At 35.6% G+C, this 115,343-nt stretch carries 109 protein-coding genes (2 of these 109 running past the window's edge); 66 read left to right on the top strand and 43 right to left on the bottom strand.

The features are described 5' to 3' along the window. From A3EM_RS0131765 to A3EM_RS0131740, 5 genes are all read right to left on the bottom strand, one after another. Positions 1–1,374 carry the 5' portion of a hypothetical protein gene (locus tag A3EM_RS0131765; protein WP_020532302.1) on the bottom strand. It extends 3,582 nt beyond the left edge of the window, so only the first 1,374 of its 4,956 coding nucleotides appear in the window; the start codon lies at positions 1,372–1,374; its stop codon lies beyond the left edge, outside the window. Between the two features lie 408 nt (positions 1,375–1,782). Next, positions 1,783–2,361 (bottom strand): outer membrane beta-barrel protein, encoded by a 579-nt coding sequence (locus A3EM_RS46470; protein ID WP_020532300.1) that lies wholly within the window; start codon positions 2,359–2,361, stop codon positions 1,783–1,785. Between the two features lie 5 nt (positions 2,362–2,366). Further along, positions 2,367–3,023: a deoxyribose-phosphate aldolase gene (gene deoC / locus A3EM_RS0131750; protein ID WP_020532299.1), complete on the bottom strand. Its 657-nt coding sequence runs from the start codon at positions 3,021–3,023 to the stop codon at positions 2,367–2,369. Between the two features lie 6 nt (positions 3,024–3,029). Then, a complete protein-coding gene (locus tag A3EM_RS0131745; RefSeq protein WP_020532298.1) occupies positions 3,030–3,950 on the bottom strand; it encodes a PfkB family carbohydrate kinase in 921 nt (306 codons plus the stop codon). Positions 3,951–4,136: 186 nt separating this feature from the next. After that, positions 4,137–5,318, bottom strand: coding sequence for a DUF3078 domain-containing protein (locus A3EM_RS0131740; RefSeq protein ID WP_020532297.1), 1,182 nt, complete (start codon positions 5,316–5,318; stop codon positions 4,137–4,139). Positions 5,319–5,364: 46 nt separating this feature from the next. On the opposite strand from A3EM_RS0131740, the gene A3EM_RS0131735 reads away from it, so the two are divergent. The 5 genes from A3EM_RS0131735 to A3EM_RS0131710 all read left to right on the top strand — a co-directional run bounded on the left by A3EM_RS0131735 (position 5,365) and on the right by A3EM_RS0131710 (position 11,229). Further along, positions 5,365–6,531 carry a formimidoylglutamase gene (locus A3EM_RS0131735; protein WP_020532296.1) on the top strand — a complete coding sequence of 389 codons (1,167 nt, stop codon included), beginning with the start codon at positions 5,365–5,367 and terminating at the stop codon, positions 6,529–6,531. 813 nt (positions 6,532–7,344) lie between these two features. Further along, a complete protein-coding gene (locus A3EM_RS0131725) occupies positions 7,345–8,793 on the top strand; it encodes a hypothetical protein (protein ID WP_020532294.1) in 1,449 nt (482 codons plus the stop codon). A gap of 190 nt (positions 8,794–8,983) precedes the next feature. After that, on the top strand, positions 8,984–10,225 hold the full coding sequence (locus tag A3EM_RS0131720; protein ID WP_020532293.1) for a hypothetical protein: 1,242 nt from the start codon (positions 8,984–8,986) through the stop codon (positions 10,223–10,225). A 51-nt stretch (positions 10,226–10,276) separates the two neighbouring features. Continuing rightward, positions 10,277–10,540: a hypothetical protein gene (locus A3EM_RS0131715; RefSeq protein WP_020532292.1), complete on the top strand. Its 264-nt coding sequence runs from the start codon at positions 10,277–10,279 to the stop codon at positions 10,538–10,540. Between the two features lie 95 nt (positions 10,541–10,635). Beyond that, positions 10,636–11,229 carry an LOG family protein gene (locus tag A3EM_RS0131710; RefSeq protein ID WP_020532291.1) on the top strand — a complete coding sequence of 198 codons (594 nt, stop codon included), beginning with the start codon at positions 10,636–10,638 and terminating at the stop codon, positions 11,227–11,229. 126 nt (positions 11,230–11,355) lie between these two features. Here the strand turns inward: A3EM_RS0131710 and A3EM_RS0131705 are convergent, their stop codons facing one another. The 3 genes from A3EM_RS0131705 to prfB form a co-directional block, all read right to left on the bottom strand. Next, entirely contained in the window at positions 11,356–11,769 is a 414-nt protein-coding gene (locus A3EM_RS0131705) for a response regulator (protein WP_020532290.1), read from the bottom strand. 122 nt (positions 11,770–11,891) lie between these two features. Beyond that, the gene (gene amaB / locus A3EM_RS0131700; protein ID WP_020532289.1) at positions 11,892–13,451 is read right to left on the bottom strand and encodes an L-piperidine-6-carboxylate dehydrogenase; all 1,560 of its coding nucleotides are present in this window, start codon (positions 13,449–13,451) and stop codon (positions 11,892–11,894) included. A 497-nt stretch (positions 13,452–13,948) separates the two neighbouring features. Next, positions 13,949–15,026, bottom strand: a protein-coding gene (gene prfB, locus A3EM_RS0131695) for a peptide chain release factor 2 (RefSeq protein WP_157638189.1) whose coding sequence is annotated in 2 segments (ribosomal slippage) — positions 13,949–14,965 and positions 14,967–15,026 — 1,077 coding nt in all. Because the reading frame shifts where the segments join, the coding sequence is not laid out codon by codon here. A 558-nt stretch (positions 15,027–15,584) separates the two neighbouring features. Between prfB and A3EM_RS0131685 the strand changes: the two genes are divergently transcribed. Continuing rightward, on the top strand, positions 15,585–16,277 hold the full coding sequence (locus A3EM_RS0131685) for a head GIN domain-containing protein (RefSeq protein WP_020532286.1): 693 nt from the start codon (positions 15,585–15,587) through the stop codon (positions 16,275–16,277). Between the two features lie 78 nt (positions 16,278–16,355). On the opposite strand, the gene A3EM_RS0131680 is transcribed toward A3EM_RS0131685, so the two are convergent. Both A3EM_RS0131680 and A3EM_RS0131675 read right to left on the bottom strand, forming a co-directional pair. Continuing rightward, positions 16,356–16,628, bottom strand: a complete 273-nt coding sequence (locus tag A3EM_RS0131680) for a NifU family protein (RefSeq protein WP_020532285.1) — start codon at positions 16,626–16,628, stop codon at positions 16,356–16,358. A gap of 102 nt (positions 16,629–16,730) precedes the next feature. Continuing rightward, entirely contained in the window at positions 16,731–17,822 is a 1,092-nt protein-coding gene (locus A3EM_RS0131675) for an Mrp/NBP35 family ATP-binding protein (protein WP_020532284.1), read from the bottom strand. Positions 17,823–18,071: 249 nt separating this feature from the next. Between A3EM_RS0131675 and dnaG the strand changes: the two genes are divergently transcribed. Together dnaG and A3EM_RS0131665 are read left to right on the top strand one after the other, a co-directional pair. Continuing rightward, on the top strand, positions 18,072–19,994 hold the full coding sequence (gene dnaG / locus A3EM_RS0131670) for a DNA primase (protein ID WP_020532283.1): 1,923 nt from the start codon (positions 18,072–18,074) through the stop codon (positions 19,992–19,994). A gap of 69 nt (positions 19,995–20,063) precedes the next feature. Then, the gene (locus A3EM_RS0131665; RefSeq protein WP_083925337.1) at positions 20,064–21,086 is read left to right on the top strand and encodes a potassium channel family protein; all 1,023 of its coding nucleotides are present in this window, start codon (positions 20,064–20,066) and stop codon (positions 21,084–21,086) included. Positions 21,087–21,096: 10 nt separating this feature from the next. Here A3EM_RS0131665 and A3EM_RS0131660 read toward each other — a convergent pair whose 3' ends face one another. The 7 genes from A3EM_RS0131660 to A3EM_RS0131630 form a co-directional block, all read right to left on the bottom strand. Next, positions 21,097–21,645: a hypothetical protein gene (locus tag A3EM_RS0131660; RefSeq protein ID WP_157638188.1), complete on the bottom strand. Its 549-nt coding sequence runs from the start codon at positions 21,643–21,645 to the stop codon at positions 21,097–21,099. 369 nt (positions 21,646–22,014) lie between these two features. Beyond that, a complete protein-coding gene (locus tag A3EM_RS0131655; RefSeq protein WP_020532280.1) occupies positions 22,015–23,133 on the bottom strand; it encodes a glycosyltransferase family 4 protein in 1,119 nt (372 codons plus the stop codon). 171 nt (positions 23,134–23,304) lie between these two features. Continuing rightward, positions 23,305–24,480 carry a glycosyltransferase family 61 protein gene (locus tag A3EM_RS46465; RefSeq protein WP_020532279.1) on the bottom strand — a complete coding sequence of 392 codons (1,176 nt, stop codon included), beginning with the start codon at positions 24,478–24,480 and terminating at the stop codon, positions 23,305–23,307. Between the two features lie 67 nt (positions 24,481–24,547). Further along, on the bottom strand, positions 24,548–25,318 hold the full coding sequence (locus A3EM_RS44205; protein WP_020532278.1) for a WecB/TagA/CpsF family glycosyltransferase: 771 nt from the start codon (positions 25,316–25,318) through the stop codon (positions 24,548–24,550). 237 nt (positions 25,319–25,555) lie between these two features. After that, complete coding sequence (fcl, locus tag A3EM_RS0131640) at positions 25,556–26,500, bottom strand: GDP-L-fucose synthase (RefSeq protein WP_020532277.1); 945 nt, start codon at positions 26,498–26,500, stop codon at positions 25,556–25,558. After that, entirely contained in the window at positions 26,500–27,615 is a 1,116-nt protein-coding gene (gene gmd / locus A3EM_RS0131635) for a GDP-mannose 4,6-dehydratase (protein ID WP_020532276.1), read from the bottom strand. The genes fcl and gmd overlap by 1 nt, the downstream gene beginning before the upstream one ends. Positions 27,616–27,851: 236 nt before the next feature. Then, positions 27,852–29,246 (bottom strand): undecaprenyl-phosphate glucose phosphotransferase, encoded by a 1,395-nt coding sequence (locus A3EM_RS0131630; RefSeq protein ID WP_020532275.1) that lies wholly within the window; start codon positions 29,244–29,246, stop codon positions 27,852–27,854. A gap of 627 nt (positions 29,247–29,873) precedes the next feature. Between A3EM_RS0131630 and thrC the strand changes: the two genes are divergently transcribed. Continuing rightward, entirely contained in the window at positions 29,874–31,163 is a 1,290-nt protein-coding gene (thrC, locus tag A3EM_RS0131620) for a threonine synthase (RefSeq protein WP_020532273.1), read from the top strand. Positions 31,164–31,204: 41 nt separating this feature from the next. Here the strand turns inward: thrC and A3EM_RS46460 are convergent, their stop codons facing one another. After that, complete coding sequence (locus A3EM_RS46460) at positions 31,205–33,547, bottom strand: ATP-binding protein (protein ID WP_020532272.1); 2,343 nt, start codon at positions 33,545–33,547, stop codon at positions 31,205–31,207. 247 nt (positions 33,548–33,794) lie between these two features. On the opposite strand from A3EM_RS46460, the gene A3EM_RS0131610 reads away from it, so the two are divergent. The 4 genes from A3EM_RS0131610 (at position 33,795) to A3EM_RS0131590 (ending at position 38,048) form a co-directional block, all read left to right on the top strand. Beyond that, on the top strand, positions 33,795–34,946 hold the full coding sequence (locus tag A3EM_RS0131610) for a hypothetical protein (protein WP_020532271.1): 1,152 nt from the start codon (positions 33,795–33,797) through the stop codon (positions 34,944–34,946). Positions 34,947–35,298: 352 nt separating this feature from the next. Beyond that, the gene (locus A3EM_RS0131600; RefSeq protein ID WP_020532269.1) at positions 35,299–35,949 is read left to right on the top strand and encodes a hypothetical protein; all 651 of its coding nucleotides are present in this window, start codon (positions 35,299–35,301) and stop codon (positions 35,947–35,949) included. A 276-nt stretch (positions 35,950–36,225) separates the two neighbouring features. Then, positions 36,226–36,933: an RNA ligase family protein gene (locus tag A3EM_RS0131595; protein ID WP_020532268.1), complete on the top strand. Its 708-nt coding sequence runs from the start codon at positions 36,226–36,228 to the stop codon at positions 36,931–36,933. Between the two features lie 11 nt (positions 36,934–36,944). Beyond that, positions 36,945–38,048 (top strand): AAA family ATPase, encoded by a 1,104-nt coding sequence (locus A3EM_RS0131590; protein WP_020532267.1) that lies wholly within the window; start codon positions 36,945–36,947, stop codon positions 38,046–38,048. Between the two features lie 120 nt (positions 38,049–38,168). On the opposite strand, the gene A3EM_RS0131585 is transcribed toward A3EM_RS0131590, so the two are convergent. Together A3EM_RS0131585 and A3EM_RS0131580 are read right to left on the bottom strand one after the other, a co-directional pair. Then, on the bottom strand, positions 38,169–39,659 hold the full coding sequence (locus A3EM_RS0131585; protein WP_020532266.1) for a sensor histidine kinase: 1,491 nt from the start codon (positions 39,657–39,659) through the stop codon (positions 38,169–38,171). Positions 39,660–39,690: 31 nt separating this feature from the next. Then, complete coding sequence (locus A3EM_RS0131580; RefSeq protein ID WP_020532265.1) at positions 39,691–40,404, bottom strand: response regulator transcription factor; 714 nt, start codon at positions 40,402–40,404, stop codon at positions 39,691–39,693. A gap of 320 nt (positions 40,405–40,724) precedes the next feature. On the opposite strand from A3EM_RS0131580, the gene A3EM_RS0131575 reads away from it, so the two are divergent. The 9 genes from A3EM_RS0131575 (at position 40,725) to A3EM_RS0131535 (ending at position 49,394) form a co-directional block, all read left to right on the top strand. After that, complete coding sequence (locus A3EM_RS0131575; RefSeq protein ID WP_020532264.1) at positions 40,725–41,123, top strand: hypothetical protein; 399 nt, start codon at positions 40,725–40,727, stop codon at positions 41,121–41,123. Positions 41,124–41,192: 69 nt separating this feature from the next. Beyond that, positions 41,193–42,419 carry an FG-GAP repeat domain-containing protein gene (locus tag A3EM_RS0131570; protein ID WP_020532263.1) on the top strand — a complete coding sequence of 409 codons (1,227 nt, stop codon included), beginning with the start codon at positions 41,193–41,195 and terminating at the stop codon, positions 42,417–42,419. Positions 42,420–42,447: 28 nt separating this feature from the next. Further along, entirely contained in the window at positions 42,448–42,795 is a 348-nt protein-coding gene (locus A3EM_RS0131565; RefSeq protein ID WP_020532262.1) for a bleomycin resistance protein, read from the top strand. A gap of 8 nt (positions 42,796–42,803) precedes the next feature. Next, the gene (locus A3EM_RS0131560) at positions 42,804–43,397 is read left to right on the top strand and encodes a Crp/Fnr family transcriptional regulator (protein ID WP_020532261.1); all 594 of its coding nucleotides are present in this window, start codon (positions 42,804–42,806) and stop codon (positions 43,395–43,397) included. 55 nt (positions 43,398–43,452) lie between these two features. Further along, positions 43,453–43,779 carry a DUF2834 domain-containing protein gene (locus tag A3EM_RS0131555; protein WP_020532260.1) on the top strand — a complete coding sequence of 109 codons (327 nt, stop codon included), beginning with the start codon at positions 43,453–43,455 and terminating at the stop codon, positions 43,777–43,779. 432 nt (positions 43,780–44,211) lie between these two features. Further along, positions 44,212–45,864 (top strand): TolB-like translocation protein, encoded by a 1,653-nt coding sequence (locus A3EM_RS0131550; RefSeq protein WP_020532259.1) that lies wholly within the window; start codon positions 44,212–44,214, stop codon positions 45,862–45,864. 199 nt (positions 45,865–46,063) lie between these two features. Then, the gene (locus A3EM_RS0131545) at positions 46,064–48,061 is read left to right on the top strand and encodes a formylglycine-generating enzyme family protein (protein ID WP_020532258.1); all 1,998 of its coding nucleotides are present in this window, start codon (positions 46,064–46,066) and stop codon (positions 48,059–48,061) included. Between the two features lie 49 nt (positions 48,062–48,110). Then, positions 48,111–48,692, top strand: a complete 582-nt coding sequence (locus tag A3EM_RS0131540) for an RNA polymerase sigma factor (RefSeq protein ID WP_026210699.1) — start codon at positions 48,111–48,113, stop codon at positions 48,690–48,692. 45 nt (positions 48,693–48,737) lie between these two features. Next, complete coding sequence (locus A3EM_RS0131535) at positions 48,738–49,394, top strand: hypothetical protein (RefSeq protein ID WP_020532256.1); 657 nt, start codon at positions 48,738–48,740, stop codon at positions 49,392–49,394. 22 nt (positions 49,395–49,416) lie between these two features. Here the strand turns inward: A3EM_RS0131535 and A3EM_RS0131530 are convergent, their stop codons facing one another. The 4 genes from A3EM_RS0131530 to A3EM_RS0131510 form a co-directional block, all read right to left on the bottom strand. Beyond that, complete coding sequence (locus tag A3EM_RS0131530; protein WP_020532255.1) at positions 49,417–50,190, bottom strand: bifunctional hydroxymethylpyrimidine kinase/phosphomethylpyrimidine kinase; 774 nt, start codon at positions 50,188–50,190, stop codon at positions 49,417–49,419. Between the two features lie 30 nt (positions 50,191–50,220). Further along, positions 50,221–51,045 (bottom strand): OmpA family protein, encoded by an 825-nt coding sequence (locus tag A3EM_RS0131525; RefSeq protein WP_020532254.1) that lies wholly within the window; start codon positions 51,043–51,045, stop codon positions 50,221–50,223. 54 nt (positions 51,046–51,099) lie between these two features. Next, positions 51,100–52,398, bottom strand: a complete 1,299-nt coding sequence (locus A3EM_RS0131520) for a MotA/TolQ/ExbB proton channel family protein (protein ID WP_020532253.1) — start codon at positions 52,396–52,398, stop codon at positions 51,100–51,102. 458 nt (positions 52,399–52,856) lie between these two features. Continuing rightward, positions 52,857–53,636, bottom strand: coding sequence for a 3-keto-disaccharide hydrolase (locus A3EM_RS0131510; RefSeq protein WP_020532251.1), 780 nt, complete (start codon positions 53,634–53,636; stop codon positions 52,857–52,859). A 393-nt stretch (positions 53,637–54,029) separates the two neighbouring features. Between A3EM_RS0131510 and pruA the strand changes: the two genes are divergently transcribed. The 7 genes from pruA to A3EM_RS0131475 all read left to right on the top strand — a co-directional run bounded on the left by pruA (position 54,030) and on the right by A3EM_RS0131475 (position 62,745). After that, entirely contained in the window at positions 54,030–55,661 is a 1,632-nt protein-coding gene (pruA, locus tag A3EM_RS0131505; protein ID WP_020532250.1) for an L-glutamate gamma-semialdehyde dehydrogenase, read from the top strand. A gap of 59 nt (positions 55,662–55,720) precedes the next feature. Beyond that, positions 55,721–56,392 carry a tRNA (5-methylaminomethyl-2-thiouridine)(34)-methyltransferase MnmC2 gene (gene mnmC2, locus A3EM_RS0131500; RefSeq protein ID WP_020532249.1) on the top strand — a complete coding sequence of 224 codons (672 nt, stop codon included), beginning with the start codon at positions 55,721–55,723 and terminating at the stop codon, positions 56,390–56,392. 53 nt (positions 56,393–56,445) lie between these two features. Continuing rightward, positions 56,446–57,792, top strand: coding sequence for a cell envelope integrity protein CreD (gene creD / locus A3EM_RS0131495; protein ID WP_020532248.1), 1,347 nt, complete (start codon positions 56,446–56,448; stop codon positions 57,790–57,792). Between the two features lie 113 nt (positions 57,793–57,905). After that, the gene (locus tag A3EM_RS0131490; protein ID WP_020532247.1) at positions 57,906–59,846 is read left to right on the top strand and encodes a DUF294 nucleotidyltransferase-like domain-containing protein; all 1,941 of its coding nucleotides are present in this window, start codon (positions 57,906–57,908) and stop codon (positions 59,844–59,846) included. Positions 59,847–59,883: 37 nt separating this feature from the next. After that, positions 59,884–60,579: a 3'-5' exonuclease gene (locus A3EM_RS0131485; RefSeq protein WP_020532246.1), complete on the top strand. Its 696-nt coding sequence runs from the start codon at positions 59,884–59,886 to the stop codon at positions 60,577–60,579. 233 nt (positions 60,580–60,812) lie between these two features. After that, positions 60,813–61,484: a hypothetical protein gene (locus A3EM_RS0131480; RefSeq protein WP_157638187.1), complete on the top strand. Its 672-nt coding sequence runs from the start codon at positions 60,813–60,815 to the stop codon at positions 61,482–61,484. 97 nt (positions 61,485–61,581) lie between these two features. Further along, on the top strand, positions 61,582–62,745 hold the full coding sequence (locus A3EM_RS0131475) for an AIR synthase related protein (protein WP_020532244.1): 1,164 nt from the start codon (positions 61,582–61,584) through the stop codon (positions 62,743–62,745). A gap of 183 nt (positions 62,746–62,928) precedes the next feature. On the opposite strand, the gene A3EM_RS0131470 is transcribed toward A3EM_RS0131475, so the two are convergent. The 5 genes from A3EM_RS0131470 to A3EM_RS0131445 all read right to left on the bottom strand — a co-directional run bounded on the left by A3EM_RS0131470 (position 62,929) and on the right by A3EM_RS0131445 (position 69,814). Beyond that, positions 62,929–63,177, bottom strand: coding sequence for a DUF4834 family protein (locus A3EM_RS0131470; protein WP_020532243.1), 249 nt, complete (start codon positions 63,175–63,177; stop codon positions 62,929–62,931). A gap of 835 nt (positions 63,178–64,012) precedes the next feature. Beyond that, entirely contained in the window at positions 64,013–66,826 is a 2,814-nt protein-coding gene (gene carB, locus A3EM_RS0131465) for a carbamoyl-phosphate synthase large subunit (protein WP_020532242.1), read from the bottom strand. A 666-nt stretch (positions 66,827–67,492) separates the two neighbouring features. After that, positions 67,493–68,422, bottom strand: a complete 930-nt coding sequence (locus A3EM_RS0131455) for a polysaccharide deacetylase family protein (protein WP_020532240.1) — start codon at positions 68,420–68,422, stop codon at positions 67,493–67,495. Between the two features lie 199 nt (positions 68,423–68,621). Continuing rightward, positions 68,622–69,035, bottom strand: coding sequence for a hypothetical protein (locus A3EM_RS0131450; protein WP_020532239.1), 414 nt, complete (start codon positions 69,033–69,035; stop codon positions 68,622–68,624). Positions 69,036–69,289: 254 nt separating this feature from the next. Next, the gene (locus tag A3EM_RS0131445) at positions 69,290–69,814 is read right to left on the bottom strand and encodes a DUF4112 domain-containing protein (RefSeq protein ID WP_020532238.1); all 525 of its coding nucleotides are present in this window, start codon (positions 69,812–69,814) and stop codon (positions 69,290–69,292) included. Positions 69,815–69,873: 59 nt separating this feature from the next. Here A3EM_RS0131445 and A3EM_RS0131440 point away from each other — a divergent pair, with 59 nt between their 5' ends. Together A3EM_RS0131440 and A3EM_RS46455 are read left to right on the top strand one after the other, a co-directional pair. Further along, positions 69,874–70,401 (top strand): RNA methyltransferase, encoded by a 528-nt coding sequence (locus tag A3EM_RS0131440; protein WP_020532237.1) that lies wholly within the window; start codon positions 69,874–69,876, stop codon positions 70,399–70,401. Positions 70,402–70,435: 34 nt separating this feature from the next. Beyond that, complete coding sequence (locus A3EM_RS46455) at positions 70,436–71,050, top strand: DUF6134 family protein (RefSeq protein WP_157638186.1); 615 nt, start codon at positions 70,436–70,438, stop codon at positions 71,048–71,050. Between the two features lie 14 nt (positions 71,051–71,064). Here A3EM_RS46455 and A3EM_RS0131430 read toward each other — a convergent pair whose 3' ends face one another. The 4 genes from A3EM_RS0131430 to A3EM_RS0131415 all read right to left on the bottom strand — a co-directional run bounded on the left by A3EM_RS0131430 (position 71,065) and on the right by A3EM_RS0131415 (position 75,106). Continuing rightward, the gene (locus tag A3EM_RS0131430) at positions 71,065–71,358 is read right to left on the bottom strand and encodes a hypothetical protein (protein WP_020532235.1); all 294 of its coding nucleotides are present in this window, start codon (positions 71,356–71,358) and stop codon (positions 71,065–71,067) included. A gap of 76 nt (positions 71,359–71,434) precedes the next feature. After that, positions 71,435–72,007 (bottom strand): hypothetical protein, encoded by a 573-nt coding sequence (locus tag A3EM_RS0131425; RefSeq protein WP_020532234.1) that lies wholly within the window; start codon positions 72,005–72,007, stop codon positions 71,435–71,437. A 6-nt stretch (positions 72,008–72,013) separates the two neighbouring features. Beyond that, positions 72,014–73,348 carry a saccharopine dehydrogenase family protein gene (locus A3EM_RS0131420; protein WP_020532233.1) on the bottom strand — a complete coding sequence of 445 codons (1,335 nt, stop codon included), beginning with the start codon at positions 73,346–73,348 and terminating at the stop codon, positions 72,014–72,016. Between the two features lie 105 nt (positions 73,349–73,453). Then, on the bottom strand, positions 73,454–75,106 hold the full coding sequence (locus A3EM_RS0131415; protein ID WP_020532232.1) for a mechanosensitive ion channel family protein: 1,653 nt from the start codon (positions 75,104–75,106) through the stop codon (positions 73,454–73,456). Between the two features lie 347 nt (positions 75,107–75,453). On the opposite strand from A3EM_RS0131415, the gene A3EM_RS0131410 reads away from it, so the two are divergent. The 27 genes from A3EM_RS0131410 (at position 75,454) to carA (ending at position 92,471) form a co-directional block, all read left to right on the top strand. Beyond that, the gene (locus A3EM_RS0131410; protein WP_020532231.1) at positions 75,454–76,380 is read left to right on the top strand and encodes an outer membrane beta-barrel protein; all 927 of its coding nucleotides are present in this window, start codon (positions 75,454–75,456) and stop codon (positions 76,378–76,380) included. Between the two features lie 16 nt (positions 76,381–76,396). Further along, positions 76,397–77,623, top strand: coding sequence for a hypothetical protein (locus tag A3EM_RS0131405; RefSeq protein WP_157638185.1), 1,227 nt, complete (start codon positions 76,397–76,399; stop codon positions 77,621–77,623). A gap of 271 nt (positions 77,624–77,894) precedes the next feature. Beyond that, complete coding sequence (locus A3EM_RS0131395; protein ID WP_157638184.1) at positions 77,895–78,968, top strand: ion transporter; 1,074 nt, start codon at positions 77,895–77,897, stop codon at positions 78,966–78,968. Positions 78,969–78,976: 8 nt separating this feature from the next. Then, positions 78,977–80,107, top strand: a complete 1,131-nt coding sequence (locus A3EM_RS0131390; RefSeq protein WP_020532227.1) for a cysteine desulfurase family protein — start codon at positions 78,977–78,979, stop codon at positions 80,105–80,107. Between the two features lie 223 nt (positions 80,108–80,330). Next, a complete protein-coding gene (gene rplP / locus A3EM_RS0131385) occupies positions 80,331–80,744 on the top strand; it encodes a 50S ribosomal protein L16 (RefSeq protein WP_020532226.1) in 414 nt (137 codons plus the stop codon). Positions 80,745–80,756: 12 nt separating this feature from the next. Beyond that, positions 80,757–81,077, top strand: coding sequence for a 50S ribosomal protein L29 (gene rpmC / locus A3EM_RS48465; protein WP_020532225.1), 321 nt, complete (start codon positions 80,757–80,759; stop codon positions 81,075–81,077). 25 nt (positions 81,078–81,102) lie between these two features. Beyond that, complete coding sequence (rpsQ, locus tag A3EM_RS0131375; protein ID WP_020532224.1) at positions 81,103–81,360, top strand: 30S ribosomal protein S17; 258 nt, start codon at positions 81,103–81,105, stop codon at positions 81,358–81,360. 58 nt (positions 81,361–81,418) lie between these two features. After that, positions 81,419–81,787: a 50S ribosomal protein L14 gene (gene rplN / locus A3EM_RS0131370; protein ID WP_020532223.1), complete on the top strand. Its 369-nt coding sequence runs from the start codon at positions 81,419–81,421 to the stop codon at positions 81,785–81,787. A gap of 2 nt (positions 81,788–81,789) precedes the next feature. Then, on the top strand, positions 81,790–82,125 hold the full coding sequence (gene rplX / locus A3EM_RS0131365) for a 50S ribosomal protein L24 (protein ID WP_020532222.1): 336 nt from the start codon (positions 81,790–81,792) through the stop codon (positions 82,123–82,125). Next, positions 82,125–82,676 carry a 50S ribosomal protein L5 gene (rplE, locus tag A3EM_RS0131360; RefSeq protein WP_020532221.1) on the top strand — a complete coding sequence of 184 codons (552 nt, stop codon included), beginning with the start codon at positions 82,125–82,127 and terminating at the stop codon, positions 82,674–82,676. Before rplX ends, rplE begins: the two co-directional genes overlap by 1 nt. 6 nt (positions 82,677–82,682) lie before the next feature. Beyond that, positions 82,683–82,952: a 30S ribosomal protein S14 gene (rpsN, locus tag A3EM_RS0131355; protein ID WP_020532220.1), complete on the top strand. Its 270-nt coding sequence runs from the start codon at positions 82,683–82,685 to the stop codon at positions 82,950–82,952. Positions 82,953–82,999: 47 nt separating this feature from the next. Beyond that, positions 83,000–83,395: a 30S ribosomal protein S8 gene (gene rpsH, locus A3EM_RS0131350; protein ID WP_020532219.1), complete on the top strand. Its 396-nt coding sequence runs from the start codon at positions 83,000–83,002 to the stop codon at positions 83,393–83,395. 21 nt (positions 83,396–83,416) lie between these two features. Then, positions 83,417–83,968 carry a 50S ribosomal protein L6 gene (gene rplF, locus A3EM_RS0131345; protein ID WP_020532218.1) on the top strand — a complete coding sequence of 184 codons (552 nt, stop codon included), beginning with the start codon at positions 83,417–83,419 and terminating at the stop codon, positions 83,966–83,968. Between the two features lie 9 nt (positions 83,969–83,977). Then, on the top strand, positions 83,978–84,328 hold the full coding sequence (rplR, locus tag A3EM_RS0131340) for a 50S ribosomal protein L18 (protein ID WP_020532217.1): 351 nt from the start codon (positions 83,978–83,980) through the stop codon (positions 84,326–84,328). A 12-nt stretch (positions 84,329–84,340) separates the two neighbouring features. After that, complete coding sequence (gene rpsE / locus A3EM_RS0131335; RefSeq protein WP_020532216.1) at positions 84,341–84,862, top strand: 30S ribosomal protein S5; 522 nt, start codon at positions 84,341–84,343, stop codon at positions 84,860–84,862. 13 nt (positions 84,863–84,875) lie between these two features. After that, positions 84,876–85,055 carry a 50S ribosomal protein L30 gene (gene rpmD, locus A3EM_RS0131330; RefSeq protein ID WP_026210696.1) on the top strand — a complete coding sequence of 60 codons (180 nt, stop codon included), beginning with the start codon at positions 84,876–84,878 and terminating at the stop codon, positions 85,053–85,055. Positions 85,056–85,091: 36 nt separating this feature from the next. Continuing rightward, the gene (gene rplO, locus A3EM_RS0131325; RefSeq protein WP_020532214.1) at positions 85,092–85,538 is read left to right on the top strand and encodes a 50S ribosomal protein L15; all 447 of its coding nucleotides are present in this window, start codon (positions 85,092–85,094) and stop codon (positions 85,536–85,538) included. 3 nt (positions 85,539–85,541) lie between these two features. Then, positions 85,542–86,870 carry a preprotein translocase subunit SecY gene (secY, locus tag A3EM_RS0131320; protein WP_026210695.1) on the top strand — a complete coding sequence of 443 codons (1,329 nt, stop codon included), beginning with the start codon at positions 85,542–85,544 and terminating at the stop codon, positions 86,868–86,870. Continuing rightward, positions 86,870–87,652 carry a type I methionyl aminopeptidase gene (map, locus tag A3EM_RS0131315; protein ID WP_020532212.1) on the top strand — a complete coding sequence of 261 codons (783 nt, stop codon included), beginning with the start codon at positions 86,870–86,872 and terminating at the stop codon, positions 87,650–87,652. Before secY ends, map begins: the two co-directional genes overlap by 1 nt. Next, on the top strand, positions 87,645–87,863 hold the full coding sequence (gene infA / locus A3EM_RS0131310; RefSeq protein WP_020532211.1) for a translation initiation factor IF-1: 219 nt from the start codon (positions 87,645–87,647) through the stop codon (positions 87,861–87,863). Before map ends, infA begins: the two co-directional genes overlap by 8 nt. A 44-nt stretch (positions 87,864–87,907) precedes the next feature. Then, positions 87,908–88,024 carry a type B 50S ribosomal protein L36 gene (gene ykgO, locus A3EM_RS47210; RefSeq protein WP_083925336.1) on the top strand — a complete coding sequence of 39 codons (117 nt, stop codon included), beginning with the start codon at positions 87,908–87,910 and terminating at the stop codon, positions 88,022–88,024. Positions 88,025–88,061: 37 nt separating this feature from the next. Further along, entirely contained in the window at positions 88,062–88,439 is a 378-nt protein-coding gene (gene rpsM / locus A3EM_RS0131305) for a 30S ribosomal protein S13 (RefSeq protein ID WP_020532210.1), read from the top strand. 50 nt (positions 88,440–88,489) lie between these two features. Continuing rightward, positions 88,490–88,882, top strand: coding sequence for a 30S ribosomal protein S11 (rpsK, locus tag A3EM_RS0131300; protein ID WP_020532209.1), 393 nt, complete (start codon positions 88,490–88,492; stop codon positions 88,880–88,882). A 43-nt stretch (positions 88,883–88,925) separates the two neighbouring features. Beyond that, positions 88,926–89,531, top strand: coding sequence for a 30S ribosomal protein S4 (gene rpsD / locus A3EM_RS0131295; protein ID WP_020532208.1), 606 nt, complete (start codon positions 88,926–88,928; stop codon positions 89,529–89,531). An 82-nt stretch (positions 89,532–89,613) separates the two neighbouring features. Further along, positions 89,614–90,603 carry a DNA-directed RNA polymerase subunit alpha gene (locus tag A3EM_RS0131290; protein ID WP_026210694.1) on the top strand — a complete coding sequence of 330 codons (990 nt, stop codon included), beginning with the start codon at positions 89,614–89,616 and terminating at the stop codon, positions 90,601–90,603. Between the two features lie 50 nt (positions 90,604–90,653). Continuing rightward, positions 90,654–91,268: a 50S ribosomal protein L17 gene (gene rplQ / locus A3EM_RS0131285; protein WP_020532206.1), complete on the top strand. Its 615-nt coding sequence runs from the start codon at positions 90,654–90,656 to the stop codon at positions 91,266–91,268. A gap of 90 nt (positions 91,269–91,358) precedes the next feature. Continuing rightward, the gene (gene carA, locus A3EM_RS0131280; RefSeq protein ID WP_020532205.1) at positions 91,359–92,471 is read left to right on the top strand and encodes a glutamine-hydrolyzing carbamoyl-phosphate synthase small subunit; all 1,113 of its coding nucleotides are present in this window, start codon (positions 91,359–91,361) and stop codon (positions 92,469–92,471) included. 75 nt (positions 92,472–92,546) lie between these two features. On the opposite strand, the gene A3EM_RS0131275 is transcribed toward carA, so the two are convergent. Both A3EM_RS0131275 and A3EM_RS0131270 read right to left on the bottom strand, forming a co-directional pair. Beyond that, positions 92,547–93,473, bottom strand: a complete 927-nt coding sequence (locus A3EM_RS0131275; RefSeq protein ID WP_020532204.1) for a hydroxypyruvate isomerase family protein — start codon at positions 93,471–93,473, stop codon at positions 92,547–92,549. Between the two features lie 103 nt (positions 93,474–93,576). Further along, the gene (locus A3EM_RS0131270; protein ID WP_245576573.1) at positions 93,577–96,696 is read right to left on the bottom strand and encodes a PVC-type heme-binding CxxCH protein; all 3,120 of its coding nucleotides are present in this window, start codon (positions 96,694–96,696) and stop codon (positions 93,577–93,579) included. A 99-nt stretch (positions 96,697–96,795) separates the two neighbouring features. On the opposite strand from A3EM_RS0131270, the gene A3EM_RS44185 reads away from it, so the two are divergent. Beyond that, on the top strand, positions 96,796–97,803 hold the full coding sequence (locus A3EM_RS44185) for an FAD:protein FMN transferase (RefSeq protein ID WP_020532202.1): 1,008 nt from the start codon (positions 96,796–96,798) through the stop codon (positions 97,801–97,803). A 114-nt stretch (positions 97,804–97,917) separates the two neighbouring features. Further along, entirely contained in the window at positions 97,918–98,727 is an 810-nt protein-coding gene (locus tag A3EM_RS0131260) for a murein L,D-transpeptidase catalytic domain family protein (RefSeq protein ID WP_020532201.1), read from the top strand. Between the two features lie 15 nt (positions 98,728–98,742). On the opposite strand, the gene A3EM_RS0131255 is transcribed toward A3EM_RS0131260, so the two are convergent. Continuing rightward, positions 98,743–99,723, bottom strand: coding sequence for a radical SAM protein (locus A3EM_RS0131255; protein WP_020532200.1), 981 nt, complete (start codon positions 99,721–99,723; stop codon positions 98,743–98,745). A 400-nt stretch (positions 99,724–100,123) separates the two neighbouring features. Here A3EM_RS0131255 and bshA point away from each other — a divergent pair, with 400 nt between their 5' ends. Next, positions 100,124–101,266: an N-acetyl-alpha-D-glucosaminyl L-malate synthase BshA gene (bshA, locus tag A3EM_RS0131245; RefSeq protein ID WP_020532198.1), complete on the top strand. Its 1,143-nt coding sequence runs from the start codon at positions 100,124–100,126 to the stop codon at positions 101,264–101,266. Positions 101,267–101,333: 67 nt separating this feature from the next. Here the strand turns inward: bshA and metK are convergent, their stop codons facing one another. The 3 genes from metK to A3EM_RS0131230 all read right to left on the bottom strand — a co-directional run bounded on the left by metK (position 101,334) and on the right by A3EM_RS0131230 (position 103,948). Beyond that, complete coding sequence (gene metK / locus A3EM_RS0131240) at positions 101,334–102,611, bottom strand: methionine adenosyltransferase (RefSeq protein ID WP_020532197.1); 1,278 nt, start codon at positions 102,609–102,611, stop codon at positions 101,334–101,336. Positions 102,612–102,633: 22 nt separating this feature from the next. Continuing rightward, positions 102,634–103,368 (bottom strand): hypothetical protein, encoded by a 735-nt coding sequence (locus A3EM_RS0131235; protein ID WP_020532196.1) that lies wholly within the window; start codon positions 103,366–103,368, stop codon positions 102,634–102,636. Between the two features lie 313 nt (positions 103,369–103,681). Further along, complete coding sequence (locus A3EM_RS0131230) at positions 103,682–103,948, bottom strand: hypothetical protein (protein ID WP_020532195.1); 267 nt, start codon at positions 103,946–103,948, stop codon at positions 103,682–103,684. 74 nt (positions 103,949–104,022) lie between these two features. Here A3EM_RS0131230 and A3EM_RS0131225 point away from each other — a divergent pair, with 74 nt between their 5' ends. Next, on the top strand, positions 104,023–107,046 hold the full coding sequence (locus tag A3EM_RS0131225; RefSeq protein WP_020532194.1) for a serine hydrolase domain-containing protein: 3,024 nt from the start codon (positions 104,023–104,025) through the stop codon (positions 107,044–107,046). Positions 107,047–107,506: 460 nt separating this feature from the next. Here A3EM_RS0131225 and A3EM_RS0131210 read toward each other — a convergent pair whose 3' ends face one another. Next, positions 107,507–108,982: a hypothetical protein gene (locus tag A3EM_RS0131210; protein ID WP_020532191.1), complete on the bottom strand. Its 1,476-nt coding sequence runs from the start codon at positions 108,980–108,982 to the stop codon at positions 107,507–107,509. Between the two features lie 112 nt (positions 108,983–109,094). On the opposite strand from A3EM_RS0131210, the gene A3EM_RS0131205 reads away from it, so the two are divergent. Beyond that, positions 109,095–109,685 carry a hypothetical protein gene (locus tag A3EM_RS0131205; protein WP_020532190.1) on the top strand — a complete coding sequence of 197 codons (591 nt, stop codon included), beginning with the start codon at positions 109,095–109,097 and terminating at the stop codon, positions 109,683–109,685. Between the two features lie 8 nt (positions 109,686–109,693). Here the strand turns inward: A3EM_RS0131205 and A3EM_RS0131200 are convergent, their stop codons facing one another. Next, the gene (locus A3EM_RS0131200; RefSeq protein WP_020532189.1) at positions 109,694–110,677 is read right to left on the bottom strand and encodes an NAD-dependent epimerase/dehydratase family protein; all 984 of its coding nucleotides are present in this window, start codon (positions 110,675–110,677) and stop codon (positions 109,694–109,696) included. A 317-nt stretch (positions 110,678–110,994) separates the two neighbouring features. Between A3EM_RS0131200 and A3EM_RS44180 the strand changes: the two genes are divergently transcribed. Further along, on the top strand, positions 110,995–111,240 hold the full coding sequence (locus A3EM_RS44180) for a hypothetical protein (RefSeq protein ID WP_020532188.1): 246 nt from the start codon (positions 110,995–110,997) through the stop codon (positions 111,238–111,240). Between the two features lie 61 nt (positions 111,241–111,301). After that, the gene (kbl, locus tag A3EM_RS0131190) at positions 111,302–112,492 is read left to right on the top strand and encodes a glycine C-acetyltransferase (protein WP_020532187.1); all 1,191 of its coding nucleotides are present in this window, start codon (positions 111,302–111,304) and stop codon (positions 112,490–112,492) included. Between the two features lie 79 nt (positions 112,493–112,571). Here the strand turns inward: kbl and gpmI are convergent, their stop codons facing one another. Further along, the gene (gene gpmI / locus A3EM_RS0131185) at positions 112,572–114,095 is read right to left on the bottom strand and encodes a 2,3-bisphosphoglycerate-independent phosphoglycerate mutase (RefSeq protein ID WP_020532186.1); all 1,524 of its coding nucleotides are present in this window, start codon (positions 114,093–114,095) and stop codon (positions 112,572–112,574) included. A 469-nt stretch (positions 114,096–114,564) separates the two neighbouring features. On the opposite strand from gpmI, the gene A3EM_RS0131180 reads away from it, so the two are divergent. Continuing rightward, positions 114,565–114,849: an RNA recognition motif domain-containing protein gene (locus A3EM_RS0131180; protein ID WP_020532185.1), complete on the top strand. Its 285-nt coding sequence runs from the start codon at positions 114,565–114,567 to the stop codon at positions 114,847–114,849. A 117-nt stretch (positions 114,850–114,966) separates the two neighbouring features. On the opposite strand, the gene A3EM_RS0131175 is transcribed toward A3EM_RS0131180, so the two are convergent. Then, positions 114,967–115,343: the 3' portion of a DUF2179 domain-containing protein gene (locus A3EM_RS0131175; RefSeq protein WP_020532184.1), read on the bottom strand. 232 nt of this gene lie beyond the right edge of the window; only the last 377 of its 609 coding nucleotides appear in the window; its start codon lies beyond the right edge, outside the window; its stop codon occupies positions 114,967–114,969.

Here is a 115,343-nt window from a genome sequence, read left to right as displayed (position 1 = left end):
CATACCATTTTTCGGCAAAATCACAATATTGTTGCAATAGACATTGGAAGTTATGGTGGATATTCCAAATTCCCGGACCTTCAAAGTATGGAGGCCATCAGGGAGATTGGTGGCATAATCTCTTATGACAAAATCGAGATCGTCAATATAAAATTTCTTTGCTCTTTCCCTGTAGTTGTCGGCTGATGCATGGAAGTGAATCAGGTTGAGGGAAAAATTATTGGTAAGGATTTTTTCATTAGCGCGTCTGGATAAATTTATATCTACAGCAGCACTGTCAATTTCTACTTTTTCAATAGTGAATGATTTAAATACCTTTGAAATTTGTGGGTAAATATCTTCTATATTAAAAGGCTGCTGACTGGAAGATTTTTGATTAGGATTGCCTTTTAGGCTCACAAATGGATTTTTAACCGCAAGTTTTGAAACCACCAGAGTGGAATCGAAGTATGCTTTTGGAAAATTAAGACCAGAAATTTCCAGGCTGGGAAAATCAATATTCATCAAAGAAATTGAATCTCCACCAGGATTTTTATTTTTAATATTAAACCTGTCAAGAAGAATTTTTTCCTCAGAAGTAGAGAGGTAGAAATCCTTGAAGTTTATCCGATAGGGAGAATTGGGAAGATTTATATCATTCTCCTTAAGTGTCACATATAAATCGTCCACATAAAATGGGCGGCCTTTATTCTGATGGGAAGTAGAATCTATTTTGAAAGTAGAAATTCCTATTGAAAAATCATTGATATTTAATGGCTGAATGGAATCATTTTTCACCTGCTCATAATAAAGATTTCCCTTGTTTATTTCCAGTTGATCAATTTGAAAAAGATTTAGATATCCTGAGATGAGATAAAAAAAGTCTTTTTCATTAGGGGTGCTGTTGGATTTATGTTGATCTGAAATGTACTGCCTGAGTTTTATAGTAGGATTATCAATCAGGAATTTTTCAATAATGAGCTCTTTTTCAAAATAAAGGTCCAGCAGATCGCTGATATTCAGTTCAATAAAGGGTACATTAAATTCATAAAGAAACTTTGGCTGATTTCCACTGTTTTTTAATTGCGCTAACCGGCTATTGTTAATGGCAAGGTTTAGATTGCTTATTTCATATTCTCTTTCCAGAAGAGAAAAAGCGGCTTTTTCGTAGGATAAGGAATATAGATTGTCACTCTTGAGAATTACAACTTCCTTCAGAATCCGCCCGATAATTTCACTGGAGTAGTATTTTACAATAAGTTGGAGGCTGATCAAAAGCACAGCGATAAAGCCGATAATTCCTGAAAACCATTTCAGAAATTTCCGTTTTTTCACCGGTTCATCTTCCGCGGCAGGCTTGTTTTCCTCAAATTCCTCTTTATTTTTATCTTCCATGTGATAAGCCCCTGTGCTTTTTTACTTTGAGTAAGTACCATGTATTTTACTTGGATTAACCTTATTGAAAACGAGGGATTTTGTCTCACTTTCAGTTGTTTAAATTCCAATATGGATGGCAAAACAGGTAATGTAAATTTCAGACCTACTGCCCACTAACTTGCTGTAATAGGGAACCAACTTAATTTTGTTTCTCTCAGTAAATGATTGCTGCTTTTTCGCTCGTAATTTTCTGTTTTGAAAATATAGAATTATAGTTTCATTATAAAGAAAACAGGAAAAAATTTAATTATTCCAAAGTTTAGACTGGCTTAATTAAGGATAGGTGGTTTATTGAAAGTTAACCATTAACTATTAAAATTCCATCCTAGAAGCATTTTTTAAAATTAAACTTCAGGAATAAAATGATTACTTTCCGGCCATTCGATAACAAACAGCGAATGACAACACCTTATTGAAATAATAATATTCCTTGGCCATATTTTTAAGGGAATTGGTCCATCTTACCCTAAGCGAGAGATTTTCAAAAACCAAAAAATCTACACCCAGGTGTGCGGTGAAATCTACTTTGCTAAAAAGCTCGGTTTCATCCTGGAATCCGAACCCAGTATCGGAATTAGCCGCCAGCAAATAATTTCCACCGAGGCCTCCCTGAAAAACATATTTCTCTTTAAAAATGTAATTTACGGTGATGGGAATATCGATGTAATTTAACTTCCAGATGAAAAATGGTTCATTCTCTCTTGATCTGCTCCCTTTCTGGCTATACAAAATTTCCGGTTGTAATTGCACTTTTTCGCTCAGGGGAAAAGTAACCGCCCCACCAAGTAATAAACCAGCTTTATCGAATCCTCCAATATCGTCACCATCGATTTGGGAAACATTTAATCCGGCAATAATCTGTCCTCCAAAAGACTGACTATTAGCCTGATGAAAGGAAATAACTAAGATGACAATAGATAATGTATTAATTATTAATCTCTTCATTTGTATTATCGCTGGTTTTTTACAATTTCCACTCCGCTTGAGGTGCCAATTCTCTCGGCTCCGGAAGCAATCAGAATCTTCACCTGGTCCAAAGTTTTTATCCCTCCAGAAGCTTTTACCCCCACGGTTTCCCCTACTGTATCTTTCATTAATTTTACATGTTCTGGTGTTGCGCCAAATGGGCCAAAACCAGTAGATGTTTTGACAAAATCGGCTCCGGCATCTTTACAGAATTTACAGGCTGTCACAATTTCCTCATCGGAAAGATAGGCAGTCTCCAATATCATTTTTAAAAGCACATCATGCTGATGGCTGAGTTTGGCAAACTGGGCAACTTCCACTTTAGCCCAGCCTTTAGCATCCGATTTGAATGCCGAAAGATTCATCACAACATCTATTTCATCGGCTCCTTCCTCAATGGCACGTGAAATTTCAGCCAATTTGGTCTGGGACATATTATAGCCAAGAGGGAAACCTGCTACTGTCACCAGCCTGATCTCATTTTGACCAATATCCCTTTTTACTTTTTTGACCCAATAAGGTGGGACACAGACACCCAAAAACTGATATTGAATAGCTTCTTCCAAAAGCTTTTCAATATCAGCCTGAGTAGCTGTAGGTTTCAGATTGGTATGTTCGATATATTGGTTTAATGTAACCAAGTTTGATTAGATTTTTGCTTCTAATTGTACCAAGTCGATGAAACGCTGGAATCTGATTTCCAAGTCATCTTCATCCAGATTTACCAGCCTTTCCGTGCCAAACTTTTCCACAGTGAATGAAGCCATAGCTGAACCGTAGATGATGGCTTTTTTCATATTATTGAAGGAAATATCGTTGGTTTTTGCAAGATAACCAATAAAGCCACCAGCAAAAGAATCACCAGCTCCGGTAGGGTCAAAAACTTCTTCAAGGGGTAAAGCAGGGGCAAAGAATACATTGTCATTCTGAAATAATAATGCACCATGCTCTCCTTTTTTTATAATTAGTGTTTTAGGGCCCATTCCCATAATTTTCTTGGCAGCTTTCACTAAAGAATATTCTCCTGACAGTTGTCTGGCTTCTTCATCATTTATGGATAGTACATCTACCAGTTTAAGTGTTTGCAACAGTTCATCCAGCATGATATCCATCCAGAAATTCATGGTATCCAACACGATGAGTTTTGGCCTTTTTTCAAGCCTTTCAATTACTGTCCTTTGAACTGTAGGAGCCAGGTTTCCCAACATAAGAAAGTCCACTCCCTGGTAAGAATCAGGTAGGATTGGATCGAAATTTTCCAGTACATTCAACTCTGTAACCAGGGTGTCTCTGGAATTCATATCATTATGGTATTTTCCAGACCAGAAAAAGGATTTTTCATTTTCCTTTATTTGAAGACCTTCGGTATTAATTCCATGATCTTCCAGTAATTTAATATCAGACTTGGGAAAATCTCCTCCCACTACAGCAACCAGTTTGCCTTCTTTTATAAAATAAGAAGAGGCCAGAGAAATGTAAGTAGCTGCTCCACCTATAATTTTATCAGTTTTTCCAAAAGGGGTTTCAATAGCGTCAAAAGCTACAGATCCTACAGTTAAAAGACTCATTCAGGATTTTATTTAGATTAAAAAAATGGGATGAATCCCGTTATTAAAAAGTTATATTCAGATTTGATAATTTTCTTCGGAAAGAAAATGTTTTTTAAAAGCTTTTCAAAATATTAGCAAAGATAACTATGCCTTTGTTCTAATTTAAGAAAGTGGCTGATTTTATAAAAGGATGTACCTAATACATCAAAAAATAAAGTTCATGCCCACATTAAGCACATGTTTAAATTGGGGTTTGGCTCCTGATTCAAAAGGATTCCCGTTATCATCCACACCCTGAAAATTGACGTCATCATCATAAATGAAGTTCGTAGAGAAATTGGTATGAAAAAATTTGTTTACTCTTAGCACTACAAGAGTTTCCCAGTTTACGTCCACATTCTCCATTTTCTCATAGTTGGCAAACAGGTTAATAAAATTTTTAAAGGTAATGTTTTCCATAATTTTAGCACTGAGAGTGGAGTTAACCTGTACACCCAATTCAGATAAAACCTTTTTCCCCTCCAACAAGCCATAATCAGTGCCTTTTACGGAATCATCCAACACCATGGTCATTTTACCGGTGATTGGGGAAAACATTCCCGTAAATTCCAGTTTTTCTTCCACATTGGTTTTATAAAGCATTCCTGATGAAACTTCCAGCCTTCCTGGTGCCATAAAGTTGGATATTCTTACAGCTTCTTCTTCATTAGTAAGTGGATCTTCAGAATATTTTAATCCCTGGTCAATCTGAGTTTTGAAGTGGATTTTTCCAGACAGGTTCCAGTTTTTACCGGTAGTTTTTCGGCTAAACTGAGAAATGATATACAATTCGTCATCTGACTTTCTGAAACCTTTTTCTCCTTGCTTAGTGACGCCATAACCCAGGTGAAATATATTTTCGAAATTACTGTTTTCAGATTCTCTTTTGAGAATGTAATGCACAATAGAGCTAAGGGAAATGGCGCTTTCCCCACCAGTTGACCAATACTTGTTAAAACCAACATTCGAAAAGTTAAAGCCGAGGTTCCCTTTATGTGACCATTTTTTTTCTATTGTGGTTTCTTTCACTTCCTCCTGAACAATTTCACTGAGTGAAGTGTCCTTTTCCTGCTGGTGAACTAAAGTTTTTAATCGCTCTATAATTTCAAGCACCACCACAGAGTCCTCAGATTCAAGTAGGATAGTATGTTTATCCAGTTTGATAAATTTTAAGCTGTCATTTAATTGAAAAACGGGAAGCTCTTTAATTTTATCATCTAATTTAAAGGTTGTATCCTGAGGGTGATCTGATATTTGACCAAATGCTGAAAAAGTTAAAGGAAGGGCAAGGCTAAGTAAGATTAATTTTCTATAATAGCCGTGAATTTTTAAAATGGTACAAATCATTTTTAAGAGGATACTGATGTTTTATTGGTTTATCGCGCAAATATAAATGAGTTTAAGATTATTTTTTGAAAGTTTAAGTAAAGCCGAGCAAAAAGATATTTCCGGGAAGAAGTGCCTTTTTGAAAACATTTCAATACATGGAGAAGTTTTCCCCGGCTGGGAAAATGCTGAGATCGCCATTTTTGGTGTAAATGATTATCAATTTGCAAGGAAAGAAAATATCGAAAAAAACAGTATTTCTCCTTTGAGAAAAGCCTTCTATAAGCTCAGGGAATTTTCAAAAGAAGTGAAAGTTGTGGATTTGGGTAACTTAAGGCTGGGTGAAAGTTTTCAGGATACTATTGACAGGCTCACGGAGGTTTGCGAAATTCTGATCAGCCATAATACACTTCCTGTAATATTAGGAGGCGCACATGGTCTTGATTATGGTCAGTTTAAATCTTATCAGAATCTGGATAAAATCATTACCATGCTAAATGTGGATTCCAGAATAAATCTGGGTAGTGAAATAGGGGAGGAAAATCATGTGCACCAGATACTCATGCATCATCCAAACTACCTTTTCGAATATATTCATTTAGGTTACCAGCGATATCTCAATGATAAATCCGTGATTGAAATATTACAAAAACTGAATTTTGAAATTAAAAGTCTGGGACAGGTTAGAGACAATTTCAAGGAAACTGAACCGCTAATCAGATCAGCAGATTTATTGAGTTTTGATATTTCTTCACTTCGTCAATCCGAAGTTTTGGCTACTCCTGAGCTATTTCCCTTTGGGCTTACAGGAGAGGAAGCCTGTCAGTTGTGTTGGTATGCAGGGCTAAATGAAAAACTATCCTCTATCGGTTTTTATGGTTTTCACTCTTCATTAGATCGGGATAATATCTCTGCCAATGTAGTGGCTACTATGGTCTGGTATTTTATAGAAGGGTTTTCCTTTAGAAAAAAAGAGCTGAGTTTCAAAAGTAATTTTTATGTGAAATACATAGTTCCCATTGATGTTAAGGAAGTAAGCGATACCCATGAAATAATTTTTTATAAGAGTAAAATATCGGATAAATGGTGGATGGAAATTAACCTGGAAGAGAAAAATTCATCGGATACACTGGGAAGGAATATGGTACTTCCATGCAGCTATAGTGATTTTGAAGAAGCGAATAAAGGAAATATTCCCAACCGCTGGCTTAAAGCTGTAGGAAAACTTACCTGATATTTATTTCTAAAGTCTGGGCTTACTGGGTTATTATTAATTCAATCATTACAATGGTTGCATTCATAATTTTGAACAGGAAATTTCAATTTCGGCCATTTAAATTTTCTCAAATGCCAGCCTTGTTCGTAATCCATCTACACACCCTGTATTTTCAACAAAATCGTTAAAATCAAATGATTTCTTACATCGGACTTGCATTGAAAAATTTTCAATTTTAAAAACAAAATAGTACTATTATAAAAGAATCAGGTTTTGTTGGACCAGTCCCAATAGGTGTAAAGCAGATTTCTTTTATTAAATATTGGGAAAGTACAATTTTAAATTGATTTTTTAGGCTAGTGTATGCCAGAAGGGCGGATTTTTTGTTTTTGGAGTAATCAGGGGAAACTTATAATCTATTGATTTTAGAACATATTTAATAGCATTTTCCCGTGTTTATATTTAAATAATAATTATATTTAAAGAAGCAGATAATAATCTAATATTATTACTGTTTATTAATATACTTACACAAAAAAGGAAATGTGTTTTTTGAGGTGATTGTGGGATGAATAGGCTTTTAGAATAGGATTTTTAGGTATACCACCCACTTTCTTTCCTTTTACAAAGTACCTTAAACAGACTAACCCAACAGCTTTTTGGACCTTCTTGTAGCGTGAGAAGTTGATTTTTTTGTTAATAAAATAAATATTTTTACAATATATTACATCAGATTAGGTTTTATTAACCGATCCAAACTACATCAGGTATTGCATTTTTAATTTGAGTAGTTTTCGGAAATAAAAATAATTGAATCAAATTGAATGAGATATGGCCAAATTAAAGCACATTATTAAGCAGCTCTCTTTATCTGATTATGAGTCAATTCATGAATCCTTAATTGAAAGCAATGCAGATAAATCTGCCTACCTGTTAAGATCAATGCGGGAGAAGCAACTCTCAGATAGCAAAATCATGAGTGAGCTGGATGTAAATACCAATGCTTATTACACTTTAAGATCACGGCTAAACCAAAAAATTGAAGAATATTTGTTACAGCAAATGGAGAATCCAAGAACGGATCTTCTTAAAAAAGTAGCGAATATTAACGAAATAATTTTCACTAAAAAGAGAGCTATTTCTATAGCTACTTTAAAGAAACTTGAGAAAGAGTTGTTGGATTATGATCTTTCCAATGAACTTACCATAGTTTATAAAACTTTAAAGAAATTACATCTGAATACTCCGGAACATTTCCATTATTCACAGCTTTATAACAAACACGTAGCCTATATGTTGGCGGTGGATAAAGCAGAGGATTTGCTGGCAGAGTATTTCAAGAAATTTGGAGAATATTCCTTATCAGGTGATGAAACTGACAAGTTTGGGCTAAACCTGATGGCTACTGAAATGGATAATGTGTGTAATCTTTACAATTCACACCGACTCTATGTTTACCAAAATTGCTTAAGTATTTTCCACCGATTGTTCATTGAAGATGGGGAAAAAGCAAATGACGGTAAAGAACCAATTGAGGATATTTTGGAAAATATCGAAAAGATATTTGATAATTATTACCTGGATTCAATTTATTTCCACTTAAAACTTGTTTTCGAATACCTGAGATTAGAATACTACAATCATTATAAAGTATTCAGGAAAGCCGAAAAATATTTTGAAGAGGTGAATGAACAAACAGGTTCATTACTTTCCAACTACGGGTTGTATACTTACCCTGCTCAGTTCTTAAGTACCAAGCTGAAAAGACATATCAGGCTGAAGTGTGAGGCCGATTTGTATGGGGAAAATGAAAACCTATTCCAGTACTTTGAATGTGATAAAGATGATATCCCAAAATATTTGAATTATATCATGTTCAGGGCTACTGCCTGTTACTATGTGGGTAAATTTGATGAGGCAGCCAGATGGATAAATAATCTGTTGAATGAGGTAAGTCTTAAGAAATATCCATATGCATTGTTAGAAATTAAATGTTGCCTGGCTCTTATGTATTGCTGCAAAAAGGATGAAGATTTATTCCAGCAGTTGATTAATAGTATCCAAAGGCAATTGAGGATTCTAGGTAAGGACACAAGCGAAGATATTGTGATATTTATTAAAATACTGAAAATTGCCATTAGCCCCGCTAAAAGGGATAAAGCAATGAAAATCAGAACATTAATAAGTAAAAGTGAATCAATTCAGGCTGGTAGGTTATTTAGTCCAACGAAGTTCATTGAGCTGGATGACAGATTTGTAGAATTAGTAACCAGTAACTAAAGTACGTATCAATTTTTAATTGAATTTTTTTAGCTGACCGTTTTGGTCAGCTTTTTTTTTGCCCATTTTTTCCTTGCTATAACTAAGCCTCATTTTTTTTAAAAAATATTCAATTCGTAAATCCTTTACGTTCTGCAGAATAAAATTTGAATTAAATAAGATTAACCAGATGATAAAAATTTAATTTAACATGCAGGCACAAGCAAACAAACTCCTTCGAACCAGCAAACTAATAATGGTTACCCCCAATAACAACAATAAGTTTTATGAAATGATTGAAAACGAAGACGGGACTTTCACTACCAATTATGGCCGGATTGGTAGCCGTTCTTCCAGTCAGATTTATCCGGTCAATCTTTGGGATACCAAATACAGGGAAAAAATCAGAAAGGGATATAAAGACCAGACTCATTTGTTTGCGACAACTTCTAAAAAAGTCGATTTTGAAGATATTTCTGATGAACAAGTCAGGAGTCTTATCAGTAGTTTAATGCAATTTGCCACTAAATCCATTCAGTATAATTACAATGTAAATCCTGATCAGGTGACTGAAACTCAGTTGGAGGAAGCTCAGCTAATTATCGATGATTTGTTGAAAAAGGTGGAGCCTAATATGAATACGGAACATTTTAATGCCAGGCTTTTAGAACTGTATCAGGTTATTCCCAGAAAAATGGGTAATGTGAAAGATCATCTGGTGGAAAAAGTAAATTCTACTGAAGAAGTTGCCGAAATCAACGAGATGTTATTGGAAGAGCAGCAAACGCTTGATGTAATGCGGGGGCAAGTCCAAATTAACAGTCAGAAAAAGGAAGCAACAGAAAAAAATGAAAAAATAAATCTATTGGAAGCCATGGGGTTAATGGTTTCGAAGGTAGAGGATAGAAAAGTGGAAAAGCAAATTCAGAAATTAATGGAAGGGGAGAAGTCGAAATTCTTTGCTGCCTATGAGGTGAAAAACATAAGGACACAGCAAAAGTTTAACGAGTCATTAAGGGAAAGAAAAAATAAACAAACTAAGCTTTTTTGGCACGGAAGCAGAAACGAAAACTGGATGTCGATTCTGGAAAATGGCCTTGTATTGCGGCCATCCAATGTAGTGATAACCGGGAAAATGTTTGGCTATGGGCTTTATTTTGCCGATCGTTTTAAAAAGTCATTGAACTACACTTCTTTAAGAGGATCTTATTGGACTGCGGGAAACTCGGAAAGAAGTTTTCTTGCCCTTTATGAGGTACACACCGGAAACCAGTTTAAAGTAAAAAAACACCAGCCTGAGCATTATAATTTTAACGAAAAAAAACTAAAGGAAAAGGGTCAAAATTACGATTCTCTTTTTGCAAAAGGAGGTGCTGATTTAATCAATAATGAATATATCGTTTACAATGAATCTCAATGTACAATTAAATATTTGGTAGAAGTAAGGCACTAATAACTCATTCAAAGTATAAATAAAATCAAACTTTCTAAAACTTCAGTTACTATGGCAAAAAAACTCACATTGGATATTATAAGAATTACAGCAGAAGATTTAATGCTGGAAAATGGTGAAACTACTACTTTGGAAGTAAAGCTTTATCTGAGAGGCTTGGGTTATATCGCATTTCAATCAGAGATTTCTGCAATTATGGCGGAGCTTTGTGAACAGAATGGATGGTCTTTTGAATACAATGGCCTGTTTCGGATTTACAAGTTGCCTTCAATTATGGACAATATTTTACAATATTTGTATTCTTCCCAAAATTAAATTGATTTCTGTTTATCTTTTGGTTTATAAACTTAAATTGCAGGATAAATATTCAGCATTTTAGCTTAAAGTTGAAAGAAAAAAATTATTGATAAATGGAAAATAAGGTTCAAAATATTTGTGTGTTTTGTGGCTCCAGAACAGGAAATAAGGTCGTGTTTGAACAAATAGCCTGGGATTTGGGAAAATTATTGGCAAAGAAAAATCATACCCTGGTCTATGGGGCAGGAAATGTTGGTTTGATGGGTGTTATTGCCGATTCAGTTTTGGAAAATGGAGGCAAAGTTACTGGTGTTATTCCCAATTTTCTGGTGGAAAAGGAAGTAGCACATAAAGGTCTTACTGAAATCATAACTGTGGATAGCATGCATGAACGGAAGCAAATAATGGCTGAAAAGTCTGATGCATTTATAGCTTTGCCCGGAGGCTTTGGTACAATGGATGAACTTTGCGAAATCCTTACCTGGTCCCAGTTAGACTTACACAATTGCCCAATTGGACTAATTAATACTGACGGGTATTTTGATCTTTTAATTCAATTTTTTGATAAAATGGTGGAAGATGGCTTTTTAAATAAGGTGAACAGGTCTTTGATTTTAGTGGATAAAACTCCTGAAGGATTGCTGGAGCAGTTTGATCACTATATTCCCAATAAGATGGGTAAATGGTTTGATGGAGAAAAGAGCTAATTCTCGAAATAAAAATTAATATCTATAAAATACACAGCCACCACAAACTTTTTGATGGAAATTTGTGGTGGCTTTTTATATCCTAAAAAAAATCAGGACCATTGATCCGGAATCTCTGAGATTTTTTTAAATATCCAGGCTTACCAGGTTTTGCTGAGTAAGTGGTTTATTAATATATTTCTTTACGTAGATATAATTTTTCGACTTATTAATATCCTGAGGGTTGATTGAGGAAGTAAGCATTACAATTTTGCATTTTCCCTTGGTTTCCTCATTAAGTTTGTCGAATAAATCCAAAAACTGAAATCCGTCCATCAATGGCATGTCAATATCTAAAAATATAACATCAGGAAGAATTTGCATTGGGTCAAGGTGAGAAATTTTTTCAATGTTCTTCAGAAATTCAATGGCGCTTCTTGCTCCAGAATGTACATAAATATTTTTGCAGATATTCGATGCTTCTATCATCTTTTGATTGATAAGGTTATCTATCTCATTATCATCAATCAACATCACTGAATGGTATTTTTTATCTGACATATCTTACGTAAAAAAGTTAGTTGCTAAAAATTAATATAATTTGTTAACAGAATTCAAATATACATTTTAATTCCTCAATTATAAGTTTATCGAAAAATTAATGTTTTTATTTTTAAATATACTTAAATCTCAAATTTAATTCCCTGAGCAAGCGGGAGTTCCGTTCCAAAATTGATGGTATTGGTCTGTCTTCTCATGTAGACTTTCCAGGCATCAGATCCAGACTCTCGTCCACCTCCAGTTTCCTTTTCTCCACCAAAGGCTCCGCCTATTTCTGCTCCGGAAGTACCAATGTTAACGTTGGCAATCCCACAATCTGATCCAAGATGGGAAAGAAAATATTCAGTTTCCTGGATATTATCAGAAAATATGGAAGAAGATAAACCTTGCCGTACATTATTCTGTATTTCAACTGCATTTGCTATCCCTCCTTTATATTTAATTAAATATAATATTGGGGCGAATGTTTCCTCCTGCACTATTTCAAAGTTACTTTCGGCAATCACAATACTTGGCTTTACATATGTACCCGATTCGTAACCAGGTCCTTCTAAAATTTCCCCTCCAATTAAAACTTCTCCTCCTTCTTCTTTGGCTTTTTTTATGCCTGCTGTAAAACTATTTACCGCATCTTTATCAATTAAAGGTCCTACTAAAGTTCCTTCCTCCAATGGATTGCCAATGGAAAGAGACGGATAGATATCCAACAGTCTTTTCTTTACCTGATCGAATACATTTTCATGTACAATTAACCTTCGGGTAGAAGTACATCTTTGCCCTGCCGTTCCCACTGCACCAAAAACAGCGGCTCTTATAGCCATTTCAATATTGGCATTTTCAGTGACAATTATGGCATTGTTTCCCCCAAGTTCCAGTAACGATTTACCCATTCTGGCAGCCACAGTTTCACCTACTTTTTTCCCCATTCGGGTAGAGCCTGTAGCAGAAACCAACGGAATTCTCTTATCTGAAGAAATGGCCGCTCCAATTTTAGCATCACCAATCACTAAATTGAATATCCCTTCTGGCAAATCATTTTCCTTCAATACATCTTTTATAATATTTTGACAGGCAATAGCGGTGAGTGGTGTTTTTTCAGATGGCTTCCAAATGACCACATCACCACAAACGGCTGCTATCATGGCATTCCAGGACCAAACCGCCACAGGAAAATTGAAAGCCGAAATTACACCTACAATTCCCAAAGGGTGATATTGCTCATACATTCTGTGGTTTGGTCTTTCCGAATGCATGGATAATCCGTACAGTTGCCTGGACAGTCCCACTGCAAAATCACAGATATCGATCATTTCCTGTACTTCCCCAAGGCCTTCCTGGTAAATTTTCCCCATTTCATAGGTGACCAGTTTGCCTAAGGAATCTTTATATTTTCGGAGCGCTACACCAATTTGCCTGACAATTTCTCCTCTATAAGGAGCTGGTTTTTTTCTCCAGAAGTCAAATGCTTTTTGCGCTTTTTCAACCACCTGGTTATACTCGGTTTCTTCAATCATTTTGACAGAGGCAATCTTTTGCCCATCAATTGGTGAAAAAACATCCAGTAGTTGTCCTCCGGGGCTTTCGCCAGATTCCTGCCCGGTAATAAAAGATGGATTTGTTTCCCTGATACCCAATTCAGGTAAAACATGGCTAATTGATTGATTATCTGAATTAACAATCATAAGTTAAGTGTAATAAATGTGTTGTATTGGAAATTATGTTATTGAAGTGATTCAAACTTATTTTTTTAGGCTGAAATTGCCATTTTTAGAACCTCTTTTTCTGCTTTCTGAGAACCTTAAATTGTCAATTTTCGCTTACAAAAAGTTAAAATAACTTCATTGATTTTTTCATCCTTTGGGACAAAAGAAATTTCAAAAACGGGAGGGCACTGGTAACGGTTTGTAGGTAGCACCAAAAAATAAATTCACAGATTCAATGGTAAAAAATTGGTAATTTATTGCCCTTAAAAAATGATGTTTAAAAAAACATATTGCAAAAACTACCACCAATTAAACTATGAAATTATCCTGTTTTGAGTTCAATGTCCTTGAACATTACTAAATTAATTAATAATCCTAATATGGTAAAAAAATCCAATTAATAAAAAATAAAAATGGAGTATTTAAAGAATAAAACAGCCCTAAAATTATATAGAAGGCTGTTTTATTCAATTTTTTTAGCTGCTCATTAAAAATGCCTTTATAAATTCATTTATATTGCCATCCAGCACTTCCTGAACATTTGAAGATTCCACTCCGGTCCTTACATCTTTAATTAATTTGTAGGGGTGTAAAACGTAATTCCTGATTTGCGATCCGAAATCAATTCGTTTTTTGTTGCTTTCCACTTTATCACGCTCAGCATTTCTTTTATCAATTTCCATCTGATAAAGCTGTGACTGGAGCATTTTCATCGCTTTTTCCTTATTCTGTAGCTGAGAACGGGATTCCTGACACTCAATTACAATTCCAGTTGGTGCGTGTTTTAATCTTACCGCAGTTTCAACCTTGTTCACATTTTGCCCCCCAGCACCACTGGCTCTGAAAGTATCCCAGGTAATGTGGGCCGGATTGATATCAATCTCAATTGAATCATCAACTTCCGGATAAACAAATACAGAGGCAAAAGAGGTATGTCTTCTTCCTCCCGAATCGAACGGGGAAATCCTTACCAATCTATGGACTCCAATTTCGGATTTTAAATAGCCGTAAGCAAATTCTCCATCAAACTCTAATGTAGCAGATTTTATTCCTGCTACCTCACCGGGTTGGTAGTTTACCTGCTTTACTTTGTATCCATTGGCTTCCCCCCACATAATGTACATTCTCATCAGAATTTCCGACCAGTCCTGGCTTTCTGTTCCTCCTGCACCCGGGTTAATTTCCATTATGGCATTCAGTGGATCTTCCTCATTGCTCAGCATCTTTTTTAATTCAAGAGCTTCAATGGCTTTAATTAGCTTTTTTTCTGCTTCTTCTACTTCCGCTTCATCCACTTCTCCTAGTTCATAGAACTCGAATAAAGTTTCAAGATCATCATAAAGCGTACTGACATTATCAAAACTGGTAATCCAGTTTTTCTTTAATTTTATTTCCTTAAGGGTCTGCTCAGCTTTTTTAGGGTCGTCCCAAAAACCAGGTTGGGCGGTTAAAGCTTCTTCTCTCTGCAGTTCGGCATTCTTTTGATCGTAGTCAAAGATACCCCCTCAAGGCAGAGACTCTTGTCTTCAATTCCTTTAACAGGGATGTATTCATGTTGAAAGATAATTTAGTTGTTTTGATTTGTTTTAATTTATATTTCGCTGCAAACGTCCACAAAGCATCTGTCCGATAATAAAGCCTCACTCCAAAATATTTTCCTGCTTTGTGAGAATTTAAAATTGAACACTTTCGCTTGAAAAATTAAATTTTAAACAAGCGCTTAGGTCCGATATTCCGGGAAACTTAAAATTTAAACAAACTTTTAAAAAATTTCCCCAAAATTAATACAAAAATGCAAACAACTTCAGCGCATGTTTAAGTTTTGTTTTTTGATACGGAAAATGTCAATTTGTTTTTTTCTGGATGCTATAAAATTTTTTACCGGGCTGATATTCCAGGAGTAGCAGCACCGAAATGCCGGACCTTGGAAAATTTTATCGGGAACTAGAGTTCCTGAACCGGGAAGATGCTTTTGTGGCATTTTTTAGCCAAAAGATCTGGGTGTCTCCAATAAAAATTTTGGTATGATCCAACCATTTTCCCAAATTGATGCAACCCTGAATTAGAATTAATGTCTATAGGAGAACAGGAAAAATATAAACTTTACAAATAATGAAAAATAATATTCTAACCGTCATTTTTTTATTGGTTTCTATTTCATTTTTTGCCAATGCCCAAACTAAAGAAACCAGAAATCTTGAAAGTTTCGATGAAGTAGAAATTAGTGGAGCTTTCAAAGTTTACATGAGCCAGGGCAGTAAAGAGGAAATAACCATTGAAACCAAGTCTGCTGATCCCAAACTAATTATCACCGAGGTAATCGGGAATACATTAAAAATTTACCCAAAGGACAAAAGGTGGAATTATGGTAAGTCGGAAGTTTCTCTGTATCTTAATTTCGAGAAGATGGAGAAACTGGCTATTTCGGGAGCTATTGATATCATAGGAAAAACCAAAGTTACCTCCAACAGTTTGGTCATTAGCAGTAGTGGTTCAGGGAATATAAAAATGGATGTGAAAACTATGGAATTAGAGGCTCACCTTTCCGGTTCAAGTGATATGGAATTGTCGGGAAGTACAAAAAGGCAGGAGTTTAATATCTCAGGTTCGGGGGATATTGATGCTTTTGATTTGGAAAGTGTGGATAGCAAAATTGCCATTGCCGGATCAGGAGAGGCTAAAATTAGTGTTTCAGGTAGTCTTTCTGCAAGTATTGCCGGGTCAGGTGATGTAAAATATAAAGGAAATCCTGATTTGAAAAGTGTAAATGTAGCAGGGTCTGGCCACCTTTCAAAAGCCAACTAATTGAAGCAAAAAAATGTAGATAGAGATAAAAAAAGCTTGCAGAAATTAATCTGCAAGCTTTTTTCTTTACAAAAAATTTTATGAATTATTGAGATCTGGTTCAGTAAGGTTTATTGCCTCCACACCTTTAATCTCCGGAACGGCATTTAAAATTGTCTGCTCTACACCGGCTTTTAAGGTCATTGTTGACATGGGACAACTGCCACAAGCCCCCAACAATTCTATTTTCACAATATTATCATCTGTAATTTCCAGAACTTTCAAGTCTCCACCATCAGTTTCCAAATAAGGTCTGATATTTTTTAAGGCTTCATCAACTTTCTCCCTTAAACTACCCAATACGTTTTCCATATACTTTTTTATGCATGCTCAAATCCTTTCAATAATAAGAGGGATATAAGGCAAATATGTTTAATTAGATAACAATTCTAATGAATCTTTGGTTTAATATCACTATTGAACCTCCACTACTTTGGTAGGTTCCAATCCTGCATTCCTTAAAGCAATAGTTCTGGCCATTTCCTGGGCTATTTTGTTGAATGCGGCAGAAGCCACATCATCCTGCATAGCAATTGGACTTCCCTTATCGCCACTTTCCCGAATGCTTTGTACCAATGGAATTTCCCCTAAAAATGGCACTTCATATCTATCAGCCAAAACTTTCCCACCATCTTTACCAAAAATATAATATTTATTTTCGGGAAGTTCTGCAGGGGTAAAGTAAGACATGTTTTCAATTATTCCTAATACCGGCACGTTTATTTGAGCATTTCTGAACATTGAAACCCCTTTTTGCGCATCCTCTAAGGCTACTTTCTGTGGAGTTGTAACAATCACAGCCCCGGTAACCGGAACGGTTTGTACAAGAGTGAGATGAATATCACTGGTTCCCGGAGGAAGATCTATTAATAAATAATCTAAATCGCCCCAGTCCGCATCGGATAAAAATTGCCTTAAAGCAGAACTTGCCATTGGGCCTCTCCAAACTACAGCCTCTTTAGATGGAGTCAGATAGCCAATAGAAAGCAATTTTACTCCATATTGCTCAATAGGAATGATCATGTTTTTCCCATTTTGCTGTACCAGGCCTGGTTTGGCACTTTCCGTATCAAACATTACCGGAATTGACGGACCAAAAATATCTGCATCAATAATCCCTACTTTAGCTCCGGTTTTTGAAAGGGCAATAGCTAAATTCGAAGTAACAGTTGATTTTCCTACTCCTCCTTTTCCGGAAGCTACAGCTATGATGTTTTTGACATTAGGTAAAATGGGCGTGTTATCTCTCAATGAAGTCACATCCGAAGTAAGATTTACCATTACCAGTAAATCCTCAGAAAGTTCATTGTGAATAGCATCTATACACCTTTGTTTGATTAATTCTTTAAGTGGACATGCTGGTGTGGTAAGCACTACCGTAAACTTTACTACTTTTCCCTCAATTGCCACATCTCTTACCATATTAAGTGTAACCAAATCTTTTTTCAAATCTGGTTCCTCTACAGTGGATAAGGCTTTTAATACTTCCTTGCTTGTAATACTCATTATTTTTAGTTAAATCACGGAGATACAAAGATATAAATTATTCGCTATTAAATACCCACCGCGATGCAGTATGTATTTATAAGTTTCAGGTTCTCATACCATTGGTATTAACTTATAAATCCAATTATAAATTCATTGTTTGATTTTTTTTAAAATGTTTATTTATTATGGAATTTTGAGGATTAATGAGAAGTTAAAATTCCTCACCATTAATTAATTTTTAAATCTCCTTTCAGGCAATTTTGGCGAATGAGAATTAGTGATGACACCATAAGACAAATTCATGATGCCACCGATATCGTTGAGGTGGTAGAGGAGTTTGTATCATTAAAGAAAAAAGGACAAAACTGGTGGGCACTTTCTCCTTTTGTGGATGAAAAAACGCCCTCCTTTACTGTTTCACCTTCCAAAGGAATTTATAAATGTTTTAGTACTGGCAAAGGGGGAGATGCCATTTCGTTTGTGATGGAAATGGAAGGTATTGGTTATATTGAAGCCTTAAAATATCTGGCCAAAAAATACGGGATTGAAATAGAGGAGGAAGAATTAACCCCGGCTCAGCAGGAAACCCAGAGCTTTAAAGAAAGCCTATTAATTGCACTTAACCATGCCAAAAATTTCTATCAGGATAATCTAAAAGTAGGAGAAGGGAAGGCTGTCGGAGCCAGTTATTTTAAAGAAAGAGGCTTTGACTGGGAAATAATAGAAAAATTTGAGCTGGGTTTTGCACTTAATAAATGGAATGCTTTTGAAGAAAATGCTTTAAAAAACGGGTTTAAATCGGAGATTCTTGAAAAAGCAGGGCTGGTTATAAAGAAGGAAGAGGGAAAATCCTATGACAGGTTTAGAGGAAGAGTGATTTTCCCTATTCACAATGTGAGTGGAAGGGCAATAGGATTTGGTGCCCGGACACTTAAGAAAGATGAAAAACCCAAGTATATTAATTCCCCGGAATCTGAGGTATATCACAAAAGTCAGATTTTGTATGGGATGTTTCAGGCCAAAAAATCTGTTCGTGAGAAGGAAAATTGTTATCTGGTAGAAGGGTATACCGATGTAATTTCCCTGCATCAGGAGGGTATAGAAAATGTGGTGGCTTCCTCCGGAACTTCCCTTACAGAAGAACAAATCGCGCTAATTGGCCGGTTTACAAAAAATATCACCATTTTGTATGATGGGGATACTGCTGGCATAAATGCCTCCATGCGTGGTGTAAACCTGATTTTGGAAAAAGGGCTTGATGTAAAAATAGTTACTTTTCCCGATGGTGAAGACCCTGATAGCTATGTGAAGAAAATAGGAGGGGAGGCATTTAAGGCGTTTCTGGAGAAAAATCAGAAAGATTTTATACTATTTAAAACAGCCCTGGGACTGGATGAGGCTAAAAATGATCCATTAAAGAGGGCTGAGGTAATCAGGGATATTGTAGAGACCATCATCAAAATACCGGATAGCATAAAGCAATCTGTTTTCTTTAAGGAATGCAGTAATTTGCTTGAAATTGATGAGGAGGTTTTAATAGAAGAGGGAAATTCCATTTTATTAAGAGCACAAAAGAAAAAATACAACCAGCAAAGACATGATGGTGGCGGAAAAAGTATGCCTCCTTCAGTTGAGGCTTTAATTCCTGAAGAAAAAAAGAAAGAAAGTGTTGATCCTGTAATGGCATTTCAGGAAAGGGAGTGTATAAGAATTCTGTTGGAATATGGCAAAGAAAAGGATGAAGATGAAAACAGGCTTAGCGATTTTATGATTTCTGAAATTGATCAGATTTCTTTTTCTACTCCGGTATATCGCAAAATACTTGAGGTTTATAAACTTGAAACAGGCAAAGGTAACTTCGTAGATGCCAGGTTTTTTATCCATCATCCCGATGCTGATATAAAAAGTGAAGTGGTGAATTTGATTTCAGAGAAAGGCACTATAAGTGAAACCTGGGAAAAGAAATTTAAAATAATAGTCCCAGAAAAGGATGCGAAATTGCACAAGGTAGTGTACAGCAATATTTTAAGGCTTAAATACAGAACAATTAAGAAGCTATGTGCAGAAAGTATGGAGTTGTTAAAAAATTCTACGACTGAGGATGAAGTTATTGAAAATCAAAAAATCTATTTTGAACTAAAGCAACAGGAAAACGAATTGGCTAAAGAATTAGGAATAACCTATTCTTAAGCAGGGGAATGTTTTTCTGGAAAATTAAATTCTAAGTGAAAAAAGTCGGAAGGCTAAAAACATAAACTAATGAATGGTCAGATAAGGCAAAGGTTGAAGAGACTTTTCTTTGCTTTTATTCTTCTTATTTTCAGCTTGTTTGTGGGGATAACCGGGCTAATGGTTTTTGAAGGGCTTTTCTTTTGGGATGCCTTTTACCTTAGTGTCATTATTATCTCCACAGTAGGGATGAATGAAGTGGGAGCATTGAGTGACAATGGAAGAATCTTTATTTCATTTTACATTATTTTCAATTTAAGTATATTCGCCTACTTTATTTCGGTAATCACGAAATATGTATTTGAAGGAGAACTAAGAGAAATTTTTCAGACTTATATGGTAACCAGGGTAGGTGATAAAATGAAAAACCACACCATAGTTTGTGGGTATGGGAAAAATGGTATAAAAGCCTGTGAAGAGCTGTTCCGAAGCAGAGTCCCTTTTGCACTAATCGAGTTTGATTACGACTTGATAGATGATACCTATGCAGATGAAAAAAATGTTTACCTGGTTCAGGGAGATGCTACCCATGATGAAGTATTGATAGCTGCAGGTATATTAAAAGCAGATACTATTATTACCACATTACCAAAAGATGCTGATAATGTGTTTGTTACGCTTACCGCAAAGGAGCTCAATCCGGGAATTAAAATAATCTCCCGAGCTTCAGAGGAAAGCTCCATCCGAAAATTACAAAGGGCGGGAGCAGATCATGTGGTAATGCCAGATGCCATTGGTGGACATCATATGGCCACACTAGTTACCCGGCCCGAGGTAATTGAATTTCTGGATTTACTCAATGGTGTTGGGGGAACAAAACTACAGCTGGATAAATTGAGGTTTGAAGACATGAAGGAAGATTTGAAGGGGAAAAGTATTCGGCAAATGAATCTGCGGGATTTAACGGGCGTAAATATCATCGGGTATAAGGATAAAACGGAGGGATTTATTTTTAATCCGAATCCTGATACAGTTTTTAAGGCTGGAGATGTTGCGATTGTGTTGGGTGGAGAAAATGACCTGACAAAATTCAAAGATTACTGCTACAGGTAAATGTAATGCACTAAAGCATAAAGAAAAACTGAAATCTTATAGCGGGAAATACCGCAGGGTAATTATTGGAAACATTATCCTTACTTGGCGAATTGATGGTTTTGTTTTGGTGAAGTTTAAAATTCAGTCCTGCATCCAGGTTTATTCCAAATGGACCTTCACTAAAAAATACTTTTCCAATAGAGGGAGTGAGGTAAAAGACTGTGGAGGATGCTTCTTTATTAAAATCCCTTAAATAAGTAATTTTTTGGGTAAAATAATAAGGCGGCAAAGTGGATTTTTCAGTGAGCTTACCAAAATGATATTCATGCTCCAGGGTAACAGCGTAAGTATTTCGGGTTTTACTGGTGGCGATCAGACTACCATAACTCATCCCGATTTTGCTGAGATTTGTAAATTGATATTTCATGCCAAGATGAAGCAGGTCAGGAAAACCCAAGCCAAGATCAACTTCAAAATTCTTTCCATTCTGATGACCCTGTCCATACACAATACCAGATGTACCAAGTATTAACAGGGTGAATATTAAGAATAAATTGTACTTAAACTTGCTTTTCATGGGTTTCAAGAATTCATTTGAAGTAATGGAGAAATTCCCAACTTTCAATATTTTATTTAAGTTAGCAGGATTCTTTTGTAAATACAACCCCTTAATTCAAATTCTTATTAAATGAATATTTTGTATTCATTTAATCTAATTGGAACAAAATAAGGAAGAAATAGTTTTAAAAGCCTTTTAGTGCTTTACATATTTGGCTGCAATGCTAAAGAATAGGCTCTCTGGGTTAGAGAGTTTCCTTCAATTTGAAATTTCCTGATTGTAACTTTTTGCGTTGACCCAAAAATACAGATAGAGAAAAGGAAAATTTAAACAAACTTTATTTTGGATTGAAGATATAAGAATTCAAAAAAAAGTTTTTGATGAATTTTATTCTGCAAGGCATTGTATGATACCATCAGCAAAATTGCTGGCCATTTTATCGGAGGTATACACAGACTTTGACTCCAAACAACCATTTACGAGCTTCTCATATTTGGTGTCATCGGTTAAAATTTCAACAACAGCCTCCACGTATTCACCCACAGAATTACCACTTACCACTCCATTAACTCCATTTTCAAGGTATTCAATTTCAGGACTGTGATAAGGATAATCTGTTGTTGCCATAGGGGTTTGTAAGGCAAAAGAATCAATCACAGCAAGTCCCACTAAGCCCGGCATTAGGAATAATTTTGACAATTTAAAGTAAAGCACTTTTTCCCTACCAAATTTTGGCCCCAGGTATTTCAACCAGGATCTTTCCTGAGCGGCTTTTTCAATGAGGTGAGCATCTGTCCCGGCACCAATAACCAGCATCACAAAGTCGGGAATCCGTTCTTTTATTTGATCAATAGCCTCAATTAGAAATGGAATTCTCTTTTCTTCATAAATTCCTCCACAGTAAATACCCACATTTTCAGAGGTAATTTCTAATTTTTCTTTGAGTTCATTTATTTCCTCATTTTCAATACTTTCAAAATCTTTTATTAAAGACTGGGTATTGATGGCATTCTGAACGGCAGTAATTTTTTGAGAAGGAAACCCCATCTCAGATAGGTATTTTTTTACCCCTTTAGTATAGGCAAACCACCAGTCACACCGATTGATGAAAATGTTTTTAAATTTATTTCTAAAACCGTCCTGATTGGCTTGCATGTTCCTTCCATGGCCCCAATAGGCAAACTTTTGTTTGCTAAACAATCTTTTGGAAATAAGCAAATAATTTAGAACCAGCTTATTTGCCTGTTCCACTATCACCAAATCCTGGTCTTCAATATGCGGTAGACACGGCTGCCATATTAATTCCTTATTTTGAAATTCAAAGGTTTTGTTGGAGATTAAAATTGCCCAATCCAGATCTACCTCATCTTTTTTTATATCGTTTTTTGGCTTTCCATAAATCAATTTAAGTTCAACCTCATTTTTCTTTAATTCTTCCCTCAATTTATTTAAAAAATCAATTCTATAATGAGGTAATGACTTTTGGATAATTGCGACCTTTTTCATTTCAATTAAAAGACAAACTTCTCTGTAATCTCAGTTTGAGCCAGGAAGATAGATATACACTTCCTTATTATGCAAAACTTATTTAGTAGCTAACCCTTTGCTGGTTTTGGATTGCATGCAAAGATGCCAAAATTCCGTGATTTAAGCACAAAAATTAAGGTAAATGGCAGCTTATAGCTTAGTATCAAGAATTTTTTTCAATTCCGGTAGATCAACCGTGACGTGAACTTTCTGTGCATCATTTCCATTATCAGCAAACGCACTGGATTTACAGATCATATAGGTGTAATCCAGGTCTGCTTTTGTAGCCAAATCCACATAAGTAGTTAATACAAATACATCGGGATAAAGCTCGATAAACTTTGTTCCTTTTTCGCAAAACATCACGTTTGTCAAACCTGCACCATGAACTGAAAGAACTGTTTTCGCCTTGGCAAAAAGGCTTATTTTTTCTTTAAAATTAAGCTTGCTTAGTTCGAATGATTTAAACCCATACTCTTTAAGCATTTCTACCAATTCCGGCTCGTTCAATACATTTCGTATTCCAGAATCTGCTCTGCTTATGTAAACATTAGGTGCATCAAAGTCTGTCAGATTTCCTGGTTTTAGAAAGTTCTCTTTATAAAATTCACCTACCCATTCCGGAATAATGACATATTTATGTCTTGGAGCGGTTGAGGCAATTAATTTTTTTGCCTTTATGTGAGGAGAAATTTTATCAGCTTCAATGATTTTGTCTTTTGTAATACCCAATTCTTTTAATGCATCTTCCTGGAAGTCATATCTTATACTTGGGACAAGGAAATAATCCACTTCATCAAACTTTCCACTTTTTTGCAATAAATGTATTCTGGATAAGGAATCGATTAGCCAGTGGGCATAATTTTTACCACCACCCCCACCTGTAAGCAGAGAAAAAACAGTCCCGTCAAATTCTTCAGGATCATTAAAATACTTTTGCTGAAAAATATTGTTTTCTTCAGCCTCTACCACATCTCCATTTTTATAACTAAAGGACATATCACCCACTAGTTTATTGGATTGGGAAATAATGGCAACAGTAGCGACATTTCCAAAAAACACCCGGCCATTAGGAATTTCTGCAACATAATAATCAATGTCTACCGATTTGTAATCAGGTTTATCATAATCGGATAATAAATCGAATAAATCATCCGTGATTTTCAGGGGATTATGATAATTTGAATAAACCTGGGTGTATTGCACATCGGTATCTGAAACAGCATCAGGATGAACCCCATTTGGTTGGTATTGAATATTGTGGGGAATGGCTCGCTCAGCCATCAATTTTAGTCGATTGGTAATTTTCTTTTTTAGCTGTTTCATCTGTTAAATTCCTTAAGATAGTTATTAGGTTATTTGAGACTATTATATTGAAATATGCCCTTTTCTTTCAGCTGAGTTGGTTGATTTTTTTCTGGCTTTTCGGTAAGAATTTATATTTTAAGAAAAGTAAAATAAAAAAGGAATTGGTGACCAGATACCTTTTCCAAAGCCTTTTTGGCTCCAGATAAAACCGATACATCCATTCAATCGATAGATTTCTTGCCCATTTTGGAAGTCTTTGTTCCAATCCTGCATAAGTAAGAAAGGCCTGGCCGACTCCCAACATACAAGCATTAACTTTTCCCATATGTTCAGCCATCCATTTTTCTTGCTTAGGGCATCCCAAAGCCACAAATAGCAAATCTGGCTCGGAATCATTTATCATTTTAATAATATCTTCCTTTTCTTCCTGACTTAAGTTTCTAAAAGGTGGGGAGTATGTTCCGGCTATTTTAAGGTTGGGGACATGAGTTTCCGCCTTTTTCCTGATCGTATCCAATACTTCATCGGTTGTACCAAAAAAATAAACTGACTTACCTCTTTTTTCAGCCTCTTCCAACAGGGCAGGGACAAGGTCCATTCCACAAACTCTTTGCTGATTTTTCTTATGGAAAACCTTAATCATTTTAGAGATTGGGCCTCCATCTGGAGCTACCAAATCTGCATTGTTTAAAACCGTATTAAAATCAGGATCCTTATACGATTCCACCACCATATGTGCGTTGGCGAAACAAACATAGGAGGAAAATTTGTTGGCAGAAAGCTCAAATATTCTATTTACAAATTCTGAGAAACTACCTGTTGATATTAATGAGTTGAAGACTAATTTTTTTTCCATTGGTAAGGGATTGCCTTAGAAGGAATATTGAAGTTTAATTTAGTTGACTTAAAAATAGAATTCTTTCTAAAAATAGAATAAGGGTAATTGTATAAAATGAATCAAAAAAATGCTGATTATTGAATGTAAAAATAGCTTTCACCTTAGCTTCTCAAGAGTTAATTGCTTATCCTATTAGATAAATAAAAAGGGGATCTCAATATTAGACATAATAAGATCCCCGTTTTGATAGGCTTTTTAAGCAGGAGAATATAAAATTTCCTCCCAGTTTACACCTTCATAAACACTTTTTACACCATCTTCAAGTGATATTTTATGTTTCCATCCTACTCCATGGAGTTTGCTTACATCCATAAGTTTTCTTGGGGTTCCATCTGGTTTAGAAGAATCAAAAGTTAATTCACCATCAAAACCTACAGTATCCTTTATTAAAAGAGCAAGGTCTTTAATGGAAATATCTTCTCCGGTTCCAACATTTACCAATTCGCTTTCATTGTAGTTCAAGAGTAAATAAAAACATGCATCAGCAAGATCATCTACATGAAGAAATTCCCTTTTTGGTGAACCTGATCCCCAAATTTCCACTGAATCAGCATTATTAATTTTGGCTGTATGGAATTTTCGAAGTAATGCAGGAAGCACGTGCGAATTGGCTAAATCGTAATTATCGTTCGGCCCATACAAATTTGTTGGCATAGCCGAAATAAAATTACAACCATATTGGCTCCTATAAGCTTCACACATTTTTATGCCAGAAATTTTGGCAATAGCATAAGGCTCATTAGTAGGTTCCAATGTACCGGTCAACAGATATTCTTCCTTTAGTGGCTGAGGTGCCATTTTCGGATAAATGCATGAAGAACCAAGGAAAAGTAATTTCTTAACACCATTCAAATAACTCTGATGAATGATATTGTTTTGAATCATCAGGTTATCGTAAAGGAATTCTGCCCTGTAAATATTGTTGGCATTAATGCCTCCAACTTTTGCTGCAGCAAGTATTACATAGTCTGGTTTTTCAGCTTGAAAGAAGTCTGCAACGGCTTGCTGGTTTCTCAAGTCAAGTTCTGCAGATTTTCGGTAAACAAGGTTATTGTAACCTTCTTTTTGTAATTTTCTAAGTAAAGCAGAACCGACCATTCCTCTATGGCCGGCTATATAAATTTTTGCGTTTTTATCCATTATTCGTGATAATTCAAGATTTTGTGTCCTCCTTTTTTCAGGTATTTGTCTCTGTTAAATAATTCAACATCAGACCAAATCATATCCTTTACAAGCGCAGCTAAATCGTATTTTGGTTCCCAATTTAATTTTTCTTTCATTTTGGCAGGATCACCAATCAATAATTCTACTTCTGTAGGTCGGAAATATCTTGGGTCAATTGAAATAACCTCTTTGCCAACTTCCACTTTATAATCCGGGTTGGTACATTTCACCACTTTGGCTACTTCATCTACACCTTCACCTGAAAACTCTAACTCAATTCCCACTTCGGCAAAGGCCATTTTTACAAAATCTCTAATTGAAGTGGTAGTTCCTGTAGCAATAACAAAATCTTCCGGTTCATCCTGCTGAAGAATTCTCCACATAGCTTCTACGTAGTCTTTGGCATGTCCCCAATCCCTTCTTGCATCCAGATTTCCTAAGAATATTTTTTCTTGTAATCCTAATGCGATTCTGGCTACACCTCTGGTAATTTTTCTGGTTACGAAAGTTTCGCCTCTTAGGGGTGATTCGTGGTTAAATAAAATACCATTTACTGCAAACATATCATAAGCTTCTCTATAGTTTACAGTAATCCAATACCCATACATTTTTGCCACTGCATATGGTGATCTTGGATAAAATGGAGTCTTCTCTGACTGAGGAACTTCCTGAACCAAACCATAAAGCTCTGAAGTAGAAGCCTGATAAATTTTAGTTTTTTCTGAAAGGCCCAAAATCCTAACAGCTTCCAGTATTCTTAGCGTTCCTAGGCCGTCTACATTAGCAGTATATTCCGGGCTGTCAAAACTAACTCTTACATGGGACATTGCACCAAGATTGTAAATTTCGTCTGGTTGCACTTCCTGAATGATTCTGATAATATTGGTAGAATCAGAAAGGTCACCATAGTGCAAATGAACTCTGACCCCAGTTTCATGTGGATCTTGATACAAGTGGTCAATCCTTTCAGTATTAAACAAAGAACTTCTTCTTTTAATACCATGTACCTCATAACCTTTATTCAAAAGGAACTCAGTTAAATATGCTCCGTCCTGGCCAGTTATCCCTGTAATAAGTGCTTTTTTCTTCATCAAATTGGATATTAAGTGTTATGTTATATTTCTATAAATATTTAATAAAAACCATACATAAATGCAGGCTATTAACATTCAAAAACAATGTTTACTTAAAATAAGGCAGGAACCAACCATGTAATATTTTGAAAATAAATAATACAGTCCCTTCATTTTAAGTCTTGAAAAATTTCCTATCTAAATTTACGAATCAAATTTGGAATAAAATAAAAAATAAGTCCCGATTTGGGAAATTAGTAGGCGTTCTCTTCCCCTTTTATAATATTAAATACGGTAAGGAAAATGATTTTAATATCAAGGAAAAGGCTCCAGTTTTCAATATACTTCACATCATACTCTACTCTTTTTTCCATCGCCTCAATCTCCTTGGTTTCTCCCCTGTATCCATTAACCTGAGCATATCCTGTAATTCCAGGGGTTACAAAATGCCTTACAGTGTATTTATCAATTAACTTCGAATAAGTTTTCAATTGATTTACCATATTTGGTCTCGGTCCTACTACAGACATATCTCCCAGTAATACATTAAAAAATTGGGGAAGTTCATCCAAACTCGTTTTCCTTAAAAAACCTCCGGTCTTAGTAATTCTTGAATCATTTTTGGTTGCCTGAACATGTCCGGAAGTATTTACTTTCATAGTCCGGAATTTATAACACACGAAAAGTCTGTTCTTTTTGCCCGGCCTGAGTTGTTTGAAAAATATTGGTCCCCTTGATTCCAGCTTTATGGCAATCGCAATAATAGGAAGAATGAATGGGAAGATACAACTGATTACGAAAAATGAGAATGCAATATCAAATGCCCTTTTAACAATTTTATTAAAAGTATATCCTAAAGGATCCTTTCTTAGGGTCATAACAGGAATATTTCCGTAAAATTTAAAATTAAGCTCCTTATGGCCCATCAGGCTCATTTCAGGAGCCATTTTAAAATAAATGCATTGCTCATCAGCAAATTTTAACAAATCGTTAATTAATATTTTATCTGTAAGTGGAAGTGTAAAATATATTTCATCAATTTGTTCCTCAATACAAAAGTCTTTTAGTTTATTCAGATCTCCTTTAATTAGCGATTTATCTAATCCTTCAGTATCTGGGTTATTGTCGAAAAAACCCATGAATTTGTAGCCAAAGTACTTATAAGTATTAAAGTAGTTGTACAGCGCTTTTCCTGATTCCTCAGCACCTACTATTACTACCTTATTTGATTTCAGGCCCAGGTTTCCATATTTCTTAATGATGTAAACAAATAGAAATCTAAAGGACAAAGTGAATATAGTAAGAAACAAATAAGTGAAGGATAAAAATAACCTTGAATAGTCCCATACCTGAAAACTAACAATGTAGGCAAGAATCAGGAAGGCATGAACAAATATGGTTTTTACAAGACTAAAAACCACCTGCTTTGGGTCTGCAAATTTTTCTATGGTATCGACCTTATTCAATAGGGCGGATACTAACCATGAAAGATTAAATACTACAAGTAATGTGAAGTAATAATCACTAATTACCAGATAATGACTGATTTGCTTAAAGTAAGCCAACCTGAAAGAGAAGTTCAGTAGCACTAAATCGATAATGCCAATAATGAAAAAAGGCAGATTTACTGATTGGAATTTTCTTTCCATGGTCAATAATTTAGGAATTTAGTTAATTAAAATAGTTAAAATAAAATTTATTGAAGATCTAACTTTTGCCGCTTGATTGCAATTTAGTATTGCATATGTAAGATTAGATTGTAAAATTAGATACAATTACGGTCAAATTCAATTTTTAAAAATCAATATAGGTTAATATAAACTTAACAAAAGTTAATAGCCATCAAAAAATACTATTATTGAAAAATGAATATTCCATAACTGCTGAAAAGAAAAATCACATGTTAGTGGTACTGGAGTATAAAGAATTTGATAATTCTAAAAAACTGTATAATTGATATAAAATATAGTTTTTTGTTTTGAGTATATTGTTTTTTTTGTAATAAAGTACTGAAAGGTGGTTGGGCTGGTTTGAAGAAGGTGGTTCTATAACCTGGTTTTTATACTTAAAAAAATACAAAGTTTTATATTGCTAATATATCGCAAAATTCTTGCTAAAATGTAAAATTCCTATTAGGTATTTAATTTTATTTGATTGACACTTTTCCAGGTAACAAATAGGTAATATTTAGCCTAGTTAAGTTACTTAATTTTTTAAAAATTTAAAAATCAATTTTTTATTTCCAACTTTGTGGCTTGTAGCAGAAAACGATTAAGATGCGATATTATAGTACAAATTTAAAATCTCCGGAAGTTGGCCTTAAAGAGGCAGTGCTAAAAGGATTAGCTCCTGATAATGGTCTTTATATGCCCGATTATATATCAGGTTTGTCTACTGAATTTTTTAGGAAATTGCCAGAATTATCACTTCCTGAAATAGGTTTTGAGGTCACCAAATTATTATTTGAGGATGAAATTGACCTTAAAACATTAAAAGAAATTAATGAGGATGCCCTAAGCTTTGAAATTCCATTAGTTTCTTTAAGCGAAAATATTAAAACACTTGAATTATTTCATGGGCCAACTTGTGCTTTTAAGGATGTCGGTGGGCGATTTATTGCCCGTTTGATGGCGCATTTAACCAGAGGAGAAGATAATGAAATTAATGTGCTTACTGCTACTTCAGGAGATACAGGAAGTGCGGTGGCAAGTGGATTTTATAATGTAGAAGGAATTAATGTTTTCATTTTGTTCCCAAAGGGAAAAGTAAGCCATATACAGGAACAGCAACTTACTACTTATGGCGGGAATATTACCGCAATAGAAATAGACGGGACTTTTGATGATTGCCAAAAACTTGTGAAAACGGCATTTCTGGATAAAGAACTTAATGAAAAGCTCACACTGACCTCGGCTAATTCGATAAACCTTGCCCGGTTTTTACCTCAGTCTTTTTATTATTTTTCCGGGTATGGACAGTTAGGACAAAATCCCGGAGAAGTAGTAATGGCTGTGCCCAGTGGGAATTTTGGAAACTTAACTGCTGGTTTGATTGCCAAGAAAATGGGCTTACCAATAAAAAGGTTTATTGCAGCCACAAATGTGAATGATGTGGTTCCGGAGTATTTGAATGATGGAGAATTTAATCCAAGGCCGTCCATTAAAACTATCGCCAATGCCATGGACGTGGGGAATCCAAGTAATTTTGCCCGTATGCTGGATTTATTCGAAAATTCCCACGAAAAAATGTCTGCTGAGATTCAGGGATATCGGTTGAATGACGAAGGGATCAGATCCTACATGAAAGAAATTTATGAGCAATACCATTATGTGGCTGATCCTCATGGGGCAGTTGGCTATGGAGCCTTGAAGGAGTTGCTTAAGGAAAATGAAACAGGCATATTTTTCGAAACCGCACATCCGGCAAAGTTTAAGGATGTAGTGGATGATACATTGAAAATTGATTCGGAGATTCCCGAAAGGTTAAAAGTATTTTTGAATAAGGAGAAAAAAGCACATAACCTTGGAATAGATTTTAATGAGTTTAAATCCTTTTTGATTGGTTAAGGATGCTGATACAAATGCCTTGATGATGGAAGTAAAGTGTATTAAACATTAACTACTTCCTTCATTTTTTGATTAAGTAATAGGTCGGCATTTTCAAAAAACACAAAAATTGAATCTATTCTTTCTTTTCGGCTTTTTTCATTGAATTTATTTGCCCTTACTTCTTCTTTTATACTAATCAGATGATTATTGAAATGACTGAGTTTCAGTAAAATCAAAACCCCTGCTAGTTTATGATGAACACGTCTGAATAAGTCGTAATTATTGTATCTTACCGCTTCAATTAATTTTCCTTTACTGTCATTGAAATCATTTTGAGTCATTTTTATGAATTGAAGGTAAGTTTCAGCATTATTGCCAAATAACTTGTCTGCCTCAGAAAAATCAATGGTCAGGAAATTATTTTTGACCACCTTAGAACTTTCTTTTGCCGGTCTTTTCTTAATTCCTTTTTTCTTTTGAGTAGAGAAATAGGATTTCAGTAATTCATAAAGTTTATCGGGATTAATGGGTTTAAGCACAAAGTCATTCATCCCCGAGGTGACCACTTTTTCTTTTGTATTTTTGGAAAGCTCAGCTGTAAGCGCAATAATGGGTATGTTTTTATAAAATTCATCTTCAATGGCTCTGATTCTTTCGGTTGTTTCATAACCATCAATTTCAGGCATTTGGATATCCATTAATACCAGATCGTAATCATTTTGCTGGATTTTATGAATGGCTTCGAATCCATCTGAAGCCAAATCCAGTTTAATTCCCCAATTGGCAGAAAATCCTTCCATTAGAATTTGGTTGGGGATTACATCTTCTACATATAAAATTCGCGCTCCGTGCAATTCTTTTTTGGGCCCGATATTCAGCCCGTGAATATTGCTTTCAACCTTATTAATTTTCTGGTCTTCTGCTACTTTATCAAACCGAAGATAAATTTTAAAGGTAGTACCTTTTCCCAATTTACTCTGAAGCTCAATTCTTCCCCCTTGTAGTTCCACCAGGTTTTTCACGATTGATAAGCCCAGGCCGGTTCCCCCAAAATTTCGGGTAGTATTTTTTTCCCCCTGTTGAAAAGGCTCGAAAATTTTCTTCCTTTTGTCTTCTGCAATACCTATTCCCGAGTCTTTTATTTCGAAAACAAGATCAGTATTCACTTCATTTTGGGTAACTTGCTCCACATTAATATCTACACTTCCCACAGAGGTAAATTTCACCGCATTACTAAGTAGGTTATTTAAAATCTGGCTTAGCCTGGTGAAATCCCCGCATACAAGTTTGGGAACTTCATCATCAATAAAAAGTCGAATTTTTAATGCTTTGTCAGTAGCCAGTGGCTTATGACTCATCCGGATACTCCAGAGCAGATCATGCAAATCGAAGTTACAGTTTTCAAAATCCAGCTTTCCCGCCTGTATCTTGTTATAATCAAGGATATCGTTGATCAGTGCCAATAAATTATCAGCAGAGAATTTCAGAGAGTTTAGGAAGTTTTTTTGATCTTCCCTCGGATGATTCTGTAATAGCAAATGTGTCATACCAATCACAGCATTCATGGGTGTGCGGATTTCGTGAGTCATAATGGAGAAAAACTCCTCTTTTTCCCGCATGCTGTCTTCGGTTTCCTTTTTTACCCTTAATAAAGTCTCTTCGGATTCTTTGAATCTTGTGATGTCGGTATCAACTCCGATAATTCCTGAAGGTTCGCCATTATCAGTGGAAAAAATCATTGCTCTGGAAATTACCCAGTAAATTTTCCCTTTTGGATTTATTTTTCTGAAAATGCACTCCAGAATTTTACCTTCTGCTTTTTCCTTCTGAAATTTCGATAGACTTTCTAAAACATTGGCTTTATCTTTTTGATAAATATTGTCTACCCAACCAAAAGCTTCTTTATCAAAATTCTGATGCTGAAACCCAGAAATTTTATAAAAACTATCGTAACTGTTTTGGCCGTTTTTATTAAAATCCCAGAACCAGATTTCCGTATTCCCTTCATTTAAAATTTTCTCCAGAATGCCCTCTTTTTTTACTTTTATCTCCTCTTTTTGAGGAAAGGCAAACAAACTGAAACCTTTTAATTTTTTTTTATGGAAATTGCCCTGCACAAATAGCTTAAAAGTGGAGGAATCTTTCTGGAATAATGGAACCGCTGAATGACCTGCCTGAAAAAATTGAGACTCTGAAATGGATTCGGTAAATCCGATTATGGTTTGATAACTTTCACTATGAATGAAATTGTGCAGTGGTTGATTGATTAATTCCTTTTCAGTAAGTTGTAAATAACTAGCAAAGGTTTCATTTACAGCTTTAATTTCTCCTGTCGGAAGAAAATTGCAATAAAGAACTAAATCCGTGTTTACCTCAGTTTTTTCTGGCTCTATATTTCTCATTTATGTGAAAAAAAGTAGTCAAATTTGGAGAAATCTAAACTTATGGATAAACAATTATTTATTTAAAAGGAAAGAAATCCCCACGTTTCCAACCTGAATTTAACTTAAAATAAAATCGGATGGAACCTTAGCCTCTTTTATCCACAATTTTTATTTAAAAAGTTTAATTTATTTTACGAATAGTTATATTTCAGTTTCACTCAATGCTTAAATATTCTCTTCATAATTTTATAATTAAATCTATTGAATGGCTAATTTTCTAAAGCTGAAAGATATTACAAGTGATAAAAATATCCTGTATAAATATTTTGAGTATATTTTTATTCCGGTTCTTATTCTAATTTATTTGTTTGCAACTGAGTGTGGGATAAGGAGGACAAATGACTCGTTGTATTACCTGGCTGCAGCAAAAAGTTTTGCCAGTTCTTTTGAGTTTATGGGACCTGATAATGAGCCATATATTTTATGGCCACCGTTGTACCCAATTATTCTTTCATTTTTTCAGCCCGATCCGCATGGTTTTTTAAGAGTTTTCAATCTGATTTGTTTAATAGCCAGTCTGTTCGTCTGGAATAAAATTGGGCAAAAATATCTTCCTTTGGGTTGGGGGAAATTTTATTTCCTTTTAATGACAATCTCTACACCTTTCATTATGGTTCACCTCTTTGTCTGGTCAGAACCATTCTTCCTAATCTTGTCCGGAGTTTACATTTTAGTATTCCAAAAATTTATGGAGGAAGGGAAAACGAAAATGATTTTATATGCCATTCCCTTTGGTTTTTTAATGGTCCTCCAAAGAACCACAGGTCTGTTTATCATCACAGGTTTTTTTATCGGTTTACTTTTATTTGATAGAAGATTGTTGTTGAAAAATATCTGGGCGATTTTAATCCATGGAATTTTAGTGATTTCAGGCTGGTGTGGGTGGTTGATTTATAATTTTTACATTAGAGGAGAGCAGGAGGCTGTTTTTTTCTTTTCCAATACACCGAGAAATCCGGAGAATGCCAAAATTTATTTTTCCTCCATCGCTACCTATTTTCTTCCTCTCCAAATTCCCGGAGCGGTCTATTTGGTCTGGATAGGTTTAGGGATATTATTTATTCTTTTTAGCCTACATTTTAAGTTGCCTGTTTTCCACAAAGTTATGTGGATTGTTTTTCTGCTTTATATGAGTTCTCTGCTCACCATGCATTTTAATGATGCCCATCGTTATCCGGTGATAATAATGCCGTTTTTCCTGCTTTCAGTGATTTTTCAGGTCTATAAGTTAAAAGGGAAACTTGGGAAAGTGGGAGAAAAAATTTTGATTGCTGGTTTAGGTTTATGGTTTATTTATCCTGTTGTAAGAATTATTTATCATACTTTTCATTGGCATGAAATAAATTGTATGAATTGAAGGATAAGTAATAATACTTATTGGAAGGCAGGCCAGTATGAAATTATTATTAAAATATAACTATTCTGCATTTTTTCTTGTTAGAAATTACCAATAAGATGCGCAATTTTTCGTGCAAAAAATATAATTTTTTTAAGTTTGATCTATAAAGTCAGGTCTATTCAAAGGTTTAAAAAACCTTTGAAGATATTATCCAAAACTACAATTATCAGATTCCTGTTTTTTAAGTGAAATCTGAAAGAAACAGGACACAATTTTTTACTAACAACCTTAGTGGCTGCAATTAAATACCACATTTAAATAAAGCCTGGTTTATTTTTTTCAAACTATCACCAATAACCTGAGATACATAATGAAATCGCTAAAAATTACTTTGGCGGTAATTGCCTTTTGCATGATGGCGGGCCATCTGCAAGCCTTTACCAAAATCAATAAAAATTCATGGAAAGCCGGTTGGATAATTTTACAAACCGGAGAAAAAAAACTCGGTGAAATTAAGTTTAATTACAAACTTGAGCTTATTCAATACAAAACTACCGAGGGGAAAATAAAAGTTTATACACCCGAGCAGATCAAAAAATTCCGGTTTTTCGATGAAACTTTTCAAATCGACCGTGTTTTTATTTCCATCAATTCAAAAAAATCCTACTATACAAAATCTTCTTTTTACGAAGTACTCGCCTGGGGTGATTTACCAATTCTGGGAAAACTGAAGTTTGAGGATTTTTCAGAAATAGAAGCTTCAAAAGCTGCTGAAGGAAATTATCAGCCAAAATTCGTGGGTTATGATTATTTCATTTTAATAGGTGAGGATTTAGTGGAAATAGCAGATTTTAGGAAAAATATTCTTCCTCAATTGAATAAAGAGGATGAACGCTTGTTGGCTTTTTGGGAGAAAGGAAAATCTGATCCAAATCCTACATTTTATTTGCTGCAATATATCACCTACTACAATAGCCTTCAGCCTGGTGATATTTTCAGGTTTGAAGACCGGGTGAATTAAAAATTAGCTCTTTTCTAAGATCAAAGCTTTTCCTTTTTCGATCAGGAAAGGCTTTCTTGTTATAAAAACTGGACTTGTATGAATATTCCCTTTATATTAGCCAGAAATAGATTTGCCATTTTTTAGATTTAACAGAAATCATGTAATGCTTTAATTCTCCCTTCTTTTTAAAGCTCCCACTTCAATCCCTGAAGTGGACAGAAGCATATTACTTATGGTTTTATTGAGTTGCCGGTAGTTTTTATACTATTGGGTGATTTCTTATTATATATACAAATGGCACTTTCAAGAAAATATGGAAGAACCTATCATTATCCCTTTTCTCCAGGAACTACAAGTGATGACAGAATCAATCACGACTACTGGGAAGATTTAAAAGGAATAAAAAAGATAGTACATACAGAAAAACTGGATGGGGAAAACACCTGCCTGAATAAATTTGGGGTATTTGCCCGTTCACATGCCGCTCCCACGGTACATCCTTGGGCCAATTACCTGAAACAGAAATGGGACTTGATCAGGAACGACCTGGGTGATTTGGAAATTTTTGGTGAAAATTTATATGCCATCCATTCCATTGAATATCAGCGTTTGGAAACTCACTTTTTTGTATTTGGAATTCGTGAGCACGACAAATGGCTATCCTGGGAAGAAACCAGATTTTATGCTGATTTATTGGATTTTCCCCTTGTTCCAGAAATAGAATTTCCGAAAGTAACGGAACGGGATAAATTCGAAAAACAGGTTTTGGAAATCGTTAATCAGCCCAGTTGGTTTGGATCTGTGGATGTCTGCACTTGTAATTCTTGCACAATGGAAGGAATTGTCACCAGAAATGTGGCAGAATATGCTGTGGAAAATTTCAGGCAAAATGTATTTAAATATGTACGAAAAGGACATGTGAAAACGGATGAGCACTGGACCAGAAATTGGAAAAGGGCTCCATTAATATGGGAGAGGAAAAAAAAGGATGAAAAAATTTAAATTGAACAAAAATGTGGAAGATAACAGATCAATATAAATGGGAATTAATTCGGGAAAAATTTTCCTGGATACGAGACATGCAGGAGGTCCCTCAGGATGAAATTTATCATGCTGAGGGTGATGTAGAAACGCATACCCAAATGGTGATGGAGGCTTTAATGGACCTCAAAGAATTTAATGAACTAAAGGAACAGGAACAACATGTACTTGTGGCTTCAGCATTGTTACACGATGTGGAAAAAAGGTCAACCACAGTAATTGAGGAAAATGGAAGAATTACTTCAAGAGGTCATGCCAAAAAAGGAGAATTTACAACCAGAAGTATTTTATACAGAGAAATTGAAACACCTTTTGGAATAAGGGAAATGATCGCTAAACTGGTGCGCTATCATGGATTGCCACTTTGGATATTCGAAAAGCCTGATCCTCAAAAAGCAGTTATTCAGGCAAGTACTGAAGTGAATACCAAATTGCTGGCCTTATTGGCTAAGGCAGATGTTTTAGGCAGAATTTGTCATGATCAGGAGGAATTGCTTTATAAAATTGAATTATTCAGTGAATTGTGTAAAGAGCATAATTGCTTTGGAAAGGCTTATGAATTTCCCGATAATTATTCACGGTTTTTCTATTTTAACAAGCAAAATACAGTTCCTGATTATCAGGCTTATGACGATACGAAATTTGAGGTAATATTAATGTCTGCTCTACCAGGCTCTGGTAAGGATACTTATATCAAAAAGCATTTGAAGGATTTTCCTGTAATTTCTTTAGATGCAATCAGGAGCAAATTGAAGATAAGTCCTACGGATAAATCTGGAAATGGGAAGGTAATTCAGGAAGCCAAGGAAGCTGCCAAAGTGTTGATGAGAAAGCATCAGTCTTTTGTTTGGAATGCCACTAATATTACCAGGCAACTTCGTTCCCAACTCATTGATTTATTTGTGTCTTACGGAGGAAAGGTAAAACTCATTTATCTTGAGGTGCCCTTTTCACAACTGAGAAAACAAAATGCAAACAGGGAAGACATCGTTCCTGATAACATAATGGAAAAGCTGGCTGGGAAGTTGGAAGTTCCGGTTGTTTCCGAAGCATGCGAGGTAATTTATGAAGTTTAAAATAGAATTGACAGAAGCCACATTTCGTGTTGGTTTAAGCAGGGTCTGCATTTTCATGACCCTGCATTATTTTAAGTCCTGTTCCGAGAAAATTGCTTAATAAAGGGACTGTAGTTTTTCCTAAACTGTTTCCACAGGAACTGGACTTTTCGGTAAAGAAAATGAAAAAGAAGTACCTTCATTTAATTTGCTGGATAAATGAATGGTGGTATTGTGTATTTCGAGGATCTTCTTTACAATGGCAAGGCCCAACCCGGTTCCATTCTTATTTGGGGTAACCACTTCATCAGAAACTTTATGGTACCGATCGAAAATAAAAGGAATCTGATTTTCAGGAATTCCCGGCCCGGTATCTTTCACCCTTACTTCAAGGTTTGTTTCGGTTTGGTGAACTGCAATCACAATTTCTCCTTCTTCAGGTGTAAATTTCAGTGCATTATCAATCAGGTTTTGGAGAACTCTTTCAATAAGGGCAATATCCGCATATACCAGGGAATTATCAGCCAGTATCTCCGACTTAATTTTAATTTTCTTTTCCTCGGCCAGTAGTTGGTATTTTTGCACAATATCCTGCACCATCTCAGCTATAAAGAAAGGTTCAATATTTGGCTTAATTTGCCTTGCTTCCAGTTTGGATAATTCGAATAATTCAGTGACCAGGTTTTTAAGTTTATCGGTGCTTTCCAAAACAATGTCCAGGTATTTTTTTCTGTTTTCCTCAGTTATATTCCCTTCCTTAATGATTAAAGTTTCAATATAGCCATGGATCACCGAAATAGGTGTTCTAAGGTCATGGGAGACATTTGCCACCAATTCCCTTCGCAAATTACCCATGGTTTTAAGGTCTTCTATTTGCTTTAAAATCGTAGCCGCCATATCATTAAAAGTAATGGAAAGCTGGGCAAGTTCATCTTTGGATTTTACCGGAATTCTGGCCTGTAAATCTCCCTGTTTAAACCGCTTTACAGTTTGGATGATATTATTTAGGTTTCTGGTAATAAACCAAAGAAAAATTAAACCTAAAATGAAGGTCGCAACCAGGGTAAAAAGGAATGCCTGAGAGCCTACTTTAAGCATGTAATTATTGTATAACATGTTGGCAACAGATTCATATTCCTCGCTGGCAAGAATAACATAAACGTACCCCAGGGTTTTCCCATCCTGATTTACTTCGGCTGCTGAAAATACTTTAGTTTTTCCGGGATTTCTGGGATCATCTCCTGAAATAAAAATGTTTCCTTCATTTTCCAGATATTCTTTAATGGGTTTGGTGCTTACGAAATTGAGTTTGATCTTTTTGTAAGGCGCCACATAATCGAGAATTTTGCCCTCACTACTTAAAATATAAATTTCAAGACTGGGGTTAATGGTCATCATCCTCACCATAATTTCATGCACATTGTCTTCACTCACATTTCCATCCTGAAGGAAAGGGGAAACTTCTGTTACTATATGCGGTGCAATTTCCTTACTTAATCTTTGATTGGTTTCCTGGAAATACAGATTAGCAGAATAGGCAGTGATGACTACATAGGCCAGACCAAGAAATACGAGAAGTAATAATAAAATTGCGGACATCCGCCAATACAAACTATTCCATATTTTTTTCATAAACGTATTCAATCAGACCAGGTGGTCATTATTAATTATTTACCAATTCATCAGAAAACCTGTAACCAACTCCCCAGGTGGTCAGAATAAATTTAGGCTCTGAAAGGTTATGTTCAATTTTTGCTCTTAATCGGTTGATATGGGCATTTACAGTATGTTCGTAGCCGCTGAATTCATATCCCCATACCAGATTGAGTAATTTTTCCCGGCTAAAGCTTCTTCCAGGATGCGAGGCCATTAACAATAATAAATCAAACTCTTTTGGCGTCAATTCTACTCTTTTTCCGTCAAGCAGTATCTTCCTGTTTTCTACATCTATTTCCAGGCCCTGATAACTCAATGGTTTAGTTTTTTTTCCGTTTTGCTCTGTCTTATCCTGCATTTGTACCCGCCTGAAAATAGCTTTTACCCGGGCAATAAATTCTCGGATACTAAAGGGTTTGGTTAAATAATCATCTGCTCCAATTTCCAGTCCCAGTACCTTGTCAATTTCTTCTGATTTTGCTGTGAGCATTAATACAGGAGTATTAATATTTCGGGCCCTTATTTGCCTGCAAATTTCAAGTCCGTCCATTCTGGGCAACATGAGGTCCAGAATAATCAAATCAAAACTTTCATTGATAGCCGTATTTAATCCTTTCAGTCCATCATACGATTTGTGAAGGGAGCAATCCAGGTCGGTTAGGTGAATTTCCAGTAAATCCACTATATTTTTATCATCCTCAATAATCAGTACATCCTTCATCTTCGGAAATTTTTAAGTAACAATCTTAAACAATAAATATCACAAAAGTGTCACAATTGATTCACAGGCTTATAAAACCTGGAATGTCTCAATGTAAATTTAACTGAGAGACTTTTTCGGAAATGTAGTGTAGAAGACAAAAGCGGGAATTTTGTCTTTAAAATATAAACAGATAGTCAATTTGGCTCCAGGCGAAATTAAAATCTAAATTGATTGTTTTCGGAGTAGTATTTTCCATTAGCTAAAAATATCATTAACTTTATTAGAAGCTAAACCTCAGGTTATCATCTAATTATTCGTCTGTAAACTTATTTCCTATTATGGAAGTAGCGAAAAGTGCATACCTTACAATTTTGCACGATAATGAAAAAGAACTACTTGAATTTGTCTGGCAGGATACCAGCAATTTGAATGATCGGGAATTTCGAAAAAACCTGGAGATGGAAAGGGATTTTGTCATAAAATTTAAACCAAAAAGAATTTTATTGCATACCCAAACTTTTCGAATGACTATTTCTGTGGAAACACAAAATTGGGTAAATAATGAAGTTCTAATTCCCTGGGCAAAAGCCGGTGTAAAAAAAGTTGCTTTTCTCATGACTGAAGAATGGATTGCCCAATTGTCCATTGAGCAGGCCATGAATGAAGATACTTTACATAAGTTTGATACAAAATATTTTAAAAGTAAGAAGGAGGCCTTGGTGTGGTTGCTCGCCTAATTGTTAGTGGTTTTGTATAGCATAATCTACAATGGAATGCTAAATTAGAGGGCACAAAAAAATCCCGTAATGCTTTTAAATCTTCCCCAAATTTCTATCCCAGGCATAAAACCAATTTGTTTTTTAGTTTTTCTTGCCCTGGTTTCCTGTAAAAATGTTCGAAATTCAACCATCACAATAAAAGAAGATTGGAAAGTACATTTTATTGATAGCACGCTTTATGGCGCAGACGGTATCAGAAAAGGTTTTTTCAACAATGATTCCATTACTGACTTCATTGTGGGTGGTGAAGAATATGGTGCAACAAGAGTTTATCTCGGATTAGAAAATGGAGCATTTACCCAAATTGAATTTCCTTCCCCCGATGTAGAAGATGCTATTTTTCACGATATAAATAATGACGGAAAACAAGAAGTTTTTACTTTTTCAGAAGGGAAAAGCCAATATATAGGATTCCATTATTTGGATGACCATGATGTTTGGAATCATCAAAAAATTTCTATTTCAGAAGATGTAAAATGGATGTATAGTGCTTGGGCCGATCTGGATAATGATGGTTCAAAGGAAATTGTGGTAGGCTCCAAAGGGGAAAATGGAATGATCGGGTTTTTAAAACCAATTGGAACTCAACTCCAATCATTAGAATGGCATTTAGTAAAATTAGCAAATTCGGGATGGATAATGAGTATTGAGTGTACTGATTTGAATGATGATGGATTGCCGGATATACTGATTTCTGATAGAAAAGGGATTGAAAATACCGGGATAAAATGGTATAAAAACCCGGGGGGAAATATTGAGAAAAATTCCTGGGAAGAACAGGTTTTGGGACTTAAAGGTAAAGAACCGATGTTTTTAACTCTTACAGATTTTAACAAAGATGGTTTGGAAGATTTGTTGGTGGCTGAAATTCACGGAGGCGTATTTCTTTTGAAAAGAGAAAACAAAGCAGAAGTAAAATACAGGGAAGAAAAGCTTTTTGAATATCCAGATTTTGCAGGAGGAAGGGGAAAGTCTGTTGCCTGCCTGGATTTGAATAATGATGGAGAAAATGAAATAATTACTTCTTATGAGGAGGCTGAAGATAAATATGGGCTGATTGCTTCAAAATTTGATGATCAGGACAAAGAATGGAACCATTGGAAACTAAGTTCCATTAAAGGAATAAAATACGATAAAATTCTACCCCATGACATGGATAGTGATGGGGATTTGGATTTGCTCAATACCGAGGAAAGGGAAAATAAAAATGGCTTGGGTGTCATTTGGTATGAAAACCCAACTCTAAACAAATAACCTGTTGTCAAATTAAAAACCTACAAAAATGTTAACCAGATCACATCCTGTACTTGCGTCATTAAATGTGCCCAAAACAGTTGAATTTTATGAAGAAAAACTCAACTTTAAATCCACCTGGAAAGATGAAAATTACGGAATTGTGGTGAGAGATAATATCGCCATACATTTCTGGCATTGTAATGACAAGATTTTTCCGGAAAATACGAGTTGCTATATAGAAGTAACTGACGTAGATGGATTATATCAGGAAATGACAAAAGCCGGAGTGGTGCATCCTAATGGACCGTTAAAAGACCAACCACATGGCATGAGAGAGTTTGCCATTCTCGATTTGGATGGTAATTTGATTAAATTTGGTCAGGAAATAACCTGATTAACAAAATGTATTCACGGGATTATTTCATAGCACATATCCATAAATATATTCCCCTGGATGAAAGGGAAACAGAATTTTTACGATCATCTGTTTTCATAAAGTCATTCAAAAAAGGGGAGTATCTGCTTAAGGAAGGACAAGTTTCAAAGGAGTTTTTTTTCAATTTAAAGGGTTGTGTAAGGCTGTTTTATGTAGTAAATGGAGAAGAAAAATCATCTTTTTTCTATACAGAAAATAACTTTATCAGTTCCTACGAGAGTTTTGTTCATCAAACACCGGCAAAGCATAATTTCCAGTGTATAGAAGATTGTGAATTAGTGGTCATTACCAGTGAGAGCGCTTCTCAATTGCTGAAATATTCTCCCAAATTCGAATCTCTGGCAAGGATTGTCATGGAAGAGGAACTGGTAATTTATCAAAATATGGTAGCCTCTTATGTTACACTAAATCCCGAACAAAGATATCAGGCTTTTTTAGCAGAAAATGGCGAATTAATGCATAGAATTCCCCAACACTTTATTGCTTCATACCTGGGTGTAAACGCAGAATCCTTAAGCCGGATAAAAAAGAGATTATACGAAAAGGACAAAAAATCTTAACCAAAGTCAATGGAGGAAGTAACCTGTCAGGTTTTCTTTGTAAGTAAAAAAAGTTATGAAGAAAATATATCTGATATTAAGTGTTATTGGGTTTATCCTGCCCAATATATTTGTAGCACTGGAATCAATAGAAAGTGGGAATATCCTTTTGTGGTATAACATTCCGGAAACTTTCAGGGCAATGTTTATCAACTATATCTCCTCCGCTTTTGTAGTTGATTTATTAGTGGTAGTTCTTATCTTCTTTGTGTGGTCATATCATGAAGCCAAAAAGTTTAAAATCAAAAATCTTTGGTTGATTTGGGTGCTTACCATGGCTTTTGGTTTATCTTTCACTTTTCCTTTTTTTTTGTATTTGAGGGAAGGAAAAATCAAAATTTAATTTTGGATTAGTTTGTTAACTACTGTGAATAATTGGAGTGTGATTCAACGAAAAGTTAATTCATTCGTAAGTTCAGTTGTTAGTTTTGATTTTTTAATTATTCACTAATCAATACTTAAGAAATACATTTTTAAGTGAAGTTTAATTCTGACAAAAATCAGATTGCATTTTTTAAATAAGCTTATTTTCATTTCGTAAGGATTCACTTACCATAAAATTTTATTCAATTAGCATATCAACAAGGGCTGAATAATCTATTCAAACTGGAAAATGAAATTCAATTGTATTGAAGTAGTTTACCTGTGTTCATTTTCTACTTGAAGAGATTGTATTTTTTTAATCCTTGTAGCAACATTTTCTGCTATCAAATCAAATGTAAATTTTTTGTCTACTGGAGTATTTCCAACTTTTTAAATTTAATTTTAAAATACCATGAAAAAGTATTCATTAATTTTATTTATTACATTTTTGATTCCCATTTTATTTAGCTGTGAAAATATTATATCACTGGAAAAACCGGAGGAAGATTCTTTAAATAAAAGCGCAAAAATCAAATTAATTGAGGTGGATGTCCCAGACTATGTTTTTAGTCTTGCAAATGAAGTAATCTCATTTAAAACATCTTCTGAAGAACTGAAAGAAGGAGAGAAAGAAGAAGTATCAGTAGATATTTCCTCCTTGCGGAAAAAAATAAAAATGGATTTCGATTCAGTAATGGTGGTAGAAGAAAATATGAAAGGAGAATTTACCACCTTGATTTATAAAGTAGGAGCAGAAAATTTTTTTGAGGCGAAAATTATTCATGGTAACATTTATCACATTTATGCGAGCCTGGGCAGTCTTTACTACAATTCATATACAACTATAAGCGATTTGAGTGCAATATTTGAGGATTTAAAACCTAGGGTGCTCAATCAAATATGTTTTTTAATACTTTGCACAAATGATTTTTTTTATGCTAGCGAATTATTTTCCAGAATCCCTGAATTAGAAAAATATCAAGAGAGGTTCAACTTCAGGGGAAGAGTTATAGGAAATCTACCTGTTTCTAATCCATGTAGAGATTGCTTTTCCAACCCTCGAGTTATTCCTCGTCTACCATATGCTCCAGGGAGTGGTACACCTGGGGGAGGTTCTGGAACAGATATTATAGATTTGGTAATGCAATATAATCCATTTCCAGGCGATAGTTTGGACCAAATTTATAAAATTAATGCAACAGCAGGCGGACGGCTTATTAACCTGTCAAATAGCAGGTTCAATGATAGGGAACCAGATGTTTCAGATGATGGCAGTCTAATAGTTTATTCCACAGAACAAGTAAAGGATACCATTCCAGGTCGATTTGGAAGTATGAAAATTGTTCCAGGATTAGCTATTATGGAGGTAGATGGCACTAACCAATTTGAAATTCCTGGTGTTTTTGGAAATGAGCCAAAATTTGTAAGTATTGATGAAGGAGGTATAGCAACTCTTGTGTATAAAAGGTTTGAATTCGGAGATATTACCTCATCTTTTTATGGCAATATATATAAATTAGAATTAGACATTCCCTCAAGAACAGTCCTTTCAAATACTCTTATCAGGCAAGGTGGAAGTCATGTTGAGTCGGACTATATATCTTTTGATGCAACTAATGAAGGTGTGCTAGTTTATAATTCTTTGATAAACCTGGAAAGTCAATTTTATAAAACCGCCAGTTTGGATATTTTAAGCCCCTCAAGTACTATTGATGAATTTAATGTCACATCTTCTCCTGTATTTGGGAATAAGTATGGAAAACCAACAATTAGTATTGATGGAACAAGATTAATGACCAATTTTTATGAGTCCTCCTCAATTAAGTCAATAGAGATTAATGAACTGCATTCGGATGGAACTTTTGGTATAAACCTTTTCTCCCATAATGTAAGTGATTTGGTTTCCCATGCCACCTCTTTTGGAAATACAGATTTTAATTCGGATAATTTACTTGTGCTATTTTCTGCTAATGGGGTAATTTATAAAATGAATACTGATGGTTCAGATATAATATCCCTTACCTCTACTCGAGCATTTGCAGATTATCCAAATTTTATTCCTTAGCAAATAGGATATCTAAATTTATGTTGAAAGTTAATCAGGAGAACTGAGTAATAACGGAAATTAGTATATTCAACCAAAAGGCAAGTTGCGAAAGCAATTTGCCTTTTTTTCGAATAAATAAAAAAACTCTCCTTCAATTGAACCTTTAGGTTTTTCGGGTGTACTGGTGCATAAATTACTTTCAACTAAAAGTTTAAATATGCATTTGCTACGGTACATCATTATTTATGGCTTAATCGGGATCTTCTTTCAGGGGAATTTATTTGCCGCTCCTGAGAAAATTTATGATAAAGTACATTTTATTAGAGATATCAATTGGTATAAAAACCAGGCTGTGGAGTGGGAAGGCCTGAAAAACTCAAATCCCAAAAATGAAACAGCCTGGTTAAATTTTTTTAAAGCACATCTTTTTGCAGATTCCAATACGCAGGAATTATCCACTTTGCTGGAAGAAATGGCTAAAGCAATTCCCAACTCCGGAACCCTGAATTATTGTCAATATTTATGGGATGAAAAAAAGGCTTATCCTTCCAATAAAATTCTTTATGGATATCAGGTGGAGAAGGAAAATACAGCACTTTTTGGTGATTTGGTTTTGTATTATGCTTCGCAGGGTGAAAAGGAACAAAGAGAAGCTTTTGCCCAAAAAGTTTTTGAATCTAACCTGCTTTCTCCCAATTACCTGAATTATTTTTATAACGTGTTGATGTCTGTTGGGGAAAATGGATATCTGGTAACCCATTCTAAAAACACCTATTTACCACTTCAGGTTTTGCAGGATGTGAAAAAAACCAGGAATGATGTGAAGTTGGTGAACCTCAATTGGCTAAATTCTTCTGTTTACCAGGATTTTCTTGTCGAGCAGTTAGGGTTAAACTCTTTGGAAATCAAATCTCCGATCTCTCCCTCCAAAGACCAGTTTAATTATATTATAAGACAATTGGTAGAAGATAATCCTGAAAAAGATTTCTATTTTGGATTATCTATGTCCTCTTCTTCTCTTTCCCAAATTAAACAGCAATTATATCTTGTGGGGCTGGCTTCCCAATATAGTCCTGAGCGAATTGATAATTTAAAGATTCTTCAGGATAATTTTGAAAATAAATTCCTGACAGATTACTTAAAGGAGAGCTTTTATAATGAACCTCCCTTTTCCACAGCAAGGATATTGACACAAAACTATTTAAGCCCAATTTATTTATTATCGAAAAAGTATCAGTCTTCCGGGGAGTTGGAGAAAGCACAAAAAATTAGCTTATTAGGTGCAGGAATCGCTGAAGGAATTGGAAAAAAGGAGGTTTTTGAGGATTTAATTTCTACTCAAAATTCCAGTTTTAGTGATGGTAAATTATTTGACCTTGAAATAAAGGAGCTGGAGAAAAAACAAAAGCAGGTAGATGGTAATTTGTATGCAAGTGCATATGAATTGACTAATAAGGAATATAATATATTTTTATATTGGTTGAATAAAAATAATATGCAGAATGAGTTGGAGAAATGCAAAGTTGACCTATCTCATCTTGAAGGAGATTTAAAATCAATGTTTAATTTTTATCATAAAGAATATAAATACAATAGCCAACCAGAAATAAATAAGGAAAAAGATTTTTTGAACTATCCATTCAGTAAGTATCCCATTATCAATATATCCTATGAAGCAGCAATTCTTTATTGTGAATGGTTAACAGATCAATATAATCGTAACAAAAAAAGGAAATTTGAAGAGGTTAAATTCAGGTTGCCCAATCTGGAGGAATGGCGTTTGGCAGCTTTGGGACATAAAGGAAATACCTATATCTACAAGAAGGAATCTTATGACATGGATAATCTAAAACTGGATTATCCTTGGTGGGCCTTTGATCCTCAGAAAAATTTTGGAGGTCAGGCATTCAATGAAAAGGGATGTTACCTGGGAAACTTTAAAGTGGAGGGACCTTGTGGTTGTCCTGCATTAATAAACTCTAAAGTTTGTGATGGATTTAGTTATTCTGGACCAGTAGGTTCTTATTTTTCCAATAAAATTGGATTGTACGATGTAGTTGGCAATATTGCTGAAATGATTGAGGATAAGGGAAAGGCTTGTGGAGGAAGTTGGGGACATCTGCCAGAAAACTCGAAAATTTCTGATGTGATGACTTTTGAAGGTGTTGATGAGCGGGTAGGTGTAAGGATATTCATGGAGGTAATAAAGGAATAAACTCCAAGAATGTAACTGGCCTAAATACTAACTGAAAACCAAAATAGTAGTGAAAAGATGGCTCGGTAAAAATTACCGGAAAAAATCTGATGAATCGTTGATGGAGCTACTCAAAAAGGGAGATAAATCGTCCTTTGAGGAGCTCTACAAACGTTACAGTAAGCGGTTGTTATTCTATTTTTATAAAATGCTATGGCAGGATGAGCCGAAATCCCAGGATTTTTTGCAGGAGATTTTTATAAAGATAATTGAAAAACCCGAGGCTTTTCAACAAGGAAAGAAGTTCTCCACCTGGATTTTTTCGGTGGCTCATAATATGTGTAAAAATGAATACAGAAGAAAGATCAATAGAAATGAAATTGCCCTGGAAACAGATCATGAAAAACTATGGTATGATTCGGAATGGCAATTTGATTTTGAGCAAAATTTATTTAAAAAGCAATTTAATATGGCTTTGGAAAAACTAAATGACAATCAAAAAGCGGTCTTCATTTTTAGATATAAAGAAAACCTATCTATTCTGGAAATTGCTGAAATTCTGGAATGCTCTGAAGGAACTGTGAAGTCAAGATTGTATTATGCTTCGAGAAAATTAGCAGAATTACTTAAGAATTTTTCTCCGGTGAATTGAGTATTAGTACCTTATAGTTTTTAAAACCATTTATTCTATATAGATATGGAAAACCTAGACGGGATAAAAAATTATGAAAAGTTAGAAGTATTGTTACTGAAATGTCCTTTCAGTGAATTATCCGAGGAGGAAAGGAAAAATGCAATGGTTTGGGCAGGTTCGCAGGAAAATTTTGACGGAATGCGGAAATTGCTTTTGGAAGGGAAAAATGTTTTGGATGAAGAACGTTCTATTGTTCCTTCTCCAGAAATTTACAAAAGCCTTTCTGGTGAATTTTCTCTTCGAAATCAATCATTAAAGGGTATAGATACCAATTTAAATACTTTGATGAGATATCCTGTACCCCTTTATCGGATAGGAATTGCGGCTATGATTGTTTTAGGTTTTTTCCTTCTTCTGAATCAGAAATCGGTGCAGAAAGAAGAATTAGACCCGAAAATAGTTATTCGGACAGATACAGTTTTTCAGGTTAACAGACAAATTGATACAGTCTATTTGGAAAAAGAAATTGTGGTAGAAAAACCAGTTTATGTTACTCAAAATATAGAGGAAGAGGAAATGTATTCAGATGAATTTGCTGAAAGGTTTGAAGAAGATCCATTTTTAGATTTCCAGATCCAGAAAGATTTTTATGAAGGAACTGTGGGTATCACCATGGAAGAGGACAGCACTTTTATGGAATTTCAGGCTAAAGGAATATAAACAGGGTATTTTGTTTACTGTTTTACCCCAACAGCAAAAACCTCGATCCTTTTGAAATAGTAAAGGCAATGTTTTCCGATACTTTTTCCCCAGCTTGTTGAATGGCTTCTTCTACTGATTGATGATCGAAAAAGTGTGCAGCTAAAAAATAACTGGCAAATGCATCTCCCGATCCTCCAAAATTTGCCGGGATTTTCTTTTGAGGGAAGTCTTTGGTTTCAGGTTTGGTGACTAACCGGTTGGTAAGATAATCACCATTTTCCAAACTGGTCACTACAAATTCGAGCTGGGGAAATTTTGTTCCAAATTCCTCAATAAATTGGTCTTGATCCTTGGCTAAAGGGCTATATGTTTTATTCAGGATTAAAGCAATTTCTGTAATATTGGGCAGAGCAAAATCTGCAAGTTGCAAAAGTTTCCCCCAATTATGGATAATCGGTTCAGGTACATAGGCTTTTCCATGATCTCCACAAACCGGATCAATGACAATGTATTTGAAAATAGACCTGTATTTTAGTATAGCTTCCCGAATGAGATCAATTTGTGAAGCATCCTTTAAATAGCCAACATATAAAATCAGGGATTCAGATTGTTCCATGGCCAATTGTAAAGTACTATCTAATAACTCATCAAAGGGAATGGAAAACTTTTGAAAACCTTTTACACTGCCAATGCCGGAAAGTACCAAACTGGGTACGGGAATGACATCCGTACCCAGTATGCTCATGACCATTTTTAATCCTGCATTTCCTATGGCAGGCAGACTATTGATAGCTAAAACTTTTTGTGATGACATGAATTATATCGAACCGATATTGGTTTTTTCCTAATTCTCAGCCTCCTCTTCCTTTTCATCTGAAAGTTGATTGCTGATCTCATCCAATTTTTCCCAATCTACCATATCGAAAGTACCCACTTTTGGAATAATCTGGATGATAAATCGCTGGTTTAGTTTTTCATTTCCCACAACTCTTCCAACTCCACCTGTTCCACTTCCAGAGATAATGACTTCAATGATATCAGGGTCGAAATTAATTCCTTGTTTTTTCCACAAATTGTATAATTCCAGTGCCCTGTCATAACTCAGTTGATAGTTCTTGGCATAATTATCCTTAGAAGCACTTCCTTCCAAAACCAGCATATATTTAATATTATCAGTCACATCCAGACTGTCAATGAGGCGTTTGAGCTCCAAACCTGCATGATAAAGCAAATCGTGATATTGCTCTCCAATATAGGATTTACCCGTAGGAAACTGAACCTGTGATTTTAGAATATGTCTTTTGTATTCTGGCTGATATTCAAAATACAACGGATCGAGTCGGGAAATTGCTTCTTCCATTTCCCTTAGTTTTCGGTATTCTTCCTCCATTACAATTAGTCGGCCCCTTTCCGCATCTAATTGCTTGATAAGTGTATCCGCCAGTGCTCTTTGGGAAACAAGATAGCCCCTTAGGTCTTCCACTTCTGCCTCACTATTGGCCAATTGCACACCTCTCACAGAAAGTTCCTCTTTCAGAATTTCCAACCCCGTGGCCTTGTCTTTAAACATTTTATAACTGAGCACAAACAGCACCAATGTGATGATAAAAAGAGCGGTCATCAAATCGGCATAACTTGCCCAGAATATATTTTTTGAACTGTCTTTCATAATAAATTTTAAGCGCTTAATTAAATTTATTTAATTCTGCCCAACTACTTATTCCTACATATACAGTGGGAAAATGTCATTAATGATATACCAAATGCCTATTCCAATCCCGATGGCAAATGTAATAATGCCCAATGTGGTGAATAGCTTAAAAGAGAAGGAATTGAGAAACCCTCCCTTACTTTCTTCATTTTCAGATGATGACCTCTGCAGAAAATCGTAAACATTTTTCAGGTTGGTGGCAATTAACTGGCTGGAGGCTTCAGTACTTTCCATTTTCGCCAACAGAGATTTATTTACCCTTACCAGTTCATCAGTATCAAGGGTAGTAGCAGTTCCTACCGGAGTAGCAGTGACTACGGCATCTGAGGCGCCATTGCTATAGGCTTCCAGTTTGTTTATTCTGGAATCCATTTTTTCCAGATTGTCCCCAATTTCGTGTGTGAGGGAAAGTGTTTTCCTGGTGACTGCATCAATGCTATCGGCCTGTTTTTCTACCAAATCATTATTATTTCTAATGAACTGGCCTACACTTTTTAGCCCGGGTTCAAGCCCTTTTATATATTCAAAAACAGTTTGTAAGTCTTCGAATCTACTTAAAGTATCGCCAAGAGCTGAAGTCAGACTTTGCTGATAATTGGTGAATTCATTAGTAAAGGCTGCCAGGTTATATTTTAATGCCTTCATGTCTGTAGGCATAGATTTGTACGATTGGGGAACAAGGTTTAAGCGCACAAAATTGAGGTAGTCGTATAAGTCTCTGTCTTTTTGCTTTTTGGCTGTTTTGTAGGCCTGGTTGCTGAGTACAGTTAAAAACAAACCAAAAGCTGAGGCCACCATTCCTATTAAAACTCCACCAATAAAAGATTGAATGGCAGCATCACTTACATTGGAAATGGCAATTTTGATCAGACCAATAATTACCCCCGTGAAAGTTCCCAATAAACCAAGGTAAAGTGGCAGGGCAATAATCTGCTCAATGCCGTCCTCTATGGATTTCGTTTTCCTTTCGGCAATATTTTCCAAACCTGCATATCCTGCAGCTCCTTTGTTTCTCAGAATGTAATCATTCGTTGAATCAATTATTTCCAGAAACTCTTCACTGTAATTACCATCTTTCTGAATAAGGGCAACTTTTTGTGCCTCAGCAACAGCAGGATCTTTTTCTGCGTCTGTGGTTGATTCCTTAGGTTTCCCTGATAGGAAATCAAGGGTAAGTTTGTGGCCTGCTGGAAATATTTTTTTCAGGCCATTAATAGTAGAGATATTCCTGAAATACACTGATAACTGGGTTACCACAATGATGATAATAATACCCAATTCAATCCAAAAAAAAGGATCAGATAAATTCATAATTAAAAAAATTTGGTCTTAAGTTCTTTGAAAAAAATGCTAATATCGTTAAGGTTTCCTCCAAAAAAGGAGGCTTTTTGTAAGTTAAAACAGGCTAAAATGTAAGGTAATAATGTAAAATCGATGCTCTGAATAAGTATAAAAAATTAAGTTTGATTAAATATAAGAATAATTTAATCCCAAAAGCCTAGATAAAAAAATAATTTTTGTAATACCTGCCTAAATCATACCAAATTGATATTGATTCACAGTGACTTACGATAATTGAGGTCTAAAAGTTTGGAGAATTAGAGCAAACCTCCTGATACTCAATTCCTAAAAAAAGTGCTAAAAATAAAATTTCCCCAAATCTATTCAAATTGAAAATTTGGGGAAATTTTAGATGCTTACAACTGGACATTTGTGAAAATTAAGACGTAAAAATCTGTCACTTAATTTTGTCGAACATTAGTGTTTAATTAAAAATCAGTATCGGCTTCATCCAATTCTAATTCCTTAATCCAAATATTTCTATACAACACATGGTGTCCTTCTGCTTGTAATTTGATCCCTCCTGGCTGATCAGTAATGCCTTTTCCGCCATCATTTCCGCCATCAAGTCCTGAGTTTTCTCCTCCCCAAACCTGGTTAATGGTTTGATTGGTATGGGCTTTTTTCCCATTAAAATATAAAGTGACCATTGCTTTTTCTGATCTTTCTCCATCTTCAAACCTGGCTGCCCGGAAGACAATATCATAGGAATTCCATTTTCCTAATCCATTGTAAAGTTCATAAGGAGACTCTGTTTCATTAATTACTGCTCCCATTCCATGTTTGGTTTTATCTCCGTCCAACACCTGAATTTCATATCGGTTTTGCAAATAAACTCCACTGTTTCCACCTTCATCTTTTATGAAAAATTCAACATGTAACCTGAAGTCTTTATATTTTTTCTTGGTTACAATATCAGCTGCTCCGTAAACTCCTCCAGCTGCAGCGGGATCATTGCTATCCATAGCTGTTCCCTTGTCCACCGGGTCTTTCACAATCTCCCATTTTATAGGAAGTTCTGCAGCGAGCCTTGGCCCTTCCCAGTAAGTCCAGTTTTTATGAAGTGATTTTTTGGATCCATCAAAAAGTACTTTGGCATCTTTGGGAGCTTTTGTCCCTACACCAACCTGAGCTGAGGCACTGATAGTTAGGAATAGTCCGGCAACTATAGCGGAAAGGCGGGTTAGTTTAATTTTTTTTAATTTCATATTCAGGTATTATTAAAGTTTTTCGGAACTATGTGTTGATTGGCGCACTCTATTTTTTTAATTAGGACCATCCTTTTTGTTCCTTTAGTAATATGTTTTGTGGCCTAAATTTATGTAGAAATTATTTAAGGAAAAGTAAGTACCTGTACTTTTTTAATATTGAGATCCTTCACCTCAACATCAATCAGTTAAGGTATATGATGAGATCGTTACTTCTGTCCAACCACTGAAGCATGGGATTAAAGTTTTAGTTATTTAAAATCAGGTAGTTGTTCGCTCGCTCTTCTGCAAATCGTTGCCATATTTTGAAAATCCCTTCTTTATTTTAAATATCTTTGCAAAGAACACACATTTAATCAATAACAAAATTCAATAAACACAAATTACATCATTATGAGCACTGGATTTTTCAATGTTCCTGAACCGGTAAATGAACCCGTATTGAGCTATGCTCCGGGAAGTAAAGAAAAGAAAGAAATAAAGGCAAAACTGGCTGAATTGAGGGGAAAACAATTGGATGTCCCCATGTATATAGGGGGTGAGGAAATTAAAACCGACCGAAAATTACCAATGTCACCTCCGCACGATCATCAGCATATTTTGGGGTATTTTTCAGAGGGAGATGCCAGCCATGTAGAGCAGGCCGTAAATGCGGCTTTGGGTGCTAAAGATGCCTGGGAAGAAATGGCCTGGGAACAAAGAGCGGCTATTTTCTTAAAAGCTGCTGATTTAATAGCGGGTCCTTACAGAGCGGAAATAAATGCCGCTACCATGTTGGGGCAATCCAAAACAGTTTTTCAGGCAGAAATTGACTCCGCATGTGAAATTATAGATTTTCTGCGGTTTAATGTGCAATACATGACCCAGATTTATAGTGAACAACCTCAATCTGCGCCCGGAATCTGGAACAGGCTGGAACAAAGGCCACTGGAAGGCTTCGTATTTGCCATTACCCCATTCAACTTTACAGCCATTGCCGGAAATTTACCTGCTGCTCCTGCTTTAATGGGAAATACCGTAGTTTGGAAACCGAGCTATACCCAAATCTATTCTGCCAGAGTATTGATGGAAGTTTTTAAGGAAGCTGGTGTGCCTGACGGTGTAATTAACCTGATTTATGTAGATGGGCCAGTTGCCGGAGAAGTTATTTTCAATCACCCTGATTTTGCCGGATTGCATTTTACAGGAAGTACCGGAGTTTTCCAGCAATTGTGGAAAACCATTGGGAACAATATCCATAAATACAAAACCTATCCCAGAATTGTGGGGGAAACCGGTGGAAAGGATTTTGTTTTGGCGCATAAATCTGCTGATCCTCAAGAAGTCGCTACAGGTTTGATAAGAGGAGCATTTGAATTTCAGGGACAAAAATGTTCTGCAGCATCAAGGGCTTATATCCCGGCCAATATTTGGGAGGATGTAAAAAAATATATGCTGGCTGACCTGGAAGAAATAAAAATGGGCGGACCAGAGGATTTCACCAATTTCGTAACAGCTGTAATCGATGAAAGATCCTTCGATAAAATTGCCACATATATAGATGAGGCTAAGGCTTCTCCATTGGTGGAAGTGGTAGCTGGTGGCAATTATGATAAATCGAAGGGATATTTTGTAGAACCCACTATCCTGAAAGCAGAGGACAATCAGTACACTACCATGTGTGAGGAGATTTTTGGGCCGGTACTTACAGTCTATGTGTATGATACCGAGTTTTTTGAAGAGGCTATTTACATGGTAAATAATACTTCTCCTTATGCACTAACCGGGGCAATTTTCTCTAAAGACAGATACGCAATAGAATTGGCGACTAAAAAGCTGAAACATGCGGCTGGTAATTTCTATATTAATGATAAGCCAACCGGAGCTGTTGTAGGTCAACAGCCATTTGGAGGCTCCAGAGCTTCTGGGACAAATGACAAAGCAGGTTCTATGTTGAATCTCCTGAGATGGGTTTCCCCAAGAACCATAAAAGAAACATTTGTCCCCCCAACGGATTATAAATATCCATTTTTAGGGGAAGAATAATAAGTAAGTAAAAGTGGCAGGAAAGCATAATCGTTTTTGCCACTTTTTTTATTAAAATTATGAAAGATAAAATTGAAGTAATTACCACAGGGGATGGTTCAAGTAGTTTGTATAATCCACAGTTGGATGAAACTTATCATAGTTCTCATGGAGCCATAACTGAATCCCGACATGTATTTATTCAGGAAGGACTGGATTTTATTTATTCGGGGCAGGAGGAAATTAATATACTTGAGGTAGGTTTTGGTACAGGCTTAAATGCCATTCTGACTTTGGAAAAAGCTGAAACAATCAAAACAAAAATCAATTATGTTACGCTGGAGCTTTATCCATTGGAAATGAAATTGATCGATGAGTTGAATTATAAATCTTATTTCCCAAAAACTTTGCAGGAAAAGTATGAAGTATTGCATAAGGCCGATTGGGCAAAAGCAGTGGAAGTTACCCCAAATTTCACCCTGACGAAACTGGAAACCAGTCTGGAAAATTATGAAACTGACCAGTTATTCGATTTGGTTTATTTCGATGCCTTTGGTCCGAGAAAGCAACCTGAAATGTGGACTGCTGATTTTTTGGCTCAGGCCACAAAGCCCATGAAAAAAGGAGGTACTTTAGTGACTTATTGTGCCATGGGGCAGTTTCGCAGAGATTTAAAATCCCTTGGGTTAGCCGTAGAAAAAGTGCCTGGTCCTCCGGGAAAACGGGAAATGACTAGGGGAGTGAAAGTATAGTCGAGAAATTGAAATTTGCATTTATTTCCTATTGAAATTATCTTGACTTTATAATGGAAAATAAATCATTTTTTGATCGAATTAATGAATGGGTAAGGACCTCGGTTGGACTGAAAGTTTTTACCATTGCTTTTCTTGTACTCATCCTGCTTATTCCTGTTTCCATGGTGGAGGATTTAATCCGGGAAAGGGAGATTTACCAACAGGAAGTAATTTATGAAGTGAGTCAAAAGTGGGGGGAACATCAAACGGTTACAGCCATTGTCTTAAACATCCCCTATCATACTTTTAGTTCTGTAAAAAATGACGATGGAACTGAGAAAATTATAAAGGCTAAACATGTTGCTCATTTTTTACCCACCACCCTGAATATTTCCGGGGATATTAAACCCGAAAAGCGCTACAGGGGGATTTATGAGGTAGTGCTTTACAATTGTGATTTAGATATTGATGGGTTTTTCGATCGTCCAAATTTTAAAAAATTAAATATTGATCAACAAAATGTTGAATGGGATCAGGCAACTATTTCACTGGGCTTGAGTGATTTGCGCAGTATCCAAAATGATGTGCATATCAATTGGAATAATCTGGAACTGGAATTCGATCCGGGGGTGAAAGATAATGACGTGGTTCGTTCAGGTATTAGTACCACTGTTCCCGTGAATGATACTTTGACGCAATATAAATTTAAAGTAAATCTAAACTTTAATGGAAGTAGTGGCATCGGGTTCACACCTCTTGGGAAAGTAACCAAAGTAAATGTAACTTCAATTTGGTCAGAGCCTAAATTTGATGGAGCTTTTTTACCTGATAACAGAGAGGTGAATAATTCTGGTTTTACAGCAAACTGGGAAATACTGCATTTAAACAGAAACTATCCGCAAGAATTTACAGATGCACTGGGAAATGTAAGTTTGTCTGATTTTGGAGTAAGCCTGATCATGCCAGTGGATGAATATCAAAAGAATATGAGGTCAGTGAAATATGCAGTGATGTTCATTTCCCTTACTTTTTTAATCTATTTCTTTTCACAAATAAAAACCAGAATAAAAATACACCCAATTCAATACCTCATTGTTGGTTTGGCCTTATGCCTATTTTTCACCTTGTTGTTAGCACTGTCAGAACATATCAGTTTTGGTCCTGCTTATCTGGTGGCGAGTATTGCCATTATCGGGATGATTACAGCTTATTCTTATTTCATTTTTAAAGATAACCTGCTTACGAAAATCCTGCTGGGTATTTTAATCATGCTTTATGGTTTTATTTATGTGATTATTCAACTTCAGGATTATTCCCTACTGATAGGAAGTATAGGTTTATTTATCATTCTGGGAGTGATTATGTATCTATCCCGAAATATCGACTGGTATAATTACAATAGTGATTCTTCGGAGTAATGGTTTTTAAACTCAAGGTTACACTTCACTAACCCTTCCAGAAGGGTAGAAATTATTTCCCCCTCATTGAGGGGGCTAGGGGGAGGTTATTACAATCAACAAAAAAACAAATCATGCCATCAGAAGTAATCCTTGCGAATGCCATTCATTTTTTAGAGAGATTTCAACCTTTTAGTTTTTTGGGTGAGGTAGATTTAAGGGGACTTTGTCAGCATTTAAAAGTGCAGTATTTTGAAGAAGGTGAGATGATTTTTGTGGAAGGAATGTCTCCTGAAAAGGAGTTTTTCATAGTCCAAAAGGGAGCGGTGGATTTAGTGCAAAAAACTCAAAGTGGGGAAGAGGTTTTGGTGGATGTAGTGGGAGAAGGAGATATCATCGGGCTAAGGGCTTTTTTAGCAAAAGGTGCTTATGCTACCTCCTGCAGGGCTAAAGAGGATGTTTTACTTTATTTGTGTCCTTTTCATATTATAGCTGATTTGTTGGCAAGGCACCAGCAACTGGCATTGTTTGTCGCTACTCACTTTGCCGAAAAACTGATTATGCGTGCCGAAAAGCTACAAGAATTTACTACATGGCGTGGTGAAATTAATTCGGATCAATTAAATCCCAGGGCTGGTTATAGCGATTTCCAGCTTATTAATTCTAAAAAAACTGTTATAACCTGTTTGCCGGAAACTTCCATTAGGGATGCTGCAAGTTTAATGAACCAGCACCAAATTGGCTCACTTGTAGTAACGGATAAAGCCCAAAAACCTGTAGGTGTTATTACCGATGCCGATTTTAGAAGAAAAGTGGTGGGTGAAAACCTTGATGTCAATCAGGATATAATTGCAAATTGCATGAGTGCTCCTGCAATAACTATTTCCGAAAACCCCACCATTTCCAGTTTAATTTTAGCGATGGGAAAACATAAAATCCGGCATTTTGTAGTGACTGAAGATGGTTCGGCTCAAAGCAAGGTAACAGGCATTATTTCGGAAAGGGATATAGTAGTGGCTTTGGGAAATAATCCATTGGCTTTGATCAAGGAAATTCAACAAGCTACTGATGTTTCGACCTTGAAACTGACCAGGGACAAAGTGGAAAAATTGTTGACAAATTACCTCAAACAGGAAATTTCTGTGGGGTTTGTGACCAGTTTTATCACTGAGGTGAATGATGCACTCATTGCACGGGCCATTGATTTGGCAAAAAATGAATTGGCAGATAAGGGACTAGCTACACCATCAGAAGATTATTGCTGGCTTTCTCTTGGTAGTGAAGGCAGAAAAGAACAATTGCTAAGAACGGACCTGGACAATGCCTTACTTTTTTTCAATCCTCATGAGGATGAATCTGTGGCTTCTTACTTTCAGGAACTTGGGAAAAATGTGGTGGACATATTGGTAAAATGTGGCTTTCAGAAATGTCCTGGTGAAATAATGGCGAGTAATCCCAGGTGGTGTGTTTCCCTGAAGCAATGGAAAACTTATTTCAATGAGTGGATTTTAGAACCTGATCCAAATGCTTTAATGCATGCGAATATTTTTTTCGATTTCAGAGCTGTACAGGGGGAAAAAGCACTTGCTGAAGATTTAAAATCCCATGTTTTTGCTTTGATAAAAATGGCAAAATCTTTTTTGAATTTCTTTGCGGGAAATGCGCTTCAAAATCCTCCACCATTGAGTTTGTTCAGAAACTTTGTAGTTGAAAAGAAAGGGGAACACCTGAATGAATTTGATATAAAAGCCAGGGCAATGATGCCAATTTCTGATGGTGCAAGAATTTTGGCTTATTATGATGAAATTCGGGCAGAAAGTACCATGGAAAGACTGGATGCGCTTGCCCGTTTAGAGGAAAATCAGGCAGGACTTTTTGAGGAATTGAAAATGGCATATGGCATGTTGGTGAGACTTAGGGCCTTACATGGACTGAGAAATAATAATTCGGGAAGGTATATTGATATTGGAAATTTGAATAAGTTGGAAAGGCAGAACCTGAAGCATATTTTTAAAACTATTGGGGAGTTTCAGACTTTGATTCGAGTGAGGTTTCAAACTGACTTGTTGAGGTGAGTTTTGGTAAAAGAGTAGTTTTCCTTAAAAATAGATCATGAAATTATTGGATTATTTCCGGAGGAGGAGGGTGGAAAGGAAGTGTGAGGATGGAGAAATGCCTGCTTTTATTTGTAATTATTTTAAAGGCCAGAAAAAGGAGAATACCAGAAGTAATATTGAAAAGGCTCATCTTGTGGTGTTTGATACCGAGACCACCGGATTGGATACCCTTAAAGACAGAATTATTTCCATTGGGGCAGTGAGAATTAAAGCGGGAAGGATAAATGTTGGAGAATCTGCGGAATGGAAGGTAAAACAGCATGTTGGACTTAAAGCTGAGGGAATTAAAATCCATGGAATTTTAAAAAAAGAGTTGGATGAAGGTATGGAAGAGTCCGAAGTATTGAAACAATTCCTGCAATTTATTGAGGGAAGTATTTTAGTGGCTCATCATAGTGCATTTGATGTTGCCATGATCAATAAAGCACTAAAAAGACATTTTCAAATTAAGTTGTGGAATAAAAGTATTGATACTGCCTGGCTTGCTCAAAGACTGGAAGAGGGGAAAATTGAAAAACCTCTGTCTAATAAGGCAAATTATTCCCTGGATAAACTTTGTGAAAAACATCATGTTCCTGTTTTTGAAAGACATAATAGTGCTGGTGATGCCTATTTAACAGCAGTATTGTTTTTAAAATTAATGAAACTGGGCAGAAGAAGAGGACTAAAAACTATTGCGGATTATTGTTAAATAAATTTTGATTGAAACTCAATTAATAACTGCATAATTTTCTTTTGAACTTTTATTTTTTTTGATAAATTTAAATACAAACCCTTTATTTTTGGATTGGGCCCTTGGGTTGTTTTTTTACCATCATAACTAAACTTCTTTTACATTTTTGTCACGGTTTTTTTTAGTGTATTTGATGCACTAAAATTTTTCTAGTCTCTTATTATCAAATTATTCATTGGAATTAGAATATTATGCGAAAGTTATTTTTAGTGATACTTAGTAGTTTATTTATTTTGGTTTCCTGCGAAAAGGAAAAAAAGACCCCTGTGAAAATCAAATTATCCTCGGCAAAATCTACACAACTTACGGAGGCAGATAAAGATAGTATTCAGTTGAAATCTGCCACTTTTATAAAGAGTTTTGAACAACTGATGAATCAAATTTCTGATCCTGAATTAGCTAAGGAAAAGCGAAAAGAAATTATTAAAAAAAGTTATACAAGTAGCAATTCTCAAATTTTTCAGGATGCCGATGTGATTATTGAAGATGATATTGATCCTGGTTATACCAATGGGTCGGCAGAGGAAAAGAATGTGAAGGTTGAGCGATATCTCAATGACCTTGATCTTTTTTATGATAAATTGGATGAAGCAACCATTTCCTTTACCAATATACAGCCATCGGAAGTGATTGAAAATGAATATGTGTTTTTGGCCATTTATTTTGAAAGCGAATTCAGAAGTCAAAACATTACTATTGATAAACCTTATGAAAAAAGCCAGCGTGTGGCGACCGTTAAAGCAGAGAAAGTCAATGGAGATTGGGAGCCCAAAATCGTAAGTGTAGGATTTTACAAGCCTGAAGTGCATACTATGTTCGATGAAGATAATCTTCAGCAAGAAGTGGTGGCCACTCAACCTTAAAAGTTGCAATTGTTAGTGGATTTTTTCAATTAAAATATTTTAAGAATAAGGAAGTGTTGCTGGGTTGAAATTCAGGTAATCTTCCTATTTTTGCGGCATGGACGAAAGATACAATCAAAGAGGCGTTTCCGCTTCAAAAGAAGATATTCATCAGGCAATCAAAAACATTGATAAAGGGCTTTTCCCAAAAGCATTTTGCAAAATTGTGCCTGATTTTTTGAGTGGTTCTGAGGATCATTGTTGTGTGATGCATGCGGATGGAGCTGGAACAAAATCATCACTTGCCTACATGTATTGGAAAGAAACCGGTGACATTTCGGTGTGGAAAGGAATTGCCCAGGATGCCATCATTATGAATGTGGATGATCTGCTTTGTGTGGGAGCGACAAATGAAATGCTGGTATCTTCTACCATTGGCAGAAATAAAAATCTGATTCCCGGAGAAGTAATTTCGGCTATTATCAATGGCACTGAAGAGATTTTGGAAATGCTAAGAGGCTTTGGTTTGCCTATTTATAGTACAGGGGGGGAAACTGCTGATGTTGGAGATTTGGTAAGAACCATCATTGTGGACTGTACGGTCACTTCCAGAATGAAAAGGAAGGATGTGATTGACAATGCCAATATCCAGGCAGGTGATGTGATTGTGGGACTGGCTTCCTATGGCAAGGCTAATTACGAAACGGAATACAATGGGGGAATGGGTAGTAATGGCTTAACTTCTGCCCGACATGATGTATTTGGGAAATATTTGGCTGAAAAATATCCTGAAAGTTTTGACCCTAATGTACCTTCAGACCTGGTTTATTCTGGTACTAGGAAACTGACTGAGAAGATTAATGAAGTGCCTGTTGATTTGGGCAAATTAGTTTTGTCCCCAACCAGAACTTATGCACCAATTATTAAAAAATTGTTGGATGAGTTCAGGTCAGAAATTAATGGGATGGTACATTGCAGCGGTGGAGCACAAACTAAAGTACTTCATTTTGTGGATGACCTGCATATTATTAAAGATAATTTGTTTCCCTGTCCTCCATTATTCAGGATTATTCAGGAGGAAAGTAATACTTCCTGGAGTGAAATGTATAAGGTTTTTAATATGGGACACCGAATGGAAATTTATGTGAATGAGGAAATTGCTGAAGATATTATTGATATCTCTGAAAGGTTTGGGGTAGAAGCCCAGGTTATAGGAAGAGTGGAGGCTTCAGAAGGAAAAAAGGTAACGGTGAAAAGTGAGTTTGGAGAGTTTGTTTACTGAAAAACTTACGATGGGTTTTTCCAGTCCTGATGCCTTAAAGTTAGAAAAATATTCTTTTAGATAATTACCAAAAAAGCAGCTCTAAAGCTGCTTTTTTGGTTTCTGTGAATTTAATATTAATAGTAAATCAAAATTCACTGTTTGTAATTGCTTGATATGGATGTTATTAAAAGATTCCAGAACTTAATCCTTCACTTCTTCAAAATCCACATAATCTCCTTTATCGAAAGAATTTCTTTTCTTATTGGGAATATGAATTTCCATTCCATTTTCCCGCTTGGTATGAAATTGTTGTTTTCTTCTTTGTCGTTTAAATTCTTGTTGATGTACATCTTTCCCGGAAAACCAGCCCGCCACTCTATAAATAAATCCCCAGAATCTGGCGACTATGTAAATAACTAAAATGGAAATAATTAAAAATTTGAAAAACATAATTACTTGTGCTTTTTTACAAATATCTATTAATTAGCTGAGACCAGCATGGTGGCGAAAGCTTTTTTTAAAGGATGATTTATTTATAATCTAAATTTTAACCTTAAAATAATGGAGTTCTAACATAGAACATCACTTATTTGAATAACATTTTGGGATAATTAGGTGTTTTTTCCTTTTTCCATTCGATGAAAAAGAACGAAAAAATCTCTGTCTTCAAAGAGGTTTTCCAAGAAAAAAAATTCATGATCTGGAAAGTTTTCCCACTAAGGACTAGAGATAGATTTTCAGTACCTTTCACATTAGTCCACACTATTTTGAAGACATTTTCCTTTAAACATTATTTTTTAAGCAAAAGCAATTAAAAGCATATTTACATTTTTAAAATTAAAATATAAAGGTTTGAGAATTAAAGAGTTAATTCGGGTGAGAACGAAAATCTGGCGGGGAGGTGCTATGGACATAAGAGAGGAACAGCTCCACTGCGGGCTAAGATTTTCTTGATTTTTTGACGGTCGGCCGCAGCCGTTCGTTTTTTATCTGGAAACAATGACCATAATAATTCTATATATTTATTAGTATAAAATTCCTTCTATTGTAAAACATTGAAATAAGTAGTAATTCAACATTAACTGTGTATTACTTTGCTATAAAAGACTGATAGTGAGATTACTTTTTCTCGGAAATAATTGAATACGGTGTGGAGCACCCGTTGTGGAGCACTGGTGCTTCAAGTTTTATTAAATAAATTCTGACTTCAAAGTAAAAAAATAAAAAAGCCTGCCGATTTAAAATCAGCAGGCTTTTTTATACAATTATCCATCTCCTTTCTAACCTATCTACTTAAGTATAAGTTTCTTTCAGAGTAAATTTGATAGAAAAACTCATCTCTTAAATCATCTATGAAATAGATGGCTTCACCAGTAGATTTCATTTCCGGACCTAATTGTTTGTTTACATTAGGGAATTTGTTAAAAGAGAATACCGGGATTTTAATGGCATAACCTTTTTTGGTTGGTTTAAAATCAAAATCAGTAACCTTCTTATCTCCCAACATCACCTTAGTTGCGTAATTTACATACGGCTCACCATAGGCTTTACAAATGAAAGGAACAGTTCGGGATGCTCTTGGATTAGCCTCAATGATATATACTTTGTCGTCTTTTATGGCAAATTGTATATTCAAAAGACCTACCGTATCAAGCGCCAGGGCGATTTTTCGGGTATAATCCTCAATCTGATGGATGATTAAGTCCCCAAGGTTGTATGGAGGTAATACGGCATAAGAGTCACCAGAGTGAATTCCGGCAGGCTCAATGTGCTGCATGATACCGATGATGTAAACATTTTCTCCATCACAAATGGCATCTGCTTCAGCTTCGATTGCCCCATCAAGGAAATGATCTAACAGAATTCGGTTGTTAGGTATTTTCTTTAATATATCTACCACATGCTCTTCCAATTCTTCCTCATTGATCACAATCTTCATGCTTTGTCCTCCAAGCACGTAAGAAGGTCTTACCAATAGAGGGAAGCCGATTTCCTTGCAAGCTTCAAGTGCTTCATCAGCATTTTCTGCTACACCAAACTCTGGATAAGGAATGTCATTTTTCTTCAATAAATCGGAGAAACTTCCTCTGTCTTCAGCAAGGTCCAGCGCTTTATAACTGGTACCGATAATCTTCACGCCATATCTTTCCAGTTTTTCAGCAAGTTTAAGAGCGGTTTGTCCTCCAAGCTGAACAATTACACCTTCTGGTTTTTCATGTTCAATTATTTCATAGATATGCTCCCAGAATACCGGCTCAAAATATAATTTATCAGAAATATCAAAATCTGTGGAAACAGTTTCAGGGTTACAGTTGATCATAATGGTTTCGTAACCAGCTTCTTTTGCGGCTAGCACACCATGCACACAACAATAGTCAAATTCAATTCCCTGACCAATTCTGTTTGGTCCTGCTCCTAATACAATGATTTTCTTTTTGTCAGAAGAAACTGATTCATTCTCTTCATCGAAAGCAGAATAATAATATGGCGTTTGTGCTTCAAATTCTGCTGCACAGGTATCAACAAGTTTCCACACCCTGTTGATTCCCATAGATTTCCTTTTATTATAAACTTCGCTTTCCAGGCAATGAAGCAGGTGAGCAATTTGCCTGTCGGCATATCCTTTTTGCTTTGCCAATCGCATCAATTCTTCCGGAATACTTTCCAGGGTATATCCTTTTATTTCCTGCTCCAAATGAACCAGTTCTTCAATTTGGTTCAGGAACCACTTGTCAATCTTGGTAAGTTTGAAAATGGTTTTTCTGGAAATACCCAGTTTTAGCGCATCATATATTCTGAAAATTCTGTCCCAGCTCGGGTGCTCCAATGAATCAAGGATTTGTTCCTGTTTGGTCCATTCCCTGCCATCGGCTCCCATTCCATTTCTGTTAATTTCCAGTGACTGACAGGCTTTTTGCAGGGCTTCCTGGAAATTTCTACCAATTCCCATTACCTCTCCCACGGCCTTCATCTGAAGTCCTAATTTTCTGTCAGCTCCAACAAATTTGTCGAAATTCCATCTTGGTATTTTTACAATTACATAATCAAGTGTAGGTTCGAAGAATGCAGAAGTACTTCCTGTAATTGCATTTTTAAGTTCGTCAAGGTTATATCCTATGGCTAATTTGGCGGCAATTTTTGCAATAGGATATCCTGTTGCTTTTGAGGCCAGAGCCGAAGATCTAGAAACCCTTGGGTTGATTTCAATTCCCACAATTGAATCGTCTTCCGGGTTAACGGCAAACTGCACATTACAACCTCCGGCAAATTTACCAATACCATTCATCATTTTAATGGCAAGGTCCCGCATGTGTTGGTAAACGGTATCTGGAAGGGTCATGGCAGGTGCAACTGTAATAGAGTCACCAGTATGCACACCCATAGGATCGAAATTCTCAATTGAGCAGATAATGATCACATTTCCAGCTCCATCTCTCAATAACTCCAACTCATATTCTTTCCATCCTAAAATACTTTGCTCAATGAGTACTTCATGAACAGGACTGGCATGTAAACCTCTGGTAAGAGCGGTTTCAAATTCTTCTTTATTATGTACAAATCCGCCACCGTAGCCTCCAAGCGTGAAGGAAGGACGGATAACCAACGGGAATCCAATTTCCTGGGCAATTTCTTTTCCTTCTAAAAATGATTTTGCAGTTCGCCCTTCGCATACATTTACGTTCAACTCAAGCATTTTCTTTCTGAATAGCTCTCTGTCTTCCGTAGTTTGTATAGCATTGATATCTACACCGATGATTTCAACTCCAAAATCTTCCCAAATTCCTGCTTCCTGGCAATCAATAGCGAGGTTTAATGCAGTTTGTCCTCCCATGGTGGGTAGCACTGCATCAATTTTATGCTTTTTGAGGATTTCAATAATGTATTTTTTCTCGAGAGGCTTGAGGTAAATATTATCAGCAGTTACACTGTCTGTCATGATAGTTGCAGGATTCGAGTTAATTAAGGTAACTTCAATCCCTTCTTCTCTCAATGATCTGGCAGCTTGTGACCCTGAATAATCGAATTCGCAAGCCTGACCAATAATGATTGGTCCACTTCCTATAATTAAAACTGATTTTAATTCTTTATTTCTCGGCATATTCTGGAATGAATTTGTATTTACAAATTGGGGTAAGCCCAAATTGTCTGCAAAGGTAGGAGGTAAGATTTGCTTTTAAAAGCCAATAAGTGAATTAAAGTGTAAATCCTGATATAAGTAAAAATAAAGGGGTGTTAAAGGAAAAAGTTGATTGCTGGTTTTGTATGGGTAATAATGGTTTTTTATTTTAAAATTTTACAAAAAAAATAATGATAGAATAAAATTCTATCATTTTATTCCATTCGAATATTATTAATTCCCTCTGGCTCCTGTAATCTTCCTGATTACTTCTTTGAATTGTCCTAATCTGTATTCTTCCTGCATATTTGTTGTGTAAGAAAAAGATGAGGTAATAATTGAGTTTCAAATAGAAGAAAATAAATATGAGGTCAGTGAATTTGAGTTAGAGCGTGTTTAAAATTTAGGTTTTCAAGCGAAAACGTCCAGTTTTGAGTTCTCACGAAAAAAGAAAATTTTTGAATAGCAGCGCTATTTGGAAATTTTATTTTGAAGTGAGGTTTCATAAATGGGCGTTTGCAGCGAAACAGTTAAAATTTAAACATGCTCTTAATGAGATTTTGGGAAAATTAAAGAAATAGGAATTTATAGTTTGGGTTTTTAGTTTTCGTAATGGTAAAAGTGGGTATCCTTGATGCCCACTTTTCTTTATTTATTCATTTCCAAAATGAATTCAGGAGTAACGGGATCACCTTTGAAAAAATCACCTCTTTTCCCTTTGCTTAATGCCCACCTGTCCAGCCAGGAGATTCCCCAGTCTCCGAATTTTGTTACTTCTTCCTGATAGGCCGTGTCAGTAAGTACAGTTTCCTGGGATACAAATTCATACTGGTGTTTTTGAAACATTTCCACCAATTCATCCATATAATGTGCATTGAGTAAACTGGCATGGACCAGTAAAGTTTGTGCTATATTTCTGCCAAATAAATTGGTTGACATGTTTTCGTAGAATATTAATTTCTCCTCCATGTAATCGATATAGTTTTCCCCAATGCGTTTCATGAGTTCAGAATCCTGATTTTTATAAGCCATGCTATAAGCCTTGGCGAAGAGATAATCCTCATTATCGATAGTGACTGGAGCTTCAGTATAATTATTTTCCGCGAGGAATTTTTTCAGGGAATCAGTATGTTCTTTATCCAACCCACTTCTCAAATAAGGATGCCGGAAATACTTTACTTTCGTGTTATATTTTTTGGCCAGTTTCTTAGTTACTTTTTCACCTTTTATAATATCCTCGGTGAATTCCTGGAAAGTAACTTTGTGGTAGTTCAGGTGTGAGTAAGTATGGTTGCCAAATTCCAGTCCATTTTCCAACCATAATTCCAATAATTCAACTTTGGATTGATTCAGTTTTCCGTTCGGATATAATTTCCTTTCATTTACATACCCAATGGCAGGAATGCTGTTTTTGGTGAATGTATCAATCAATTTTTGAGTTATTTCCAAATCATGATCCTTGCTTTGAAGGGCATAAGGAACAGTGGGCAAATCATCTACGGTGATACAAACTTGCTTTTTTTGAGCGATAGCGTTGGTAAAAATAGCAATTAATAAGACACTAAGCAGGATTTTCATTTGAGTTGAAAGTTTAAATGTTTAAAATCAACTTAAAGTTACGTTATGAAAATTTAGAAACAGGTAAAATTTTTCCTTTTGTGGAATAAAAAAAACCGAACAAAATCATGTCCGGTTTTAAGGATTAATCTGAAAGACTTATGAGGAAATCCAGATGATTGTTAGGTATTTTTAAAATTTTGATTGGTATTCACAATTACTATTCTATAGATGACAGGTTTGATCCTGCCAATACTTTTAAGGCTAAGGCCAGTGTCCTTACTTTTGCCCCATCTTTTCCTTCTCCTTCAATCATGACTGTATAAATTCCGGCAGCAATTTCCTTTTCCGCACTGATTTCTATTTTTGCTGGTGTTTCAAAGGAGATTGGAGTAATCACCTTCACATTTAGCCCTTCCGGAAGAGATCCGATTTTTAGACTAAAATCTGCTTTTTTGTAGAATTTTGAGGCTAATACTTTTATTTCTTTCTCCTGGGTTTCTCCTGCTTTCAATTCGATATTGTAATCTTCCAGCGTTAATTTAATGCCATCTTTTACACTCATTTTCTGTGCCTGGACGGCAAAAGAGAAAATTAATAAAATGAAGGGTAATACAAATTTTAGATTTTTCATGAGTATCAGGGTTTTTCAATCGTTCCGGAGAAATTGTGCTAACCATCCGTATATAACATGCTAACCATCCGTATATAACAATGATGATCTCTAAACCTTCGGATTCAAAATTGAATTGAAGAAAATTTATTCACTGAAAACAAAAGAAAAGTCATAATTTCAAAAATGCTTATAAATGTCTCTGAAGGCGGGTTTTTGGCATGAAATGAACAGATATGTCATCATTGGAATTTTTCTGGCACGAACGGATCGGGCTAACCGAAGAGGTTTCCAATAAATTTTATGATTTGCCAACTGATGAAAAGGCATAAAAACAACAATGCTAAAAATGCAAAAACAACGATTAAGATTATGTTTTTTCCGCTACCCTGGTATTTCCCTTTTTCGAGGTGGTCTTTTAACAATTTGTAATTTCTGGTGTTGGCTTTGAAGGCAAAATCGAACAGGTCTCCAATGAAGGGAATTGAACCAATAAGAAAATCAAGGAAAATATTGCCCAGCATCATAATGGCAAGTTTTCCACTTATTTTATATTTCACTGAGGAAATGACCAACAAGCCAGAAATACATAAAGTAATAAAATCACCAATTCCGGGAATGAGGCCCAGGATGGGATCAAGCCCGAATTTGAAACCCAGCACAGGAAACCGGAAGGAACTATCCATCACTTTGGTGATATTTTCAATCCATTTGATTTCCTGAAAATTATTTTCCTGAGTTGGCTTATCCACAAAAGTTGTGTTTTTAATTTTCCTTTCTTCAATTTTACGAATTTTCATTAAATAACTTCATTATTGTGAATTATATTTAGCTGATTTTTGAGATAACCTGAAAGGAGATGAGAAAACTGGAAATGCACGAATTGGAGAGAATTTCTGTAGAGGAATTCAAATCGAAAGAAAAAAATCCTATAGTTTTAGTGTTGGATAATGTGCGTAGTATGAATAACGTAGGTTCGGCATTTAGAACTGGTGATGCTTTTTGTGTAGAAAAAATTTGTTTATGTGGAATCACCGGAAAACCTCCACACAGGGATATTAATAAAACTGCACTTGGAGCAACTGATTCAGTAGATTGGGAACATTTTGAAACTACCGTGGGCGCATTGGAGAAATTGAAAAAGGAGGGCTATAAAATAGCGGTAATAGAGCAGGTGGAAGGTGCTGTTTCTCTTGAGAATTTCCAGTTGGAAACCGGGGATAAATATGCACTGGTTTTTGGAAATGAGGCATTTGGTGTAGAGGATGAAGTATTACCCCATGCCGATTTTTGCCTGGAAATTCCACAGTTTGGCACCAAGCATTCTTTAAACATTTCGGTGAGTATTGGGGTGGTGCTGTGGCATATGGTTCGGCAAATTTTATAATAACAGAAGAATTTTTTAATCTAAAATGAATGGAATGGTAAATTCAAAATTCCTGAGACTATTTGTTGGTTTTGCTACTCTCTTCATTTTGGGCGGGTTTAAATATCTGCCAGATGAAAATATTAAGCTGGAGTATGATATAATCAAAGGGAAAAACAAAATTGGGGAATTAAATGCCACCCAAAAAAGGATAGGAGATGAAATGATTTATGCTATTGATAGCAAAGTAGTCATTTCCTTTTTGTTTGAATTGAATATTCAGTTTAAATATGATAGTAAATTCGAAAAAGATTACCTGACCTGGTCAGATTTCAGTAATATGACCAATGATAAGGAAAGAGAGTCAACTGAAATTACCTGGGAAAAACACAGGTACAAAGTGAAAACAGATAAAAAAGAGTCCTACCTCAGTAAATCCCAAATCGCCTATACACTTTCTAAAATGTATTTTAAAGAACCAGTTGGGAAGACTATGGTTTTCTCCGAGCGGTTTGCCGAATATCTTACAATTTCGGAAATTGAGGCCCATGTATATGAACTCACACTTCCTGATGGAAAGAAAAATATTTATACGTTTGAAAATGGAATTTGTAAGGAAGTAAAAGTTGATCATACTCTTGCCACCTTTTACTTTAGGTTAAAAAAGTAGCCTTACTGATTTTTTTAGTAAATGGTAGTCAGGTTTTGGTAATATTGTTCTTCTGCCTTTAAAATAGATTTCACAAGGTTTTTGGTTAGCCTGATATTTTTTTTTCTCAACCTTCTTTGAACTGTACCGGCAATATTACTGGTATTGATAATACATTTCTGAGTGTAGGTTAAGGTATTGTAATAATTGGCCTTTTCCCTGAGTACCTCAAAAATTTCATTGATGGAGATCAGACTTCTTAATGGGGTAGAAAGATTTCTGAAAGTATTTAGTGCGGTGTTTTCCTGGGTGTTAATTGCAGTGTTCATAATTTAATTGTTTTAGTGAAGACTGCTACTAAATAAATGGCGGAAACCGTAAGGGATTTACGGAGCTGAAAAAATTTCAGGAAATTACATTTACACTCCAGATAATCCAGCCATAAAAGCCAAACCTTATAAATCGCACACTTGCAAACTTGAAGTACTTTAAATAACTGTAATTTAGAGAGCCGGATAAAGTGCTGACTAAGGCAAAGGGGAGTGGGGTGACTGCGGAAATCAGGATAAGAAATCCTCCATATTCATCATAATATTTCAGGTATTTTCTTGCGGTATTGCTTTTTAAAACTCTTTGCATTAAAAAAGTATTGCTCAGTGTTTTTCCTGCTACAAATGCCAGAATGCCTCCGAAATAGGAAATCAGGGTAAGTAGCATTATTTTCTCAATAAATAAAATGATATTTTCTTCCAATGCCCAAATCATGAAAAATTCCGGGGGAATAAGCCCCATAAATGTTTCTGATAGAAAGAAAAGGCTATACACAAGAAAAGGTTTATCAGAAAGGGGCTCAAAAAACTCTTCGAGATATTCATTAATATAAGTTTTTGCCAATAGGAAAATAAGGATAATAAAAAGGAAACTCAAAAAACCTTTTCCTAAAGCCTTATAAATAAACCTTTTCTTTGCCTTATCCATAATTAGTTATACAGGTGCTGAATTATGGCTAAATGTAATACCATTTCTGGATAGTTCATCCAAAACAGGATTGTAAATCTCTGGGGTGATGGGAATATGAACACCTGAGAGATTAATCTTGTCGGTAAGAATAAGCTTAGTGGCAATGCCAAGTGGCAAACCAACTGTTTTTGCCATGGCTGTATTTACGGCATCATCCCCGATCACCACCACGGAAGAAGTTTTTCGCTGTTTTATCCCTTTCTGTTCAAAAATAAACTGATGCCACATGACGATCATGTCTTTGTCGTTAGGCTGCAAGGTCCATTTCTTTTCTAAAATATGTTGAAGGATCTGCGCTGGTGTAGCATTTTTCAGCCCTACTTTTGTATGCTCAAAAATCCCGAGCCATTGTAATTTCTCAATAATTGGCGAATCCTGGTCGAGGTGCAGATAATGCATCAATTTCAATTCCACCGAATCGTGCGGATTGTAACTGAGAAAAGAATTTATAAAATCTCTGTGGGTCATATTTTCAGAACCTTCCATAATGTAGGAATCGTCAGTAGCGCCTAATTTCACAAAAACATCCCAGGCTCTGCAAAATCCGGGTCTTCTCAAAGTACCTCTGTAAATAGTGGGAATTCCCCCAAGATTATAGACGTCCAGGTATTTTAAGGAATCCCGGTTGGCATAGCCTTCAAATCTTCCATAACCCTCAATTTCAATGATTTCAGTTCTTCGGAAAAGCCTGTGATAGGGAATATATTTAAACTGTCCTTCCTGAATAAATTTCACTGTTCCCTGCCCTGCTAAAACTACATTCCGGGGATTCCAGGTAAATTTATAATTCCAGGGATTATTGTCACTTTCCGGAGCAACCAACCCTCCTGTAAAAGATTCAAAATTTAGCATTCTTCCACCTCCATTCCTGATTTCATCAATTTCTTTCATAGCGGAAAGGTGATCCAGGCCGGGGTCCAGTCCAATTTCATTTAATAATAAAACGCCATTTTCTTTCGCTTCCTTTTCCATGGCTTTTATTTCAGGAGAAACGTAGGAGGCAGTCACCAGATGTTTCTTGTGTTTTAAGCAAGAAGTAGCTACAATGGGATGAAATCTGGCTGGGAGCATGGAAATTACCAAATCCACATCCTGAATTTCCTGCTCTCGCTGTTGCTCATTATTGACATCGAATTTGATAATATTTACATTGGCACTCCCCACTTTGCTTTTCACCATTTCAGTATCCTGATCCCCAATGGTGAGCTGCCATTGATGTACCTGGCTTTGTTCTAATAAATATTTTATGAGAACAGAAGCTGAGCGCCCAGCTCCAATAAGAAAGATTTTTTTAGACATGTGTTGTTGTTTTGAACTCTGGATACTCCTGGCATATGGAGTTTCCGGAATTTTGGTTAATGAATGTGTGAGTTAATTATATTGGTGATAGATTCAGGTATCTGATTAATGTTTCCCATTGGCCTGGGTTGATTCAGTGAGATACTTAATCTTTGCCATAAATTCCTCCTTGGACTGATCATATTCCGGAGTAAGACTTTTCTTTTCGGGAAAATCCTCCACATGTAAAGTAGAAGTAGGAAAGGCAAATCTCACATTTAATTTTTCAGCCAATTTGATAATTTCCAGCATAACTTCTCCTCTGGATTGTAATTCTTCTGTCCAGGTGGGAACTGCAAAAAATATGTAAAAAAGAATATCCAGTGAAGATGCTCCAAAGGTATTTAAATGGATTTCATAATAGTCTTTTCTTGTTTTAGGATGCTTGATAACAATTTGTTTAAGGCCTTCAATAAACACTTCAATAAGATCGGGTGGTGTGTCATAAGTAATAGCAATTGAAGTTCTAAACCTTCTGTAAACACGCATTCCCATATTATCTACCGTCATATCCGCAATATTTCCATTGGGAATGGAAACTACCGAATTATGGAAAGTCCGAATTCGGGTAGACCGGAAACCCACTTCTTCCACGGTCCCGTCAACTCCTTCAGAAACAATCCAGTCACCAATGGTGAAAGGGCGATCAATAAATATCATGAGTGAACCAAATAAGTTTTTGAGCGTATCCTGAGCTGCCAGAGCAAAAGCCAAACCTCCGATTGATATACCTGCTAATATTCCCGTGATGTCAAATTCGAGGTTTTGGAGGATAAATAAACCTCCTCCCACAATTACAAATAATTTGAGTGATTTTCGGAGAAGAGGAACAATCTGGTCATCCAGTGAAGTTTCGGTTTTTTTGGTAGCTTTTTCAAGATAAAAGCAAAAAACATCAATGAGCCTGTAAACCACTACAATAGCGAAAAATGGTTGTAGAGCTCGCATGAATTTAATGATGTATTGCGATAAAGTAATTGGAAACTGCAGGATTGGGAAAACCAGTGAGGCAAAAATGATAATGACTAAGAAACTTAAAGGTTTGGCGACCGGAGCAATAAATTTATTGGCAATCTGATCGCCCTTAAATTTGATTAACAGTCTTAGAATTAGTTTCTCAAATATAAATGTGAATATTTTGTGGCCAATAAAGCAGAAAAAAATGATTAGCCAAAGACCGATATGTTGCCATAAATAAAGCCCTAAATACTTTTTGCTGGTGAGTTTCCCCTTTTTTCCCAGTTTATTGGCAATCTCTAATAATTCACTGGTTCCGTAAGGATAAATTTCTTCGTGTATTTCATCAATTTTTGAAACGGTATACCTTGAATAAAGCCATTTGTTTCCCACTTTACTCAGGTAAATTTGGGGAAAAGCAGCAACTACTGTATAAGTATTCTGATTATTTTTTAAGGTATCCCTATAATTCGGATCGTAAGGAACCATATCCGTGTCAATATAGTGGCCTGATCCATCATAAATTTGTTTGAGCTTAATCGTTAGTGCTATCAATTCTTCCTGGGAAACTTCGGTACCATCGAGTGCTTTAGCAGAAAGTTCGGGATTATAAGATTCATCCTGAAGGAATTTTAATTGAGTTATTACACTGGCCTGAGGGGAGGAGAGGTCAACATTTCCGGAATCCTTTTGGGCAAAAACTGGCTGAACCAAGCCTCCTAAAATAAAAATTAGAAATAAAATGCGTGAATAATTGGTCATCTCTTAAATTGAATTTTTTTTAAAATTACCTATTCAAAATTGAATTAAAGGGCATTTTTTTAAGAAATTAAAAAAGATTTTTCAGTTTTTTTTCTAATCCTCTCCTTGATATACCATATAATTAAATTCTTACCGTTCTAAATGGAATTAATAAAGATAATTAGTAATAATTTTAGGATTTCTGTACATAATGGTCTGATTTATGATAAGTTAACGATTGTTAATTTCTGTCCATTTTAGAAGATATCTTTCCTCTTTATCCAAAGTCAAAGTACAGGATTCTATAATGGCTAAAACTATTAGGCAAACTACTGATCAATAAAATTTAATCCAGGAAAATTGATAAAATGATTACGAAAAATCTAAGTGGAAAATCCAATTGGTTGAGACAAGGGAGGTATGTTCTTTTATGTACTTTTTTTGTTGGCTTATGCCAGTCATCCCAATTATTTGCGCAAAGAATGCTCATTGGGCTTAAAGGGGGTGTTAATTACACCCAGGCCGATCCTACTAAAAGCTTTTCTTCTGTAGTATTCACCCAGGCTCCTCTGGAAGACACTCATAAAAGAGTCTATAGCGAACAGTTTGATAACAGAGGTACACAATTTGGTATAGCCTTAACATTTGAATATACCAATTTCTTCGGAGTGAGTTTTGAACCAACCTACTCCCAATACAATTATGGATTCAAAAACAGCTACCTATGGCAGGCTACAGAAGGCTTTGAGTCTGTTGCCATTGAGTATAACCACAACCAAAAACTTAATTATATTGAATTACCACTTTTTTTCAGGTTTAGTTTTTCACAAGGTCCTGTAATACCTTATCTGCAGGTTGGCGGGTTTTATAATGTCTTACAAAATGCATCAAAATCTGTAAATACCACTCAACTTGATCTAGCGGCTGGAGGGTTCGATGAACTCAATGGAGATGAAAATGATGTAGGGATTACGCATTTGATGGATAATAAATTATACGGATTAGCAGGAGCTGTTGGGATTTCAATTAATTTACCTCATGTGAGAGTTTCCTTGGAAGGAGCTTACAGGTATGGGATGAACAATGTGGCAAACGAATATACCAGGTTTTCAGATCCGAGATCTTCTACTATTCACTTCGATGTATTGGATGACACTAGTTTAAGAAATATGCAATTTTCTCTGGTTTGTCATTTCCCTATCAACTTCGGAATGGGCGGGAATGGTACCAAAAATACCAGATACGTGGTCCCTTACGATATGAGGAGGTTTAAAGATGAAGGATCAAGAAAATAAAAATTAACTACCTAAAATGTTTACTACTACAATGGATAATAAAGTCTTATTTCTGTATCTGGGTTTGTTTTTGGCCATTTTTGGATGTAGCTCAGATGTAGAGGAAGTAGAACCAAACAATAGATTTACAAAAATTTATAACAATGAGAATTTTGATGATTCCTTTTACGCTTTGGATGTAAAGCAGACAGCAGATGGAGGGTATTTAATATTAGGGAGAAAGGAATTAGAAGATTCACCTTATGGAGGAGCTTATGTAATAAAAACTGATGATGAAGGAAATTATCAGTGGGAAGCAATTCCTACCCTCGATTTCAGAAATCCGGTGCCAAATCTAGTATTTATTGATGGTGCGTATCACTTCGTATGTATGACTGGAGTTGATGGAGTTTTAGCCAAAGTGAATGAGGATGGTAAAACAATTGATTTGGCAAGACCCTACGCTGATGTTACCTTGCCTTTACATGCTTCAGCAACGAGTGATGGAGGCTTGTTAATTTTAGGATACGATCAAGGAGCAGAAGAATCTTCACTTTCAAAAATTGGATCAGATAAGAGTTTTACCTGGCAGACCAGGTATGCTATTCTGGAAGATCAAAATGAAGCTATTTTTGATCATATGTTTTATGTAAATAAGCGGTTACCATTTTTCACTGGCTCTTTGGAAGAAGGAGGTTATTTTATGAATGGTTTTTCTGATTTTACCCTTTCTGTGGAATTTGTTGATGCGGGTGGAGGAAAACAGGGTGCTGTTCAAGGTTTTAGGGATGAAGGAACAGTGAGTTCTCTTGTACATCTTTCTGGTAATCAGTTTAGCCTGTCAAAATATTCGTACACGCAAAATTTTGTTTTGCCTTTAACAGAATTTGATCCAACAACTGTAAATAATATAAAGGATCTGGAGGGAAATGAATTTCCCGAAATTGCGCCTGAACCAGATGTTAGAGTATTAAGGCAAACCATTAATGGTAATAGCTATTTAATATATGCCGCAAATTCTAAAAGCAACCAAATTGTTTTGTATGCTTATGATGAGGCTAAACTTATTGAAAATGGAGGTGAGTTTGCCTATGTAGGTACCACCAGAGTTGGGTTTTCCGATAGGTTTGAAATTGCAAATATAATCCCGACTGAGGACGAAGGATTGGCTATTGCGGCTACAACATATTTAGGAGGGAGGTTCTCCCGTTTGGCTTTATTTAAGCTATCCCCTGGTGATTTAAGAAAACTGGCTGGTTTATAATTAACTACAGAAAGAACTTTAGTACGAAGCCTTCAGGTGAAAACCTGGAGGCTTTTTGCTTTTTGGAGTTAAAGATTTTTTTGGGATTATTGCTGGAAAGATGAATTATGAAATTTTTGTTTTTCGGGGTTTAAATCATTTAAATTTTCGATTTTAGTAAAAGCCGTAAATCGTTTTCCATATTATCTGAATAAACAATATTTGATTTTCCCGGAAAAGGCAATAACTGTTGGTTAAATCAAATAACCCATTTCAACTGAAAAGAATTAAAATGAACAGGATAAATTTAAAAAAACTACAAAAGGATGATCAACTAAGTTTTTTTGCTGTAGATGCTATAATGCTGGTGTTGGTGGGCTTAAACCTTTTATTAATAATTGTGGAATGGGTTTATTCATTTCAAATAATTCAGGATCTTTTAATTGAGTATTTTCCTAATGTTTTTGAGTTTTATACCACCTATGTACATGAGCATTTTTTGATTTATGATCTTCTATTTATCGTTATATATATAATTGAGTTTTCAATAAGATGGGTAATTGCCATAATCCGGAAAACGTATCATAGCTGGTTTTTTTATCCCTTCATTCACTGGTATGATGTATTGGGATGTTTCCCAATGGATTCTTTAAGGTTTTTCAGGTTTCTAAGAGTCTTTTCTATGGTTTACAGACTGGAAAGGATGGGAGTGATCAATCTCTCAAATACTTATTTGTTTAAATTAATCAGAAAATATTATAGAATTTTTGTGGAAGAGGTTTCAGATGCAGTAGTTATCAATGTAATTGATGATATGAAACACCAGGTCAGTGCCGGGAGCCCAATTGTGAACAGAGTAGTGGATGAAGTAATTTCCCCTCATAAAGAAGAAATAAAAATATGGATTACTTCCAGGGTAGATCTATTGGTTTCTGACCTTTATGAAGAAAATAAAGTGGAACTAAAGGCTTATGTAGATAAGTTGATCAAAGGATCTATGGAAAAGAATTCGGAGATAATGACTCTGGAGCTTGTTCCTGTAGTTGGTCATGTTATCACTTCAAAGATCGAAAAGGCCATTAGTGATATTGTTTTCAATGTCATAAATGGGGCAATTGAAGACTTTTCTGAAAATAAACAACAGATTATCGATTTATTAGGGGAAAAAATATTTGAAGCATTAATTTATGCCACCAGAGACGAAGAAATGAAGAACTTGAGTTTTGAGATTTTTTCAGGAACTTTGGAAATCGTAAAGGAAAAGGTGGGAGAAAAGATGTGGAAACTGGAAGAAATAACAGAGAAGCAGAGTGAATTAAGAAGGGAATTAGAAAAAGAGGACAATTTAGAAGAAGCAAAGGAATAGTATACGAAATGAAGGTTTATTTAGATAATGCCGCCACCACAAAAGTAAGTGAGGAGGTTTTGGCAGAAATGTTACCAGTTTTGAAAAATAACTTTGGTAACCCATCATCTACTCATTCATATGGAAGGGAGGCAAGGGTACTGATAGAAAAATCAAGGAAAAAAATCGCAGAATTATTGAATGTCACTCCTTCGGAAATATATTTCACTTCGGGGGGAACGGAATCGGATAATACTGTTTTAAGAGGATGTGTAAAGCACCTTGGTATTAAAAATGTGATTTCCAGTAAATTAGAGCATCATGCAGTTTTACATACCCTTGAAGACTTGGAAAATGCTGGAGAGATTAACCTGAGCTTTGTGGAGTTTGATGAAAATGGAAATATTATTCTTGAAAGTTTAGAAGCACTATTAAAAAACAACAAGAACGCTTTAGTCTCTTTGATGCACGGAAACAATGAGATTGGAAACATTAATCCATTAAAGGAAATTGGAGAGTTATGCCAGGAGCATGGAGCGATTTTTCATTCCGATACGGTTCAGACTATCGGACACTTTAATATTAATTTACAAAATATAGACATAAATTATATAGTAGGATCTGCGCATAAGTTTCATGGTCCGAAGGGAGTTGGTTTTTTGTATGCAAGGAAGGATTCAAAATTACCTGCCTATATCAGTGGAGGAGGGCAGGAAAGAAATTTAAGAGGAGGAACTGAAAATGTATATGGAATTGTAGGAATGGCAAAGGCCTTTGAATTGGCCATTACAAATTTGGAAGAGGAAAAGGCTTATATTGAAGGTCTAAAGCAAAGAATGCTGGAAGGGTTAAGGGAAAATATTCCAGGCATCTCCTTTAATGGCGATTCTGCCAACCTTGGAAAGAGTCTTTATACGGTGCTGAATGTAAGTATTCCTCCTTCGGAAAAAAACGGATTATTACTTTTTAATCTTGATTTGGCTGGTATTTGTGTTTCTGGAGGAAGTGCCTGTGCCAGTGGTGCTCAAACAGGCTCTCATGTGTTAAGAGCATTGGAAACTAACCCCAATAATGGAGTGATCAGGTTTTCATTTAGCAAGTATAATACAATTGAGGAAATCGATTTTACGATAGGCCAGTTGAAACGGATTTTAACCTGAATGCAGCAGTATTAAAATTTTATTAAAAATAATTCAGTCCGGGTTTGCAATAATAATTTTATTGTCTACATTTGCACTCCATTTAAGAGAAACTATGCTTATTAATACATAAGCAAAAGTCTCAAAAAGTAGATCATATATTTGTTGATAGGGTACAAAAGGTTGAGAAGTATAGGCAAATAGCTTTTGCTATGCCGTAGCTTTTACTAAATTTTATAAAAATATGTTACAGCCGAAAAGAACAAAATTCAGGAAAAAGCAGAAAGGAAGGGTGCGTGGAATCGCCCAAAGAGGTCATGAAATTTCTTTTGGTAGCTTTGGAATTAAGGCATTGGAAATTGGATGGTTAACATCAAGACAAATTGAAGCTGCCAGGATTGCACTTACAAGGGCTATGAAAAGGGAAGGTCAGGTTTGGATTAGAATATTTCCTGATAAGCCTGTTACTAAAAAACCAGCAGAGGTAAGGATGGGTAAAGGAAAGGGATCTCCTGAATATTGGGTAGCACCAGTTAGACCTGGAACGATTTTATTTGAGGCAGACGGTGTGAGTTTGGAAACTGCAACAGAAGCATTAAGACTCGCTGCTCAAAAATTGCCTATTAAAACCAAAATGGTTGTAAGAAGAGATTATTAAGAAGGACTAATTATGAAAAATTCTGAAATAAAAGGGCTTTCAATTGAAGAGATAAAAGAGAAGATATCTTCTTCAGAAAAGAATTTGCAAAGTATGAAGTTTGCTAATGCAATTTCTCCTATAGAAAATCCACTTCAAATTAAGGATGTGAGGAGGTTTATTGCCAGATTGAAGACTGAACTACATAATAGGGTAGTTGCAGATGTTGCTGATAAGGCTAAAAGTGGAGAGCTTACAAATTTTAATGCGAGAGAATTTCTTTCAAAAACAAATTTAGATTCTCCTTTGAATTTGGCTAAAATCAAGAGAATAATTGCAGATTCAAAGAATTAGTTTAATCCTTAATTAGCAACAAGAAATGGAAGAAAGAAATTCAAGAAAAGAAAGGATAGGTGTTGTGACCAGCAATAAGATGGATGCATCAATTGTAGTGTCTGTGGTAAGGAAGGTGAAACACCCAATTTATGGAAAGTTCATGACTAAGACTAAAAAGTTCATGGCCCATGACTCTAATAATGATTGCAATATTGGAGATAGAGTAAGAATTATGGAAACCAGACCTTTGAGTAAAAGGAAAAGGTGGAGATTGATCGAAATCATCGAAAAAGCAAAATAATTTTTGCTCAGTGTTATTTCAATATAGTTTGAGTAAAAAATAATAAGATTTTATAAAAATGGTACAGCAAGAGTCAAGATTAAATGTGGCTGATAATAGTGGGGCAAAGGAAGTATTATGTATCAGGGTGCTTGGAGGCACCGGAAAAAGATATGCCTCTATTGGTGATAAGATTGTGGTTTCTGTAAAGTCAGCGCTTTCTTCCAGTAATGTAAAAAAAGGCACTATTTCTAAGGCAGTGGTTGTAAGAACGAAAAAGGAGATAAGAAGAAGGGATGGTTCTTATATCAGGTTTGAGGATAATGCTGCGGTATTACTAAATGCCAACGATGAGCCAAGAGGGACCCGTATTTTTGGGCCGGTTGCTCGTGAATTGAGGGAAAAACAGTTTATGAAAATCGTTTCATTAGCACCTGAAGTTTTATAATTATGAAGTCTGTTAAGATAAGAAAACTACACCTTAAGAAAGGGGATAAAGTAGAAGTAATTGCGGGAAACCATAAGGGTAAAAAGGGGCTTGTATTAGAAGTGCTACGCAAAAATAACCGTGCAATTGTAGAAGGAGTAAATTTAGTTACTAAGCATATAAAGCCAACAGCTGAGAATCCAGAAGGAGGAGTAGAGAAGACTGAGGCCGGAATACATATTAGTAATTTAATGGTTTTGGATCCGAAAACCGGAGAAAAAACAAAAATAGGTAGGAGGGAAGATGAGGATGGGAAATTGAAAAGATATTCAAAAAAATCAGATCAATTCATTGACTAATGGCTAAACCTAGATTAAAAAAGAAATACTTAGAGGAAATTGTCCCTAAGTTAAAAGAAAAGTTTGACTATAAGTCAACTATGGAGGTTCCTAAGTTATTGAAAATTTCAATTAATAAAGGGATTGGAGAAGCAACATCAGACAAAAAATTAGTTGATGTTGGTATTGAAGAGTTATCGTTGATAGCCGGTCAGAAAGCAGTAGCTACAAAGGCAAAGAAATCTGTTTCAAACTTTAAACTTCGGGAGGAAATGCCAATTGGGGCAAGAGTGACTTTGAGAGGAGATAGAATGTTTGAATTTGTGGACAGACTTGTAAGCATTGCTCTCCCAAGGGTAAGAGACTTTAAAGGAGTCAATGATAAAAGTTTTGATGGCAGGGGTAACTATACTCTTGGCGTAAAAGAGCAAATAATTTTTCCTGAAATTTCAATCGATAAGGTTAAAAAGATTTCAGGAATGGATATAACTTTTGTTACCACAGCTCAAACGGATGAAGAAGGCTATGCCCTTTTGAAAGAACTAGGAATGCCGTTTAAGAATAAAAATTAATGCTATATGGCAAAGGAATCTATAAAAGCTAGAGAAAGAAAAAGAGAAAAATTAGTAGCAAAGTATGCAGCAAAAAGAGCGGCATTGAAAGAGGCTGGTGATTACGCTGCATTGGATAAACTACCTAAAAATTCTTCTAAGGTTAGACTTCACAACCGATGCAAATTGACTGGTAGACCGAAAGGTTATATGAGGAGATTTGGCATATCAAGGGTAACTTTTAGAGAATTGGCTTCTCAAGGTAAAATTCCTGGTGTAACAAAAGCTAGTTGGTAATTTTTAGAAATTAAATGGGCTCGCAGGGCTCTTAAATAGATAAAAGAATGACAGATCCTATTGCAGATTACTTAACGCGATTAAGAAATGCTATAAAGGCAAACCGAAGGATTGTTGAGCTTCCAGCTTCTAACATCAAAAAGGAGATAACAAAGGTATTGCACGATAAAGGATATATTCAAGGGTATAAATTTGATGACTCAGGAGTGCAAGGTACAATCAAAATTGCATTGAAATATAATCCTTCCACTAAAGCTCCGGCTATTGTTAGCCTGGAAAGGATTAGTAAACCTGGGTTGAGGAAATATGTGAAGTCCGATAATTTACCCCGTGTGCTAAATGGTTTAGGTATTGCTGTTTTATCTACTTCTAAGGGAGTAATGACAGATAAAGAAGCAAGAAACTTGAATGTTGGTGGTGAGGTATTGTGCTATGTTTATTAATAACATAAAAAGGAAATTGAAATGTCAAGAATTGGAAAATTACCTATAAAAATTCCTACCGGAGTTTCGGTTGATATTAAAGATAACCTGATATCTGTAAAAGGTCCTAAAGGAGAGCTCTCTCAAAAGGTTGATTCAGCAATTAGCATGGAGCTTAAAGACGGTGAACTCAATTTTGAGAGACCATCAGACCAAAAGAGCCATAAGGCTATGCATGGCTTGTACAGATCTCTGGTAAACAATATGGTTGTTGGAGTAACAGAAGGATACCAGAAAAAACTTGAATTAGTGGGTGTAGGATTTAAAGCTGTGGCTTCTGGAAATGTTCTGGAACTGAACCTTGGTTATTCGCATAATATTTACTTTGCTGTTCCTCCAGAAATTTCTGTAAATGCGGAAACCGCAAAAGGAAAGAATCCTATTGTGACATTGGATGGAATCGATAAGCAATTAATCGGGCACGTTGCGGCTCAAATTAAGAAATTGCGAAAAGTAGAACCTTATAAAGGTAAGGGTATCAGATTTGTAGGTGAACAGATTAGAAGAAAAGCAGGTAAGACTGCCGCAAAATAAATTTAAAAGATGGCTACGAAAAAAGATTCTCGAAGACTTAGTATTAAAAGAAGGATTCGTAATAAGATATCAGGTACAGCTGCAAAGCCAAGATTATCAGTATTTAAAAGTAATACTTCGATAACAGTTCAGGTAATTGATGATCTTGAATCAAAGACTTTAGTTTTTGCAACTTCAAAAGAGGTTTCTGATAAGAAAAATGTAGATTTGGGAATTGCCAAAGAAGTAGGGAAAAAGATCGCTGAAAAGGCTAAATCATCAGGGATTGAGACTGTGGTTTTTGATAGAAACGGTTATTTGTACCATGGAAAGGTAAAAGCATTAGCAGAAGGAGCCAGGGAGGGTGGATTGAAATTTTAATTCTTTAAAGATATGCCTAAACAAGGAAATATTAGAAAATTGAAAGCTAGTGACATCGAGCTAACTGAAAAAGTAGTTGCGATTCAAAGGGTAGCTAAAGTAGTAAAAGGTGGTAGAAGATTTAGCTTTTCTGCTATTGTGGTGGTAGGCAATGGAGATGGTGTAGTGGGGTATGGATTAGGAAAAGCCAATGAAGTTACTGATGCTATTACAAAAGGAATTGATGATGCAAAGAAAAATTTGATCAAAGTTCCGATTTTGAATGGTACTATTCCTCATGAAATGCTTGGAAAGTTTGGAGGAGGATATATATTAATTAAACCTGCATCTCAAGGTACTGGTGTAATTGCTGGTGGTGCGATGAGGGCTGTATTAGAAGCAGCTGGTGTAAAAGATGTATTGGCAAAGTCAAAAGGTTCTTCAAACCCGCACAACGTTGTTAAGGCAACATTTGATGCACTATTGAAAATGAGGGATCCTTTTTCTATAGCCCAACAAAGAGGAATTACATTGGAAAAAGTATTTAATGGCTAATAATGTTATTACCATGAGCAAGATAAAAATCACACAAGTACGAAGTACTATTAAAAGATCTAAAAGGCAAAAAGCAACTATTACTGCTTTAGGTTTGGGCAAGATTAATAGATCAAAAGAAGTAACTGCAACTCCTCAAATTCTAGGGATGGTTGAGAAGGTGAAACATTTGGTAAGAGTTGAAGAGTTATAATTTATTAATTAGTTTTTGTAATTTTGCGAAAAAGTGATGAAGTTGCATAGTTTAAAACCTGCAGAAGGTTCCGTAAAAAATAGAAAAAGAATTGGTAGAGGTCCTGGATCCGGAAAGGGAGGGACTAGTGCCAGAGGTCATAAAGGAGCTAAATCAAGATCTGGTTATAGCAGAAAGCTTGGCTTCGAAGGTGGCCAAATGCCACTCCAGAGAAGGGTGCCAAAGTTTGGCTTCAGAAGTCCTTTTAGAGTGGAGTACAAACCAATTAATGTTGGTAAGTTGCAAGAGTTATCTGAGAAACATAATTTAAATCAGTTTGAGGTTGCAGATTTTGTTAAATTTGGATTAGCTTCAAAAAATGATAAAATTAAGGTGCTTGGAAATGGAGAATTAAATGTAAAGCTTGACGTAACTGTTCATGCTTATTCTTCCTCCGCTAAAACAGCAATTGAAAATGCTGGGGGAAATGCAAATACGCTATAAAATATGAAGAAGTTTTTCACTACGATAAAGAACATATTTTCAATTGAAGAATTAAGAACCAGGATATTTTATACACTTGGTTTCTTGATGGTCTTCCGATTGGGTTCATTTATTGTATTACCTGGAGTTGATCCTAGTAAATTAAATGAGGCCTCCTCAGGTTTTTTTGGCATGATTAACACCTTTTTAGGAGGTGCATTCAGTAGGGCGTCAATTTTTGCCCTAGGAATTATGCCATATATTTCAGCTTCTATTATAGTTCAGTTACTTTCAGTTGCTGTTCCTAAATTCCAAAAGCTTCAGAAGGAAGGCGAATCGGGAAGGAAAAAAATTAATCAGATTACAAGGGTATTGACAATTCTTATAACTATGGCTCAGGCCTCTGGTTATCTGGCTGCGACAATCCCTGCTGAGGCTATCACCCTAACCAACCAATCATTCTTTGTAGCTTCTTCCATGATCATCTTAACCTCAGGAACGATGTTCTGTATGTGGTTAGGAGAAAAAATTACAGAGAAAGGTATCGGAAATGGAATATCAATGTTAATTATGATTGGTATTATTTCCAGGTTTCCACTTGCTATTATTGAAGAAGTGGGCACCAGAGGTACTCAGGGTCTCCTTCTCTTAGTTCTTGAATTTTTAGCCTTGTTCTTTATCGTAATGAGTGTAGTATTGCTTACTACCGCTGTAAGGAGAATTCCTGTTCAATATGCCCGACAAGTTGTGGGAGGAGGGAAAAAGCAATTAGGAAAAGGACAAAGGTCATATATACCACTAAAGGTGAATTCAGCTAACGTGATGCCGATTATTTTCGCGCAGTCCTTAATGTTTTTGCCTTCATTGTTGTCTTCAGTTTGGGCTGAGGAAAATGATACTGCCAGATACATCGCTCAGGCATTTGCTGATTTTACTTCATTAGAATACAATATCACATTTGCCATACTAATTATTCTTTTCACATTCTTCTATACTGCCATAACTATTAACCCAAAGCAAATGGCTGATGATATGAAAAGGAATAATGCATTTATACCTGGTGTGAAACCTGGGGAGCAAACTTCAGATTATATTAGTGCGGTGTTGGATAAAATTACCTTACCGGGTGCTTTATTTTTAGCTATTGTTGCGGTACTTCCTGCGTTTGCAAGTGCAGCAGGTGTAAGTATGAACTTTGCTCAATTTTATGGCGGTACTTCGCTTATTATCATGGTAGGTGTAATTCTGGATACTCTGCAACAAATTGAAAGTTATTTGTTAATGAGACATTACGAGGGGATGATGAAATCAGGAAGCATAAAAGGAAGATCTCAGAACGTACCAGCATTTTAATGATATATTTTAAGACAAGCGAAGAAATCGAGTTGATAAAAAAGAGCGCCACGCTTTTGGGTAAGGCACATGGAGAAGTTGCCAAATCCATAAAGGAGGGAGTTTCTACTAAAGAACTTGATTTAATCGCAGAGGAGTATATCAAAGATTTTGGAGGTGAGCCTTCGTTTTTAGGATATAATGGATTCCCTGCTTCCCTTTGTATATCAGTGAATGAAGTAGTAGTACATGGGATTCCTGGAGAATATCGCCTAAAAGAGGGAGATATAATTTCAATAGATTGTGGGGTTTATTTGAACGGTTACCATGCTGATAGTGCATATACATATGGTGTTGGAGAAATAAAGCCTGAAGTTCAAAATTTACTGAAAGTTACTAAGGAGTCTTTATATAAAGGTATTGAAAATGTTAAGCAGGGGAATAGAATTGGTGATGTAAGTAGTTCAATACAAAGTTATTGCGAAGGGAATGGCTTTTCGGTAGTTCGGGAATTGGTAGGGCATGGAATCGGAAAGCATTTACACGAAAAACCTGATGTTCCAAATTTTGGAAAAAGAGGGAGAGGCAGAAAAATAGAAAATGGTCTTGTTATAGCTATTGAGCCCATGATTAATTTAGGATCGAAGGGTATAGTTCAGGAAAAAGATGGTTGGACGATTAGAACAAAAGATAGAAAACCTTCTGCTCATTTTGAACATACAGTAGCTTTTTATAATAATAAGGTAGAAGTTTTAACAACATTTGAATTCATAGAACAAGTTTTGACTAGTCAATATGCCTAAGCAAGCGAATATAGAATTAGATGGTACAATAGTAGAAGCTTTGTCAAATGCAAGGTTTAGGGTGGAACTGGAGAATGGACATAAAGTTTTAGCCCATATTTCCGGAAAAATGAGGATGCATTATATCCGGATTTTGCCAGGAGACAAAGTAAAGCTTGAAATGACTCCTTATGATTTAACTAAAGGGAGAATTGTTTATAGATATAAATAATCAGTGTTATTTCAATTATTCTTTAACGAATAACAAATTAGGAAATGAAGGTAAAAGCATCAATTAAGAAAAGAAGCTCAGATTGTAAAATAATCAGACGTAAGGGTAAGCTTTATGTAATCAATAAGAAAAACCCTAGGTTTAAGCAACGTCAAGGCTAATAAAATAAATTTTAAAAATTAAATTTCCGGATATAAAATGGCGCGTATTTCAGGTGTAGATATTCCAGATAATAAAAGAGGTGTTATTGCACTTACTTATATTTTTGGAATTGGAAGGCCCTCATCAGAGGCAATTCTTGAAAAAGCTAAAATCGACCCTAATAAACATGTAGGGGATTGGACTGATGAAGAGTCTAAAGCAATAAGGGATATTATTACCACTGAATTTAAAGTGGAAGGAGAACTAAAGTCTGAAGTTCAGCTTAATATTAAGCGATTGATGGATATTGGTTGTTACAGAGGATTCAGACACAGAAGAGGATTGCCGGTACGGGGTCAGAGAACAAAAAATAATTCACGTACCAGAAAAGGAAAGAGAAAAACTGTTGCTAATAAAAAGAAAGCAGTTAAGTAAAGTTTTAATACTTTTAATTGCCTTTTAAGTAATTATTTAAGCATTTAATAATGGCTCAGAAAAGAAAAGATAAAGCTAAAAAAAGGGTTGTTTCTGTTGAATCAATTGGAGAAGCTCACATCAAAGCTTCATTCAACAACATTATTGTTTCCCTTACTAATAAAGAAGGACAGGTAATTTCTTGGTCATCGGCTGGAAAAATGGGATTCAGAGGTTCTAAAAAGAACACTCCTTATGCAGCACAGATGGCAGCTCAGGATTGCGCGAAGGTAGCCTATGATCTAGGATTGAGAAAGGTGGAGGTTTTTGTGAAAGGACCTGGATCAGGAAGAGAGTCTGCAATTAGGACTATTCAAAACTCTGGGATTGAAGTAACGACTATTAAAGATGTTACTCCCCTGCCTCATAACGGTTGCAGACCTCCAAAAAGGAGAAGAGTTTAATTATTACCTTGATATATTTTCATAAATAAAATTTTGAATTTCGATGGCAAGATACACAGGGCCAAAGTCCAAAATAGCTAGAAAATTTAATGATCCTATTTTTGGACCGTGCAAGGAGCTGAAAAAGAAGGCTTATCCTCCAGGACAGCATGGAAGGGGTAGAAGAAAGAAACAATCTGAATACGCTATCCAGTTAGCTGAAAAACAAAAGGCAAAGTACACTTATGGCGTACTTGAAAAACAATTCCGAAATTTATTTGATAAAGCCGCAAGAAAACACGGTATTACCGGTACCAACTTGTTGCAATTATTGGAATCAAGGTTAGATAATACTGTATTTAGATTAGGTATTGCTCCTACAAGATCTGCTGCCAGACAGTTGGTTTCTCATAAGCATGTTACTGTAAATGGAGATATTGTAAATATTCCTTCTTTTACTTTAAAGCCAGGAGATATTGTGGGTGTGAAAATCAAATCACAATCTTTACAGGTAGTTAAAGAAAGCCTTTCAGGAAGACAAATTTCCAGATTTAGTTGGTTAGAGTGGGACGCTGAAAGAATGGCTGGAAAATTTATGGGTGTGCCTGAAAGAGAGGAGATACCTGAAAATATAAATGAACAATTTATAGTTGAATTGTACTCTAAATAAGAGCTATAATTTGACCTCTGATCCTGGTTTCGGGATCAAATTTTTTGAAATTATTATTCACTAAGATAAAAAGTAAGCTTACATGTCAATACTAGCATTTCAAATGCCTGATAAGGTGGTAATGGATAAGGCTGATGATTTTCATGGGTTATTCGAATTTAAACCGCTTGAGCCAGGTTATGGAGTTACAATAGGTAATTCTTTAAGGAGAATCCTATTATCATCTTTAGAGGGGTATGCTATTGTTGGAGTTAAATTCCCTGATGTATTGCATGAATTTTCTTCCATCGAGGGTGTTGTGGAGGATGTAACTGAGATTATTTTAAATCTTAAAACAGCTAGGTTTAAAAAAGTATCAGAAAGTCCAAATTCTAAAATTAATATTAGTATTAGCGGAAAGGAAGTTTTTACTGCTGGCGATATTGCTGAATTTACCACAGACTTCAAAATCTTAAACCCGGAATTGGTAATTTGTAATATCGATCCTTCAATTACCTTTCAGGTTGAACTAACTGTGGAGAAAGGGAGAGGATATGTTCCGGCTGAAGAAAATAAACCTAGCGAGCAGGTATTTGGTTATATCCCGGTTGATGCGATTTTTACTCCAATAAAAAATGTGAAGTACAAAATCGAAAATACAAGGGTTGAGCAAAGGACTGACTATGAGAAGTTAATTTTGGATATTGAAACTGATGGTTCAATTCATCCGGAAGATGCTCTTAAAGGTGCTGCGAATATTTTAATCCAGCATTTCATGTTGTTCTCTGATCAGACAATGACATTCCAGCCTGATAGCAAGCCTGAGGAGGAGCCAATTGATGAGGAATTCTTGCATATGAGGAAATTGTTGAAAACTTCTTTGTCTGATTTAGATTTATCTGTGAGGGCATACAATTGTTTAAAAGCTGCTGATGTAAAAACATTGGGAGACCTTGTAAGCCTTGAAATTTCTGATATGATGAAATTTAGAAATTTCGGTAAGAAGTCTTTGACAGAGCTTGAGCAATTAGTTGCTGAAAAGAATCTAACCTTTGGAATGGATGTTTCAAAGTACAAACTTGATGAAGATTAATAAAAAAAGAGTGGGAAAAATCGGGTAACCGATAAAATATATTAATTGAAATGAGGCACGGAAAAAAAGTAAATCATCTTGGGAGAACAGCCCCTCATAGAAAGGCAATGCTTTCTAATATGGCTTGTTCTTTAATCCTTCATAAAAGGATTAATACTACCCTAGCAAAGGCTAAAGCACTTAGGAAATATGTTGAGCCTTTAATTACGAAATCGAAAACTGATTCAATGCATTCCAGAAGAACTGTTTTTTCTTATTTGAAGAATAAGGAAGCTGTAACTGTTCTTTTTAATGAAGTAGCTGATAAAATTGCTGAAAGACCAGGTGGTTATACTCGTATTATCAAAACCGGTTATAGATTGGGAGATAATGCAGAAACCTGCCTTATTGAATTAGTTGATTTCAATGAGCTGTTATTAGCAGAAAGCGCTGATAGCAAATCTAAAACTAGAAGAGGTAGAAGAAGAAGAGGAGGTTCAAAAAAATCTGAAGATAAAACTACTCAAGCAGTAGAAGAAATCAAGGCAGAAGAAGAAGTCGCTGTTGCTGAACCAGAGGAAAAAGTAGAAGATGTTGTGGCTGAGGATGTTGTAGATGAAGTAAAAGAGGAAGATGGAACTGAAAAAGAGGAGGGAGATGATACTTCTAAACCAAAGGATGAGTAATAATGATAAAAAGTTGATAAAAGGAAATGGTTTTTAAATCATTTCCTTTTTTTTTGCAAAAATTATAATAAGTAAATTTTTTATAGCAAAATGGATAAGGTTCAAAGAAAGTCATGTATTTTATTGTTGGAGGATGGGAGTATATTCCATGGATATGGAATAGGGTTAATTGGTACCACATCTGGTGAAATTTGTTTTAATACTGGAATAACTGGCTACCAGGAAGTTTATACTGATCCATCATACTACGGACAGATATTGGTGAATACCACCTCTCATATTGGAAATTATGGAGTGTTGGATGCTGAAACTGAATCTGGATCGGTAAAAATTAAGGGTTTGGTTGTGAAGAAGTTCTCTGATATTTTTTCAAGAATCCAGGCTGAGGGTTCACTTCAAAAATATTTGGAGGAGGCTAAAATTGTAGGAATTTCTGATATTGATACCAGGAAACTGGTAAGACATATCCGTGAAAAAGGGGCAATGAATGCTATTATTTCCTCTGAAATTGATGATATAGATAAATTAAAAGAATTGCTTTCAGCTGTTCCTTCAATGGAAGGGTTGGAGCTTGCTTCCCAGGTAAGTACCAAAGAAACATATTTTGAGGGTAATCCTGATGCTCCTTTAAAAGTTGCAGTTCTTGATTTAGGCATAAAAAGAAACATCTTAAGAAATCTGACTTCGAAAGGATGTTATTGTAAAGTATTTCCTTCAGGCACCTCATTTGAAGAAATGAATTCATGGAATCCAGATGGATTCTTCATTTCCAATGGGCCTGGTGATCCCGCATCAACTACTTATGCAGTAGAAACTGTAAAAGAAATTATAAAAAGAGATATTCCAGTTTTTGGAATCTGCCTGGGACATCAGATCATTGCCTTAGCCAATGGAATTACCACCTATAAAATGCATCATGGTCATAGAGGGTTAAATCATCCGGTTAAAAATTTAGTAACAGGAAAATGTGAAATTACCTCACAAAACCATGGCTTTAGTGTTTCTTCAGATTCAGTTAAAAATAATGAAAATGTTGAAATTACACATATCAATTTAAATGATGGGACGGTAGAAGGAATTAAAATCTTAGGCAAAAAAGCATTTTCTGTTCAATACCACCCTGAGGCTGCTCCTGGTCCTCATGACTCCTGGTATTTGTTTGATCAGTTTATTGCCCTTATGGGAGAAGCAGAAACTGTATGAGGATAAGTTAAATAATTTCTTTCTCCATGAGAATAAAGCAAAAAAAGGCCAGGTTTTAAAACCCGGCCTTTTTGTTTAAAGAAAGCTATCTTCTTCTTTGTAGGCTTTAATTAGGAGTTCTTCACCTTCTTTACCTTTATGGAAGTTTCCATGTTCCATGCCCATAATTCCTTCATAACCTTTTTCATGGATGAATTTGAAAATATTCTTATAATTAATTTCTCCTGTAGTAGGTTCTTTTCTGCCTGGATTATCACCAATTTGGAAATAAGCGATTTCATCCCAACACCTTTCAATATTTGTAATGAGTTGCCCTTCATTTTTCTGCATATGGTATATATCGTATAAGATTTTGCAAGAAGGGCTATTTACAGCTTTACAAATCATGAAGGATTGATCGGAATACCTTAAAAACAAGTCTGGGGTATCGCTTAAAGGTTCTAAGACCATTACAAGACCATGAGGCTCAAAAATTTCTGCTCCTCTTCTCAGAGCTTCAATGACGTTGGCTGTTTGGATTCCAAGTGGCAGTTTTCTTTCGAAGAAACCAGGCACAACTGTCATCCATTTTGCATTTACACGCTTGGCCACTTCTACAGATTTTTTACAAGTGTCCACAAAATTATCGAGGAATTCCTTTTTCCCGGTAGTTAAGGAAACTTTCCAGTTATCTCCTCCATCTACTACAAAAACGCCCATTTCCATGCCCAAACGTTCCATCTCTCTGGCTATTTTTTCCTGATCCTCAGTAGATCTTTTGAGCATTCCGTTATCTTCTAGTGCAGTAAATCCCTGATCCGCCATGAATTTTAACTGGTCAATTAAATCCTCACCTCCTGAATTTTTGAACATTCCAAAATGTGGAGCATATTTTAAATTGAATTTATGGGCTTCAATATCGGTATTCATAAAATTTGACTTTGCCGCCACAGTTCCACCACCTACTGCAATTGAGGCAGCTCCGGCTATTGCTGTTTTTTGGATAAAATTTCGTCTTTTCATTTTTTGATAGTTTAACTTATTGTTTGTTTTATTCGAAATATAAAATGATACAATTTCCAGCCATAGAATTTATACCATTTGATATAATTACACAATTTCCATTTTACTTACTGGCCAACCCTTCTGCTTTTTTAAGGGAGGATAAATATTCTACTAAATCTACTAATTCATCTTTACTCATGGCCAAATGGAGGCCTGAAGTCATCAGGGAATTTTCCAGCTCTTCAATAGAAACAACCTCAGATGTTTTGAAGGTTTTTAACATTCCTCCCATTTGCTTAAGGCCAATTTCATCTTCTGTTTTACTGGCAATATAACCCACTGATTTTGACCCATCCTTAGTTTCAATAACAAATCCTTCGTAGCCAAAACTTATCCCTTCATTTGGATAAATAATGGCAGCATATAAACCATCTTTTGATAATTTACTGCCAATTTCGGAAAGTTTTGGACCAAAGTCTATTCCTTCTCCATTTACCTGATGGCAGGCAGCACAGAATTTATCAAAACTAGCTTTCCCATTTTCTATGTTTCCTACTGTGGCCACCAGTTCTTTTAGAGGAGGAAGTTTATCTGCTCCTTCAGGCATCTTCATGTATTTAGAAGCTTGTTCTCTTATAGATCCTTTAATTGCACTCATGAGTACAGTTACGGCAGTTGTTTTTAATTCTTCCGGAATTTCATTATCTACCAGCATATCCAATACCCTCGATTCCTGAACCCATCCAGTTCCAAGAGTTTGCATTGCCTTTTTCCTTACCGCCAATTCCTTGTTTTCATCAAATGCATAACTTTTTACCAGATTCCAGGATTCCATATCTCCGAGATGTTTCATGGCAGTTAAAGTTTGGGATACGATAAAATCATCGTCAGAAGACAATAATTTTTGAAAGTAGTCTACCCCCTTTTTTTCTCTGAGTAACTGGGTTGCTTTTACTCCAACCCCTGTATTAGTTTCTTCCAACATTAATCGTTTCAATTCGCCTTCTTGCCCTTGAATATCAAATCTTTTGACCCATTCAATATATTGATTAGTTCCTTTTACAGATTCCAGGGAACTTAAAAGTAGCTTTTCAGTGGAAGGAGAATTTTTAATTACTGAAGGGCTTATATGATTTAAAGCAATCTGGATAATTTGGTCCTTTTCAGGATGATCTGTCTCAATTAATGCCACAAGTACTTTATCCTTGGAGGGATCATTGTGAAAGTCAAATGCCCTGAAATACCGTTTCATTCCCTCAGGAGTAATGGCCGGATTAGAAATAAATTCAGCCAAAAGGGGAATACTGGCTTTTGCCCTTGTTCTCCAAACGATATCCTGTGCTTCCGGAGATTTTAAATTTCCTTTCACTTTTTGCTCATAAGCCGCAAAGAATTCGTCAGGTCTTAAATCTGATCCAATTCCCAAAGCTTCCAGATACCACCGGTCTTCCGAAGGGTATTGTGCAGCTACCTCAGCCCAAATTTCTGCTGCCTTGGGAGCATCTAAAAACCTGGTTGCAATAGCCACCTCTCTTCTTATTTGTGGAGAATTGTCTTTGGAAAGTTTTTCCATATAATTGACCAGTTCCGGCATTTCCATTTGTTTGGCAATCCTCAAACCTGTTATTCTAATATCCTCATTCTCATCATTTATGGCCTGATCAACATAATGCTTGGTTTTCCCCTCAATTTTTGCCAGCAGCCATAATGCCCTGGCTTTATGTCTTGGATTTTCAGAAGTAAACTCAGTTTTCAAAGCCTCTTCTGCATCGGCTCCCATATTGTGAAGTTTGTTCCATCCCAAATATCTGGTGGCCATATTAGGACTTTTCATTGCAGCAATAGTACCTTCTGTTGACGATAAATCTAATGTTGGGTTTTTATAGGCATGTCCTTTAGGAGCAATTCTATAAATTCTTCCCTGTTCTTGATCCCCCATTTGGTGACCACCTACACCCGGATCGTACCAATCTGCCACAAATAAAGAACCATCCGGAGCTATACAAACATCAGAAGGCCTGAACCACGAATCTCTGGTGCCTGTAAGGATATTTACTATTTCCGCTTTGTATCCTGCTCCGTCTTTTTGCACTGGATAACTTCTTACTACATTAGGTCCTGCATCAGAATGAATCATCTGATCCCAAAAAACTTCAGGAAGTAACCGCCCTTCATAAATAACCATCCCGGTTGGGGAGCCTGCTCCGGTTTGCAGTAAATTAGGGACCACACCCGGATCGTTTAAATGCCAGTGTCTTTTAGGGATTTCTTCATGCATTCCGGTCCTGATGGTTCTCCACCCTGCACCGGTCATTTCATCTTGATAACCATAATTCCCATATTCCATCACATAATTTATCCTCACTCCTTTATTTCCATCATCATCATTATCTGATTGCCATAAGGTGCCAAAAGCATCTACAGCCACTTCATAATTATTTCGAAAATTATGCGCTAAAACTTCGAATTCGCTTCCATCAGGATTACACCTGAAAATCATCCCCTGACGATAAGGTTTTCCCTGATGGTTCACCACATTACCTGCCTTATCTACAATCGGTTTTCCATCTTTATCCAAAACCTGCTCACCAGCATTTCCAAAATTGAAGTACAATTTACCATCAGGACCAAAGATGAAAGAATGAACCCCATGGTCGTGCTGAATTCCACCTATTCCTGTGAATAATAGTTCTTTTTTATCTGGTTTATCATCACCATTTTCATCAGTGAAAACCCAGATATTCGGACTGGTAGAAACAATTACTTTATTTCCCAATACCGCAATACCAAGGGCCGCATCAATATCTTTCCCTTCATAAAATACCTTTCTTGAATCTGCAACTCCATCACCATCTGTATCTTCTAAGATCAAAATCCTATCTCCGGATTCCCTGGTTGGGTTATTTGGATTGAGTTCATAGCGGTAATTATAGGCTTCACACACCCATATCCTTCCTTTGCTGTCTATATCCATGTTTGTTGGGTTAACCAACATCGGTTCAGTAGCAAATACAGTAGCTTCCAGGCCATCATAAACATCGAGACCTACAAGTGCATTTTCAACCTTCCTTTTTTCTGCTTCAGGTAATTCCGGAGGAGGAGCGCTTTTTTCTTGGGGTTGTGAACCACAAGAACTCAGGCCAATAAGAAGAACTAAAAAAGACGGGAGTAATTTTGGGAAATAAAAATTACAATTAACCATATTATGGTGGCTATTTATAATTTTTTTATTCATTTTCATTTTCAATAGTTTTTAGTAATATACAGTTTTTTAATTCTTTAAAATTACACATTTTATAAATGTAATAATTACAATTATCCTTTTATTTAGACTTCCAATATGCGATTTCATCAGCTGTTTTTCGTCATTCATTTTCTGGTAAATTTATCTCCTTTAATAGCCCACAGTCAATCACTCAAAAAATTTGAATTTTCCACCTTTAAGATGGGCACAACTTTCAGGTTAGTTTTCTATGCGAAGGACAGTTCACAAGCCAATTTAGTAGCCAAAAAAGCATTCAGAAGAATTGATGACCTCAACGAAAAGTTAAGTGATTACCATAACGAAAGCGAGTTGAATAAGCTAAGTCAATCCTCAGGCACAAATACTTTTGTGCCTGTAAGTGATGATCTTTGGAAAGTAATTATTGTTTCCTTAGAAGCGTCCAAAAAAAGTAAAGGAGCTTTCGATATCACCGCAGGAAGATATGTTAAACTTTGGAGAAGGGCCAAAAGAAAAAACGAACTTCCTTCAGCAAAAGAACTAGAAGATGCTAAAAAGGCTGTGGGATATGACAAAATAGTTTTAGATCAGAAAAGTCAATCTGTAAAACTTATCGCTTCAAAAATGAAACTGGATTTGGGTGGAATTGCAAAAGGCTATACGCTTGACGAAATACTAAAGGTTTTGCGTGGTGAGGGAATCAATTCGGCCTTAATAGATGGAGGTGGAGATATTTTATTAGGGGATGCGCCTCCTGAGGCTAATGGATGGAAGATAAATATTGCGAAAGACAGTTCCTCAACATTGAACAAAACATTAGTTTTGTCGAATATTTCCATAGCTTCGTCAGGTGATTTGTATAACTTTGTCGAAATAAATGATGTAAGGTATTCCCATATCGTTAATCCTAAAACGGGCTTAGGGCTTACCAATCAAATTACCTCCACTATCATTGCAAAAGATGGCATTTCAGCCGATTATCTGGCTTCCACACTATGTATACTAGGAATTAAAGACGGTTTAAAATTGGCAAACAAACATGATTTTCCTGCAATTATTCAGGTGAAACAAGGTAATAATACAATAATTTGCCAATCAAAACGGTTTAAAAAATTAATTAATTAACAAAATCTCACGTAAGAACTATTTTTTAGTCTTTGGGTATGGTTTTTATAGAGATATGAAATATATTGCAAACATTTGTTAACATATAGAACCTTAGGTAGAGCATTAACGTCAATGAAGCCGACATTTAAGATCAGAATTTTTTCCACTTATTTTTTCATTCTTCTATTTTCCTCCAATTTTTTAATTGCCTCAGTTCCTCAAAAAGGAGAACCTCTCAATCTACTTGAAAGTTACTTTCACAGGGTTTATGAATCTATTGACTTTCATGGAAATCAGGTGAAATATGAAATCTTTGAAAAAGGTTTGAAAGGATTTTTACTATTAAAGTCAAAGGGAGAGTTGTCTGCCGAAAAAGACATTATTACCATTATTGATTTCTCTCAAACTTCTAAAAATAACCGGCTTTGGGTAATTGATTTAAAGAACAGAAAGGTGCTATTTAATTCATTGGTAGCGCATGGGAGAAATACCGGGAATGAATTTGCCAGAAACTTTTCAAATATCCCTCAATCGTTCCAAAGTAGCCTTGGGTTTTATGTAACTGGTGACACTTATCATGGAAAGCATGGGCTTTCACTTTATCTAAATGGAAAGGAAAAAGGCATAAATGATAATGCAAAAAATAGGGCAATTGTAATGCATGGAGCAGATTACGTGAGCAGAGATTTCATCTCCAGATATGGCAGATTAGGAAGAAGCCTGGGATGCCCTGCAGTACCTATGACAAATTATAAGCAAATCATTGGGTCTATTTCCAATAAAACATGCCTCTTCATTTACCACCCAACCAGTATTTATCAGCGCACCTCAAGTATTTTGAAAGAAGAACTCTCCATTACATCAGCATTGATTAAGAATGTATTTGGAAATTTGTTCAGTAATGTGGATGTGGTAGCAAGGGATGATGAATTTACAGAGTAATTTTAGGTTTGCAATTTATTTAAAGAGCTGTTTCCAGGTTCCCTTCATATAATTATACTTTAGCGTGCTTGGTAATGCCATAAACCAATATTTATTCATGGCAACAGAAAAAGATGGTTGCATATAGCAATTGATTACGCATCCTTCACATTTGGGATGAGTTCCTTCTTGTTTGATCAATTCCTGTGCACTTTTTGAGTAATACAAATCATATAAGTCTCCGTTGATTGTTAATTCCTTTAAGCCAAGGTGATAACAAGGAAGGACCAGTTTGTTTTCAGGAGAAATTACTATAGTACTGCTTCCCGCCTTGCAAATAGGATTGTCAATACGATTCCCCCCGTCTTTTCGGAGTTCAATGAAAGCTTTATTGAGGTATACATTTTTCTTTCCATGCCACTGCTCCAGTTTTTTTAAATTTTCCTGAGAAATGCCACCCTGAGTATCCACTTCGTTGTAATCAAATGCCGGATTAATAATCAGAACTAAATTATTGGGCAGGATAATCCTTTCATAAATTTCCTGAATCTGATGAATGTTAGAATCGAAAACAGTAAAAATGATATCTGGCCTTTCACCTATTTCTTTTGCTTTTTTGATAGATTTCATCACGAAATCGTAGCATTTTACCCCACGCATAGTATCGTGTTCCTCCTTATCTGGAGAATCCAGGGAAAAATGTAACATATCAATTAATCCTTTGAAACTATCAGCATATTTGGGATAAAGCAGGCAATTTGTAGTGACAGTGGTTATAAAGCCCTTTGCTTTTGCCATTTCCAATAATCTGCCTAATTCTCTGTGCAACAATGGCTCACCTCCGGTAAAATCAATTACTTTTACTCCCAGTTTCTTCAGGTCATTAAAATTTTCTTCAGCATTTTCTAAAGTAATATATGGAGATGGTCTTTCCCAAATATCGCAAAATCCGCATTTCGCATTACACCTGTAGGTAACATAATAATTGCACAAAACCGGATGGGAAATCAATTGCATAGGGGAACTTCAAAACAAATTCAAAAAAGGATTTTATTTTAACCAAAAATATTAGAGCAGGATCAAATTTAGGTCTTTTTTTTATTTTGCCGCCAGATAAGAACCTGGATATTTTTCAGAATATACAACTTGTTGAAAATGAGGGATATTTGTTTGAAATAATAAGCTTTTCCATCTTTCAGGGATCGAATTTTTGAACAGTATTGATTTGGCATTTGTTCGTTTTGTTGTGGTATAATTTTGATTTGGAAAAAAGATTGAACTTTAAAAAGGCTACATTTGTAATTAGTAATTAAATAGGAATATAATACATCCGTTTGTGCCATAACTATTTGAAAATGAGATGCTATCTCTCATATACTCATAGGTACAGGTACTTAGTGGATGAAAATAAATTAGCATGAAAATAGGAATTGTGTGCTACCCTACCTACGGAGGTAGTGGGGTAGTAGCAACAGAATTAGGTAAGGCTCTGGCAGATGAAGGACACCACATTCACTTCATCACCTACTCCCAACCCACCAGATTGGATTATATCACCGAAAATTTATATTATCATAAAGTTGATATTCGGACATATCCTTTGTTTGAGTTTCCACCTTATGAATTGGCATTAGCCAGTAAAATGGTAAATGTGGTGAAAACTGAGAAGCTGGATTTGCTGCACGTTCATTATGCAATTCCCCATGCTTCAGCGGCATATATGGCCAAACAAATCCTAAAAACAAAAGGCATTAATATTCCTTTTGTGACTACTTTACATGGTACAGATATTACTTTGGTAGGTAAGGATGAAAGCTATGAACCAGTGGTTTCCTTTAGCATTAACCAATCTGATGGAGTGACAGCGGTTTCTGAGGATTTGAAAAAAGAGACACTCTCTCATTTTGATATTCATACGGACATTAAGGTAATCCCCAACTTTATTGATCTGGACAGGTTTAAAAAGCAGAAGAAAGAGCATTTTAAAAAGGCTATTTGTCCAAATAATGAAAAGCTTTTAATTCACACCTCCAACTTTAGGAAGGTAAAAAGGGTGAATGATGTGGTGAAGATATTTTGCCATATCAAAAAGAAAATTCCTGCTAAATTAATCCTAATTGGGGACGGACCTGAACGAAGGAGAATAGAAGATGAGTGTCAGGAAATGGGTATTTTTGAGGATGTTCGTTTTCTGGGGAAATTAGAAGCTGTAGAGGAGTTACTTTCTGTAGGGGATTTATTTATTATGCCATCAGAAAAGGAAAGTTTTGGGCTTGCCGCACTGGAAGCCATGGCATGTGAAGTTCCTGTAATTTCCACTAATGCAGGGGGAATCCCAGAATTAAATATCCATGGAGTCTCAGGAATGTTAAGTGATGTAGGTGATATTGATGACATGGTAAACAATGCCTTATTCATTCTGGATGATAAAAATCTACCAACCTTTAAAGAAAATGCTTTAAATAGAGCCAGGGATTTTGAGCTTTCTAAAATTTTGCCCTTGTATGAAGAAGTTTATGAGAATGTGGTAAAAAGGCAGAGGAATCAGGTAATGATTTAATATTATGGAACAAAAAAAAACCGGTCCAGGCCGGTTTTTTTTTGTTTTCTGATGGTCGAAACAAAGATTAAAGACCAAAAGCATCTTTTACTTTATCAACATAATCAAGTTTTTCCCAGGTAAAGAACTCAAAAGATTTTTTCTCTTTCTTTCTTACTTCTTTTCTAACGGAATCAGTTTCTTCGACATCTACAATAAGTGTTTCAACCTCTTTAGAATAAGGTTCTCTTCCCATATGACCATAAGCCGCTGAATCAGAGAAGATTGGGTTTTTCAATCCAAATCTTTCTACAATGGCTTTTGGTCCCATATCAAATATTTTATTTACTCTCTCAGCAATTTGAATATCCGATAAATCCACTTTAGCAGTTCCGTAGGTATTTACGTTTAGGGAAACAGGTCTGGAAACACCTATAGCATAAGCTACCTGAACCAAAATTTCATCAGCTACTCCCGCAGCAACAAGGTTCTTGGCAACGTGTCTTGAAGCATAGGCAGCACTTCTATCTACCTTAGATGAATCTTTTCCAGAAAATGCTCCACCACCGTGTGCGCCTTTTCCTCCGTAGGTGTCTACAATAATTTTTCTTCCTGTCAAACCTGCATCTCCATGAGGCCCACCAATAACAAACTTGCCAGTTGGGTTAATGTGATAAATGGTATTTTCATCCAGCAATTCAGCAGGAATCACTCTTGGAATTAGAATTTCCTTGATATCCTTTTCAATTTTTGCCAGCATTTCTGCTTCACTTGCAAACTCATCATGCTGAGTAGAAAGTACGATGGTATGAACCCTTCGAGGCTTATTATCATCTCCATATTCAATAGTAACCTGAGCTTTACTATCAGGTCTTAAATAGGAGATAAGGTCAGATTCTTCTTTTCTGATTTTTGCCAGCTCTTTCACCAATCTGTGGGAATAAGCCAGTGCCATTGGCATATATTCAGGGGTTTCTTTAGATGCGTATCCAAACATCATTCCCTGGTCTCCTGCTCCTTGCTCTTTATCTGTCCCTTCTCCTTCGTTCACTCCCTGAGCTATATCAGGAGACTGGCTATGTAAAGTAACCATTACACCACAAGACTCCGCATCAAACATATAATCATCACTGTTGTATCCTATTTTTTTGATAGTCTCCCTTACCACATCAGGAATCTCCACATAGGCTTTTGTAGTAATTTCTCCAGCTACAACCACCAAACCAGTAGTTACAAGTGTTTCACAAGCTACTCTTGAGTTAGGATCCTGAGCCAACATTGCATCTAAAATTGCATCTGAAATCTGGTCGGCCACTTTATCAGGATGGCCCTCCGATACTGATTCGGAAGTGAATAAATATGCCATATTATTCTTCTCTTTTTTTAGGTTATTTAAATTTTATTGAATTGCTTAAACTAAAATCTTTATTTACTGAATTATTTCCTATGCCCTCTTTAAGTTCTTTTAAGGATTTTGAGTAAACAAGGAATTTTTTATCATCTGAAAGTACAGCATCATCATTAGAAAATCTTCTGATTTTCCCATCAGTACTTATTTCTAGGGAATATTTCACCTCTTCAAACATATTAATCAATTCCTGATTCATCTCCTCATTTTCATTTTCCTCTTCATCGGGATAAATTTCCTCTATCAAATTTGAAAGGTTAAAACTATTGCTTTTATCCAGTTTTCCTTTAGAAAAAGAATAAAAAGATTGAAAATACCCAATATCATTGCCAGAGTCCATTTTCGAAAGCGCTCTGTTAAGGGCTTCCACATTTTCATAATTGAGTTTAATACCGAATACGTAGTTATTTTCATCCTTAATCCCCTCTACCTGAGAAATACCCTTAATATTCGATAATTCCTTACCAAGTTCAATAAAGGCAGAATCGAGCCCGCCAAGAGGATCATCCATTACTACACCACCAATTGCTCCATCTCCTTTACTGGCCATTTCCATCATCACCTGAAAAATTTTCTTGCTTTGGCTAAAGTCCATTAAAAGCTGATAATTACCCGAACCTGACTTGGTTATTTTCAGTTTTTCTTTTATCTCAAAGCATCCACTTAATACAATGGGAAGAAAAACAGATAAAATGAAAAGCGGGAGCCTCTTCATAGGCGTATGTTTTGTTTTATTCTATAAAAAACATCCTTCAGCATTTTAGGAATACCGAAATAAGAAATTTTTAGGATGTTAAATTTTTCACTCATTAAGGTGTGTTTTTTGGGAAATTGGTAAAAAACCAGGTATTTATTTTAAAAAAATCAGAGCCTTAAATTAATCGCAAAGCTAAAGTAATAATTACAAAAATCTAATAGTTAATAAATTAAAATGTGTAGGCAAAAAAATTGCTTGAGATCGATTTTTAGGGTATTTTTCTTATAAAAGCTGCCACTAATAGACAAGCCTGATTCTGCTGCTTTTGAATTTAGGTCAGAAGAGCAAAGACAATTACCCCGAGAAGTACAGCAATTAACGCCTGAATTATAAAAGATTTTTTACTTTCATTAGATTTGCGTTTAAAGGAACCAGAAATTCGTTCTTTAATTTTTTCAGAACCGTCTTTCCCATTTAAAGCATTTCTCATGCTATTTTCTTTCGCTTCAATTTCTTCTTTTATAGGATCATAATAGCGAGGGTCATAGTTAAATCTTCTGTGGTCGGGAAGTCGGGTAAGACTAGGAATTTTTTTCATTACAAATCAACTATTTAAACTTTTGCAAAGATAACTAAAATTAGATTTAATCATTGCCTAAACAATCAGCACTAATGATTCACAGATTTTTTATACTATTATTACTTACCATCAATTCTTTTGCCTGTGCACAAGAACCAAATATTTCTCTTCAGGATACTGAAGCCGCAAAACTTTCTGCATTGGAAGAAAAAAGAAAGTTGGAATATCTGCTTTATCTAAAACAACAACAGGAGTGGGTGGATTCAACTTTTTCAAAATTAACCGAGGATGAAAAGATTGGGCAGTTGTTTATGGCTACTGCTTATTCCAATCTATCTTCCGATCATGTAAATGGTATTAAAAATCTTATTGAAAATCATCATATAGGTGGAGTCATATTTATGCAGGGTGGTCCCCTGAGGCAGGCTAAACTATTAAATGAATACCAGGAGTTAGCCAAAATTCCATTACTGGTTTCTATGGATGCTGAATATGGACTGGCCATGCGATTGGATAGCACCATTATGTTTCCCAAACAAATGACTCTTGGGGCTATTGAAAATGATAAGTATATCTATGAAATGGGTGCCGAGATTGCCAGACAAATCAAAAGAGTTGGTGCACATGTCAACTTTGCTCCCGTGGTGGATGTTAATGTAAATCCTGCCAATCCGGTTATTGGATTCAGGTCATTTGGCGAAAATAAAGAGAGAGTTGCCCAAAAAGGGGTGGCTTATATGAAGGGAATGCAACATAATGGGGTAATTGCAAATGCCAAGCATTTTCCAGGGCATGGTGATACCAACATGGACTCCCACTATTCTTTGCCTGTCATTAATCATGATGTGGAAAGAATAAATGCAATTGAATTATATCCTTTTAAAGCTCTTTTTGCGGATAGCCTGGGAAGTGTAATGGTTGCCCATCTGCAAATCCCTGCACTTGACGATACACCAAATCTGGCTACTTCCCTTTCCCCAAAAGTGGTTACAGGATTGCTTAAAGACAGCCTGGGTTATAATGGGTTAATTTTTACTGATGCACTCAATATGCAGGGAGTCGCCAAGTATTTTAAGCCAGGGGAAATCGCAGTAAAATCTTTAATGGCTGGAAATGATGTCTTACTTTCTCCTAATGATATTCCGGCTAGTATAGAGGCCATCAAAAAAGCCATGGCCAACAATGAATTGACTGCTGAAGAAATTGATGATAAAGTGAAGAAAATATTGAGGGCAAAATATAAGGTTGGTTTAAACCACTACAAACCAGTGGAGCTAAAAGGAATTTATGATGATCTAAATAACAAAAAAGCGCTGGCTATAAAGGCCAGACTTTATGAACAGGCAGTAACCGTAGTAAAAAATGAAGGAAATCTACTGCCTTTAAAAAATATTGATAGTCTTGCTTTCGGCTCTTTGAGTTTTGGATTAAGCCAGGGAAATAAATTCCAGGAAACATTGGACAAATATGGCAAGTTTGAGCATTTCTCATCTAAAACTCAAAATATAAACCAAACCACTATCAATTCCTTTTATGAGAAATTAAAGGATAAAGACGTGGTTTTTGTGAGTATTCACAAGATGAGCAATAGAGGTTCCAAACAATATGGAATAAGTAATACAACTATATCACTTATTCAAAAACTGGAAAAAGTAACCAAGGTAATTGTTATTCCATTTGGTAATCCTTATGCGCTCAAATATTTTGAAAATTCCAAACTTCTTGTTTGTGCATATGAAAATGACCCATTAATGCAGGCTGCCGTTCCCCAGGTGCTGTTTGGGGCAGTGGAAAATCATGCGAAATTACCGGTTACTGCCTCAAAAAACTTAAGGGAAGGTATGGGTTTCAAAATGGTAACTATCGGAAGGATGGGCTTTGGCGAACCAGAAAGTGTGGGCATGAAAAGTGAAATCCTGAATAAAATTGATTCTATTGCTAATCAGGCAATCGCTTATGAGGCTACTCCTGGGTGTCAGGTATTAGTAGCAAAAGAAGGAAAAATTATTTTTAACAGGTCTTACGGGTATCACACTTACAGCAATAAAGAACAGGTAACTAACAGCTCTATTTTCGATCTGGCTTCCCTTACCAAAGTTTTATCCACATTGCAGGCTGTAATGTTATTGGAAGAGCAGGGAAAGATAAATTTGGAAGGTAAATTATCAGATTATTTGCCTGAACTGGAAGGTACTAATAAAGCAAATATCATTTTAAAACAAGTGCTTACCCACCAGGCGGGGTTAAAAGCTTTTATTCCTTTTTGGGAGAAAATGAAGATTGACAATCAGCATAATCCTGCATATTTATCTACTACCCCAAGTGAAAAGTATTCAATCCAGATCACTCCGGATTTGTTTGCCCTGAGTACTATTGAAGATTCTGTATGGAAGTGGACAGTCGAAACAGATTTAGCCAGAAAAAGATACCGCTACCGTCCTTATAGCTATCGGTATAGTGATTTGGGGTTTATCATTTTAAAAAGAATAATTGAAAAAGTTTCTGGTGAACAATTGGAAAATTTTGTGGCAAACAATATTTATAATCCACTTGGCCTGAAATCTTTGGGTTTTAATCCACTTAACAAATTTGATAAAAGCCAGATTGTACCTACCGAAATGGATATCTATACCAGAAATTCTCTAATCCATGGTTTCGTACATGATCCTGCTGCTGCCTTAGCAGGTGGAGTAGGGGGGCATGCCGGGCTTTTTAGTAATGCATTGGATATTGCTATTTTGTTGCAAATGAATTTGCAGGAAGGCTACTATGGGGGAAAGTGGTATTTGCAGCCGGAAACTTTAGCAAAATTTAATAGCCGGCCTTATGAATCTAACAGAAGGGGGCTTGGTTGGGATAAACCAAGTTTGAAAAGAGAAAGAAGTACTACATCAGATTTGAGTTCCGATAGTACCTTCGGACATACAGGATTTACAGGCACGTGTGCCTGGGTTGATCCAGCCTATAATCTTGTGTATATCTTCCTTTCAAATAGAATCCATCCCTTTGTGGGCAACAAAAAATTATTAAGGGAGAATGTAAGGACTTCTATTCAGGATGTAATTTATGAGTCTATTACAGACTTTTCCCACCTTGAAGCTAAGGCGAGGAGATAGAATTTCACTAATATTGGGTAAGTCCGGGGAGTAACCGTTAAAAGAAATTTCATTATTATACTTATATCCAATAATGAAAAAACCCGGCAAAATGCCGGGCTCTTTCTTTTACTATATGTTAATCACCTTAATTGTCTGTTTTAAAAAAAACTATATTTTTAATTCCCCTCAAAAAGCCTGATTGAAAGCTTTTGGGGTTCTCATATCAATTTATTACCAGGAAACTAAAACAGGAATTTTTGCCGTAAACTTCACGAGGATTTCATTCACACCTGATTGTTTTGAAAAACAATCACTTACCACAGGCATTGAAATTGGTTTTAGTTTTTTGGATTTTTGTTTTTAGTAGTTCTTTGTACTGAATCAAATTCAGCGTTTTTAATCAGTTATCTATTAGACGTAATGAATTCGATATTATTATACTTGGTTTGGTTTTTTTTATGAATTTTTTGAAAAATTTCTATTTTGATAAGTATTTATAAAATATAGAAGTGCTTTTACCCAAATATTGTGAATTAAACCACGTGTCTTCATAGATATTGACTACGCTACTGCTGTTTTCAATTTTTTCCTGTTCAGCCAACCTTTCTTTTACCCTATACCTTAAATAGAAATAGGGAATACAACTCATTAAAACTATCAGGCCCAATACCCATTTTAATTTTTTCTGCTGAACACTTTTAAAATATTTTACTAATACTATCGAGATTACAAACATCCCGGGAACTCCACTCCTCATTAAAAAATCGTTGAACATGCCAATAGCATAAAGGGTAATGAGTAGCAGGCTAATGGCCGAAATAATGGTGAATAGCTTAAACTGACTTTTTAAAATGAATTTATAAATAAGCAGGAGATAAAGACCATATTCCACAATGGCAAAGATAATTACCTTAAATGGCCATGATTTTCCCGGAATAAATTCCCAAACCCAACCTGAAATTTCAATTGAAAAATGAGCCTGGAAATAAAAAAACATGACAAGCATGCAAAAACCTCCCCCGAGCAGATTTTGGAAAGAAAATATTTTCTTTAGCCTGAAATAAAAAGCGAAAAAAAGGAAAAAAGGAACCAGGCCAATGGTATTAAATATGGACCATATAGGGGTGAGGCTCATGATAAACCCGATATTACTTAGAGATTTTTTATATAATATTTGATGTATAAAAAGTGAGGTTGCCAACCAGCCTCCAATATAATGCTGAGGAGCCCAGGTCAATCCAACCATTGGCCCATAATATTGTAGGAGATTATTATGAACAGAAGCTTCAGCAGCGACTTCCATCTTGAAAATATAAGGATCATTCCATACTCCGGTAAATAAATATTTTATGGGAACTTTGATGGCTGAATAAAGAAAATCCTGACCTCCAAGCAAAAGAAAAACTATTATGGAAAGAAAAATTAAATTTTCTCCGGAGAAAATAAGTACCCACCTAAAAACTAAATAAATTCCGACTGAAGCCCAGATAATGAGAATTAAATTAGAATGGGTTATGCCAAATATTTTCCCTAATAATCCTGTTGGCAGGTAGTAACCGATATAATAGTCCAGAAATACAGGGTCGTTTGTGAGGTAGTTTTCTTCATAAACTACTGGCCAGCTTTTATTGATCAGATCGAAAATTATGGCAAAATGTTTATTGGTATCTCCATGAAAAATATATCCTCCAATTCCTGCATAAAGTGCGGAAGATATGGCCAATAACCAAATTAAAATCTGGCCATTGAGTGTTAATTTGGAATGGAATGGAATTACCTCCTCATCTGATAAAGATTGATAGAAAAAATAAATGCTGGTGATAAAAAATACAGTGCCAGGTAGGGCGATCAGGGGTTTTAGCCAGCCTAAAATAAAAATAAGGCTTGGGAGCCCTAAATAAATAATGGTCCAGAATGGTAAAAGATTCTGATTTTTTGTCTTGTTTATGGTCATCTGGCAGCGAAATGGTTCATTTTAAATAGTTTACTAACTTAAAAATTATAGTTAATTCATCACCTTGGTATGAATTTCTCCATAGTTAAGAAAGTTGAAAGAATATTACAAAATGATACAACTAAATGGTTGGACAAAATTAAATGTCTTTAATTGTATCATAACTATTGAAAAAAGAGTGGAAATTTCTCAGAATAAAAAAGTACAGGTACCCATGAAAAATTATTTATTAATGCTTTTGCCATTTTTATTAGGGATGATGAGTTGTGGAAGTGATGAAGTGACCAACAGGTTCGTTTACACAGGGGGAGATGCGAATATCAACCCCAATGACTCTGTGGTAATTGATTTCACAGTTGAAGGGAATCTAAATGTAAATGGAATTGCTGTATTGGTAGATTCAGGAAAAGTGAATCATAATTTAAACTTGAATTCCGGTGGAAAGGTCTATATTTTTCCCTTTGACTCAGTAGGTGTTATTCCTATTTATGGAGATGCCAATATTAATGACAGCCTGTTTGTAGCCTCTGGTATTTGGACTATTCACAAAAATTTGAATAACAATTCAACAGGTAAAATATTGAATCAGGCAAAAGTGGAAGTTAAGCAAAATTTGCATCAAAATGGTTTAATTACAGGCTATAATGGGTTTACAGTGGATGGTCAAATTCATTTAAATGGAGGGAATATTACAATTGATTAAGAAGGGGCTTACAAAACCCCCTCTTTCATCAATTCCTTTTTTTGAATTTCCAATTGAACAAACATTTCCTTTACCATTTTTTTTATGGTGAAATCGGGTTTCCAATTCCATTCTTTCTTTGCTACTTTATCATCAATGGAAGCTGGCCAGGATTCGGCAATCTTTTGTCTGAAGTCTGGCTGGTAGGTGGCTAATAACTCAGGATAATACTTTTTGATTTCGGAAATAAGTGCTTCAGGGCTGAAACTCATACCCTGGATGTTATAAGAGGTTCGAACTTTTATATTTTCTTTTTTTGCATCCATTAATTGTAAAGTAGCCTTTATCGCATCAGGCATAAACATCATTGGCAAATGCATATCTTTTTCGAGAAAGCAAATAAATGGTTCATTATTTACTGCCTTATGGAAGACTTCCACTGCATAATCCGTAGTACCTCCTCCTGGCATGGATTTATAGCCGATAATTCCGGGATATCTTAAACTGCGGACGTCCACCCCATACTTTTGGAAATAATAATTGCACCACAATTCTCCTGCATGTTTACTGATCCCATAATTGGTCTCGGGTTCGGTAATGGAATGCTGAGGGGTGAGGTTTTTGGGGGAAGAAGGACCGAAAACAGCAATAGAACTTGGCCAGAACACTTTGTCCAAACCAAATATTCTGGCAACTTCAAGTACATTTAATAGGCCATCCATATTAATCTTCCAGGCTGTTTTTGGGTTGTTTTCCCCTTTAGCCGAAAGTATAGCAGCCAAATGATAAATTTGAGAAATGTGATATTTTTTGACCAACCGGACTAAAGCATCAAAATCCATTACATCCAGTTTTTCAAATTTAAACTTCTGAACTGAATTGGGAGGAATAGAGATATCGGTAATTATGATGTTGTCTGTTCCGAATTTAGCAGCCAGTGCATCGGCAAGTTCTGAACCCAATTGTCCATTTGCACCGGTTATCAAAATTTTTTGAGTGGTGTTTTTTTGCATGTTGTTAATGGTTTACTGGTAAGGTAAAACAAAAATAATTAAAGCTTGAGCTAGATTCAAAAAACTATTTCCCGGATTGTGAAATGATATTTTTCTGTTTTATTAATGAATTTATAAATACAGTGATAAATCAATAATTTATACGTGTATCTATTGAATTCAATCATAAAAAAATCCTGTGATATTAGTAATTCGGAAAATGGAATTTGAAACAATATTCATATAAAATTCAAATGGATATTAAAAATAGAACCACAATTTTGTCATTTTAATGCAGGCTTATACAACTCCTTCATATCCTTCCTTATATTTGCCCCATGGAAGAATTTGAGCAGTTTTTAATTCAAAAAAAGATTGACCCGATTTTATTTAAAAAGGGAGATTTATCCACATTTCAGGATTTTAAATCTCTTTTTTACCAGGTACATCCCAAGAGCTTTGTTGCTCAAAAATTATTTTTAATAAATAAAATAAGAAGGCAATATCCATTCAAGAAAGAAATTGCAGAGCCGGAGGTGCCAAAAAAGAAAATGAGCCGGCCGGTTTTTAAAAGAAAAACTTAATCAATCTTCTTTCCCTACCTTGCAAGGGAGAAATTATAACTTTAATAACCAATATTTAAACATGTTCGACACATTAAAACCACAACTTGAAAAAGACCTTGCTGAAATAAAAGAAGCCGGACTTTTTAAAAATGAGCGCGTAATTACTACTCCTCAGGGTGCTGAAATTAAAACTACTACTGGAAAAGAAGTTTTAAACTTTTGTGCCAATAATTATCTTGGGCTTTCTTCCCATCCTAAAGTAATTGAGGCCGCAAAGGCAGCAATTGATTCCCATGGTTTTGGATTATCTTCTGTACGGTTTATTTGTGGTACACAGGATATCCACATGACCCTGGAGCAAAAGATTTCTGAATTTTTAGGGACTGAAGATACCATTCTTTATGCTGCTGCTTTTGATGCCAATGGAGGTGTTTTTGAACCATTACTAGGTCCTGATGATGCCATCATTTCAGATGAACTGAATCATGCCTCCATCATTGATGGAGTCAGGCTTTGTAAGGCCAAAAGGTTCAGGTATAAAAACAATGATATGGCTGATCTGGAGGAGCAATTAAAAGCGGCTGAAGGTTGTTCACAGAAAATAATCGTGACTGATGGTGTATTTTCCATGGATGGAACCATAGCCCAGCTGGACAAAATTTGTGCATTAGCCGAAAAATATAAGGCTTTGGTAATGTCAGATGAATGCCATAGTACCGGATTCATGGGCAAAACCGGTAGAGGAGTACATGAACACAGAGGGGTGATGGGCAAAATGGATATTATTACCGGAACTTTGGGGAAAGCATTGGGTGGAGCTTCAGGAGGGTTTACCTCTGGTAGAAAGGAGATTATTGAAATGCTGAGGCAAAAATCCCGACCTTATCTTTTCTCCAATACCCTTGCTCCATCTATTGTAGGAGCTTCTATTGCGGTATTTGACATGCTTACAGAAACAACCTCTCTTAGGGATAAACTGGAAAATAATACCAGTTATTTCCGTAAAAAAATGACTGAAGCTGGTTTTGACATTACCCCTGGTGAGCATCCAATTGTTCCAATTATGCTTTATGAGGCTCCATTGGCACAACAATTTGCGGAAAAATTATTGGAAAAGGGAATTTATGTTATTGGCTTTTTCTATCCAGTAGTGCCTAAAAATAAAGCCAGAATCAGAGTTCAAATTTCAGCTGCTCATGAAATAGCTCATTTGGATCAAGCTATAAAAGCCTTTACTGAAGTGGGTAAAGAACTTGGAGTAATTTCCTGATTTCTGATACCTTCTATAAATTAAAAAGGTCCTGATCAATTAAAAATCAGGACCTTTTCTTTTATATGGTTTATAAATTTTATCCTAATAAACTTTTACATTCCATATCTTCAGGCTTTTCAATTCCCATTAATTCCAGAATAGTAGGAGCAAGATTTCCAAGTTTTCCATCCTTAATTGGACCTTTTAATTCTTCATCTACCAAAATACATGGAACAAGATTCAGGGTATGTGCTGTATGAGGTGATCCATCAGGGTTTCTCATAATATCAGAATTGCCATGATCGGCAATCACAATGGTAGTATAACCATTTTGGGTAGCCGCATCAATCACTGCATTGGCACACTGATCTACAGTTTCGCAGGCTTTTACTGCAGCTTCAAAAACACCAGTATGCCCTACCATATCCGGATTGGCAAAGTTTAAACAGATAAAATCTGCAGATTTTGCATTTAGTTCGGGGATGATTTTGTCTCTGATATCACCGGCACTCATTTCAGGCTGAAGATCATAAGTAGCTACCTTTGGAGAAGGGCACATCAATCTTGTTTCCCCCTCAAATGGTTCTTCTTCACCACCCGAGAAAAAGAAAGTAACGTGAGGATACTTTTCTGTTTCTGCTATTCGGATTTGTTTTTTGCCATTTCTGGCTAAAACTTCTCCCAGTGTATTTTCCAGGTTTTTATTTTCGAATAATACATGAACATTTTTATAGGTCTCGTCATATTGAGTCATGGTCATGTAATACAAATCAAGTGGTTTCATATCCTGTTCAGGGAAAGCTTCCTGAGTAAGTGCCACTGTTATTTCCCTGCCTCTGTCCGTTCTGAAATTGAAACATAACACTACATCTCCTTCCTCTATATTTCCCACTGCATTTCCACTATCATCAACCTTTACAATTGGTTTGATAAACTCATCAGTAACCCCCTCATCATAAGATTCCTGAACAGCCTGATCTATTGAAGTTACCTTTTTGCCTTCGCCTTTTACCATGGCATCATAGGCCAATTTTACTCTTTCCCATCTTTTATCCCTGTCCATGGCATAGTACCGACCAGTAACTGAAGCAAGCGCCCCGGTGTTTTCAGCGATATGTCCCTCTAATTCTTTCACAAACTTAATTCCGCTATCTGGTGCACAGTCTCTGCCATCGGTGAAGGCATGCACAAATACTTTGGACAAACCAAAATCATTTGCAGAAGTAATCAATCCCTTTAAATGATTAATATGGGAGTGAACTCCTCCATCAGATACCAGTCCAATAAAATGGACTTTTTTATCATTGGCTTTGGCATATTCAAATGCTTTTACCAATTCCTCATTTTTGCCAATAGTTTTGTCTTCTACGGCCTTATTTATCCTTACCAACATTTGGTAAACTACTCTTCCTGCACCAATATTCATGTGACCCACTTCAGAGTTTCCCATCTGTCCTTCAGGTAATCCCACTGCTAAGCCACAGGCCTGTAATTTACTATGGGCATATTTTTCATAAAGGCTATCTATAAAAGGAGTGTTAGCTTTATCCACTGCAGACACTTCCTTGTCTTTGGCTAGTCCCCAGCCATCTAAAATCATTAATAATACTTTCTTATCCATGCCACAAATTTAACTATGTAAAGGTTTAATCAAATCAAAAGGAGAGGATTTTTTCAACTGATTTGGACTTCTATAGCCTATATTACCAATTGGTTATCATTAATTTTTTAATAGCCATTTCCAAAAGAAAATTACATTTCCTAAAATGTCATAATCTATTCATATTTTGGTAATACAATGGGGAGAGTACTGGAAAAGTAAAAGATATATTTTGTTTTATTTACCAAAATTAGAGGTGTTTCAGGAAGAACCAGGAACTAATGATTAATATAATTGGTAAAACCTTACAGCCCGTATTTATCATTCTTGCCACTTTTTTTTCCTGAAAATTGGAAAAATGCACTATTCAGTTAACTTTGTTAAAGGATTAGGTCTAAGGTTAGTACCACTCATTTTTTCAATCTGAATGCCCCACTTTTCTTTTATCAAAATCCACGTTTATCTTTTTTTATTTTAATTTTTATTTCAAATGAACATTTTCGTAGCAAAACTGAGTTCATCCACCACAAGTGAGGATTTGGACCAGGTTTTCAGTCAATTTGGTGAAGTTTCATCAGCAAAAGTAATTATGGATCGGGACACCGGTTCTTCAAAAGGTTTCGGGTTTGTAGAGATGGATAATGATAGCGAAGGACAAACAGCTATCGAGGAATTAAACGAGTCAGAATTAGATGGCCGTAGAATAGTTGTAAAAGTAGCAAATCCAAGGGAGCCAAGAAGAGGTGGAGGAGATTACAACCAGAGAAGGTATTAAAAATATGATTAATCGGATAAATTAAACCATTACTTTATTTACTAATATATTTTTGTTAGAGAGTAAAAAAAGCTCATTCAGTCATTTGAATGAGCTTTTTTGATTTTCAAATAGATATTACTTCCTGATTAAAGATCGGATAAAACTCGATTTTTTGGGAGGAATCAATGGGAAAAGATCATGGTTTTGACTGGCGTATTTTAAAGTTTCTAATGTATAGAAAGCATTGGGGTTAAATTCATTAATCACATCAACGAGAGCATCCACATTTTTCCTTTTTACCACCGTAAAAATAATGTTCACATCTTCACTTTTACCTCTTTTGGCATCTACAGATGTTACACCATAACCTCTTTTTTCCATTTCTTCTATAAGTAAATGCGCATCTATTTGGGTAATTATCCTTACAATTACTTTCCCCAGTGCCATTCGCTCTTCTATGAGCATACCCGCATAAATTCCCATGGCAAAACCTCCGGCATAGGCAAGGTAGG

This window comes from Flexithrix dorotheae DSM 6795 (assembly GCF_000379765.1).
Lineage (GTDB): Bacteria > Bacteroidota > Bacteroidia > Cytophagales > Flammeovirgaceae > Flexithrix > Flexithrix dorotheae.
Note: the sequence above shows the minus strand (reverse complement) of the source record. Positions and strands in the feature narration are given on the sequence as shown.

Excerpts from the sequence above, each read along its gene's own strand:
- creD (WP_020532248.1), top strand. The coding sequence starts at position 56,446 with ATGGAAAATAAATCATTTTTTGATCGAATTAATGAATGGGTAAGGACC.
- carA (WP_020532205.1), top strand. The coding sequence starts at position 91,359 with ATGGATAAGGTTCAAAGAAAGTCATGTATTTTATTGTTGGAGGATGGG.
- A3EM_RS0131565 (WP_020532262.1), top strand. The coding sequence starts at position 42,448 with ATGTTAACCAGATCACATCCTGTACTTGCGTCATTAAATGTGCCCAAA.
- bshA (WP_020532198.1), top strand. The coding sequence starts at position 100,124 with ATGAAAATAGGAATTGTGTGCTACCCTACCTACGGAGGTAGTGGGGTA.
- A3EM_RS0131290 (WP_026210694.1), top strand. The coding sequence starts at position 89,614 with ATGTCAATACTAGCATTTCAAATGCCTGATAAGGTGGTAATGGATAAG.
- A3EM_RS0131270 (WP_245576573.1), bottom strand. The coding sequence starts at position 96,696 with ATGAAAATGAATAAAAAAATTATAAATAGCCACCATAATATGGTTAAT.
- A3EM_RS0131545 (WP_020532258.1), top strand. The coding sequence starts at position 46,064 with ATGCATTTGCTACGGTACATCATTATTTATGGCTTAATCGGGATCTTC.
- A3EM_RS0131740 (WP_020532297.1), bottom strand. The coding sequence starts at position 5,318 with ATGATTTGTACCATTTTAAAAATTCACGGCTATTATAGAAAATTAATC.
- A3EM_RS0131410 (WP_020532231.1), top strand. The coding sequence starts at position 75,454 with ATGATTACGAAAAATCTAAGTGGAAAATCCAATTGGTTGAGACAAGGG.
- A3EM_RS0131200 (WP_020532189.1), bottom strand. The coding sequence starts at position 110,677 with ATGCAAAAAAACACCACTCAAAAAATTTTGATAACCGGTGCAAATGGA.
- A3EM_RS0131660 (WP_157638188.1), bottom strand. The coding sequence starts at position 21,645 with ATGAAAAGCAAGTTTAAGTACAATTTATTCTTAATATTCACCCTGTTA.
- A3EM_RS0131225 (WP_020532194.1), top strand. The coding sequence starts at position 104,023 with ATGATTCACAGATTTTTTATACTATTATTACTTACCATCAATTCTTTT.
- A3EM_RS0131535 (WP_020532256.1), top strand. The coding sequence starts at position 48,738 with ATGGAAAACCTAGACGGGATAAAAAATTATGAAAAGTTAGAAGTATTG.
- A3EM_RS0131530 (WP_020532255.1), bottom strand. The coding sequence starts at position 50,190 with ATGTCATCACAAAAAGTTTTAGCTATCAATAGTCTGCCTGCCATAGGA.
- A3EM_RS0131475 (WP_020532244.1), top strand. The coding sequence starts at position 61,582 with ATGGACGAAAGATACAATCAAAGAGGCGTTTCCGCTTCAAAAGAAGAT.
- A3EM_RS0131630 (WP_020532275.1), bottom strand. The coding sequence starts at position 29,246 with ATGGAAAGAAAATTCCAATCAGTAAATCTGCCTTTTTTCATTATTGGC.
- thrC (WP_020532273.1), top strand. The coding sequence starts at position 29,874 with ATGCGATATTATAGTACAAATTTAAAATCTCCGGAAGTTGGCCTTAAA.
- A3EM_RS46465 (WP_020532279.1), bottom strand. The coding sequence starts at position 24,480 with ATGAAACAGCTAAAAAAGAAAATTACCAATCGACTAAAATTGATGGCT.
- A3EM_RS0131715 (WP_020532292.1), top strand. The coding sequence starts at position 10,277 with ATGGCAAAAAAACTCACATTGGATATTATAAGAATTACAGCAGAAGAT.
- A3EM_RS0131445 (WP_020532238.1), bottom strand. The coding sequence starts at position 69,814 with ATGAAAATTCGTAAAATTGAAGAAAGGAAAATTAAAAACACAACTTTT.
- A3EM_RS0131390 (WP_020532227.1), top strand. The coding sequence starts at position 78,977 with ATGAAGGTTTATTTAGATAATGCCGCCACCACAAAAGTAAGTGAGGAG.
- rplQ (WP_020532206.1), top strand. The coding sequence starts at position 90,654 with ATGAGGCACGGAAAAAAAGTAAATCATCTTGGGAGAACAGCCCCTCAT.
- A3EM_RS0131180 (WP_020532185.1), top strand. The coding sequence starts at position 114,565 with ATGAACATTTTCGTAGCAAAACTGAGTTCATCCACCACAAGTGAGGAT.
- rplF (WP_020532218.1), top strand. The coding sequence starts at position 83,417 with ATGTCAAGAATTGGAAAATTACCTATAAAAATTCCTACCGGAGTTTCG.
- rplR (WP_020532217.1), top strand. The coding sequence starts at position 83,978 with ATGGCTACGAAAAAAGATTCTCGAAGACTTAGTATTAAAAGAAGGATT.
- rplN (WP_020532223.1), top strand. The coding sequence starts at position 81,419 with ATGGTACAGCAAGAGTCAAGATTAAATGTGGCTGATAATAGTGGGGCA.
- A3EM_RS0131735 (WP_020532296.1), top strand. The coding sequence starts at position 5,365 with ATGAGTTTAAGATTATTTTTTGAAAGTTTAAGTAAAGCCGAGCAAAAA.
- A3EM_RS0131585 (WP_020532266.1), bottom strand. The coding sequence starts at position 39,659 with ATGAAAAAAATATGGAATAGTTTGTATTGGCGGATGTCCGCAATTTTA.
- map (WP_020532212.1), top strand. The coding sequence starts at position 86,870 with ATGATATATTTTAAGACAAGCGAAGAAATCGAGTTGATAAAAAAGAGC.
- A3EM_RS0131655 (WP_020532280.1), bottom strand. The coding sequence starts at position 23,133 with ATGAAAAAGGTCGCAATTATCCAAAAGTCATTACCTCATTATAGAATT.
- rpsN (WP_020532220.1), top strand. The coding sequence starts at position 82,683 with ATGGCAAAGGAATCTATAAAAGCTAGAGAAAGAAAAAGAGAAAAATTA.
- A3EM_RS44180 (WP_020532188.1), top strand. The coding sequence starts at position 110,995 with ATGGAAGAATTTGAGCAGTTTTTAATTCAAAAAAAGATTGACCCGATT.
- A3EM_RS0131520 (WP_020532253.1), bottom strand. The coding sequence starts at position 52,398 with ATGAATTTATCTGATCCTTTTTTTTGGATTGAATTGGGTATTATTATC.
- A3EM_RS44205 (WP_020532278.1), bottom strand. The coding sequence starts at position 25,318 with ATGGAAAAAAAATTAGTCTTCAACTCATTAATATCAACAGGTAGTTTC.
- A3EM_RS0131600 (WP_020532269.1), top strand. The coding sequence starts at position 35,299 with ATGAAATCGCTAAAAATTACTTTGGCGGTAATTGCCTTTTGCATGATG.
- rpsH (WP_020532219.1), top strand. The coding sequence starts at position 83,000 with ATGACAGATCCTATTGCAGATTACTTAACGCGATTAAGAAATGCTATA.
- A3EM_RS0131510 (WP_020532251.1), bottom strand. The coding sequence starts at position 53,636 with ATGAAATTAAAAAAAATTAAACTAACCCGCCTTTCCGCTATAGTTGCC.
- rpmC (WP_020532225.1), top strand. The coding sequence starts at position 80,757 with ATGAAAAATTCTGAAATAAAAGGGCTTTCAATTGAAGAGATAAAAGAG.
- A3EM_RS0131470 (WP_020532243.1), bottom strand. The coding sequence starts at position 63,177 with ATGTTTTTCAAATTTTTAATTATTTCCATTTTAGTTATTTACATAGTC.
- A3EM_RS0131705 (WP_020532290.1), bottom strand. The coding sequence starts at position 11,769 with ATGTCAGATAAAAAATACCATTCAGTGATGTTGATTGATGATAATGAG.
- carB (WP_020532242.1), bottom strand. The coding sequence starts at position 66,826 with ATGCCGAGAAATAAAGAATTAAAATCAGTTTTAATTATAGGAAGTGGA.
- A3EM_RS0131555 (WP_020532260.1), top strand. The coding sequence starts at position 43,453 with ATGAAGAAAATATATCTGATATTAAGTGTTATTGGGTTTATCCTGCCC.
- A3EM_RS0131550 (WP_020532259.1), top strand. The coding sequence starts at position 44,212 with ATGAAAAAGTATTCATTAATTTTATTTATTACATTTTTGATTCCCATT.
- rplE (WP_020532221.1), top strand. The coding sequence starts at position 82,125 with ATGGCTAAACCTAGATTAAAAAAGAAATACTTAGAGGAAATTGTCCCT.
- A3EM_RS46460 (WP_020532272.1), bottom strand. The coding sequence starts at position 33,547 with ATGAGAAATATAGAGCCAGAAAAAACTGAGGTAAACACGGATTTAGTT.
- A3EM_RS0131575 (WP_020532264.1), top strand. The coding sequence starts at position 40,725 with ATGGAAGTAGCGAAAAGTGCATACCTTACAATTTTGCACGATAATGAA.
- fcl (WP_020532277.1), bottom strand. The coding sequence starts at position 26,500 with ATGGATAAAAACGCAAAAATTTATATAGCCGGCCATAGAGGAATGGTC.
- A3EM_RS0131710 (WP_020532291.1), top strand. The coding sequence starts at position 10,636 with ATGGAAAATAAGGTTCAAAATATTTGTGTGTTTTGTGGCTCCAGAACA.
- rplP (WP_020532226.1), top strand. The coding sequence starts at position 80,331 with ATGTTACAGCCGAAAAGAACAAAATTCAGGAAAAAGCAGAAAGGAAGG.
- kbl (WP_020532187.1), top strand. The coding sequence starts at position 111,302 with ATGTTCGACACATTAAAACCACAACTTGAAAAAGACCTTGCTGAAATA.
- A3EM_RS0131430 (WP_020532235.1), bottom strand. The coding sequence starts at position 71,358 with ATGAACACTGCAATTAACACCCAGGAAAACACCGCACTAAATACTTTC.
- gmd (WP_020532276.1), bottom strand. The coding sequence starts at position 27,615 with ATGAAGAAAAAAGCACTTATTACAGGGATAACTGGCCAGGACGGAGCA.
- A3EM_RS0131210 (WP_020532191.1), bottom strand. The coding sequence starts at position 108,982 with ATGACCATAAACAAGACAAAAAATCAGAATCTTTTACCATTCTGGACC.
- rpsD (WP_020532208.1), top strand. The coding sequence starts at position 88,926 with ATGGCAAGATACACAGGGCCAAAGTCCAAAATAGCTAGAAAATTTAAT.
- gpmI (WP_020532186.1), bottom strand. The coding sequence starts at position 114,095 with ATGGATAAGAAAGTATTATTAATGATTTTAGATGGCTGGGGACTAGCC.
- mnmC2 (WP_020532249.1), top strand. The coding sequence starts at position 55,721 with ATGAAAGATAAAATTGAAGTAATTACCACAGGGGATGGTTCAAGTAGT.
- A3EM_RS0131485 (WP_020532246.1), top strand. The coding sequence starts at position 59,884 with ATGAAATTATTGGATTATTTCCGGAGGAGGAGGGTGGAAAGGAAGTGT.
- A3EM_RS0131395 (WP_157638184.1), top strand. The coding sequence starts at position 77,895 with ATGAACAGGATAAATTTAAAAAAACTACAAAAGGATGATCAACTAAGT.
- A3EM_RS0131405 (WP_157638185.1), top strand. The coding sequence starts at position 76,397 with ATGTTTACTACTACAATGGATAATAAAGTCTTATTTCTGTATCTGGGT.
- A3EM_RS0131415 (WP_020532232.1), bottom strand. The coding sequence starts at position 75,106 with ATGACCAATTATTCACGCATTTTATTTCTAATTTTTATTTTAGGAGGC.
- infA (WP_020532211.1), top strand. The coding sequence starts at position 87,645 with ATGCCTAAGCAAGCGAATATAGAATTAGATGGTACAATAGTAGAAGCT.
- A3EM_RS0131230 (WP_020532195.1), bottom strand. The coding sequence starts at position 103,948 with ATGAAAAAAATTCCTAGTCTTACCCGACTTCCCGACCACAGAAGATTT.
- rplO (WP_020532214.1), top strand. The coding sequence starts at position 85,092 with ATGAAGTTGCATAGTTTAAAACCTGCAGAAGGTTCCGTAAAAAATAGA.
- A3EM_RS0131610 (WP_020532271.1), top strand. The coding sequence starts at position 33,795 with ATGGCTAATTTTCTAAAGCTGAAAGATATTACAAGTGATAAAAATATC.
- A3EM_RS0131490 (WP_020532247.1), top strand. The coding sequence starts at position 57,906 with ATGCCATCAGAAGTAATCCTTGCGAATGCCATTCATTTTTTAGAGAGA.
- pruA (WP_020532250.1), top strand. The coding sequence starts at position 54,030 with ATGAGCACTGGATTTTTCAATGTTCCTGAACCGGTAAATGAACCCGTA.
- amaB (WP_020532289.1), bottom strand. The coding sequence starts at position 13,451 with ATGATTGTTAATTCAGATAATCAATCAATTAGCCATGTTTTACCTGAA.
- A3EM_RS0131525 (WP_020532254.1), bottom strand. The coding sequence starts at position 51,045 with ATGAAAGACAGTTCAAAAAATATATTCTGGGCAAGTTATGCCGATTTG.
- A3EM_RS0131255 (WP_020532200.1), bottom strand. The coding sequence starts at position 99,723 with ATGCAATTGATTTCCCATCCGGTTTTGTGCAATTATTATGTTACCTAC.
- A3EM_RS0131440 (WP_020532237.1), top strand. The coding sequence starts at position 69,874 with ATGAGAAAACTGGAAATGCACGAATTGGAGAGAATTTCTGTAGAGGAA.
- A3EM_RS0131725 (WP_020532294.1), top strand. The coding sequence starts at position 7,345 with ATGGCCAAATTAAAGCACATTATTAAGCAGCTCTCTTTATCTGATTAT.
- rpsK (WP_020532209.1), top strand. The coding sequence starts at position 88,490 with ATGGCTCAGAAAAGAAAAGATAAAGCTAAAAAAAGGGTTGTTTCTGTT.
- A3EM_RS0131720 (WP_020532293.1), top strand. The coding sequence starts at position 8,984 with ATGCAGGCACAAGCAAACAAACTCCTTCGAACCAGCAAACTAATAATG.
- A3EM_RS0131570 (WP_020532263.1), top strand. The coding sequence starts at position 41,193 with ATGCTTTTAAATCTTCCCCAAATTTCTATCCCAGGCATAAAACCAATT.
- A3EM_RS0131450 (WP_020532239.1), bottom strand. The coding sequence starts at position 69,035 with ATGAAAAATCTAAAATTTGTATTACCCTTCATTTTATTAATTTTCTCT.
- A3EM_RS0131480 (WP_157638187.1), top strand. The coding sequence starts at position 60,813 with ATGCGAAAGTTATTTTTAGTGATACTTAGTAGTTTATTTATTTTGGTT.
- A3EM_RS0131205 (WP_020532190.1), top strand. The coding sequence starts at position 109,095 with ATGATACAACTAAATGGTTGGACAAAATTAAATGTCTTTAATTGTATC.
- rpsQ (WP_020532224.1), top strand. The coding sequence starts at position 81,103 with ATGGAAGAAAGAAATTCAAGAAAAGAAAGGATAGGTGTTGTGACCAGC.
- A3EM_RS44185 (WP_020532202.1), top strand. The coding sequence starts at position 96,796 with ATGCGATTTCATCAGCTGTTTTTCGTCATTCATTTTCTGGTAAATTTA.
- A3EM_RS0131590 (WP_020532267.1), top strand. The coding sequence starts at position 36,945 with ATGTGGAAGATAACAGATCAATATAAATGGGAATTAATTCGGGAAAAA.
- A3EM_RS0131745 (WP_020532298.1), bottom strand. The coding sequence starts at position 3,950 with ATGAGTCTTTTAACTGTAGGATCTGTAGCTTTTGACGCTATTGAAACC.
- rplX (WP_020532222.1), top strand. The coding sequence starts at position 81,790 with ATGAAGTCTGTTAAGATAAGAAAACTACACCTTAAGAAAGGGGATAAA.
- ykgO (WP_083925336.1), top strand. The coding sequence starts at position 87,908 with ATGAAGGTAAAAGCATCAATTAAGAAAAGAAGCTCAGATTGTAAAATA.
- rpsE (WP_020532216.1), top strand. The coding sequence starts at position 84,341 with ATGCCTAAACAAGGAAATATTAGAAAATTGAAAGCTAGTGACATCGAG.
- A3EM_RS0131685 (WP_020532286.1), top strand. The coding sequence starts at position 15,585 with ATGAAAAATAATATTCTAACCGTCATTTTTTTATTGGTTTCTATTTCA.
- A3EM_RS0131580 (WP_020532265.1), bottom strand. The coding sequence starts at position 40,404 with ATGAAGGATGTACTGATTATTGAGGATGATAAAAATATAGTGGATTTA.
- A3EM_RS0131595 (WP_020532268.1), top strand. The coding sequence starts at position 36,226 with ATGGCACTTTCAAGAAAATATGGAAGAACCTATCATTATCCCTTTTCT.
- A3EM_RS46455 (WP_157638186.1), top strand. The coding sequence starts at position 70,436 with ATGGTAAATTCAAAATTCCTGAGACTATTTGTTGGTTTTGCTACTCTC.
- rpsM (WP_020532210.1), top strand. The coding sequence starts at position 88,062 with ATGGCGCGTATTTCAGGTGTAGATATTCCAGATAATAAAAGAGGTGTT.
- A3EM_RS0131235 (WP_020532196.1), bottom strand. The coding sequence starts at position 103,368 with ATGAAGAGGCTCCCGCTTTTCATTTTATCTGTTTTTCTTCCCATTGTA.
- secY (WP_026210695.1), top strand. The coding sequence starts at position 85,542 with ATGAAGAAGTTTTTCACTACGATAAAGAACATATTTTCAATTGAAGAA.
- A3EM_RS0131680 (WP_020532285.1), bottom strand. The coding sequence starts at position 16,628 with ATGGAAAACGTATTGGGTAGTTTAAGGGAGAAAGTTGATGAAGCCTTA.
- A3EM_RS46470 (WP_020532300.1), bottom strand. The coding sequence starts at position 2,361 with ATGAAGAGATTAATAATTAATACATTATCTATTGTCATCTTAGTTATT.
- dnaG (WP_020532283.1), top strand. The coding sequence starts at position 18,072 with ATGAGAATTAGTGATGACACCATAAGACAAATTCATGATGCCACCGAT.
- A3EM_RS0131275 (WP_020532204.1), bottom strand. The coding sequence starts at position 93,473 with ATGAAAAGACGAAATTTTATCCAAAAAACAGCAATAGCCGGAGCTGCC.
- metK (WP_020532197.1), bottom strand. The coding sequence starts at position 102,611 with ATGGCATATTTATTCACTTCCGAATCAGTATCGGAGGGCCATCCTGAT.
- A3EM_RS0131260 (WP_020532201.1), top strand. The coding sequence starts at position 97,918 with ATGAAGCCGACATTTAAGATCAGAATTTTTTCCACTTATTTTTTCATT.
- rpmD (WP_026210696.1), top strand. The coding sequence starts at position 84,876 with ATGAGCAAGATAAAAATCACACAAGTACGAAGTACTATTAAAAGATCT.
- A3EM_RS0131560 (WP_020532261.1), top strand. The coding sequence starts at position 42,804 with ATGTATTCACGGGATTATTTCATAGCACATATCCATAAATATATTCCC.
- A3EM_RS0131665 (WP_083925337.1), top strand. The coding sequence starts at position 20,064 with ATGAATGGTCAGATAAGGCAAAGGTTGAAGAGACTTTTCTTTGCTTTT.
- A3EM_RS0131420 (WP_020532233.1), bottom strand. The coding sequence starts at position 73,348 with ATGTCTAAAAAAATCTTTCTTATTGGAGCTGGGCGCTCAGCTTCTGTT.
- A3EM_RS0131425 (WP_020532234.1), bottom strand. The coding sequence starts at position 72,007 with ATGGATAAGGCAAAGAAAAGGTTTATTTATAAGGCTTTAGGAAAAGGT.
- A3EM_RS0131455 (WP_020532240.1), bottom strand. The coding sequence starts at position 68,422 with ATGAAAATCCTGCTTAGTGTCTTATTAATTGCTATTTTTACCAACGCT.
- A3EM_RS0131675 (WP_020532284.1), bottom strand. The coding sequence starts at position 17,822 with ATGAGTATTACAAGCAAGGAAGTATTAAAAGCCTTATCCACTGTAGAG.